Here is a 111322-nt window from a genome sequence, read left to right on the forward strand (position 1 = left end):
TGGACCCTAGACAAGTCACATCGTTGCAGGTCAGGAGCACTCTCCGCGTTTCTGATCACCTACCGGACGCCCTGCCACGTGAAAGCGCGAGGCTAGATCACTTCTTTTCAGATGTCAGGCCGTCCACAGGGTCCCGGTTGAGAGCTGGTTGCCGCTGGGTGCAAGCACGCTGGTGACCTCGGCGATGCGGCCGTGCCGGGCTTGAAGTACCTCTGCGCGGCGTTGACGGACTTGTGGCGGCGTTTCGACGCACCGGACCCGTCGAGCTCAGGTGCTAGGCGTCCGCCGGGATGGCAGGGGCAGCACTCGTGCTGATTCCGCGTTCTGCTCGGTCAGCGCCTCGTACTCCAGCGCCATCAGGTTGATCACGGCGGCGTACGTCTGGACTCGCTCCTCAAGCTCCGAGCAGTAGCGCTGCAGTTCCGTATGCCGTCGACGCAGGTCGTCCCGTTCCTCGACCGTCTTCTGGTGTGAGCCGCGGGCGTCCTCCGCCTGGCGGACGCGGGCCTGGAAGAGGTCGCGCAGGTCGGTGTGCCGGTGGGTCAACTGCCATCGCCTGACGTCGGCTTCGACGGCGAGTTGGGAGACGCTGAGGCGGCCGGTGGAGCGTTTGGGGGAGCCGGAGAGCATACGGTCCATGGCGGCCAGGATGGCCTTGCGGACCGGGTCGGTCTCGGGCGCGGTGGTGGGGGAGTCGTTCATCGGGTCGGTTTCCTGCCCTCGTGGTGAGCGTCGAGGATGGCTTGCAGGCGGGCCAGTTCGTGCTGGTCGCGTGCGTGACGGATGGGCGGGGCGAGGGGGTCGCAGACAGTCTCTTCGAGTTCGGCGACCTGCTGTTCGATGTGGGCGATGTCGCGGTCGGTGCGGGCGAGGCAGCGGCAGTTGGGCCGGCAGTCGTCGATGTCGGGGGTGACCAGGGGATCCTCGGCGGTGCCGCGCAACTGGCAGGCGGCGGTCGCTGGGTTGAGGACGCATGTCATGCCGCGGCCGTGGTGGATCTGAAGCAGTGGGTTGCCGAGCAGGTCGCGGGACTGGCCAGCGCTGGTGAGGACGCGTCCGGCGAATGTCCGGTGGGCGGCGGTCACGCGGTGGCGGTAGGCGTCGGCGGCGGGTCCGCTGACATGCTCGCCGGCGGCCAGGGCGCGTTGGTCCTCGGCCGTGGTCTCCATCCGGTACAGCCAGTCCTCGAAGGCGTATTCGTCGGGGAACCCGGACGCGTAGGAGCCCGCGTAGCCCTGCATCAGCTGGACGTGGACGTGGCCGTACTGGATGGCTGCGGCGACCAGGCCGCGCGGGCGGCGGCGGATGAACCAGGCCAAGGTGCGGCGGAAGCGGGACGGGGCGAGGGTGCCGTGCCGGTCTTTGGGGATGGCGTCGGCGCGGCCGCCATGGGCGCAGTACGCGTTGACCCACCGAGTGAAGTCGGTGATGTCCTCGGCCGAGGTCTGGACGTCACGTGCCGTGCCCAGACGGGTGGTAGAACGGCGGTAGTTCTCGATGTACGTGGGGAAGAGCAGCTCACTGGCGTGCAGCCGCTGAAGGACCTTGATGGCCGTGGCCACCGGGGCCACCACCACCCAGGGGTCGGTCCGCTCCTCGCCCTGGGGGAGCTTGTTGCCGTCGGCGTCCACGGCGCCTTTGTAGTAGCGCCCGCCCATCAGCCACAGCCCGGTATCGGGGTCCTTGCGCAGGCAGTCGCGGCGCAGGGAGAGCACTTCCCCGGGGCGGGCGCCGGAGAGGTAGGCGATGACGATGAAGCAGGCCGTGCTCAACAGCCGGGCCAGCTGGGCTGCTTCGTGATAGTCGACGGGGGCCGTGCGCCACGGGATTCCGTCGAGGAGCCCGGTGATGGGGGTGTCCAGGGGAATGCCAGGGCTGATCGGCAGGCCTGATTCGGCGATCAGGTGTCCGGTGCCGGTGTACCTGGTTCCGCTGGAACTGGCGAAGAGCCGCTCGATGTGCCGCCAGTCGATCTGCACCCGTCCGTCCTCGGCGGTGTGCCCGGGCAGACAACCTCCTTGGGAGCGCAGCTTGTCGAGGTACGTGCTCACCTCCCGGCGCAGCTGGCCGGGGCGCCGGTCCCGCTGGTGGCGTGGGCGGTTGAGGAGTTCCGGGCTCCGTCCGTGCAATCGGGTGTGCTCGGCGTGCGCGGACAGGATGTCCGCTGCGAAGTCCTCGACGAACCGCAGTGCCCACAGCAGCAGCGTCTGCATCGTCCGTTCAGAGATGCGCGGGGTGCGGTTCTCCAGGTCCTGGCGGACCTGCTGGAACAAGTCGCGGGGGTCCTCGCCGTTCCACGGCGGGGCCGCAGGCAAGCGCAGGCAGGTCGGGAACACCTCGCGGTGGGCCCACAGGCGCCGTACCTCGCCCACGCGTCGGTACTTGCGGTCCAGCCCGATGTGCGCGTCCTGGAGATCGGCGAGGTAGCGGTCCAGATGGGCCGTGGTGACCTGCGCGAAGGACGTCAGCTGGTGGTGGCTGAGCCACCGTACGAAGGCCTTGAGGTTGGGAAACAGATGGGCAATGGAGAGCGGGGCCAGCCGTTCCCCGCGAGCGTGGCGCATGCTGCGGGTTTCGGGAAGATTCAGCAGCTGCCACACGTAGTGCTTCACCTCCAGCCGCCAAGAGGCCGGGACAGGGGCGAAGTTCAGACTGACGGTCTTGGTGTGGTCCTCGAAGATGGCCGGCGTCAGATGCCACCGGTCATCGGCGAACTTTGAGAGCGCCGCAGGGTCCGTGCCCGGCCGCACCTCTCGGCGCAGCAGCACGAGCGTGTTCGGTGCGGGCCACTCCGTGCCTTCAGGAAGACCGTCCGGCACACCGTCCCGGACCAGCGCGATGGCGGACCGGCTCATCATCGAAGATCGAGCTCCCTGTCGAGGAATCGGGTCACCAGGGTCCGGTCGGCCTCGGTGGCGGCGGTCCGTGCGTCGTCAAGGGCCGTCTTGGAGTGCCGGGAAAGCAGATCGGCGAGCTGGGCGTGCGGGGCGGCGAACCGCTGGGCCCACTGCAGCGCGGGCAACCGTGCGCGCCGCTCGGCGATCCGGTCGTGCACCAGGACCTGGATGGGCAGATGACGGGGGAGTGCCCGAGCACACGGGCAGTCCAGGCACTGCATGAACGACGCCCGGCACGGCTGCCCTACCGGCGCATGCTGCCCTCCGGTGTTGTCCGCGCAGGCGTTCATCACGGTGTCGAGTTCACCGTCGATCATCCGCTTCAGCGTGGCCACGTCCACGCCATACGTCGCGGCGACCTCCTCCGGCTCCTCCTGCGCCTGCCGCAGGTCGTCCTCGGTGAAGGTGGCCATCACACCGCGTGTCTTCGCCTTGGCCACCTCCGTCGCGAGGGCGTCGGCCACCACCTTCTGGTACTCGGCGAGGTTGCCTCGGTTGCGGGCCAGATACGTGGTCGCCAGTGTCCGCTCCGAGTGCGCCACCGGTCGTTGATGCAGCTCCACGTGGGTCAGCCGGATGATGCCCAGCGTGACCCGTAGCGGCACCGCCCGTCCCTCCGCGTCCTTCTTGTCCGCCACCAGCCCGTGAGCGTGGGCCCAGGGCCGGACCATGTCGGCCGAGAACCTTTCCGACAGCTGCGGACGGCCGGGACTGCCCTGCGCCTGTCGCACCAACAGGCGCTGCGAGGCGCTCAACTCCCGTGACCTGGCTGTCAGTTCATGCAGGAGGATGTAAAGGCCGAACGCGGTGTGCAGTGCGTCGCGTGACGACACGCTCTGCGGATCGTCCGGGATGCTGATCCAGTCGGGCACCTGGGAGAGGACCAGGCTCATGTGCTGATGACGGTCCCGACGCGGTTTGCGCCCCGCCACGATCGCCGTACCGACGTCTCCGACGTAACCGTCTGCACGATGATGGGCCGCTGGCATCGACAGGATCACGCTCGGGTTCTCACCCGTGAGCACCCCCATCAGCACCGCGCCCGCCAGAGCCTCACGCTGCGACAGGTGCAGCCATGACACGACATCCGCCACCTCGCCGTACCGCTGCACCCACGGCAGCGGCGCCTCCCGCCCGTGGCACTCGGCCCACGCACGTGGCACATCCCCCGCCCGGTCCACGCTCTCCAGCAGTTCCATGCGCCGCTGTACGACGAGATCGCCGTCGGGAAGTTCCCCGGCCCGCCAGGCCCGCAGGCTCTCCCGGTTACCGCGAATCCGGGTGGCCGCAGCGCGCAGATCAGCCCGGGCCGCCTCCGCGACCCGCTTCCACTCCGCCCGGCTCAGGCTCTCCTTGCGCTGCCCCTCGGCCCGGCGCGGCCCTTGCTCGCCCAGCTTTCCGCGCATCGCCTCGCTGAGGCCCTCCGCGTGGGCCAGCAGCAGCTTGACGTGCTCCAGATCGCGCGCCGCCGAGGCGAAGCCGCTCCGGCTCTCCAAGACCCCGTCCAGGTGCTCGGGGAGCAGGTGCTCCGGCAGGACCGGACGCCACACCAAGGTGGCCACGTGCTCGGCCAACTGGACCACCGCCCGATACGCCAAATTCATGGCGTCGAGCGAGGTCAGCCCACCGCCCGGCGCCGTCCGTGAGGCGAACGCCCTGGCCAGCATCTCCTTGAGCTCTCGCGACACTCCAAGTCGCGAGAAGTCGTAGTCCTTGGACGTACCGGTCGCCTCGTCGAAACAGCGGACCGTCAACGAGTCACCGGACTGGCACAGCCCCCAGGCCCGCTCCACCCCAGCCTGAGGCAGCGTGGCCTGACGCCCCCGGCGGCTCACCGCACCGCCAGCGGATCCGTACGCACCCGAGGATGACCGGCGAAGACATCCGCCATGAACCGCTCCACTGGGAATCCGTCGGCGTGCCGCAGCAGCAGCTCCACCTCAAGATTGCGAAACGGCTCCAGATAGACGTTCTTGGTCGTCTCCACCCGCCGGTGCCCCAGCATTGTCTGCACCAGATGCCAGTGGTCACCGAACTGCTCGCGGAAATCCCGGGTCTCCTCCTGGGACAGGTGCCCCAGCTGCCGAGCCTGCACCAGCTTGGCGACCGCGTACCACTTCAGCGCCAGCGAGTGCCGCAGCATGTGCGGCGTACACCTGAAGTCCTCAAGGCCCAGCGCGGCGATCCGCTGGTTCGCGGTCTCGAACGTGTGATGCCACCCGTGCCCGTCCCTGGGCAGCCCGTCCTCGTTCAGCCACAGAGCCAGCGGCTCAAGCCCCTGCCGCGTACGCCGGAACAGCAGCTTGCGGGCTGTGGGATCCAGATCGTTCCACGCCGTCGTCTTCCGCTCACCGTCCTCGGTCTCCAGCGTCACCGTGCGACGCCCCTCCAGACCGACCACGACCTGGCGCTCAGCCACCCGCTCGTAGCGGCCCGCCACCTGCGCGCGCCGCACCGCCCGCGCCCGGGATCCCTCCACGTACGACAGCACGTCCGAGAGCACCGCACGCGGCATCCAGTACGCGTGCCCATAGCCGCCCTTCGCGCAGGCATCCGCCAGGGCACACGTGTAGTAGCCCCGGCCTCGCGTCTCCTCCGGGAGCTCCGGCAGCACCACGCTCGCCCACTCCGACAACCGCAGCCCGGTGCCGTACAGGCCGTCGGCGAACACACCGTCCCGCTGCTCGTTACGGCCGCCCCACGCGGCGTCCTCGCGACCGTCCAGATCCAGCCCGCGCAGACCCAGATCCCGCCACCGCGCATAGCCGTCCGGGTCCAGCCACTTCACGTCCTCCTGCTTGCGGCCCCGGCAGGTCTCCAACTCCTCGAAGGGGTTGACCACGTGGAATCGGCCGCCCACCCACCGGTAGAACGTCTTCAGCCCCGCGGCATCCCGGTAGAACGAGCTGCGCTGCACCCGCTGCGGGTTCCGCGGATCTGTCACCCGCCAGAACTGAAACTCCCGTGCGTCATCCTCGGTCGCTTCCCACCAGCCGCGATCCAGCGGCAACAGGAAGTTCAACCACAGACACACCGAGTACGCGTAGTCCCGGTTCGTCCGCACCGCGCGGCCCCGCATCTTCGCTGAGGAGAAGAACGCGTTCACCCGAAGATCAGGGCGGCCATCAGGACCGATCAGAAACCACTGCCCATGCGCGCCGCCCGAGTCCACGACCCAGGCGACGAGATCGGCCGCGTACTGGGTGCACGCCTCCGGGAGCGGAACCCGCGTCCCCTTCTTCAGGTCGTACCGGTACGCATGCCAGCGCCCACTGTTCATTCCCACCGTGCTCACGCACGGCATAACGTCAAACCGAGCAACAGGTCACTGGCTACAGAACGATCGGGAAGACGTAGGAGAAGTTCCCGAAGCCCTTCTTCAGGGCCAACTCGCGCACCGCCGCGTACGAACCGGCGAAGCCGATGCCGGCGATGATCACGGCACCGGCCACGACCACGCCGATGAGAACGCGGTGCGTCCGAGTCAGTTGCAGTGGCGCGGCCACCCGTACTCCCCTCCCCTTGCGTGCTGTTGCGCGCAACAGGGTGGCACACATGTGCGGAGGACGGGTGGCCGGTTCCCGTCGTAACGGTTCAGCTCTTCGACGCGGGCTTCTTGGACGGGGAGGACGAGGCGCCCTTCGAGGGCTTGTCCGACGTGTCCTTGGAAGGCGACTTCGACGCCGACTTGGAGGGCGACTTCGACGGGTCGCCACCCGCCTTGCCGCCGCCCTCGCCGTTCGCCTCGGACACCGCGCCGACGGCCTCCTTGGCGGCCTTCTTCGCGTCCTTCAGCATGTCCGCGCCGCTCGGCGTCTTGTCGCCGGCCAGACCCGCTCCGTAGTAGTCCAGCGTGACCACGACGTTCTCGACGCGCGCCACGACCGTCTGCTGCTTGAAGGTGCCTTCCTTCTTCTTCAGGTCGTAGCGCACGGCCGTCGCCTGGTCGCCCGTGCCGGCCACCGGCTCCGTCTTGACGCTCTTGGCGCCCTCGACGGCCTGGGCCTCCTGGACCTGCTTCTCGAAGTGCTCCTGGGCCAGCTTGTCAGCCGGACCACGGGTGACGTCCGACTCGAAGCGCAGCATCGAAACGTTCAGCCAGCGGAACTGCGAACCCTTCACGCCGTTGTTGTCGAGGCTGTTCCAGGAGCAGCTGCCCCGGGTCGAGATGTCGTCCGACTTGCCCTCCTTGCCGGACTTGCCCTTCGGAACGAGGTCCTCCAGCGTCTTCTTCGAGAGCACCTTGCACGGCTCCGGAAGCTTGCCGTACGCCGCCGCCTGCACCGTCGGTGACGGACTCGCCGACGCCGACGCCGCGGCCTTCGCGGCCTTGTCCGTGCTGTCGCCGGAGCCGGAGTCCGAGGAGCAGCCGGCGGCGACCAGCATCACGGGGACGGCGGCCGCGCAGACAAGGACACGGCCCCGGCGCTTGGCTCGCTGGTCACGCTCTACTCGCTGTGCTCGTCGCTGCATGGTTCCTTCACTCATGACGCTCGTGGTTCCCTGCGGTCGGAACGGGTCCGAGTGGTCACCGTACGCGGTGAGGCAACCGTGTGTTCTTCCTTCGGGTGCTTTGCGGGCAGGGGTGAAGGGGCCGTGAAGGGGCCTCAGCCGCCCAGCGAATCCGCCAGCTGCGCGGCCAGATTCTGCGCCCTGTCCTGCATTGTCTTGCTGTCCGGCACGACGCCGACGGTCGTCGGCTGCTCCGCGTACTCGATGGTCACGATGACGTTGGACGTGCGGAACGCCACAGTCACCGTGCGCTGCTTGGCCGTCGAACCGGAACTGCTCAGCCCGTCGTCGAGGAACGCCTCGTCGCCGAGATCCTCCAGCACCCGGGGCTGCAAGTCGGTCGGCGTCACCGAGGGCGCCGCCGACGGCGACGAGGAACCGGACGGGGACGGCGAGCCGGACGGGGACGCGGACGAACCGCCCGCCGGGGTGCTGCCGGCCGCCGTCTCGGTGGCCGTCGGCTCGGGCAGGTGGGCCGACGCCTCCTGCTCCGCGAAGAGCTGCTCGGCCTGACTGTCGTCGCTGACGGCGTTGTCGTAGGAGACGACCCGCTCGAAGTCGATCAGCAGATGGTCGGTGGCGGCGGCGGAGTCCACCTTCCAGCGGCAGCCGACCTTGCGGTCGGTGTCGAAGGTGGTCGTCGGCACGCCCTCGTAGGCCGTCTCGCGCTGCTTCTCGTCACTGATCTGCCGGATGCCGGGGAGGAGTTCGTCGAGCGTGCTCTCGCTGACCTCGGCGCAGGGCTCGGGCAGGGTGCGGTAGCGGCCGGGCTCGGCGGCGGGCGATGCCGTGCCCGTGTCGCCGGGGTTGGAGTCGTCCGTCGGGCCGCCGTCGGTCGAGCCGCCGGTGCAGCCGACCAGTACCGCCGCGAGGAGCACGGCGATACCGGGTGCGCACGCCTTTCGTTGCACGTGGTGGCTCCTCTCGAGACGGATATTGGCTTGCCGCCGTACGGGCGGCGATGGACACAATGTGTATCGCACGCACTGCCGTGGACGCCGGTCCGATTTCCTTTTCGTCGACCTTGGCGCCGGTATTTGCTGTTGAGGACTTTTGTTCATTTACGGGGGATTGAGGGCGTTATGTCGTACGTAGAGATACCGGGTGCGAAGGTACCGATCCGGATGTGGACCGACCCGGCCTCGGTCGAGGAGGGCGCGCTCCAGCAGTTGAGGAACGTGGCGACCCTGCCCTGGATCAAGGGCCTCGCGGTCATGCCCGACGTGCACTACGGCAAGGGTGCGACGGTCGGCTCGGTCATCGCGATGCGGGGTGCGGTGTGCCCGGCGGCGGTGGGCGTCGACATCGGCTGCGGAATGTCGGCGGTGAAGACGTCCCTGACGGCCAACGACCTGCCCGGCGACCTGTCCCGGCTGCGGTCGAGGATCGAGCAGGTGATTCCGGTGGGGCGCGGGATGCATGACGAACCGGTCGACCCGGGGCGGTTCCATGGGCTGGCCACGGCTGGCTGGGACGGGTTCTGGGGGCGGTTCGACGGGGTGGCGGAGGCGGTCAAATTCCGTCAGGAACGTGCCACCAAGCAGATGGGAACGCTCGGCGGAGGAAACCACTTTGTCGAAGTTTGCACGGATACGACCGGTTCCATCTGGCTCATGCTGCACTCCGGAAGCCGGAACATCGGCAAGGAACTGGCCGAGCACCACATCGGCGTGGCCCAGAAGCTCCCGCACAACCAGGGTCTGGTCGACCGCGACCTCGCCGTCTTCGTCGCGGACACCCCGCAGATGGCGGCGTACCGCAACGACCTGTTCTGGGCCCAGGAGTACGCCAAGCGCAACCGTTCGCTCATGATGGCGCTCCTGAAGGACGTGGTCCGCAAGGAGTTCAAGAAGGCCAAGCCCACCTTCGAACCGGAGATCAGCGCGCACCACAACTACGTGGCCGAGGAGCGCTACGACGGGATGGACCTGCTCGTGACCCGCAAGGGCGCGATCCGGGCCGGCTCCGGCGAGTACGGGATCATCCCCGGCTCCATGGGCACGGGTTCGTACATCGTGAAGGGCCTCGGCAACGCCAAGTCCTTCAACTCGGCCTCGCACGGCGCGGGCCGGCGCATGAGCCGCAACGCGGCCAAGCGTCGGTTCTCGACGAAGGACCTGGAGGAGCAGACGCGGGGCGTGGAGTGCCGCAAGGACTCCGGTGTCGTCGACGAGATCCCCGGCGCGTACAAGCCGATCGAGCAGGTCATCGACCAGCAGCGGGACCTCGTCGAGGTCGTGGCGAAGATCAAGCAGGTCGTCTGCGTGAAGGGCTGACCGGCCGGCTCTACACCTCCCGGTGCACCTTCGTGTTCGACGCCTGGGCGCGGGGGCGCAGGACCAGGAGGTCGACGTTGACGTGGGCGGGGCGGGTGACCGCCCACGTGATCGTCTCGGCGACGTCGTCGGCCGTGAGGGGCTCGGCGACGCCCTCGTAGACCTTCTCCGCCTTCTCCTTGTCGCCGGAGAAGCGGGTCAGGGCGAACTCGTCGGTCTTGACCATGCCGGGGGCGATCTCGATGACGCGCACCGGCTGGCCGACGATCTCCAGGCGGAGGGTCTCGGCGAGGACGTGCGCGCCGTGCTTGGCGGCGACGTAGCCCCCGCCGCCCTCGTAGGTGCCGTGGCCGGCGGTGGAGGAGACGACCACGACCGTGCCGTCGCCGCTCGCGATCAGCTTGGGCAGCAGGACCTGGGTGAGGTTGAGGGTGCCGATGACGTTCGTCTCGTACATCTGGCGCCAGTCGGCCGGGTCGCTGCTCGCGACCGGGTCGGCGCCGAGCGCGCCGCCCGCGTTGTTGACCAGCACGCCGATCGTCTTGAACGCCGTGGCGAACTCGTCGACCGCGGCGCGGTCGGTGACGTCGAGGGTGTACGCCGTTGCATGGTGGCCGGCGCCGGTGATCTCCTCGGCCAGGGCCTCGATGCGGTCCTTGCGGCGCGCGGTGAGGACGACGCGGTAACCCGCCGCGGCGAGCTGCCGGGCCGTGGCTGCGCCGATTCCGCTGCTCGCACCCGTGACGACGGCGATGCGGGAGGCTGCGGGCGGGGCTGCGGTGGCCATGGGTGCTCCTCGGGTCCTCGGGCGTGCGGCGGCCCGGCGTACGCGTCGGGCTCGCGGCCAGGATAGGCGGACTCCGCGGTGGGAGAATGGGGCTGGGTGGTCCTCTGTTCTCCCGGAGGCGATCATGGGCGAGGCACGCGAGGTCATGGACCGGCTCACGGACGCGGTCACCACACACAGGGATCTGAAGGTCGTCGGCGAGCTCTACGCCGAGGACGCGGTCGCCTTCACGTCCGACGAGGGCGAGCTGCGCGGGCGCGACACCATCGTCGAGTACTGGCGGACGATGACGGAGGCGGTTCCCGGCGCGACGTTCGAGGTGCTGCACTCCTACGAGGCCGGTGACACGGCCATCGACGAGGGGATCTACCGCGGCCGCAACACCGGGCCGCTCGAGCTGCCCAACGGTGAGACGCTGCCGCCGACGCAGAAGGAGGTCCGGATCCGCGGGGTGGACATCGCCACCGTGAGGGACGGGCGGATCGTCGACTACCGGCTGTACTTCGACGAGATGGACTTCCTCGGGCAGTTGGGGCTGCTGCCCGACGAGCCGTTCTGAGGCTTCCGGGGGGCCGGTCGGTTTCCCCGCGGGGGCGTGTACATGACGACCGCCCCGGTCGGTTTCCCCGCGCGGCGTACGTGATGACCGCCGTGCCCGCGAGGCAGACCAGGGTGCCCGTGATGTCCCAGCGGCCCGGGCGGTAGCCGTCCGCGACGACGCCCCACAGGGTCGAGCCGGCGACGAGGATCCGGCCGTACGCGGCGAGGACGCGGCCGAAGCGGGCGTCGGGCTGGAACGTCGCGACGAAGCCGTAGGCGCCGAGCGCGAGGACGCCGCCGGCCGCCCAGAGCCAGCCCTTGTGTTCGCGCACGCCCCGCCGGACGAGCCAGGCGCCACCGATTTCGAGGAGGGCGGCGAGGGCGAGGAGGGCGGCGGAGCGGAGCACGGACATGGCGGTCGGCTTCGCATGTGCTTGCCCCCGGGGGCGGCGAGGCGGTCGAGGTGGAGCCGGCCGGAGCCCGGCTCGGGGAATAGGCCCGGGTGGGCTGCCGTTCCTCGATATGGTTGAACCGTAAACATCACGGAGGGTGAGCGACCATGCAGTTCGGGATCTTCAGCGTCGGCGACGTCACGCCCGACCCCACCACGGGCCGGACGCCCACGGAGCGCGAGCGGATCAAGGCCATGGTCGCCATCGCGCAGAAGGCCGAGGAGGTGGGGCTCGACGTCTTCGCGACCGGCGAGCACCACAACCCGCCGTTCGTGCCCTCGTCCCCGACCACGATGCTCGGCTACGTCGCGGCCCGCACCGAGCGGCTGATCCTCTCCACGGCCACGACCCTGATCACCACCAACGACCCCGTGAAGATCGCCGAGGACTTCGCGATGCTCCAGCACCTGGCCGACGGCCGGGTGGACCTGATGCTGGGACGCGGGAACACCGGCCCGGTCTACCCCTGGTTCGGGCAGGACATCCGGCAGGGCATCAACCTCGCCGTCGAGAACTACGCCCTGCTGCACCGGCTGTGGCGCGAGGACGTCGTCGACTGGGAGGGCACGTTCCGCACGCCCCTGCAGGGCTTCACCGCCACGCCCCGCCCGCTGGACGGCGTACCGCCGTTCGTCTGGCACGGCTCGATCCGCTCCCCGGAGATCGCCGAGCAGGCCGCGTTCTACGGCGACGGCTTCTTCCACAACAACATCTTCTGGCCGGCCGACCACACCCGGCGCATGGTCGAGCTGTACCGGACGCGGTACGCCCACCACGGGCACGGCACGCCCGAGCAGGCGATCGTCGGGCTCGGCGGACACGTCTTCATGCGGAGGAACGCGCAGGACGCGGTGCGCGAGTTCCGGCCCTACTTCGACGTCGCGCCGGTGTACGGGCACGGGCCGTCGCTGGAGGACTTCATGGACCAGACGCCACTGACCGTCGGCTCTCCCCAGCAGGTCATCGAGAAGACGCTGGCCTTCCGCGGTTACGCCGGCGACTACCAGCGCCAGCTGTTCCTGGTCGACCACGCCGGGCTGCCGCTGAAGACCGTCCTGGAGCAGATCGACCTGCTGGGCGAGGAGGTCGTGCCGGTGCTGCGCAAGGAGTTCGCCGTGGACCGCCCGGCGGACGTGCCCGACGCCCCCACGCACGCGGACCGGCTCGCCCGGGCCCGAGGGTGAGGGGACGGTAGGGCCCGGCTCCACGGTCGCCCGGCCCCTGGTGAGAGGGCAGTAAGAAGGGCGCTCCGGCGCAGCGCATACGGTTCCGGGAACCCACGGACTTGGCACACTGGACGCGTGCCCCCAACAGTGCTGCTCGCCGAAGACGACCGCGCCATCCGCAATGCCCTGGAGCGGGCCCTGACCCTGGAGGGCTACCAGGTCATGGCGGTCGCCGACGGGATCGAGGCGCTGGCGCAGGCCCACCGCAACCGACCCGACGTGCTCGTCCTGGACGTGATGATGCCCGGCATCGACGGGCTCCAGGTGTGCCGGGTGCTGCGCGCGGAGGGCGACCGGACGCCCGTGCTGATGCTGACGGCCCTCGTGGAGACCGCCGACCGGATCGCCGGCCTGGACGCGGGCGCCGACGACTACGTGGTGAAGCCCTTCGACGTGGAGGAGGTCTTCGCCCGGCTGCGCGCCCTGCTGCGCCGCACCAGCCCGGTGGGCGCCGGGAGCGCACCGGCGGCCGAGGCGCCCAGGCCGCTCCCGGAGCGGTTCATCGACGCCGCCGGCGTCCGCATGGACCCGCAGGCGCGCCGGGCCTGGCGGGGCGCGCGCGAGCTGGAGCTGACCCGCACCGAGTTCGAACTGCTGGAACTGCTGGTGCGCAACGCGGGCATCGTCCTCGACCACTCGACGATCTACGACCGCATCTGGGGCTACGACTTCGGGCCCGGCTCGAAGAACCTCGCCGTCTACGTCGGCTACCTGCGCCGCAAGCTCGACGAGCCGGACGCGCCGCAGCTGATCCACACGGTCCGGGGCGTGGGTTACGTGCTGCGGGAGGACTGAGTGGGCCGCCTGCGCCGGCTGCCGGTCGGGCGCCGGCCGAAGCTCGTCTCGCTGCGCACCACCTTCGCGGTGTCCTTCGCGGCGGTGACGGCGGCCGTGACGATCCTGGTCGGCATCCTGTCGTACAGCGCCGCCGCCCGGCTGGTGCGGGTGGACCAGCAGACGGTGTTCGACGAGGTCGTACAGGATCTGCGCGACGAGGTACGGCAGAACCACATGACGCCCGGCGACTTCTCGTCCGCCGCGCCGGGCCACGACCTGGTGCGGCCGGCCCGCACGGACGTGCAGGTCCTCGGCCCGGACGGGCACGTCGTCGACCGGGGCAGCCCGGGGCTGCCGGTCACCGGCACCGACGCGCGGATCGCCGCCGCGGTGCTGTCCGGGGAGGTGGCCGAGCACAAGGACGTCGACGTGGGCGACGACGTCTACCGCGTCGCCACCGTCTCCCTCGGCGGCGGCCGGGGCGCGGTGCAGGTCGCGCAGGAGTTCAGCGACGTCGAGGATCTGCTGCGGGTGCTCCAGCAGCGGACGCTGCTGCTGGTGGCGGCCGTGGTCGTCGGCGCCGGGCTGTTCGGCTGGTGGCTGGCCCGGCGGATCACGCGCCGCCTGGTCGTGCTGACCGACGCCGCCGAGGACGTCGCCCGCACCCGCCGGCTGGGCATCCAGGTGCCCGTGGCCGGCCACGACGAGGTGGGCCGCCTCGGCCGGGCCTTCGACCGCATGCTGGGCCGGCTCGCCCAGTCCGAGGAGGACCAGCGCCGCCTCGTCCAGGACGCGGGCCACGAGCTGCGCACACCGCTGACCTCCCTGCGTACGAACATCTCCCTGCTGCACCGGATCGGCGAACTCCCGCCGAAGGCCCGCGAGGAACTGGTCGCCGACCTGGGCCAGGAGGCCCGGGAGCTGACCGACCTGGTCAACGAACTGGTGGATCTCGCGGCCGGGCAGTCCGACACCGAGCCGCCCCGGCGGGTGGACGTCGCGGACCTCGCGGAGGAGGTGGCGGGAGTGGCCCGGCGCCGCAGCGGCCGGGAGATCCTGCTGCGCGCGAGCGGCGACACCACGACCGACGGGCGGCCCGGGATGCTGACCCGGGCGCTGTCCAACCTCGTCGAGAACGCGGTGAAGTTCGACCGGGGCGGCCGGGACCCCATCGAGATCGTCGTCTCGGGGCCCGCCCGCCCCGGCACGATCCGGGTCGAGGTCCTCGACCGCGGATCGGGCATCGCCGACAGCGACCTCACCCGCGTCTTCGACCGCTTCTACCGGGCCGCCGACGCCCGCTCCCTGCCGGGTTCCGGCCTGGGCCTGTCCATCGTCCGCGAGGTGGCCCTCGCCCACGGGGGAGCGCCGTTCGCCTTCCGGCGGGACGGGGGCGGGACGGTCACCGGGTTCACGGTGGGCGGGGAGCCGGCGGGAAGCGGTCACGAGGAGGGCTGAGCAGCCGGTGTGGAGGCCTGCGGGAAGCGGTCGGGAGGAGGGCTGAGCAGCCGGTGCGAGGGGTCGGGCCCGCCACCACCGCCGCGAGTCGGTCGGTCAGGCCTTGAGGGAGTAGAACCCGATCGTCGAGTTCGGCCGGAACCCGATCCGCGGGTACACGGGCGCTCCGGCGGTGGTCGCGTGCAGCGTCGCCCGGGTCAGCCCGGTCGCCCGGCCCCCCTCGTACAGGGCCTTGCGGGTCACGGCCTCCCCGTACCCTCGCCGTTCCCACGCCGGATCGGTGGCGACGAGCACGACGAAGAGCCGCCCGTCCGCCTCGACCGTGGCGGCGCAGGTCACCGGGACCCCGTCCCGCAGCCCCAGGTAGGCGAACACCCGGCTCTTCCAGAGCGAGGACCCGGCGAGTCCGTCCCGTCCGTCGTCCAGGGGGAATCCGTAGGCGCGCGAGTTGATGTCCGCGTAGGAGCGCAGGAGTTCGTCGTCCCGCACACGTGCGAAGGTCAGCTCGGGGTGGACGGGCTCGGGGATCGGCAGCAGGTCTCCCGCCATGCCGGTGCCGGGAAAGGCGTGGGCGAGCCCTGCCTCCTCGGCGGCTTTCCCGAGGAGGGCACGGGCCTCGTCCTCGAGCAGGTCCTCGAACACCCACAGAAACCCGGGGCGGGACTTCGACCGCATGATCCCGGCGGCCTCGCCGAGCCGCCGCTTCAGCGATCCGGCGTCCGCGCCGACGTCGGTCAGGGTCAGGCAGTTCCAGAAGGCGAACCGGCAGTCGGCCCACCGCACGGCGATGCCCGGCAGGTCGCGCACGTCGGCGCGGGGATCCCGGTCGAGCACCATGGCCCGCCAGACCGTGGCGAGCTGCTCCACCGATTCGATCGACTCCGCTGGATCACGCACCAGGGCCCCCTCCGGTCACCGACTTCCGCCGCACTCGTACTGCCCGTCATGCGCCCGGCTCATCCACCCGCCCGGCGTCCTCCGGCAGGGGCACCACCGTCGACACCGGCCTCGCGGGCGGTGGACGAGCAGCGGGGCGTGGGCCGGACCGGCCCCTTTTTCGCCACCGCCTGAGGCGCCCGGGCGGGCCGGTGCATAAAATCCGGTCTCATGGCGAAGCCTGACGAGCTGATCGTTGACATCGCTGCCCGTGTGGAGTCCGGGCAGAGCAACCAGATGTCCCTGACCGTGGTCGCCGGTGGTGCTGTCATCACCGGCCGGCTGGCTCCAGAATCCGTGTGGAGGGCGAGGGTCTCGGAGGTGCTGACGAACTCCGCCCGGCTGGGCGAGTTCTCCGCGGTCTTCGAAACCCCGGTGGAGAAGGAGGGGCCACCCACACATCTGCACTTCCACGTCGCTCGCATCCTCCAGGGCACGGTGGGCATCCCGGAGACGGGAGGGATGTACCGGGTCGCGATCGAGGACGTGAGCGCCTGGACCGTGGGGGACTTCAGCTACTCCGATCACTGACCTGCCGCCGTTACCGACAGCGGACATCCATGCGTGAGCGGTCGGTTCCCGCATGGATGTCCGGTGGAACACCGACGCGCTACAGCCGCCCGGCTGTGAAGTCCCGCCGGCGGCGTCGGGCAGGGCTTGCGAGCAGAAGTCACGATCTACGGCTGGAGTACCGAGAGGCGGAGAACTTCCCGGCATCGACGGCGGAGTCCGAGGTCTCGCCGCCGGCGTGCTCCTCGCCCCACTGCTGGGCGCCGGCCCTGGGCCGGGGGATGAGGAGGGTCGCCAGCATGCCGAGCGCCAGCAGCGCGGCGCAGGTGTATCCGTTGACCTGAATGGCGTGGGACATGGCATCACGGGCGGCGCCGGCGGCCGATGCCGTCTGCGGGTTCTCACCGAGCCCGGAGATCATCGCTCCGGCGCTGTCGGCAACCGCCGACGACAGCTCGTCCGCCTCGGGCGCGGGCGTTCCCCGCTGGACGAGTCGATCCGACAGGTCGGAGTCCAGCGCCGTGAAGAAGCTCGACGTCAGAATCGCGATGCCGAGCGCGGAACCGAGCTGACGTGCGGCGCTCTGGATTCCGGAGCCTTGGCCGGCGTGCTGTGGCGGCACGTCCGCCAGTACGACGTTGGTGACCTGCGCGGTGGCGAAGCCGACCCCCATGCCGTACAGGAACAGGGCGATTCCGATGATCCACCACTGCGAATCGCTGCCGGCCAGCAGGCCGAACATCAGCAGACCGATGGCCTCCAGTACCAGGCCGATGCGCACCAGGCCGATGGGGCCAATCTTCTCGGCCATGCCGAAGCTCGCTCCGCTCGCGAAGAAGCTGCCCACCGCGACGATGAAGACGATCAGCCCGGTCTGGAGCACCGAGTACCCCAGGGTGTACTGGAGCCACAGGGGCAGAACAGCGAGCATGCCGAACTCCGCCAAGGCGATGATCAGCGTCGCGATGTTGCCCGTGCTGAAGGACTTGATGCCGAACAGCGAGGTGTCCATCAGCGGTGCCGTGCCGTTCACCCGGGTCAATCGGAGCTGGAGCGCCAGGAACAGTGCCAGGCACGCCACGGAGACGACCAGCGCGGCCGGGATGACGGACAGATCCAGCGCGTCCCCGAAGGGGCCGAAGTCCTTCCGCGGTTCCCACCACCCGCAGTTACGCCCCTCGATCAGTGCGAAGGCGAGGAGCCCGAGGCCCAGGACCGACAGCACTCCGCCGACTGCGTCGATCTTGCCGGGCTGCCGGGGGGACTTCTCCAGGTACTTCATGACCCCCAGGACGATCAGCACCACGACGAAGATGTTGATGCCGAAGGCCCACCGCCAGGAGTACTCGGCGAGCCAGCCACCCAGCAGCGGTCCGACCGCGGCTGCCGCACCGATCGTGGATCCCCAGATGGCGAAGGCTTTGCCCCGGTCAGGCCCCCGGAAGGTCATGTTGAGCAGGGCGAGCGAGGTCGGCATGACGATCGCGCCGCCGATGCCCTGGGCGAACCGGCCGGCGATGAGGAGATCTCCGGAGGGCGCCAGGGCGGCGGCGATGCTCGCCAGTCCGAAGACCGCGGTTCCGATCAGGAACAGCCGACGTGCTCCCACCACGTCCGAAAGACGCCCCATCACCAACAGCAGAGCGGCCAGAATGATCGCGTAGGACTCTTGGATCCACTGGGCGTCGTAAGCCGAGATCTCCAGGTCGTCGATGATCGGCGGCATCACCACGTTGACGATGGTGAAGTCCACGACCACCAGCGACACACCGAGAGACACAGCCAGCAAGCCCAGCCAAGGGGCTCGGTTGGCTAAGGAAGACCGAGTTGGATTGTCAGACAAGGTGTTGATCCATCCTGTGTGATGCAAGCGCCCGGTTCGGCTGCCGAAGGGTGGGATGCCCGGGCCGGCCGGGGGATCCTTTCGACCCCGGCGCGTTGGCACTATGGCAGGAGTAGAGGACGAATTCTGACCTCTACTCAGACTGATCGGGAGGGCAGTCTTTGATCGCCAACCGAACGCTGGAGCTCCTCAGCCTGCTTCAGGCCAAGAAGGAGTGGACCGGTGAAGGGCTGGCCCAGCGGCTGGGCGTCTCGCCCCGGACCGTACGGCGTGACATCAACCGCCTCCGCGAGCTGGGCTATCCCGTCACGGCGACGAAAGGCCCGTCCGGCTGCTACCGCTTGTCCCGCGGAGCGCGTCTTCCTCCGCTGATAGTCGACGACGAGCAGGCCCTCGCCATCGCGCTGTCCCTCCAGACCGCACCGGCCTCGGTGACCGGCATGGGGGATGCCACCAAGCGCGCGCTGAACTCCATCAAGGAGCTGCTGCCGCCTCATGTGGCCCATCGTCTTGCGACCTTCTCCATCGAACAGATCGAGAACGCATGGGAGCTCGCTCCGCCCCAGATCGATCCCGCGCTCCTCGCGCAGCTGAGCACCGCGGCACAGCAACGCGACCTCGTGAGGTTCTCCTACCGCTCCATCAACCACGGCTCGACGGAGGAAAGCGAGGTTCTGGCCGAACCCCACCGGCTCGTCGTCTGGTCGGGTCGCTGGTACATGGTGGCCTACGACCAGCAGCGATGCTCCTGGCATGCCTACCGGCTCGACCGCATCCGGCTGCCGGCCCCCACCGCGTGGCGCTTCGGCGAGCGTGAGGTTCCCGACGAGGACATCACCCGCTTCGTCCAGAGCCAGCCCGATCGCGGTGACACCCCGGAGGCCTGGCCCTGCTGGGGCACCGTCCTGATGGAGTGCCCCGCGGCACTGGTGGCGAAATGGGCTCCGGGGGCCGCCAGCTTCGAAGCGATCGATGACCGGATCACCCGGATCCAGATGGGGGCCTGGTCGTGGTCGGCGCTCATCGGCTTTCTGATCACCTTCGATTGCCGGTTCACCGTGGAAGGACCGCCCGAACTCGCCGAAGCGGCCCGGAAGGTGATGGGCCGCATCGACGTCGACATCACCGGCCCGACGGACGCCCGGCGCCGTCAGCGGCAACGCCCGCTCGAACGCGGTCGGGTGAAGTCCGGCGAGCGATCGGACAACTGACCGCGCCTCCGACTCGGTGGACGGGCCTGTCGAAGATCCCCGTCCGCCCCGGGGTCAGAGGCGGGTCGTGCCGGCTCGGCCCGCCGAAGCAGCGGCTTGATGGAGCTGACCAGCCTCTTCGGCCGGGGCGCAGCAGGCGCAGCCCGGAGCGCAGCCGCAGCCGTCCTGGCCGGCTGCCTTGTCCGTCATCGTTCCGACAGGCATGGCGCAGCAGTTGTCGCCGCGCCATGCCGCACGCCCCTCCTTGATCGCGACGGCGGCGATCACCAGGGCGGCGATCGGGTCGGCCCAGCCCCAGCCGAACAGGGAGTTGGCGAGCAGGCCCAGCAGAAGGACGCCCGAGAGGTAGGTGCACAGCAGGGTTTGCTTGGAGTCGGCGACCGCGGAGGCGGAGCCGAGTTCGCGGCCCGCGCGGCGCTGGGCGGCGGACAGGAAGGGCATGACGGCCAGGGAGAGGGCGGCCAGCACGATGCCCGCAGTGGAGTGCTCGGCTTCGCCCGAGCCGGTCAGCGCTCGGACGGAGTCGACGGTGACATAGGTGGCGAGGGCGAAGAAGGAGAGCGCGATGACGCGCAGGGCGGTCTTCTCGCGGGCCTCGCGGACAGCGTGATCACGGGCCGAGAACTGCCACGCCACTGCGGCCGCGGAGGACACCTCGACGACCGAGTCCAGGCCGAAGCCGACCAGGGCGGTGGAGGAGGCCATGGTGCCCGCGGTGATGGCGACGATCGCCTCGACGACGTTGTAGGTGATGGTGGCGGCGACCAGCAGACGTATGCGACGGGCCAGTTGGGCGTGTCGGGCCGGCGGCGGGCCGAGGGATATCGGGGTCGCCATCAGCAGCAGCCCTTCTCGTCGGCCTCCACGCAGGTGCGGTCGGCCTCGACGGCGAGGACGGCATCGCGCAGGTCGTCCAGGGCATGGCCGAGTCGGGCATCGGACAGTTCGTAGCGCATGCGCCGGCCTTCGGGGACGGCGACGACGATGCCGCAGTCGCGCAGGCAGGCGAGGTGGTTCGACAGCCGGGTGCGGGAGATCTCCAGCTTGTCCGCCAGGTCGGCCGGGTGAGCGGGGGCCTCGCGCAGGGCGAGCAGGATGCGGCAGCGGATCGGGTCGGCGAGCGCACGGCCGAAACGGGCCAGGGCGTCGATGTCGGAGGCGATGCTCAGCATGCTCAAACAGTACATGGATTGATGAATTCAGAGAATCCTGAACCGATGTGCTCGGTGTGCTCCGGAACGCTGCTGCAGCGGAACGGGTAGCGGCGCTTGGCCTGTGGGAGAGTGCCCGGCCGGCGAGGCCGACCGTCCCGGCCGCCTGGCGGCCCCGCCCCGCACAGGACGAAGGCGGGACCCGAAGACCCCGCCCGAACCCCCTGAAACCCGAACTCAGGGCCACACCAGGCAATAAGGCTGATGCCCCGCCTCATGCAACCGATGGCTGAAGTCCTGCCACTCGTGCAGCGGTTGAGAGAGGCGGGATGTGTCCCGGCGATTTGTGCGCTGACCAGCGAGAACTGCTCTCGGTAGTTCTCGCTGGTCGGCGTCATTTCCCGGCCGTTCTCGCAGACATGCCAACGTTGTAGGCCGACTTTGTCCTTCCTGCGCGGACGCATGGCGTCGCTTGCAGGAGGTTCGCCCTGCGGCGGTTCACTCGGCCTGAGAGCCATGCTCCCGGAGGAGGCGCAGGCTCAGCCGGCGGCGGACATCATCGCACCCAGCAATGCGGGGACGATGACCAGGCCCGATGCGCGTGCCATCGTCTTGTTTCCAAGCTTCTCGGGCATCCGGCGCACAACAAAGGCCGCGACCAGGGCGAGCGGAAAGACCACCAGGGCGGCCTCGTCGAGGCCGACACCGTGACCGGACAGGCGTCCGACGCCGGTCATCGCCACCACTCCGACGAGCAGCGCGAGCAGCACCGACCCCGCTCCGAACCACCGGCCCTCGATGTTCTCGATGACCTTGCCGAAGCCGGCTCCGGAGAGCTTCATCCGCACGGAACTCGTCAGGGCCGCTCCCAGGACGCCGAACCCGGCGACGAGGAAGGTCCACTGGAGGGTCGTCGCAACGGTCTGCATGGCGCGTCTCCTTTCCTCAGAGCTGGCTTACCAGCAGTTCTTGACGACCTGGTCTACGCCCAGGATCTCCATCGCGATCGCGCCCATGCCGGTTCCGGACTCCTCGAAGACCTCCATGATGGCCTTCTTGAAGCTCTTCTTGCCGCGCTTCTTCTTGTCCTGGATCTTCTTGACGACCTTCTTGATGCCGCCGAGCTTGTCGATGGCCTTCTTGACCTTGTAGATCTTCCCGACGGCCAGGAGGTTCGATCCCACGGCCAGCAGGATTCCCCGGGCGCAGCCGCCGGCGTTGAACTTCATCGGCTGGACGCGTCCCTCGCCCGCCGTCTCCCCGAGGCGCGCCTGAAGCCACTGCTCGGTGGCTTCCTGCCCCTGCTCAAGGATCTCTTCCGGGATCTCGCTGACGATCTGGAGTGCCTCCTCCAGACCGTTGAAGGCGGCCTCTTCCTCCAGGCTCTCCAGCGCGTCGAGACCGGTTTCCACCTCGGCAGCCGCGCTCGCCTTCGGCATCGCCGAGGCATCGCGCTCGGCTGCTGTGGCACTCGCAAGCGGGGCCGCCACCCCCAGCGCCACAGCCGCCACGGTGAGTGCGGCGATCTCGCGGAGCCGCTTGTTCCACTGGCTGTTCCGTCTGGTCGAACGGGTTCCAGCTATGGATGACGTAGTCACGTCGTAGTTCCCCTGTTTCTGCTTCTTTTGTTGATCAGCAGTTGTCGGATGCGTGTCGCGGACCGTGGGTCAGACGGTCGCAGCGATCAGCGCGACATGCAGATCTTGTGATGAACACGCCTCTTGGGCAAGGATTTTGAGGAAGAGCTGAGCAAGGGGAGTCAGGAGGCGGGTGAGCCCGTTCGGCCCCCTGGGGAGGCCTGGCTGTGGTTGGAGTCGTGCGGGTTCCGGCAGGATCTAGGAGCCGTCGATGAGCCGTTCCGCCAGGAACGGCGAGAACGTCCCCGCCGGGATCCCTTGTCCCATCCCGCATGAACCGTCCGAGTCGCCTGGGACCTTGATCCACAGCAGGTAGTCGGCGCCGCCGACACCGATCGAGCTGGGGACGATATGAGAGCGACCCAGCCCAAGCGTATGGTCGGGGCTTCGATCAGAAACTGGACAACGCCAAGGAGGCCATGCGGTGAGCGGCCCCGCCCACCGAACGACACCTCAGGCAGTCACAGGCCGGGGCCCGGGCGCCCGCATGGGTTCCGCTGTCTGTGGGCTCGTCCTCGTTCTGCCGCAGCTGGTGGCGGTCTACTTCGGGTTTCTCGCTCACATGGCCCACCCCGCCGGCCCTTGGGACAGCGAGACCGTCGCCCACTCCGACTTCGCTTCCGGTCTCGTCCTGGTCGTCTCGGCCGTCACGGCCCTGTTGACGTGGCTGTTCGTCAAGGCGACGTGGCTACGCAAGTGGTGGTACGCCATCCCCACGGCCCTGGCCATCGCCGCGCTGCTGCGGCTGACGGTGTTCGCGCCGGAGATCTGAGTTTCGTACCTGGGGCGGCTGACGCGCTCGACCGCGCCTCAATCCGGAGGAGAGAGCGGGGAGCACAGGATCGGCGCCGGCCGTCGAGGAGGGGGCGGGCTGCCCGCTACTTGCGACGGCTCTCACGTCTGGGGCGTTGCAGCAACAGCAGGATGTGATCCCTCCCCGCGAGCGCGGGGCGAGGTACCTCCAGGCGGCCCCGGAGGACGGCATGTCGCCCTCCGGCACGCCTACGCCTCCGTGCTCCTGGACGCGGGGGAGAGCAGTAAGGCGCTCTCCGAGTACCTCGGCCACTCGGACCCCGGCTTCACGCTGCGGACGTACACGCATCTACTGCCGTCCAGCGAGAGCCGGACCCGCAAGGCGCGACGATGCCTTCATCCGAAGTCCCGCCGAAGCAGGGGAGGTCGAGGCGGAAGGCAGCGGCGACCCGCCCGCCACGGAGGGCACATCAGCACCCCCAGCGAAAACCAATGTGCCCTGGCCGCCTGACGGCCCCTCCCGGCACATGACAAAGGCGGGACCCGAAAGCCCCGCCCGCACCAAACGAAACCCCAGCTCAGGGCCAAACCAAGCAGTAAGGCTGATGCCCCGCCTCATGCAACCGATGGCTGAAGTCCTGCCACTCGTGCAGCGATTGGAAGAGGTGGCGTGCTGACCTGGGGTTTTTGGCGGGATGTGCGTTGACCTGCGGGAACACCTCCCCGCAGTTCTCATCGGTCTACGCCGTTTCCCATGCTCATGTGCCCTGGATGTGCCCTGGACGTGCCTTCGGCCGGTCGGGACGCAGCCCCCCCGCCCACGCTGATCTGGAGGCTGGCCACGACGCCTTGTGCGGGATTTACCGCCTCGCCATACTCGGTGGATGATCACGCCCCGTGCCTCGCATCAACGCGTGAGGAACTCCACGGAACGGCAGCGAGCTGACTTGGACGCCTACGAGGACAGGGCGCGTCGTGGGCCGTGCTTCGTGTGTGCCTTTGTCTCGGGGCACCCCGACTACGGGCATCACACGGTCTTCGAGGACGAGGACCACGTCGCCTTCCTCGACCGGTGGCCCACCCTGGCCGGCAAGGTCCTGGTCGCGCCGAAGAGGCATGTCGAGCATGTCGTTCGTGATCTCGACCAAGAGGCGTACGTCCGGCTCATGCTCGTCGTTCGGGAGGTCGCCCTCGCGGTGGAGGACTGCGTGGGAGCCGAGCGGACGTACCTGTACTCGCTGGGGAGCCAGCAGGGCAACGCGCATCTGCACTGGCACATCGCCGGCCTGCCGCCGGACGTGCCCTATGAGCAGCAGCAGTTCCACGCCCTGGTGGCCGAAGGCGGTGTGCTGGCCATGAGCCCCGAGGAGTCCGTCGACATGGCCGCGCGTATCCGTGAACGCATCGCGGCCCGCGGCGGACTCCGGGTGCTGTGACCGGATCTCAAGTCCCGGGAGCCCGGATAGTCGACTGGGCGAAGAAGCAGCCGACTCGACGATCAGCACGGGCACCGATCGCCCCGGCCGTGATGAAGGCTGCTGCCTGACCGACATCCATCTCATCGCCGGCCCATCGTCCTCACGTCGATGACCGAAGCGAACTGTCCGCCAGGATGCGCTCCAAGGATCGGTGACCCATCCGACTCATGGCCGGGTTGCTTTCGACGTAGTACCAGACCAACCCCATCGCTTGAACGAAAGCCCACGCCTTGCCTCGCTCCCATTCAAGGTCGTCGCTGCCCAGGTGATCACGGAGCACCTGCCGCGGTCCGGCCTCGAGCAGATGCCATGCGCTCACGAGATCCAGAGAAGGGTCAGCCGGTCCGAAGCCGCCAACGTCGAGAATCCCCGCCAGACGGTCGGCGGACACGAGCACGTTGCCAGGAATCAGATCGCCATGGGCCATGACGTCCGCAGCCGCACTTCGCGGCAGATCGCGCAAAGTCGCCCACATGCGGCGAAGCCGAGGAACGTCCAGGAGTTGCTCACTGTGCCTGAAACAGGTCTCCATCCAGGCGTCATGGGTTTGCAGGTCGCCTCCTCGGCCTGTACCGGCAAACGTGCGGCCACGCGTGTCGATAGCACGCAGGTCGCCGATGAGATCGGCCAAGTCGTCGGCAAACGCCACCGATTCGCCGGGGTCCTCATCGGCGGCCACGATCCCGGGCAGCCACGTCTGCACAGACCACGGAAGCGGGTAGCCTGCGCCGGGTTCACCGAGCGCGACCGGCTCGGGCGTGGGGAAACGCGTGCGACCTGCCAGCATTTGAGCTGCTTCCGCCTCGGACTCCAGCCAGCGCCGGGTCGGCTCGACTTCTGCGGACTCCAGAGGGAATCGAGCTGCGAACCGGTCACCGATACGGAAGAGGGCGTTGACCGTACCCTGCGCAGCGATGCTCCTGACCGGCAGGCTCCGCCACTCAGGAAACTGCTGATCGACCAACGTGCGCACCGTCTCAGGCGACACCGTCAGCTGGTTGGCGTGCATCTTCATGGCGGAAGCATCCGCGTCACGATCTCCAACTGCAACCAGTTTCTTGTCGCGTGACCTTGCCCGTCGGCAGCCCGGCACCAGCCAGACCCCGGTCGTCGCGTTCACCACTCACGAGGGCGCGTCCGCTTGGAGCCGTAACCCGAAAAAGCAGTGGCCGCGCGGGCTCGGGGCCACATAGGTTCGCCTCCATGGTTGACGCAACTTTCGGGCATCCGCGCCTCGCAGCCATCTACGACCCACTCGATCCGGACCGCAGCGATCTCGACGCGTATCTCGCGATGGCGGAGGAGTTCGGGGCGCGGTCCGTGCTGGACATCGGGTGCGGTACGGGCGTGTTCGCGCTGCTGCTCGCCGGGCGCGGGATTACGGTCACCGGGATCGATCCCGCGCGGGCGTCTGTCGACGTCGCGCGTGGCAAGCCGGGCGCGGAGCGGGTGCGCTGGCTCGACGGCGACGCGGGGGACCTGCCGCCCATGCAGATCGACCTGGTGACGATGACCGGGAACGTCGCCCAGTCGATCGCCGATCCGCAGGCGTGGCGTACGACGCTGCGCGGCGCGTACGAGGCGCTGCGGCCCGGCGGGCGGCTTGTCTTCGAGACGCGCGATCCGGCGCAGCGCGTGTGGGAGGAGTGGGCGGAGTGGACGCGCGAGACCACGTACCGCATGACGGACCTCCCGGGCGTCGGTCACGTCGAGACCTGGGCCGAGCTGACGGACGTGAGCCTGCCGCTGGTGAGCTTCCGGGGTACGCACGTGTTCGCTGCAGACGGGGACGTACTGACCTCGGAATCGACACTTCGCTTCCGCGCACGTACGGAGATCGAGCGGGACTTGCACGAGCACGGCTTCGTCATCGAGGACGTACGCGACGCACCCGACAGGCCGGGCAGGGAGTTCGTGTTCGTGGCGCGGCGCGGTACCGCGGAGCCCGTCCCTCCCGGAATGCCCTAGGGAACGTGCGCACCACACAGCGCCGGGCAGACGGGACCTTGAAGACACTCCCCAGCGCGTTGATGAAACCACCGGCAAGCGCAAGCGGTTCTCTTCGGCGATCTTCCGGCCCTGGTGCCGCACGTCCCCGAAGATCGCTGAGTTGCTGCCTCTGCTCTACCTGCATGGCCTGTCCTCCGGGGACTTCGTGCCCGCGATGGAGCAGTTCCTCGGCTCCTCGGCCGGGTGTCGCCGGCCACCGTGACCCGGTTGACAGCGCAGTGGCAGGCCGACCACGCCGTGTTCCAGGAACGCGACCTGTCCGGCACCGACTACCCCGATTCAGGCTTGCTGCGCGACGTCCTCGGCCAGCTCGGCGAGGGTTCGCTCCGCCAGCGACCGCGCCTCCGGCGTGCTGTCGGCCCCGGCAAGGGTGATCGCCGCCTTCCAGGCCGCCCAACCCTGGGCGCGGTGCCAGGTGTCCTGGTCCAGACCGGCCGCGCGGACGAACAGCGGACGCGTCTCGCGGTCGAACATCGTCCACGCGGCCACCAGGTCGCAGGCAGGGTCCCCGACGGCGGAGCAGCCGAAGTCGATGACCGCCGAGAGCCGTCCCTCGCTCAGCAGCAGGTTTCCGGGTGCGATGTCGCCGTGCAGCCACACCGGTGCCTCGATCCACGAAGACTCCGTGGCGCGGCGGACGCACCGCTCGCCCACCTCCCGCACTTCGGGCACGAGCCCGGCGAGAGCCAGGATGGCTTCGTCGGCGTAGACCGTGAATTCGGCGCCACGCGAGGAGTTGTGCGTCCCCGGCGGCGGGGCGTCCTGCGTCGGCGTGGCGCGCAGGGCCGTCAGGAACTCGCCCAGGCCCACCGCGACAGCGGCCAGATCGGCTTCCCCGGCACCGGCGCGGTTCAGCGTCTGCCCGGGGTACCAGGCGTACACCGACCACGGACCGTCGAACAGCGGGCCTGGCGCACCCTTGGCGACCGGCTTCGGGATCGGCAGTGGCAGCACTTCGGCGAGCACCGGCAGCCAGCGGTGCTCTTTCTCGACCTGGGCGTCGTAACCCCGCGCGCTGGGTATCCGGACCGCGAGGTCGGAGCCAAGGCGGAAGGTGCGGTTGTCCCAGCCCTGCGGCTCGACCGGGCAAAGCGGCAGCTCGGCCCACTGGGGGAACTGCTCGCGCACGAGCCGGCGCGCGAGGTCCAGGTCGGGCACCGGCCGCTCGGCGGTGGGCACGGAACTGTCCTGGCTGGGGCTCATGGCGGGATCTCCTGCGGAGGTATCGGTCACGTCGATCACTGGTCACGGGTCGAGTACCGGTCACGGTCGGTCAGCGGCCCCGGGACCGCTCCGGCCGGCCGGGCGAAGCGGGTGCCTTCGGCGGACGGGTCCCGCCGCACCGTAGCGGCTGAAGCGGGGGACGAGCCGCGTAAGGGATCCGGCGAGCATGATCACCCCAGCGCCCAGCCCGGCCACGGCGCCCACCCCGACCAGCGCCGCAGCGGGCACAGCCCCAGCCATCCCGACGGGCTCCACAATCCGGGGACGGCGGCGTCGTGCAGCCTGCCCCGCGCGTCCGGCGGGCACGCGTGGTTGAGTGCGGTGTACCACCACACGCCGTGCAGGGTGATGCCCACGCCCCCGACCACGGCCGCCGCGATGTCGGCGTCGACCAGCCGGACCGCGCCGAGGCCGTCCCACAGACGCAGCGCCGGCATCTGCTCCTCCGTATGCCGGTCGGGCCAGGTCAGCTTCAGCGCCGGCGGCTCGCCGTCTCGGCCGACCGGCACCACGAGGCTGTGGTAACCGTGCATGGGCTGCCCGTCGACCTCCAGGTTCCACCGGTCGCACCACTCGGCGCCGGTGTCCGGCAGGGCCGCCGGCCACCGGCGCCCCGCCTCGCCCTGGTGCTGCCGGCGGTCGAAGCCCCGAAGGGCCTCGGGCACCTCTACCGGCTTGCGTTGCTGTGGACCTCAGCAGTCACCGCATCTCCCTCACGATCACAACTGTGCGCGGCGAGAGGTTGCCGCGCTTTGGAAGGGCGGAAGAGCCAGGGCCCGTCCGGTGGGCGGGGAGGGCACCGGACAGGCCCTGGCTGTCTCAGGGGGTGGATCGGGGCGGGCAGTTGTCCGACGTTCTTTCCTGTGGTGGCTATGCCGAGAGCCAGGCTGCCTGGTCAGGTGCCAGCAGGTCGTCTTCTACGGGGCCGCTGGAGAGCAGGATCGAGGCGTGTTCGGGGAGTGGGTACGGCTCGGCGGAGAGGTTGACCACGCAGGTGAAGCCTTGGCCGCGACTGAAGGCGAGGACTCCCTCGGGGCTGTCCAGCCAGGTGAGGGTGCCGTCGCCGAGGGCGGGGTGTTCGCGGCGCAGGTGCAGGGCCGTGCGGTAGAGCTCCAGCATCGACGTCTTGTCGCCGGTCTGTGCCTGCACGGTGCGCTCGCCCCAGTTGGCGGGTTGGGGGAGCCAGGGGGCGGCGGAGGCGCCGTCGGGGCTGAAGCCGAAGGGGGTGGTCCGGCCGGACCAGGGGATCGGAACCCGGCAGCCGTCCCGGCCGCGGTCGGTGTGGGCGGAGCGTTCCCAGATGGGGTCCTGGAGGACGGATTCCGGGAGGTCCTCGACCTCGGGCAGGCCGAGTTCCTCACCCTGGTAGACGTAGGCGCCGCCGGGGAGGCCGAGCATCAGCAGGGCCGCCGCGCGGGCGCGGCGGGTGCCGAGGGCCGGGTCGGGGGGTCCGTCGGGTCGGTAGGGCTCGGTGGGTGACCAGCGTCTGACCGTCTTGCGGGCGTAGCGGCTGGCGTGGCGCATGACATCGTGGTTGGAGAGCACCCAGGTGGCCGGCGCGTCGACCGCGCTGAGGAGAGTGAGCGAGTCGTCGATGACCGTACGTAGGTCCTTCGGATCCCAACTGGCCATCAGAAAATCGAAGTTGAAGGCGGTGTGCAGGCCGTCCCCGCGGACGTAGGCGGCGAGGCGCTCCGGGGTGTCCGTCCAGGCTTCCGCCACGAACGCCCGGTCGCCCCCGTACTCGTCGGCCAGCCGGCGCCAGGTCCGGAAGATGTCGTGGACCCCGTCGCGGTCCCAGTGCGGGTGTCCCGTGTCCTGGCGGGGTGGCAGGTCGGGCAGTTCGGGGTCCTTGATCAGGCCGTGCGCCACATCGATACGGAAGCCGTCCACGCCCCGGCTGAACCAGAACCGCAGGATCGACTCGAACTCCTCCCGCACTTCCGGGTGTTGCCAGTTGAGGTCGGGCTGTTCCGGAGCGAACAGGTGCAGGTACCACTCGCCGTCGGGCAGCCGGGTCCAGGCGGGGCCGCCGAAGACCGACACCCAGTTGTTGGGCGGCTGAGTGCCGTCGGGACCGCGGCCGGGGCGGAAGATGTAGCGCTCCCGCTCCGGAGTGCCGGGGCCGGCGGCCAGTGCCGCCTGGAACCAGGCGTGTTGGTCCGAGGTGTGGTTCGGGACGATGTCCGGGATGACGCGGATCCCGTACCCGTGTGCCTCCTCGATGAGCTGCTCGGCCTCGGCGACGGTGCCGAACAGCGGGTCGATCTCGCGGAAGTCGGCCACGTCGTAACCGTGGTCCGCCATCGGGGACTTGTACCAGGGGTTGATCCAGAGGGCGTCCACACCGAGCGACTTGAGGTACGGCAGACGGGAGCGGAGGCCGACGATGTCGCCGACGCCGTCACCGTTGCCGTCGGCGAAGCTGCGGATATAGACCTGGTAGATGACGGCGCTGCGCCACCACGGTGCGGTGTTACCGGTTGTCGGCATGCGGTTGTGCACTCCTTCGGTGGGGGCGCGGTGCGGGTCGCTACGGGTTCGCCCGCCGCTACTCCTTGACGGCTCCGGCGTTGGCGCCCCGGACGAAGTAGCGCTGGAAGCAGAAGAACAGCACCGCCACCGGCAGCGTCGACAGCAGGGCCGCCGCCAGTTTCAGCGGGTACTGGGTGCCGCTGCCCAGGCCACCGGAGACGAACCGGGCCAGTCCGGTCGTCAGCGTCTCGTACTGGGCGGACTGGGTGGCGACCAGGAAGTGGGTGAACTCGTTCCAGGAGCCCTGGAACGACAGGATGGTCAGAGTGATCAGGGCGGGCCGGGCCATCGGCAGGACCACCGACCAGAAGGTGCGGAACACCCCGGCGCCGTCCACCCGCGCGGCTTCCTCCACTTCCCGCGGGATGGACTCGAAGAACTGCTTCATCATGAAGATGCCGCCCGCGCCCACCAGCATCGGCAGGATCATGCCGGTGTAGGTGTCGAAGAGCCCGAGGGTGTTGAGCACCAGGAACCGCGGGATCAGCAGGGCGATGCCGGGCACCGCCATCACGGCGATGACGAAGCCGAACAGCAGCGTGCGTCCCCGGAAGCGCAGCCGGGCCAGCGCGTACCCGGCCATGGAGTCGAACAGCACATGCCCGGCCGTGGCCACGACGGCGATGAACGTCGAGTTGCCCAGCCAGCGCAGGAAGGGGACGCCGTCCCCGTTCTGGCTCAGCCCGAACAGTCGCTGGTAGGAGGCGGTCGTCGGCGGGGACGGGATCAGTCCGAGGGGGTGGGCCGCCGCGTCCGGGTCCGTCTTGAACCCGGTAACGAGCTGGATGACGAACGGCATCAGATACAGCAGCCCGAGCCCCAGCACGAGCGTGTATCCAAGTATCCGCAGGTGCGTCGGGTGCCGTCCGAGCACGGGGCGTTCCTGGGCCCGGACGGCCGTGGCCTTGGCCTTCATCGGTTCCTCCCGAGACGGAGACGGATACGGGAGCTGGGCCGGGGGGCGCGCTCGCGCAGCGCCCAGCGCTGCAGCACGGTCATGGCCAGGATCAGGGCGAGCAGGATGAAGGCGATGGCCGCGCCCTGGCCGAAGTCGCCGTCACCGAAAGCCGCCGTGTAGGACAGGAAGGCGGGCGTCAGTGTCGTGTTGGCCGGGCCGCCCTGACTCACGACGTACACCTGGTCGAAGACCTGCCACGAGCCGATCATGCCGAGTGTGAGGACGAAGAAGAGTACGGGTCGCAGGGCGGGCAGCGTCACATGGCGCAGCAGCTGCAGACGGTTGACGCCTTCGATGGCGGCCGATTCCTCCAGTTCCCGGGGGACGTCCTGGAGGGCGGCCAGGAAGATCAGCATCAGGGTGCCGGACGTCGTCCACACGGCGAGCACGATGAGCGTGCACATCGCGACGGACGGCCCGGACAGCCACTCGAACCACGAAAGGCCCATGAAGGAGTGGTCGGCCAGGAATCCCGAGGGCCTGTCGGGGTCGACGATGCCGAGGGCGCCGAGCAGGAGTGAGAGCACGCCGCGCGAGTCGGCGAACCAGTTGGGTCCCTTGATCCCGGCCCAGGACAGCAGCGTGTTGACGGCGCCGCTGCCCTGGAACAGGAAGAGGAAGATGGTGGAGACGGCGATGGAGCTGGTGACCGACGGGAAGTAGAACGTGGTGCGCAGGGCGCCCCGGGCGCGCAGCAGCCGCTGGTTGACGATCATGGCCAGGCCCAGCGCGAGGCAGGTCTGGAGCGGCACGGTGAGCAGCACGTAGTAGGCGGTGTTGCGCAGCGAGGTCGTGAACAGCGTGCGGTCCAGGCCGTCCTCGGTGAGGAGTGCGCGGTAGTTGCCGAGGCCCACGAACGTCGCCTGGCCGCTGAACGGGTTGGACTGGCCGTCCCAGTTCAGCAGGCTCACCCAAGCCGCCATCAGGATCGGCAGCACCAGGAACAGGCCGAGGATGATCACCATGGGGCTGACGAACAGCCAGCCCCAGAGTCCTTCCCGGCGGCGCCCCGCGCGCGGGGCGAGGTGTGCGCGGGGCGCCGCGTGCGGACCGGTCCCACCGGGCGTGTCAGGTGTGCCCGGTGAGCCGGCCGTTCGGGGGTCCGCAGCTGCGGACGCCGGGGTGGCGGTGGGGGTGGCGCCGCCGGGCGCCCGGCTCGAGCGGCGCGTCGGACGGGAAACCATGGCGGCTCATTCGCCCTTCGCCAGGGCTTGTTCGCCGTTGCGCTGCAGGTCGGCGAGGATCTTCGCCGGATCGCCGGTGCGCAGCGACTGAAGGCCGGTGTTGAACTGGCCGAGGACCTTCTCGAAGCCGGGTATGGTCACCGGGCCCTGGGCGTAGGCGTTCGCGTCGACCCATGCCTTTGCGGCGGGCACCTTGTCGGCGTAGGTGGCCTGGGCGCTGGTGCGCGAGGGCATCACGCCGAAGGCGTCGGCGAACTTCAGCTGCTGGGTGGCGGAGGTCAGATACTTCACCAGGTCCACGGACGCGGCCCGGTGCGTGCTGTCCTGGGCGACACCCCAGCAGGTGCTGAAGGCGAGCGAGCCCTTCCCTGCTGGTCCTTCGGGCAGGGGCACGGCCTTGTACTTGATGTTCGGGAAGTCGAGCTTCATGGCGCCGGTGAGCCAGTTGCCCTCGATGGTCATGGCGGCCTTGCCCTTGCCGAACGCCTCACCGCCCCATGCGGTGTCGACCTGCTTGGCGTACTTCAGGGAGCCATCTTTCAGCAGCGACTGCACATAGGTGAGCGCTTCGATGTTCTGGCTGCTGTCGGCGGTCATCTTCGTCTGGTCGGCGTTGGTGATCGCACCGCCGGCCTCCTTCATGAAGGCGCCGAGCCGCACGTACTCGTCGTTGGTCACCAGGCCCGTGACATCACCGCTGGTGAGCTTGGCCGCGACGGTCTTCAGCTCGGCCCAGGTGGTCGGGTAGTCCTTGTCCGTCAGCCCGGCCTTCTTCCACAGGTCGGTGTTGATCGCCAGCGCGAGCGTGGAGGTGTCCTTGGGCAGACACATCAGCTTCCCGTCGTAGGTGAAGGACGACCGCAGCGGCGCGGCGAAGTCGTCGACGTCCTTCACCTGGTCGCCGTAGGCGTAGAGGGAGCCGCCCTTGGCGTAGTTGGCGAACAGGTCGGACGGAACGTAGAAGACGTCCGGCGGATTGCCCCCGGCGAATGACTGCGTGAGCTGCTGGTTGAGATCCTTGGCGAGCTCCACGGTCACCGTGTTGCCGGACTGCTTCGCGTACGCGGCCACGGCCTCCCTGACGGCCTTGGTCTCGGCGTCGCCCGAGGTGCCGATGAGGACCGTCAGTTTCTGGCCGGAGCCGGTGTCCTGCTGTGCTTCCTTGCCGCCGCCGAAACTCGACGAGCAGCCCGTGGCGGCCAGCAGCGCCGCGCAGGTGACGATGGCCGCGGTGGCCTTTCGGTTGACCATGGAAATCCTCCGTGGGATGCGGGTGTGACGTGCGGCTCCACCCGGTCCGCGCGGGATGCGGGTCCGGGGTGGGGGGGAGGAGAGGGAGAGGTCTCGAAGATGAAGGGGTGCCGGGCAGACTGGTCACCCGGCCTGGCGGCTGCTGTCCGGGGCAAGGGAGGGGGCGCCGGAGCGGCTGCCTGGTCAGGGCGGCTGCACTCGGCTCCGGGCGCCCAGCGGCTGCTACTCGGCTAACTCGGTCGTGTCCGCGGTGCCGTCGCACGGTGCGCCGCTGCTGTCGCGCACGACCAGGGACGGCTCCAGCAGAAGGCGCTCCGGCGGTGCGTCTGGCGCGGCGATCCGCGCCAGCAGCAGCCGTACGCACTCCCGGCCGACATCCTCCAGCGGCTGGGCGACGGAGGTCAGTGCGGGGAAGAGGTTCTCGGCGGTCGGCGAGTCGTCGAAGCCGACCACGGCGACATCGCGGCCGGGGGCGGCGCCGCGCTCGCGCAGCGTCTGGTAGCAGCCGAGGGCCAGCATGTCGCTGGCCGCGATCACGGCGGTCGCGCCCGCGTCCAGGAGCGGTTTCACGGCGGTGCGGGCCGCGTCGATGTCACCCACCGTCTGCGCGCGCCGCCCGCGGGTCGGCAGTCCGTGCCGGCGCATGGCCCGCTGCCAGCCCTCGGCACGGTCGTCACCGGAGCCGGAGCCGCGTTCCCAGCCCAGGAAGGCGATCTTGCGATGCCCGAGGGCGACCAGGTGCTCGACCGCGGCGTCCGTGCCCGAGGCGCCGTCGACGTCGACCCAGTCGCCGATCTGCCGCCCCGACCAGATTCGGCCGAAGGCGACGAACGGTACACCCCGCTTGGCGAGCCACGCCTGGCGCGGGTCGTTGCGGGCGGTGCCGCTGAGCACGAAGCCGTCGACCTCGTGCTGGTCCAGCAGTTCCTCGTACCCCTGAAGGGTCGGGCCGCCGGGCGGGCAGGCGAACAGCAGGATCCGGTATCCGGCCTCATCGGCGGCCTGCGACAAGGCGTGCAGGAACCGGTCCAGGACCGGGTTGCTGCTCAGTGTGGGCAGGATGCCGTAGCCGATCAGCTTGCTGGAGCGGGTGCGGAGCGTCTGCGCGGCGCGGCTGGGGCGGTAGCCCATCTCCTCGATCACGCGGCTCACCCGCTCCAGGGTCTCGGGACGCAGCATGCCGGGCGAGTTGATCGCGTTCGACACGGTCTGCGGGGAGACCCCGGCCCGGGCGGCGACCATCGCGAGGGTCGCCGGGCCGTTCTTGGCCGAGGCAGTGTTCTTGGCGCGGGGCATGCGGCTCTCCGGCTTGCTGAGGAGATGTGGGTCGGTTTTAGCGTTCCAAAAGCGTTGTCATCGCTCTGACGTTTGACTTAGTGTCCTTTGAACGATCTAACGCTGAGAGGTTCTACTTCCTTGGACACCACTGTCAAGACCCAGGACACCAACGGCTCGGTCACGGCGCCCTCCTCCGCGACCGGCGGCCTGCAGCCGTTCCTGCATGACGCGGTCGTCACACTGCACGCGCCGAGCCTCGTGATCTCGAGAGAAGACGGGCAGCTCAGCGGGGGTGCGGACGGCTTCTACCACGGCGACCGACGGGCGCTTTCCCGGCTGACCGTCACCGCCGAGGGCATCGCTCTGGCGCCCGTTCAGGGCGGGCTGCGGGGCGCGGACCGCGCCGGCTTCCGGGCGGTCCTGCGCGGGCTCGGCGAGGTGACACCGGACCCGGCCGTCGCCCTGCACCGCCGCCGCAGCACCTCCGACGGCCGCTTCGAGGAGGTCTTCGAGGTCACCAACGCGGGCGGCGAGCACGTCCGCCTCCGGCTGACGGTGAGCGCGGGCACGGACCTCGCCACCATGGAGCAGGTCAAGTCGGGACACGTCATCGCGGAGGCGTCGCCGCAGGTCGCGGACGGCGACACCGTCGGCCTCGCCTGGTCCACGGACGACTTCACCGTACGACTGGCCGCCGAGCCCGCACCGGACGCGCTTCAGGTGCCGACGGGCGAACTGTCCTACGACATCGACCTCAAGCCCGGCACATCGTGGACGGCGACACTGACCTGCACCGCCACCTACGCGGACGGCGACCAGTTCCCGGCGCCGCCCGCGGGCCGACTGCCCTGGCGCATCCCCGTGCTGCGCAGCGCGGACCGTCGCTTCGACCGGTGGCTGGAGCAGTCCCTCGCCGACCTGGACCGGCTGCGCCTGACGGACCCGCGGTCGCCCGACCCGGACCGCCCGGACCAGTTCCTGGCCGCCGGCGCCCCCTGGTTCCTGACCCTCTTCGGCCGCGACTCGCTCTGGGCCGCCCGCATGCTCCTCCCGCTCGGCACCGAGCTCGCCGCCGGAACCCTGCGGACACTCGCCCGGCGCCAGGGCCTGGTCACCGACTCGGCCACGGAGGAGCAGCCGGGCAAGATCCTTCACGAAGTGCGCCGCGACACCCTCCAGATCGCGGACCGCCTCTCCCTCCCGCCGGTGTACTACGGCACGGTGGACGCCACACCGCTGTGGATCACCCTGCTCCACGACGCCTGGCGCTGGGGTCTGGCCCCGGAGGAAGTCGAACTACTGCTGCCCCACGCCGAGTTGGCGCTCGCGTGGATGCGTGACCAGGCAGACGCCAGTGGTGACGGGTTCCTCAAGTACGTCGACCAGACCGGCCACGGCCTGTCCAACCAGGGCTGGAAGGACTCCGACGACTCCATCCGCTACCGCGACGGCCGCCGCGCCCACGCTCCGATCGCGCTGTGCGAGGTCCAGGCGTACGCCTACGAGGCCGCACGCGCCGGAGCTGCGCTGCTGCGCGCGTTCGGCCGCCCGGGCGCGGACGCCTGGGAGGACTGGGCGGACCAGCTGGCCGCCCGCTTCCGGGCGTGTTTCTGGGTGGAGGACGAGAAGGGTCCGTACCCGGCGGTCGCGCTCGACGGCGACGGCAGGCCGGTCGACTCGGTCACCTCTGGCTTCGGCCACCTCCTGGGCACGGGCCTGCTCAACGCGGAGGAGAGTGCGCTGCTGGCCGCCCGGATCGCCGGGCCCGACCTCGACGCGGGGCACGGTCTGCGCACTTACAGCAGCGACGCGGTGGGCTACAACCCGTACGGCTATCACGTCGGTTCGATCTGGCCGCACGACACCGCGATCGCCGTACACGGCCTGATCAGGGCCGGCTTCCCGGACGCCGCGGCATCCCTGGCCGACGGCCTGTTGACGGCGTCGGCAGCATTCGACGCCCGCCTGCCCGAACTCTTCGCAGGCCACGGCACCGAGGCGGGCCCCGGCCCGGCCCCCTATCCAGCGTCCTGCCGTCCCCAGGCGTGGGCGGCCGCGTCCTCGGTCCTCGTGCTTCAAGCGGCCTTGGGCCTGAACGCGGACGTCCCGGGCGGCACGGTCACCGTGGCCTCCACGTTCGCCCGGAACTACGGACCGCTGTCCCTGAACGGGTTCCAGGTCGATGGGAACCGACTGGACGTCACGGTGACAGCGGACGGAGCAGCGCAGGTGACGCCACCGGGGGAGTTGGTCGTGACCATGGCCTGATGTGACTGAGCGCGCTACGTGGTGCTGGCCGCCCATCCGGACACGCGGTCAGAACCCGCTACATGGCCATCACATGACGAGGGCGGGGTCGGAAACCCCGCCCGCTACTCATGAAATCCCAGGTCAGAGCCACACCAGGCAATAAGGCTGATGCCCCGCCTCATGCAGCCGATGCGAGAAGTCCTGCCACTCATGAAGCCGATTGAGGGCGGGAGGGTGCTGGCCTGGGGTTTCTTGGCGATGTGTGCGCTGACCAGGGGAAACGTCTCTCCGTAGTTCTCACTGGTCTACGCCGTTTCCCGGGCTCATGTGCCCTGGATGTGCCCTCGGGCTCGATACGAGCGACTTGTGCGTGCCGGCTCGACAGCCGACTCGCCGTTCTCTGAGTGTGGTTCAGTCCCGGAGGTCTTGGACCATCACCGCGTACACGGGTGAGTCGGCGAATGGTTGTTGCTCGCCGACTTTGGAGTACCCCCACGACTCATAGAGTTCCTGCACCTTGGGGTGGGTGACGTCGACCAGGAGCACGGCGAGGTCTTCCGTACGTTCCTTGAGCAGCGCCTCGTGCAATCGCTCGGAGATGCCCTGCTTGCGCCAGCCGGGGCGGACCATCACCTCGGACACGGCATAGGTAGAGGTGTAGCCGTTGTTCGGCTCGTAACCCGTAGAGCGCCACCACTCCCGGCCAGGGGCGAGCTGGGCGCCGTAGGCGAAGCCGACGGGTTCCTCTCCGTCGTAGGCCACGACACAGGAGAAGCCCTCCATGCCGCTCCAGTGGTCGACGAACCAGGCGAAGCGCTGGTGGAAGGGGTCGTCCATCTGGTCGGCGTAGGCGTCGGCGTGTACGTCGATGAGCATCTGCCGGAAACCTTCGGGGAGGTTTCCGTGCTGGAAGTGACGTAGGTCGGTCACGCTCGACTCCATTCGGTTCGCATTCGGTCTGCCCAGTCTCGTGCGCAGGAGGTGGAAGGGGACAGGGCGAACAGGCCCCGGTGGAAGTCGCCGATGAGCGTGCGCATACGGCCGGGCAGGGGATCGCCATCCATGATGGTGAAGACGTCGGCGGCTGTCACTGTGGCTTGTTCGGCGTCGCCCTGGTGCAGTTGCGCGAGAGCAAGTTGGGCCGTTGCGAGCGCCCTGTTGCGCCGGAAGGTTGTCGGGATCTTGGCCAGGGCGCGGTGAGCCATGGCTTCGGCGTGGGCGTGGTGTCCGCTGTTGTAGTGGACGATGGCGGCGAGGTGATCGAGTTCGGCCTGGCCGTAGAAAGCTGTCCAGCGCGGGCGCTCGCGTTCCGGAGTCTTGGTGAAGGCGTCCTGGGCCGATCCGAGGGATCGCCCAGCGATGCGGCCATCGCCGAGTGCCGCGTAGGCGAGGGCGGCGCGGATACGACCCAGGGAGTCGAAGAACGGGTCACGTCGAGCGGCCGGGGAGGCTTGTGCGGCCTGAGCTGCCGCGAGAGCTTCCGGCCAGTTCTGGCGCTGGTAGGCGAGCATGGACAGGTTGACCCACACCCGCATTTCGGTGGGGCCGTCCTGGGATAGGCCGGCGTACGTCGCGGATTCGTTCAGGTGCCGTTGCGCCTGGTCGAGGTTGCGGGCGTCGATGCAGGACCAGGCCGCGATGGTGGAGTATTCAGCGGCCAGCGCGTACAGAGCTCGGCGGACGCGTTCGCCGGCGTTGCGCTGCTGCAACTCCAGTACGCCGTCGCGGCCTTTCATTGCCGCCTTCTCCAACTCCGCGTGACCACCCTGGCGGTCGTCGGCTGCGACGAGGGCGTTCATCCCGGTGGCGGCTCGAGCCACATCTGACATGCCGACCGCGCGGCGCTGGGCGATCTGGGGAACCGCGGCGGCTGCGGTCCCGGTGGCCGAAGCGATGAAGGTGCGACGCCGCACAGGGTCCTCCTGCGGGTGGTGCATGGTGCGTGGTGCGCTGAACCCTAAGACCGTGTCCTATGTGGTGAGGCGGAGGAGTCGTTTGTAGCAGCAGAGGGCGGCGGCGAGGCCGAGAAAGGCCAGGTAGTTGCGGGGATCGCGCTCGTAGCGAGGGCTGAGGCGGCGGTAGCCGGACAGCCAGGACATCGTTCGCTCGACGACCCATCGACGGCGCCCCAATCGTTCGCTGGACTCGATGCCTTTGCGGGCGATGCGCACGCCGATGCGCTTGCCGCGGAGCCATTTCCGCAGGTGGGGAATGTCGTACGCCTTGTCCGCGTGCAGGCGCTGGGGTTTGAAGTGGCGGCCGCGGTGGGGGTCGTGTCTCGTTTGGTGACCGGCCACCATGGCCTTCAGGCCCTCGCTGTCGTGGACGTTCGCGGCGGAGAGGCCGACGACCAGGGGCAGTCCGTTCGCGTCCGACAGGACGTGCATCTTGGAACCCGGCTTGCCCCGGTCCACGGGGCTCGGACCTGTGTGTTCGCCCCCTTTTTAGCGCGAACGTGGGCGGTGTCGAGGACGACGCGGGTGACGTCGATGAGGCTGGCGTCGTCGAGCCGGTGCACCACCGCCTCGTGCAGTCGGCCCCAGACGCCGGCTCTGGACCAGATCAGAAACCTGCGGTGGGCGGTCGACTTCGATATCCCGAAGCAGGGAGGTAGTTGGCGCCAGGCGCAGCCGGACATCAGCACGTAGATGATGGCCGCGAACAGCGTCTCATCAGGAGTGTCCGGCGTTCCGCCGCCCTGCGGCCGCACCTTCGACGGTGGGATCAGCGGCTTGGCGATCTCCCACAGCCCGTCCGGAACAATCCAACTCCACGTACCCCGCCCCATGACCAGACCAACGACACCTCACCACATAGGACACGGTCTAACCTCATCCAGGAGGCCCTTCTTGGCTGATGTACGACCGCTGGCACAAGTCCCACCCCAAGCCCACCGAGGCCGAGTGCGGCGAACACAAGAGCCGTACGAAGCGGATAGTCCCTACCGCCGATCACGGCATCGGCAAGCGCTGGCAGGTCCGTTACCGCGACCTGGACGGCCGCCAGCGCAAGGAGAACTTCCACACGAAGGCCGAAGCGGACAACCGTGCCGCCGAGGTCGACGTCGAGATCCGGCGCGGCTCCTACGTCGTCCCGGCCGAGACGAAGCAGACACTCGGCGCCTACGCGCAGAAGTGGCTCGACGCGAACTCCGTCGGCCCCACGACCGCGCTCCGCTACGAGGCGACCGTCCGCAACCACATCGTGGAGCACCTCGGTCGGCGCGAGCTGCGGTCCCTCAACCAGCCCTCGATCATTCAGGGTTGGATCCGCACGCTCCAGGACGCGGAACTGGAAGTGTCGACGATCGAGGGCATCTTCGACATCCTCTCCAGCATCCTCGGCATGGCCGTGGAGGACGGGCTGCTGCCGAAGAACCCCTGCAAGTCGAAGTCGGTCAAGCTGCCGACGGCGACCAAGAAGAAGATCATCCCCTGGTCGTTGGAACGCGTACGTGCGGTCGTCGCCGGACTCCCGAAACGCTTCCAGGCAGGCGGCAAGCTCGCCTTCGGCTGCGGCCTGCGGCAGGGCGAGGTGTTCGGCTTCGCAGTCGACGACATCGACTTCAAGGGCCGCTGGATCCACGTCAACCGCCAGGTGCGGCTGGTCGGTACGAAGCCTGTCTTCGCCCTGCCCAAGGGCAACAAGATCCGGTCAGTGCCCCTGCCGGCCCAACTCGCCGCCACCGTCAGGGCCCACATGAAGGAGTTCCCGCCCGTCGCCGTCACGCTGCCCTGGGCCAAGCCGGACGGCGAACCGAAGACCTTCCGTCTCCTCTTCGTGGACGAGAAGAGCCGGGCCTACAACCGCAGCGTCTTCAACATGGGTGCCTGGAAACTCGCCCTGGCCGCCGCCGGCGTGATCCCTCCGCGCGAGCGCGGAGCGCGCTACCTCCAGGCGGCCCCGGAAGACGGTATGCACGCCCTCCGGCACGCCTACGCCTCCGTACTCCTGGACGCGGGGGAGAGCATCAAGGCGCTCTCCGAATACCTCGGTCACTCGGACCCGGGCTTCACGCTGCGGACGTACACGCACCTACTGCCATCCAGCGAGACCCGCACCCGCAAGGCGATCGACGACGCCTTCACGGAAATGGAAACGGAAGCGGGGACGGGAGCCGAGGCGGAAGACAACGGCGACCCACCCGTCGCCCAGGGCGCATCAGTGCCCCCAGTAAAACCAATGTGCCCTCAATGTGCCCTGGCCGCCTGACGGCCCCTCCCCGGCACCAAGGAGGGCGAGGCCCGAAGACCCCGCCCGATCCGCAAGAAACCCCAGCTCAGGGCCACACAAGGCAATACGGCTGATGCCCCGCCTCATGCAGCCGATGGCTGAAGTCCTGCCACTCGTGCAGCAGCTGGTAGACGTTGAACGCGTCCCGGGGGCCGCCGCGGTCCGGGACCGTCGACCAGATGAACGCCGCCGCGCCCACGGCCTCCTCGCCGATGCCGCGCAGGGGGTCGACGACCGTCATGGGGAGTTTGACCACCGCGTAGTCGGGGTGCAGGACGATCAGTTCCAGGGGCGGGACCTTGTGCAGGGGGACGCCCTCGATGCCCGTGAGGACCATGGCCGCCATGGTCTCGGGTTTGATCTTCGTGAACATGCCGTTCATGCCGAGCTCGTCGCCGCCGAGCTCCTCGGGGCGCATGGAGATCGGGACGCGGGCAGCGGTCGCGCCGTCGGGCGCACCGAAGTACTTGTACGTCACCCCCACCCGACCACCATTCCCGCTGCTCCCGGCCCGAAGATCGTCGACCTGACGTTCAGTACGTCCGGCGGACCGCTCCGGTTCACTCGGTACACCCTGTGTCTGACGCGGTTCCTGAGCGTCCTCCGCCTCGCGCCGGTGCCTTCCCCGCCGGGCACGTCGAGGACCCAGGTCATCAGTCCCCTCGCCCAGTCCGCCACCGCGATGCATATCTCCACCCGACTGCTTTTCTAGGACGCGTCGCCCCCGCCGCGCAACCCGATCATCGTGTCAGTGACCTCCCCCACGGCCGCCCGCCGAAACGTGCGCTTGAAACATCTGGCCGCAGGATCTCCGCAGCCTCCGACCACCCCGGGCGGTTTGAGCTGTGGGTATCAGGGTCCAGTCTCGCAGACGACGGGGACCGGAAGGCCGGTTGTCCCGTGCCCCGCCCGCCCACGCCCCTGGCCTACCCTGAACAGGTCACTGGCACCCGGAGCCCGACAGCGTCGGAGAAGGTCGGAGAGTCGCAGGTCATGAGTGAACTGGCATATCCGTATGAAGCCCCGGCCTCGCAGGCTCTTTTCGACCGTGCGGCGGCCGTCACGCCCGGTGGCGTGAACTCACCGGTGCGGGCCTTCCGGGCCGTCGGCGGCACGCCGCGGTTCATGGTGTCCGGCACCGGCCCCTATCTGACCGACGCCGACGGCAGGGAGTACGTCGACCTCGTGTGCTCCTGGGGGCCCATGATCCTCGGGCACTCCCGCCCCGAGGTCATCGCCGCCGTGCAGGACGCCGTCTCCCGCGGTACGTCCTTCGGTACGCCCGGTGAGGGCGAGGTCGCGCTCGCCGAGGAGATGACCGCCCGGGTCGCGCCGCTGGAGCAGGTGCGGCTGGTGTCCAGCGGGACCGAGGCGACCATGTCCGCGATCCGGCTCGCGCGCGGCTTCACCCAGCGCACCAAGGTGATCAAGTTCGCCGGGTGCTACCACGGGCACGTCGACTCGCTGCTCGCCGCGGCCGGCAGCGGCGTCGCCACCTTCGCGCTGCCCGACACGCCGGGCGTCACCGGCGCCCAGGCCGGCGACACCATCGTCCTGCCGTACAACGACCTCGACGCCGTACGCGAGGCCTTCCGGGCCCACCCGGGCGAGGTCGCCTGCGTGATCACCGAGGCCTCCCCGGGCAACATGGGCGTCGTACCGCCCGCCGAGGGCTTCAACCAGGGCCTGAAGGACCTCTGCGCCGAGAACGGTGCCCTCTACGTCTCCGACGAGGTCATGACCGGCTTCCGGACCAGCCGCGCCGGGTGGTTCGGGGTCGACGGCGTCGTCCCGGACCTGATGACCTTCGGCAAGGTCATGGGCGGCGGCTTCCCCGCGGCGGCCTTCGGCGGACGCGCGGATGTCATGGCCCACCTCGCCCCGGCCGGGCCCGTCTACCAGGCCGGCACCCTCTCCGGTAACCCCGTCGCCACCGCCGCCGGGCTCGCCCAGCTGCGGCTTCTCGACGACGCCGCGTACGCCAAGGTCGACGCCGTGTCGAAGGAGATCCAGGGGCTCGTCACCGAGGCCCTGACCAAGGAGGGCGTCGCGCACCGGCTGCAGACCGCCTCCAACATGTTCTCCGTGTTCTTCACCGACCGGCCCGTGCGGAACTACGAGGACGCCAAGGCGCAGGAGTCCTTCCGCTTCACCGCGTTCTTCCACTCGCTGCTCGCGGACGGCGTCTACCTGCCGCCGTCCTCCTTCGAGTCCTGGTTCGTGTCCACCGCGCACGACGAGCGGGCCGTGCAGCGGATCGCCGACGCTCTTCCGGCGGCGGCCCGGGCGGCTGCGGAGGCGACGGCGTGAGCGACGTGACGGACAAGGACATCACCGTCGTCCACCTCATGCGGCACGGCGAGGTCGCCAACCCGGACGGCATCCTCTACGGCCGTCTCCCCGGCTACCACCTGTCCGACCTGGGCCGCCGGATGGCCGACCGGGTCGCGGAGCATCTGTCCGGCCGCGACGTGACGCATGTGGTCGCCTCGCCGCTGGAGCGGGCGCAGGAGACGGCCGAGCCGATCGCGAAGGCGCACGGGCTCGGCCTCGTCACGGACGAGCGGCTGATCGAGGCCGACAACATCTTCCAGGGCAAGACGTTCGGCGTCGGTGACGGGGCGCTGCGCAAGCCCGGCAACTGGAAGCATCTGGTGAACCCGTTCCGGCCGTCCTGGGGCGAGCCGTACGTCGACCAGGTGGTCCGCATGATGAGCGCGCTGAGCGCGGCGAAGGACAAGGCCCGCGGGCACGAGGCGGTCGTCGTCAGTCACCAGCTGCCCATCTGGATCGTCCGGTCCTACGTCGAACGCCGCCGCCTCTGGCACGACCCGCGCAGGCGGCAGTGCACGCTCGCCTCGTTGACGACCTTCACGTACCAGGGCGACCGGATCGTCTCCGTCGGCTACTCGGAGCCGGCCCGCGACCTGGTCCCGGCTCATCTCCTTGCCGGTGCGAAGCCGGTGAAGGGCCAGGGCAAGGCGTTCGGAGCGTAGGTCCGCGGACCTGCGTGCGGGGGCGCTCGGAAGGCGCGTGAGTGCCGTTCTTTCGCCCCCTTCTGATCGTTTACGACTGCTTCCCGATCGTTTAGGGCTGCTTCGTTACTGAATCTGCGCATATCGGCGGAACCTCCGCGTTCGCCACGTCCTCTCACTGGGTGACCAGCACGACGTGAACGAATCGGGGATGCCATGCGCGCTCTCTCCCGCAGGGGAATGCTCGGACTCGGCGCGGGAGCCGCCGCCGCTGTCTCGCTCGCCGGATGCGGCGGTCTCACGGGCTCGGACGACTCCGGCCACGCCGACGGTTCCGGCGGCGACTCCGCCCAGGGCGGATCGAAGCCGAAGCCCGAGCCCACCGCCCGGCCCATCGGCGACGGCTCCACCGCCCACACCGGCAAGCAGCCCCGCCAGCCCGGCAGGCCCGAGCCGCTGGAGCCCGGGCAGACCCCGCCGCAGTTCGTCGTGTTCTCCTGGGACGGCGCCGGCGAGGTCGGCAACGGCCTCTTCCCGCGCTTCCTTGACCTCGCCGAGGAGCACGGCGCGAGCATGACCTTCTTCCTGTCCGGGCTCTACCTGCTGCCCGAGTCGAAGAAGCGCCTGTACGACCCGCCCAACAACCCGCGCGGCGCCTCCGACATCGGCTACCTCACCGACGAGCACGTCAAGGACACGCTGAAGAACGTCCGCCGGGCGTGGCTGGAAGGCCACGAGATCGGCACCCACTTCAACGGGCACTTCTGCGGCGAGTCCCACGGCTCGGTCAAGAACTGGACGCCCCGGCAGTGGCGCAGCGAGATCGACCAGGCGAAGTCCTTCGTCAAGGAGTGGCGCACCAACACCGGCTGGACCGACCTGCCGTCGCTGCCGTTCGACTACGACAAGGAACTCGTCGGCGGCCGTACGCCCTGCCTGCTCGGCCAGGACAACCTGCTGCCCGCCGCCCGCGAGCTCGGCTGGCGCTACGACGCCTCCTCGCCCGGCGGCCTCCAGGTCTGGCCGCGCAAGCGCCAGGGCATCTGGGACCTGCCCCTCCAGCAGATACCTTTCCCCGGCCGCGGTTTCGAGGTCCTGTCGATGGACTACAACATGCTCGCCAACCAGTCCCTCAACTCCACGAAGGCCCCGGCCCACAACTACCCGGGCTGGCGGAAGCAGTCGGCGCAGGCGTACATCCAGGGATTCAAGCGGGCATACGAGACAAATCGGGCACCCTTCTTCATCGGCAACCACTTCGAGCAGTGGAACGGCGGCATCTACATGGACGCCGTCGAGGAGGCCTTCCAGCACATCGCGCGCGAGAAGGAGAAGGGCGCGGATGTGCGTCTCGTCTCCTTCCGGCAGTTCACCGACTGGCTGGACGTGCAGAAGCCCGAGGTGCTCGACAAGCTCCGCACGCTCGGGGTCGGGCAGCAGCCGGCCGGTGGCTGGCGGGAGTTCACCGGCCGGACCTCCACCCCCAGCGAAAACGCCTCGCGGAACGCCGCCTGAAATGCGGTTTTCCGCCCGCAAGGGGGGTGGGCGAGACCCCCAGAACGGGCATGCGAAACTTTTCACATGAGTGCTGCCAGCGCCCCCCAGCGTTCGAACCGCACGACCCGTGCCACCGAGCGCGCCCGCCGTGTCCGCCGTAGCGCCGCCCTGACCGCCGGTCTCGCCGCGACCGCGCTGCTCGTCTCCGCGTGCGGCTCCGGCGGCACCTCCGGCGGGGGCGGTAACACCAACTTCGTCACCGGCACCGACGGCATCGCCACGGCCGCCGAGGGCGAGCGCACCCCGGCGCCCGAGCTGTCCGGCAAGACCATCGCCGGCAAGACCCTCGACGTCGCCGACTACAAGGGCAAGGTCGTCGTCCTCAACGTCTGGGGTTCCTGGTGCAACCCCTGCCGCGCCGAGGCCAAGTACTTCGCGAAGGTCTCCAAGGCGTACGCCGGCAAGGGCGTGCAGTTCGTCGGCATCAACACCCGCGACACCTCCACCGGCGCCGCCCTCGCCTTCGAGAAGGACTGGGGCATCACCTACCCCAGCCTCTACGACCCGACCGGCAAGCTGCTGCTGCGCTTCAAGAAGGGCACGCTCAACCCGCAGGCGATCCCCTCCACGCTCATCCTCGACCGCGACGGCAGGATCGCGGCCCGCTCGCTGTCCGCGCTCAGCGAGGAACGGCTGCTGAAGATGCTCAAGCCGGTCGTCGCGGAGAAGTGACGTGAGCGCGCTCACCCTCGCCGCGGTCACGGACCCCAACGGCACCGTGCTCAACGGCGCGCTGCTGGTGGCCCTGCCGATCGCGCTGCTCGGCGGACTCGTCTCGTTCTTCTCGCCGTGCGTGCTGCCACTCGTACCCGGCTATCTGTCCTACGTCACCGGGGTCGCCGGCACCGATCTCGCCGAGGCGCGGCGCGGCCGGATGGTCGCGGGCGCCTCCCTGTTCGTGCTCGGCTTCACCGCCGTGTTCGTCTCCTCCGGCGCGCTGTTCGGTTACTTCGGCGACACGCTCCAGGAGCACAAGGACGTCCTGTCCAAGGTGCTCGGCGTGCTCATGATCCTCATGGGCGTCTTCTTCATGGGCCTGATGCCCTGGTTCACCCAGCGCGAGTTCCGGCTCCACCGCAAGCCGGTGGCCGGGCTGGTCGGCGCGCCCCTGCTCGGAGCGCTGTTCGGGATCGGCTGGACGCCCTGCATCGGCCCCACCCTCGCCTCCGTGCTGGCCCTCTCCTCCGACCAGGGAAGCGCCGGACGCGGTGCCGCCCTCACCTTCGCGTACTGTCTTGGCCTGGGCGTGCCCTTCGTGCTCGCCGCGGTCGCCTTCCGCAAGGCCCTCGGAGCCTTCGGCTGGATTAAGCGCCACTACGTCTGGGTGATGCGGGTCGGCGGCACCATGATGATCGTGACCGGTCTGCTCCTGCTGACCGGCGCGTGGGACCGCATCGTGCAGGAGATGCAGGTCTGGTCCGACGGCTTCACTGTGGGGATCTGATCGATGAGCAAGACCACCGCCTCCGACCCGGCCCCCTCCGCCGCCGAGGCCCGCGAGCTGGGTGACGCCGGCTCCCTGCTGTCCACCGCCCCCAAGGAGGACGCGCCCAACCTGCCCGCCCTGGGCGTCGTCGGCTGGGCCCGCTGGTTCTGGCGGCAGCTGACCTCCATGCGGGTCGCCCTGCTGCTGCTCCTGCTGCTGTCCCTCGGCGCGATCCCCGGCTCGCTCATCCCGCAGTCCGGCCAGGACGAGACGAAGGTCGCCGACTTCCGCAAGGCCAACCCCACCCTTGGGGACGTCTACGACAAGCTCGGCCTGTTCCACGTCTACAGCTCGGTGTGGTTCTCCGCGATCTACATCCTGCTGTTCGTCTCCCTCATCGGCTGCATCGTGCCCCGCACCTGGCAGTTCGTCGGCCAGCTGCGCGGCCTGCCGCCCGGCGCGCCCCGGCGGCTGAACCGGCTGCCCGCGCACACCACCTGGCGCACCACGGCCGAACCCGAGCAGGTCCACCAGGCCGCCCTGGCCCTGCTGAAGAAGCGACGCTTCCGCACCCACCTCACCGGGAACGCCGTCGCCGCCGAGAAGGGCTACCTGCGCGAGCTGGGCAACCTCGCCTTCCACATCGCCCTCATCGTGATGCTGACCGCCTTCGCCTGGGGCCAGCTCTTCAAGTCCGAGGGCAACAAGCTCGTCGTCGAGGGTGACGGCTTCTCCAACACCCTCACCCAGTACGACGACTTCAAGTCCGGCAACCTCTTCACGTCCGACGACCTGGTGCCGTTCAGCTTCAACCTGAAGAAGTTCACCGGAACCTACGAGCGCACCGGCCCCAACAAGGGCACTCCGCGGATCTACCAGGCCGACATCACCTACAGCGCGGGCGCCTACGGCAAGGACGAGAACGACACCGTCAGGGTCAACCACCCCCTGGAGATCGGCGACTCCAAGGTCTACCTCGTCAGCCACGGCTACGCCCCCGTGATCACCGTCCGGGACGCCAAGGGCAAGGTCGTCTTCGACGACGCCGTACCGCTGCTGCCGCTGGACGCGAACGTCACCTCCTCCGGCGTCGTCAAGGTCCTCGACGGCTACCGCAACGCCCAGGGCAAGAAGGAACAGCTCGGCTTCAACGCGTTCTTCGTGCCGACGTTCGGCGGCTCCGCCAGCGGCACGATGCTCTCGCAGTTCCCCGCGCTGGACTCACCGCTGCTCGCGCTGTCCGCCTACCACGGCGACCTGGGGGCCGACTCGGGCATCCCGCAGAGCGTGTACCAGATGGACCGCACCAACATGAAGGAGTACAAGGACTCCCAGGGCAAGCTGTTCAAGAAGCTGCTGAAGCCCGGCGGGACCATGAAGCTCCCGAACGGCGCCGGTTCGGTCACCTTCGGCAAGGACATCAAGGAGTGGGCCGGCTTCCAGGTCGTCCAGCAGCCCGGCAGCGGCTGGGCCCTCGCCGGTGCCCTCGCCGCGATCGGCGGCCTCGCCGCCTCCCTGTTCATCCAGCGCCGCCGCGTCTGGGTGCGCGCGGTCAGGGGCGCCGACGGCGTCACCGTCGTCGAGATGGCCGGCCTCGGCCGCAGCGAGTCCGCCAAGGTCCCCGAGGAACTGGGCGACCTCGCCGGAGTCCTGTACGAGCAGGCACCGGGCGCGCCCGACCCGGACGACCCCACAGATTCCCCCGACACCGACCTGGAGCCGGGTACCGCAACCCCCGTACCTGCCGAAGGGGCTGAGAAGCAGTGACTCTCGCCGCCGCCACCAACGAAAACCTCGCGAGCATCAGCAATGTGCTGATCTACTCCGCGATGGCCGTCTACACCCTGGCCTTCTTCGCGTACATCGCCGAATGGCTCTTCGGCAGCCGCAGCAAGGTCGCCCGGACCGCCGCCGCGCTCACCACCCGACCGGACGCCCAGAAGGCCCCGGCCGTCACCGTGAACAAGGCCGGCGGCACCGCCGTGCTGGAGCGGCCGAAGGTCACCGTGCGGGCCGCGGCCGGTCAGCGCGACGTGCCGGACGGCCCCGGGGCACATGGCGGGGACGAACAGGGCGACCTGTACGGCCGGATCGCCATCTCCCTCACGGTGCTCGCCTTCCTGGTCGAGCTGGGCGGGGTCGTCACCCGCGCCCTGTCGGTGGAGCGCGCCCCCTGGGGCAACATGTACGAGTTCAACATCACGTTCTCCACGGTCGCCGTCGGCGTGTACCTCGGGCTGCTGGCACTGAAGAAGAACGTGCGCTGGCTCGGCCTGTTCCTGATCACCTCGGTCCTGCTCGACCTGGGCCTGGCGGTCACGGTCCTCTACACCGCCAGCGACCAGCTGGTCCCGGCCCTGCACTCGTACTGGCTGTACATCCACGTCTCGACGGCGATCTTCTGCGGCGCGGTCTTCTACGTGGGCGCGGTCGGCACGATCCTGTACCTGTTCAAGGACTCGTACGAGAGCAAGCTCGCGAGCGGCGGCACCCCCGGCACGTTCGCGACGTCCGTCCTGGAGCGGCTGCCCTCCTCCGCCTCCCTCGACAAGTTCTCCTACCGCGTCAACGCGGCCGTCTTCCCGCTGTGGACGTTCACGATCATCGCGGGCGCCATCTGGGCCGGCGACGCCTGGGGCCGCTACTGGGGCTGGGACCCGAAGGAGACCTGGTCCTTCATCACCTGGGTCGCCTACGCCTGCTACCTGCACGCCCGCGCAACCGCCGGCTGGAAGGGCCGCAAGGCCGCCTACCTGGCCCTCATCGCCTTCGGCTGCTGGCTGTTCAACTACTACGGCGTGAACATCTTCGTCTCCGGCAAGCACTCCTACGCGGGCGTGTAGGACCCGCCGGGGCACCTCACCGCCGTGGGGCGGGAGCGTGGTCCGCGACCGACACGACGATGTCGCGCAGCCGGTCGGCGTACAGCCGCAGGTTCTTGTGCGCGACATCGGTGTCCGGGTAGCGGGCCGCGAACCACAGGCCCTCGTGGATCCGGGTGACCCAGACGCAGACCTGGTCGCCGTACGACACCCGGATCAGGCCGTAGGCGCTGCGCTCGGTCCAGGTCTCGGACTCGGGGATGCCACGCGCGTCGGCGAACGACACGATCGAGTACAGGTCGGGGGACGTCGGCCGGAAGTCCCCGCCGAGCAGCCGCAGCACCCGGGCCAGCGGCATCCGGGCCAGCGGCCGGGTGGCGTGCAGCGCGGCGCGTACGGTCCTCAGCGCGGCGGGGAAGTCGGGCGCCTGCGCGACGGGCACCTCGATCGGGGCGCCGCCGACGTACCAGCCCACCGAGTCCGAGTACTTCGACTTCGCCCGGGTGTGGAACGGCACCACCGTCCGGTAGACCGGCTCACCGCCGATCTCGTGGACGATCAGGGCGGTCGCCGCCAGCAGCCCGACCAGGGAACCCCCGAAGGGCCGGCAGTACGCCTCGAACGCGGCGGCGGCGTCCGCGTCCACGAGCATCTCGCGCATGAGCTTCTGCGTCGGCAGACCAGCCCCGGGGTCCAGTCCGAGGTCGACGGGGAAGCTCGGCAGCCGCCCGTCGCAGCGCCGGATGAACTCCCGCCAGCGGCTGACGATCTCGTGGTCGGCGTCGAGCCGGTCCGCGTCCGCCCGCTCGGCTTCGCAGAAGTCGACGTAGCTGGAGACCGGGGGCTGCTCCGGGGCGCGGCCGGTGAGATGACCGGCGTACAGCTCCTGGATCTCCGCCGGGATGCGGTAGAGGGAGAACGCGTCGACGTTGCTGTGGTCGAAGGCCATGTACACGCTGGTGGAGTCGTCCCGGACGACGGCCGTGTAGATGAGGTTCGGCCAGCGCAGCGCGTCGGCGGTGGTGTCGAAGCGGTCCTGGAGGTGCTGGGCCAGGGCGACCGGGTCGGTGAACTCCCCGGCGTCCTCGCGGTGCAGGGAGACCGAGGCCGGGTCGAGGGTGAAGCGGCGGATGGAGTCGCCCGGGCCGCCCGCCCAGCGGAAGCCGCTGCGCAGCGTCTCGTGCCGCAGCGTCCAGCCGCGCAGCGCCGCACCGAGGGCGTCCAGGTCGGCCCGGCCCGGGAGGTCGAAGGCCGCGCCGATCCAGGTCGGGACGAACAGTCCGTCCTCGCGCACCGACCGCGCCGTCCGCAGGTGCGACTCCTGGATGTAGGCGGGCGGCCTGGAGTCCTCCGGCAGGGCCTTCGCCGTCGCGACGGTCGCCGGACTGAGCGTCCATTCGACGAGTCGTCCAGGCCGGACCTCGCAGCGCTGGATGTCGGTCATTCGCACGGGGCGTCTCCGTTCGCAGTTGGGACAGACCCGATCAAGGGAATGCCGAGCCCGCCACCGGCCACACCGCGTGTCGTCACATTTCAGGAGAACGGATGGCATCTCGAACGGCGATACGGGGCTTGCCCCGTGTGCTCAGTTGACGCCGATGTCCTCGTTCCAGAGCGCGGGTTGTGCGGCGATGAAGTCACGCATCAACCCGGCACACTCGGCGTCGTCCAACAGCACGATCTCCACACCGTGTTCGGCCAGCCAGTCGTGGCCGCCGTGGAAGGTGACCGCCTCGCCGATCACCACCCGGGAGATGCCGAACTGCCGCACCAGGCCGGAGCAGTACCAGCACGGCGACAGCGTCGTCACCATCGTCGTGCCCCGGTAGGAGCGCTGCCGCCCGGCCGCGCGGAAGGCCGCCGTCTCCGCGTGCAGGGACGGATCGCCGTCCTGGACGCGGCGGTTGCGGCCGCGGCCCAGCAGGGCGCCGTCGGCGCCGTACAGCGCGGCCCCGATCGGGATCCCGCCCTCGGCGAGCCCGGTCCGGGCCTCCTCGACGGCGGTCGTGAGCCATGTGCGTGCCTGTGCCGGGTCCATGCCCTCATCCTTGCCCGTCTGCCGTCGGCCCCGTCGTCGCCGCGGCCGGGCTGAACTGTTCGAGGTACGTGTGCAGGGCGCCCGCGCCCTCGATCATCACCCTGCTGCGGGCCGCCAGCGCTTCCCCGCGAGCCGCGACGGCCGCCCGCAGCGCCGCGCTGCTGCCCTCGCGCCGCAGCCCCTCCAGCACCGGCCTGATCTGGTCGAACAGATAGTGGCTGCGACGCAGGGTGTGCACGAGCCGGGCGTCGCGCACATCGGCCGGCTCGTAGACCCGGTAGCCCGTCCCGCGCTCGCGCCCCGGCGTGAGCAGCCCGGCCCCCTCCCACACCCGCAGCGCGGAGGTCCGTACGCCCAGCAGCGCCGCCACCTCACCGATGCGCAGCCCGCCCGAACTCGGCAGCGGGGCGGGCGGTTCGGCCGCGAGAAGTTCCAGGGCCTCGCTCGCCGCCCGCAGGGACACCCGCTCCTCGTGCAGGGCGGCATGCGCGGCGTCGACCAGTGCGAGCGCGCCCGGGACGTCCCCCGTGTGCAGGGTCCGCATGATCCCCGCCGACGTCACCGGACCGTACCCCCGCATCAGCGTCCGGTACGCCAGCAGAGCGCCGCGGTGCACCTCCCCGAAGACGCGGTAGCCGGACGGGGTCCGCGCGGCCTGCGGGAGCACACCGGCGCCCTCGTAGTTACGGATCTGCTGCGTCGAGACACCGGCCAGCCGGGCCAGGTCGACGGGACGGAGGCGGCGGTCGTTCGTCATCGATTTGAAGGTTACGGCAGCCGACCGGACGCAAGGTGCTCTCAAGTCTCAACGCTGAACTTCCATGGAAGACTTGAAGGGCAGCACGGCCTGGAGGCGATCCGCGAGGCCTTCACGACGGCCGGACGTCTGATCGCGGGCCGCTTCTCCTCGGGGACGGCTGGTCTCCCAGGGAGAGCCCGGGAACCGAACCGAACCGAACCGAACCGATCCGCACTCGCCCACGTCTTCGTAGCGCATGCACCGAGCCGGAGCGCACGCTCCCCAAGGAGGCCACCCATGAAGGCGTCACCGACGCGCGTCGACCACGGCCCCGCACGGGCGCTGCTCGCGGTGACTCTGCTCTCGCTGTCCGTGGGCTGCACGGCGGCGTCCCCGGACGACGAAGCGCAGCCCCAGGCATCGTGCGCGTACGTCATCGAGTACGACAGCCGCAGGTACCTGGGCCGCGAGGTGACCGACGTCCCCGTGGGGGAGTCGCTCGGCAGCGCCACCCGCCCGGCGTGCGACGACACCCCGGGTGACGGCGACGACGGCGAGGGCCCGGTCCTGATGACGGCGTTCGCCCTGCGGGGCGTGGACCCGGCCGTCGCCATCGCGGTGGCCGAGGACCCCGGCGCGTACCGTCTCGCCGTCGCCGACTCGGTCAAGGAACTCCCGCCGGCGCTGCGGAAGATGACCGACGGCTCCTGACGGACACCGGCCGGGCTTCACCCTTGCCGCTGCAGGACCGCGTAGTCGGCGAAGCTGCGGCGGTAGCGCAGGTGCCTCGTCTCCTGGGTGTGCCTGCGCTGCCACTCCTCCACCTCGCCGGGCGCCCGGCACGGCCCCGAACCCGCCCCGCAGTCCGCCTCCTCGCCCGAGACGCAGCGCGCCTCGTACTCGGGCAGGGCGGACGGGTCCTGGACGATCGTGTACGGCACGTACCGGAAGATCCTGCGGCCGGTCGACTCCCCACCGTGCTCGTCGCGTTGGTGCTGGCGCAGCAGCACGTTCGCATCGGTCACGGCGCTGCCGTCGAACGCCGCGCGTGCGCGGTCCCGTTGGAGCGCCAGTTCCTCACAGCCCGCGCACCCGGGCACCGGGGAAGGCGGCCGGGTCGGATCGGCCGACAGTCCCTCCCTGGAACGGTTGTTGAGCGCACGCACGCCCGCGCTGAGCCGCTCGTCCAGGGTCGCCTCACGGATCCTCGCCGGGTCCGCCTGCCATTCCCGGCCGCCGCCGACCGGGCGCAGTATCACGTACGGGCCGGTCCTGTCCTGGTATTCACCGACCTTGCGCGTCTGAGGGTCGTAGACGAGCGTTCCCGGTTCCATTCCGTGCACCTCCGTCACTCTGGGTGTATCGAGCGTTGCGCACGGGAACAGTCCGGTTCAATGCTTGAGGTGTGACACCGGTGCACTGTCACGGAGGGGGGAGCCGTGAGCCGACGGAACGGCGGAGCGGAGTCGGGGGCGAGTACGGCCGCCGTGTTCGGGGAGGTGCTCCGGCATTTCCGCGAGGCCGCGCTGCTCACGCAGGAGGCGCTGGCGAGGCAGATCCCCTGCGACCGCTCTCATGTGGCGCGGGTGGAGGCCGGTACGAGGGTTCCGCAAGACACGTTCGCCAAGACCTGTGACGAACTTCTGAGTACGGGTGGGGTGTTGGCGCGGCTGTGGGGCCGCATCGACTGGTATCCGCAGGTGGAGCATCCGGACTGGTTCCGGCGGCGGGCGGAGATGGACGAGGTGGCCACCTCCCTCCGGGAGTACCAGGAGCGGGTGATCCCGGGCTTGTTGCAGACGGCGGACTATGCACGGTCGCTGTTTTCCCGTGCCGTCAGCGGAGAAGAGCTGGAAGAACGGGTCAGGGCCCGACTGAGCAGGCAGCAACGCTTTCTGGCGGAGGGCGGCCCGCTGTACATCGTCGTTCTCGATGAGAGCTGCCTGCGCAACATCCTCGGAAGCCCCGCGCTGATGCGGGACCAGTGCGCCCACCTGCTGAGCGTGGGGCGACGGCCCAATATCCGTATCCAGGTCGCCCCTGCGGATCGACTCGGTCTGCTTCGCCCGAGCGGCTCCATGTCACTGATCAAGCTGCCCGACGGGCGCGAGTGGGTCTACTCGGAGTCGCTGGATCGCGGCCATTTCAACGACGATCCAGCTCTCTTCGCGAGCCACAGCCACTCATATGATGTGCTCAGGGCGGACGCTCTGTCAGCCCCCGAGTCCGCCGCTCTGATCAGCGACGCGATGGAGAGGTACGAGCATCATGACCGAGCCCGAACTCAGCGCGGCCACGTGGATCAAGAGCACCTACAGCGACGCCAACGGCGGCAACTGCATAGAAATAGCCCCCGGTTTCCCCGAAACCGTCCCCGTCCGCGACAGCAAGAACCCTGACGGACCGGTCCTGGTCGTGGGCCGGTCCGCCTGGGCGGCGTTCACCGCCGCCCTCTGAGTGACGGTCTCAGACGCCGGTCCGCCCGTCGACGAGTTCACGCACGACGTCGAGGTGGCCGTTGTGGCGGGACGTCTCCTCGATCAGGTGGAGGATCACCCAGCGGAGGTCGACATGGCGGCCATCGCTGATGGGACGCTTGGCCGTTGAGCTCAGGTCGTGCTCGGCCACCAGGCGGCGGTAACGGGCGCTCTGCTCCCGGTACTCGGCGAGAAGCCGGGGCAGCGGGATGTCGACCGCGGTCCGCATCTCGGGGTCGGGATCGTCGTCGGTCGCCTCCGTGAGCGGCCCGGCAGGCTCCTCGCCCAGGAACATCACCTGGAACCAGTGGTGCTCGACCCAGCGCAGATGGCTGATCAGCCCGCACAACGTCATCAGCGGTGAATTCGGGAGCGGCGCCTTGCGGGCGTCTTCGGCTGACACGCCCTCGCACTTGGCCAGCGCGGTGTCACGGGCGTAGTCCAGGAAGGTGACCAGCTGCGTACGCTCGTCCCACGCGGAGGGTGTATCGGTTCGTTGAGTCATCGCGAGGAGCTTCGCGCAGCTCTGAGCGGATGTCGACTCAATAGATCGGCAGCCGCGCAAGCACTATTCCTCGCGCCTGCGCTCGTCGGGATCCGGATCCGGGTCCGCGTCCTTGTCCTTGTCCAGGGACTTCAGGAAGTCGGGATTGTCGTCGGGCGCCACCCACTGCCGGGAGCGGCCGCCGCGGGCCCCGGACCAGCCGTCGGCGGCGGGGCTGCGCTTCTTGCCGGCGATGAGCCAGGAGATCGACCCGACCAGCGGAAACAGCAGTACGAGGATCGCCCACAGCGGCTTGGGCATGTGGCGGATCTCGTCGTCCTTCGTGCTGATGCAGTCGATGAACGCGTAGACGCTGAGTGCCAGCGGCACGAGGAACATCAGTACCCGGAGCATGCGGCCTCTCAGCGAAAGTGGTGGGTGGTTCCAGGCCAGGGTAGCGGCTCGGGGATACTGGACCCCATGGCTTACGACGATCTTCGCTCCCTGCTCAGGGCGCTGGAGCGCGAGGGCGACCTCAAGCGCATCAAGGCCGAGGTGGACCCGTACCTGGAGGTCGGGGAGATCGTCGACCGGGTGCAGAAGTCCGGCGGCCCCGCCCTGCTCTTCGAGAACGTGCGCGGGTCGCGCATGCCGCTCGCGATGAACGTGTTCGGCACGGACCGGCGGCTGTTGAAGGCGCTGGGCCTCAAGTCGTACGCCGAGATCTCCGAGCGGATCGGCGGGCTGCTGAAGCCCGAGCTGCCGCACGGCTTCGTCGGCGTCCGGGAGGCCTTCGGCAAGCTCGGTGCGATGACCCACGTGCCGCCGAAGAAGGTGAAGGACGGCCCCGTGCAGGAGGTCGTGCTCACCGGGGACGACGTCGACCTCGACCAGCTGCCCGCCCTCTTCACCTGGCCGAAGGACGGCGGGTCGTTCTTCAATCTGGGGCTGACCCACACCAAGGACCCGGAGAGCGGCGTACGCAACCTCGGGCTGTACCGGCTCCAGCGGCACGACAAACGCACCATCGGCATGCACTGGCAGATCCACAAGGACAGCCGGAACCACTACCAGGTGGCCGCGCGCAGGGGCGAGCGGCTGCCCGTCGCGATCGCCTTCGGGTGCCCGCCCGCCGTGACGTACGCCTCCACCGCGCCGCTGCCCGGGGACATCGACGAGTACCTGTTCGCCGGGTTCCTCGCGGGCAAGAGGATCGAGATGGTCGACTGCAAGACCGTGCCGCTCCAGGTGCCCGCGCAGGCCGAGGTCGTGATCGAGGGCTGGCTGGAGCCGGGCGAGATGCTGCCCGAGGGTCCGTTCGGCGACCACACCGGCTTCTACACGCCGCAGGAGCCCTTCCCGGCACTGAAGATCGACTGCGTGACGATGCGGAAGCGGCCGCTGCTCCAGTCGATCGTCGTGGGCCGCCCGCCGACGGAGGACGGGCCGCTCGGTAGGGCGACGGAACGCTTCTTCCTGCCGCTGCTGAAGATCATCGTGCCGGACATCGTGGACTACCACCTGCCGGAGGCGGGCGGCTTCCACAACTGCGCGATCGTCTCGATCGACAAGAAGTACCCGAAGCACGCGCAGAAGGTGATGCACGCCGTCTGGGGCGCCCACATGATGTCCCTGACCAAGCTGATCGTCGTCGTCGACTCCGACTGCGACGTGCACGATCTGCACGAAGTCGCCTGGCGGGCGCTGGGCAACACGGACTACGCCCGCGACCTGTCGGTCGTCGAGGGCCCCGTCGACCACCTCGACCACGCCTCGTACCAGCAGTTCTGGGGCGGCAAGGCCGGTATCGACGCGACGAGGAAGTGGCCCGAGGAGGGCTACACCCGCGACGGCGGCTGGCCGGACATGGTGGAGTCGGACCCGGAGACGGCGGCGAAGGTGGACCGCCGCTGGAAGGAGTACGGGCTGTGAGTTCCGCTTCCGCCGCGATCCCGCAGCCGGGACGCACCAAGGCCTTCCTGCGGCTGGTGATGATCGAGCACTCGGTCTTCGCGCTGCCCTTCGCCTACATCGCCGCGCTCACGGCGATGTTCCAGTGGGACGAGAACATCCACTGGGGCAAGCTGCTGCTGGTCACCGTCTGCATGGTGGGCCTGCGTACGTTCGCCATGGCCGTCAACCGGATCATCGACCGGGAGATCGACGCCCGTAACCCGCGCACGGCGCAGCGCGAGCTGGTGACGGGTGCGATGTCGGTGAAGCACGCCTGGACGGGGGCGCTCATCGCCCTCGTCGTCTTCCTCGGCGCGGCGGCCCTGCTCAACCCGCTGTGCCTGGCCCTGGCCCCCATCGCGGTGATCCCGATGGTGGTCTATCCGTACGGCAAGCGGTTCACGAACTTCCCGCAGGCCATCCTCGGCCTCGCCCAGGCCATGGGCCCGGTCGGCGGCTGGCTGGCGATCTCGGGGGAGTGGTCCTGGGACGCGGTGATCCTCGGTCTCGCCGTCGGGATCTGGATCGGCGGCTTCGACCTGATCTACGCCTGCCAGGACGTGGAGACCGACCGTGAGATCGGCGTCATGTCCGTCCCGGCGCGCTTCGGCATCCCGGCGGCCGTGTGGGGCGCCCGGGTCTGCCACGCCCTCACGACGGCCCTCTTCGTCTGGTACGCCCTCGCCACCGGCGCGGGCGCCTTCTTCTGGCTGGGCCTGCTGATCGTCGCCGGCGCGTTCCTCTACGAGCACTCGATCGTCCGCCCGCACGACCTCTCCCGGGTGAACCGCGCGTTCTTCAGCGTCAACGGCTTCATCGGGATCGCCCTGTTCGTGTGCGCGTTGCTGGATCTGCTGGTGCGCGGCCTCACCGTGTGAGCGCGGGTGGCGCTGCCGGGTCGCGACGGAACACGAACGCCGCCGCGACACCCGCCAGCAGGCCCAGCAGATGGCCCTGCCAGCTGACGCCCGTCTGGGTCGGGGCCAGGCCCGCCAGGATCGAGCCGCCCCAGATCGCGGCGACCAGAACGCCCACCAGGACGCCCAGCGCGCGGCGCTCGACGAAGCCGCTGACCAGGAGGAAGCCGAACAGGCCGAAGATCACACCGGAGGCGCCCGCGGTGTTGGTGCCGTCCGGGGCTATGAGCCAGACGCCCAGGCCGTCGACGAGGATGATCAGCGCGCAGACGAGCAGGAACCGGCGCAGGCCCGCGAGCGCCGCGAGGAAACCGAGGACCAGCAGCGGCACGGTGTTCGCCGCCAGATGGGCGAAGCCGAAGTGGATGAAGGACGAGGGGACGACATCGACCAGCTCGGAAGGGTCGCGCGGGGTGAGGCCGAAGCCGTCCAGCGCGTGGCCCGTGGCCACGTCGGCCACTTCCAGCAGCCACAGCAGCGCGACCCAGGCGAGCATCAGCTTGCCCGCGGCCAGCGCACGATCGCTCGTCGACCACCCGGTTCCGGAACCTGACATGGCGACCCCCAGTGCTCGCTCGTCCCCTCCGTGCAACGGCCCGCACCCCTTGGCCGGTTCCCACCCTGCGGCGCCGGATAGGCTCGGTGTTGTGAACCCAGTCAAGCCAGGCGAGATGCCGCGTACGCCTTGGATCGTAGGGGTGTCCGGGGCCTCCGGCACCCCGTATGCCGCTGCCGTGCTGCGGGCCCTCCTCGCCGCCGGCGAAAGCGTCGATCTTGTGGTGTCCCGGGCCTCCCGGCTGACCCTGCTGGACGAGACCGGGATCTCCTTCCGGGACGCCCACTGGCAGGCCGACCTGCGGGAATGGCTGTCCCGGGGCGCGGACGGCAAGCCGGACACCTTCTCCGTCGACATCGGCGCCGTACGGCACTGGAGCGCCGGCGACCTGGCCGCCGGGCCCTCCTCGGGGTCGTACCCCACCAGGGGCATGCTCATCGTGCCCGCCTCGACGGCGAGCGTGGCCGGGGTCGCGCTCGGCCTGTCGAAGGACCTGCTCCAGCGGGCGGCGAGCGTGACCCTCAAGGAGGGACGCAAGCTGATCGTGGCCGTGCGCGAGACCCCGCTGAACGGCCAGACCCTGCGGCACCTGGTCACCCTCGACGACGCGGGCGCCACCGTCGTGCCCGCCTCACCCGCCTTCTACGCGGGCGCGACGCACATCCAGGACCTGGTGGACTTCGTCGCCGGACGCGTACTCGACGCGGCGGGCGTGCCGCACCGGCTCTACCGCCGTTGGCAGGGTGAACTCGGCGGCGGTGCGCACCGCGACGGCTGAGCAGCACACCCGAACCTCATCGGACACAACGACAACTTCAGCGGAAGGCTTCGATCGCAATGGACGCGGTGGACAGGCAGCTCATCCAGGCCCTGAGGGAGAACGGCCGGGCCTCCTACGCGGAGCTGGGACGCCTCGTCGGACTGTCGGGACCCAGTGTCACCGACCGCATCAACCGGCTGGAGGCCGCCGGAGTCATCACCGGCTACCGGGCCACCGTCGACGCCGCCTCGCTCGGCCTCGGCGTCACCGCCCTGATCGGCATCTCACTCTCCGACGCAACCGACCACGAGGACGTGGCGCAGCGCCTCAAGGACCTCTCGGAGATCGAGGACTGCTGGTTCATCGCCGGCGAGGACTCGTACATGCTCAAGGTGCGGGCGGCGGACGTGGACGGCCTGGAGAAGATGATCCGGCGGCTCAGCGGTATCGAGGGCGTGTCCCGCACGCGTACGACGATCGTGCTCTCCACGAAGTGGGAGAACCGGGTCGGGGAGCTGCCCGAGGAGGAGTAGCGGCGTGGTCGTACGGTGGGGACGTCTTCGGAGAAAGGTGTGGGCATGGATCTCGGGCTCAAGCGCGAGCTGGAGGAGAAGGTCAGGGCGGGTGTCCGTCTGAGCCGTGAGGACGGCATCGCGCTGTACGAGTCGGACGACCTGGCCTGGCTCGGCGGCCTGGCGCACGAGGTGCGCACCCGCAAGAACGGCGATGTCGTGCACTTCAACGTCAACCGCCACCTCAACATGACGAACGTGTGCACCGCCTCGTGCGCGTACTGCTCCTTCCAGCGCAAGCCGGGGGAGAAGGACGCGTACACGATGCGCATCGAGGAGGCGGTCAAGCTCGCCAAGGCGATGGAGGGTGAGAACCTCACCGAGCTGCACATCGTCAACGGGCTGCACCCGAACCTGCCCTGGCGGTACTACCCGCGGTCGCTGCGCGAGCTGAAGGCGGCGCTGCCGGACGTCTCCCTGAAGGCGTTCACGGCGACGGAGATCCACCACTTCGAGACCATCTCGGGGATGAGCGCGTCGGAGATCCTCGACGAGCTCATCGACGCCGGCCTCGAGTCCCTCACCGGTGGTGGCGCCGAGATCTTCGACTGGGAGGTCCGGCAGCACATCGTGGACCACCGCACCCACTGGGAGGACTGGTCCCGGATCCACCGGCTCGCGCACGAGAAGGGTCTGAAGACCCCGAGCACGATGCTGTACGGGCACATCGAGGAGCCCCGTCACCGGGTGGACCACGTGCTGCGGCTGCGTGAGCTGCAGGACGAGACCGGCGGCTTCCAGGTCTTCATTCCGCTGCGGTACCAGCACGACTTCGTCGACATGCAGGACGGCAAGGTGCGCAATCGCCTCCAGGCGCGGACGCAGATGGCGACGGGGGCGGAGGCGTTGAAGACCTTCGCGGTGTCGCGGCTGCTGTTCGACAACGTGCCGCACGTGAAGGTCTTCTGGGTGATGCACGGGGTGCAGACGGCGCAGCTCGCGCTTCAGCACGGGGCGGACGACATGGACGGGTCTGTCGTCGAGTACAAGATCACGCATGACGCGGACAACTACGGGACGCCGAACAAGCTGACGCGTGAGGATCTGCTGGATCTGATCCGTGATGCCGGGTTCCGGCCGGTGGAGCGGAACACGCGGTACGAGATCATCCGGGAGTACGAGGGGCCTGACCCGGAGCGTCGCGAGTCGCCGCAGCCGATGCGGGTTTGATCGCGTCCTCCCGCCTGCGGGGGGTTGCTCGCGCAGTTCCCCGCGCCCCTGGGTTGGGTACCCGGGGGGGCATGGTCAGGACCAAGGCACCTGAGGATGCCTATACCGCTGAACCCTTTGTTCCTGGTCGCGGCGGGCTTGCCGCTCTGCGGCGGGCCGCTGCCGAGTGCCAGGGGTGCCCGTTGCACCGGGACGCCACCCGGACCGTGTTCGGGGCCGGGAGCCAGGACGCCCGGGTCATGCTCGTCGGGGAGCAGCCCGGGGACCAGGAGGACCGGCAGGGCAAGCCCTTCGTCGGGCCCGCCGGGAAGCTGCTGGACCGGGCCTTGGAGGAGGCCGGCATCGATCCCTCCGAGGCCTACGTCACCAATGCCGTGAAGCACTTCAAGTTCACGCGGGCCGAGCCCCGCAAGCGGCGGATCCACAAGGCTCCGAACCTGCGGGAGATGACCGCGTGCGGGCCCTGGCTGGCCGCGGAGCTCTCGGTCGTGGAGCCGGAGCTGATCGTCGTGCTGGGGGCCACCGCCGGGAAGGCGCTGCTCGGGTCCTCGTTCCGGGTCACGCAGGTGCGCGGGACGGTGCTGGAGGAGGATGTCCACGGGCGGCCGGAGCGGCTGGTGCCGACCGTGCATCCGTCCTCGGTGCTGCGGTCGGACGACCGGGAGGCGGCGTACCGGGGGCTGGTGTCGGACCTGCACGTGGCGGCCGACGCACTGTCGTAATAGCTACAATCCACCCATGCCCCTTACCTACACGCTCGGTCCCGCCGTCACCCCCGAGCTGCGGGACGGCCTGCTCGACCTGTGGACCGACGTCTCCAACGCCGGAGGAGCGGTCGGGTTCGTGCCGCCCGTGACGCGCGAGGAGATCCGCCCCGCGCTGGTGCAGCACTTCGCGTCGATGGCGGACGGCCGGGCCAAGCTCCTCGTCGGACACGACGAGGCGGGGCAGGTCGCGGCGACCGCGTTCCTGACCTTCAACACCCACCACCTGATGACGCACTGGCTGTGGCTGTACACGGTGATGGTGCACCCGCGGCACCAGGGCAAGGGGTACGGCCGCGGGCTGCTCGCCGCCGCCGCGGACGCGGCCCGGGCGATGGACGGGATCGAGGCGATCCGGTTGACCTGCCGGGGCGGACTCGGTCTCGAGCGGTTCTACGAGTCCTGCGGCTACAAGGAGGTCGGGCGCATCCCCGGCGCGATCCGGGTGGCGCCGGGGGACGACCGCGAGGACGTCATCATGCTGCTGCCCCTGGCCTGACCCCCGTGCAAGATCGGCCGCCCGGCGTGCTTCACTGGACGGTGCCCCTTTGGGTGCGTTCCGACCGTTCGAACCGGAAGAGTGGATTGAGATGCTCCGCTACACGCTGATGCGCCTCGGAATCTTCGTGGGCTGCCTCGTGGTCGTCTGGGGCGCCGTCTACTCAGGTATCGCCCCGCGCGGGCTCGGCAACAGCAACGGGCTGTGGGTCGTGCTGCTCGCCCTGCTCATCTCCGCGCCGATCAGCTTCGTGGTGCTGCGCAAGGAGCGGGACCGGGCGTCCGTGCAGGTCGCGCAGCGGGTGGACCGGATGAAGGCCAATCTGGACGCGAACCGCAGCCAGGAGGACGGGGCCGACGACACCGCCCGCGCCCAGGGACAGGCCTCGTAAGGCCCCTCACGCGCCTACCAGCGCCCCGTTTCCGTACATGCTCGGAAACGGGGCGCTTTGCGTTGTATGGGTGTGTGTGGGTCGTCACCTATCAAAGCCAGGCTTTGAGGTCCCCAAAGTTCAGGTGTTAAGGTCGCTGTATGAAGTCAGCAGTCGCGCCCCCCTCGCCTCCGAGCGTTGTGCTCGTGGCGCGGCTGCACGTGGATCTCTGTCGGTGCGCGTCCGCTTTCTGTCGTCCCTGACGTAGCGCAACCCCCTCCGCCGTCTCCCACGTCAGTTCCCCCTACGCGTCCCCCCAACGGAGTCAGTCCGTGTCCTCATACACGAAGTCCTTCAAGGTGCCCTTCTGGGCCCAGATACTCGCCGGTCTCGTCCTGGGTGTGCTGCTCGGCTGGCTCGCCCGCAACCAGGACCTGTCCTGGCTGGTCACCACCCTGGAGAAGGTCGGCGACACCTTCATCGGGCTGTTGAAGCTCGCGGTCGCCCCGCTCGTCTTCTTCGCGATCCTGGTCTCGATCACCAACCTGCGGAAGGTCAACAACGCGGCCCGCCTGGCCTCGCGCACCCTCCTCTGGTTCATGATCACCTCGCTGATCGCGGTGAGCATCGGCCTGATCATCGGCCTGGTCACCAACCCGGGCGCCGGTACCGGCCTCACGCCGAAGGACGGCGGGAAGCCCGAGAGCACCGGTTCCTGGATCGACTTCCTGACCGGAATCGTCCCGACCGACGTCATCACGCCGTTCACCGAGCTGAACGTGCTGCAGATCGTCTTCATGGCAGCCGTCGCCGGTATCGCCGCGCTCCAGCTCGGCGAGAAGGCCCAGCCGATCCTCACCCTGAGCGAGTCCGTGCTCAGCCTGCTCCAGAAGGCGCTGTGGTGGGTCATCCGGCTCGCCCCGATCGGCACGATCGGCCTCATCGGCCACGCCATCGCCACCTACGGCTGGGACCTGATCGGCAAGTACGCGACCTTCACCGCCGACATCTACGTCGGCTGCCTCATCGTGATGTTCGGCGTCTACCCGACGCTGCTCGCGACCGTCGCCAAGGTCAACCCGGTCCAGTTCTTCAAGGGCGCCTGGCCCGCGATCCAGCTGGCCTTCGTCTCCCGCTCCTCCGTCGGCACCATGCCGCTGACGCAGAAGGTCACCGAGCGGCTCGGCGTGCCGAAGGAGTACGCGTCCTTCGCGGTGCCGTTCGGCGCGACGACCAAGATGGACGGCTGCGCCGCGATCTACCCGGCGATCGCCGCGATCTTCGTCGCCCAGATCTTCGACATCCAGCTGGGCGTCGGCGACTACCTGCTGATCGCGTTCGTCTCCGTGGTCGGCTCCGCCGCCACGGCCGGCCTCACCGGCGCGACGGTCATGCTGACCCTCACCCTGTCCACCCTCGGCCTGCCGATGGAGGGCGTGGGCCTGCTCCTCGCGATCGACCCGATCCTGGACATGATCCGCACCGCGACCAACGTCGCCGGGCAGGCGCTGATCCCGGTGCTGGTCTCCGCCCGCGAGAACCTGCTCGACCGCGACGCGTACGCCACTGCCGACGGCTCCTCCCTGGACGAGCCGCTCGACGAGGAGCCGCGCGACAGGGCCGAGCCGGTCCCCGCGACCGCCTGACCGGCCGACCGGCCGCACGAGTCGACGGGCCCCCTGGGCGGTCCTTCCCCGGCTTCCGGGGCGAGGGCCCTCCAGGGGGCCCGTACGCTAAGCGGTATGGGTGCCGTGAAGACCAAGCGGATGCCGCGCGCGGTCCGTGAACAGCAGATGCTGGACGCCGCCGTGCAGATTTTCGGCCAACGGGGCTACATGGCCGCGTCGATGGACGAGATCGCCGAACTGGCCGGTGTGTCCAAGCCGTTGGTGTACCTGTACCTCAACTCCAAGGAAGACCTCTTCACCGCCTGCATCCGCCGGGAGGCGGGGGCCCTCGTCGAGGCGGTACGGGCCGGGGTCCGCCGCGACCTGCCGGCCGACCGGCAACTCTGGGAAGGCCTCGGCGCCTTCTTCACACACACCGGCGAGAACCCGGACGCGTGGTCGGTCCTGCACCTCCAGGCGCGTACCCACGGCGAGCCGTTCGCCGCCGAGGTCACCGCCATGCGCGAGGAGATCGTCGCGTTCGTGACCCAGCTGATCCTCGCCGGGGCCCGCGAGGCCCACCGCGATCCCGACCTGCCCGAGCGCGAGGTGGCCGGGCTCGCCGAGGCCCTGGTCGGCGCCGCCGAGTCGCTCGCCGCCTGGGCCAACGCCACCCCGGGCGTCACCGCCCGCCAGGCCGCGGCCACTCTGATGAACTTCGCCTGGGCGGGGCTCGGCGACCTCATGGCCGGGCGGCCCTGGGCGCCCCCCGAGGAGCCGCCGGGCCCTCACGCCGGGTAGACGTCCCCCGTCACATGGATCCGGTCCTCGCGGCCACGCAGTTCGAACCGGCCGTCCCGCGCCGCGTACGTCACCGTCCCCGGCAGCAGGACCGGTGCCCTGAACTCCGCCCGGAGATGGCAGCACTCCGTGACGCCGTGCGCGGCGAGGCAGCGGGCCACGGTCCACATGCCGTGGGCGATGGCCCGGGGGAAGCCGAACAGCCGGGCCGTGAGCGGATGCAGGTGGATCGGGTTGCGGTCCCCGGACGCGGCCCCGTAGCGCCGGCCGACGTCCCCGGCGAGCCGCCACTCGGCGACGGAGGGCAGCGGCTCGCGTCCTCCGGCCTCCCGGGGAGCGGCGGTCAGCCGGTGCGTGCGGTGCCGGGCCAGGTACGTGCTCCTCGACTCCCACACGAGGTCCCCGTCGCCGCGCACCTCGGTGACGACCGTCGCCTCCGTGCCGCGCCGGTGCGGGACCAGCCCCTCGACGTGGACGGAGAGTTCGTACGCGCCGCTCGCCGGCATCCGGGCGTGCCGCGTGACGGTGATCGACGTGTGGACGAGGCCGAGCAGCGGCAGCGGGAAGTCCCGGCCGCTCATCAGCCGCATGGCCAGGGGAAACCCGAGCACGTGCGGATACGTCACCGGCAGCGCGTCCTCCCCGGTCGGGAACCCGCAGACCCGCTCGTACGCCGCGAGCCGCGCGAGGTCGACGCGCAGGCCGGGCAGGACGAGCCGGGTGCGGGGGAACTCCACGTCGGAACGGGGGCGTTTGAAGGGGGAGAGCAGGGCGCCGCGGGCCAGGAGCGGGGCGAGGGCGGGAGGCCCGGTGAGCACGAGGGCGGTGGAGTCGGCCATCACGCCCCCAGCAGGCTCTGGCCGCAGACGCGGACGACCTGGCCGTTGACCGCGCCCGAGTTCGGGTGGGCCAGCCAGGCGGTGGTCTCGGCGACATCGACCGGGAGGCCGCCCTGGGCGAGGGAGTTCATACGGCGGCCGGCCTCGCGGATGAACAGCGGGACGGCGGCCGTCATCTTCGTCTCGATGAAGCCGGGCGCGACCGCGTTGACCGTCACACCGTGCTCTTCGAGCGCGCGCGGCGCGAGGGAGCGGACCAGGCCGACGACGCCCGCCTTGCTCGCGGCGTAGTTGGTCTGGCCGGCGTTGCCGGCGAACCCCGCGATGGAGGCGGTTGCGACGATCCGGCCGCCGCGCTTCAGCGTCCCGTCCTTCAGCAGGGCGTCCGTGGTGCGCAGCACGCTCGCCAGGTTCACCTCGAGGACGGAGATCCAGCGTTCGGCCGGCATGTTCACCAGACGCCGGTCGCGGGTGATGCCCGCGTTGTGGATCAGCAGGTCCAGGCCGCCGGGCAGGGCCTCGGCGATCCGCGCGCCCGCGTCGGCGGCCGTCATGTCGAGCAGCAGCGCGGTGCCGCCGAGCCGGTCGGCGACGCGCCGGGCGTCCTGCCCGGCCTGCGGCACATCGAGCACCACGACCCGGGCGCCGTCCCGGGCGAGGGTCTCGGCGACCGCCTCACCGATGCCGCGGGCGGCGCCGGTGACCAGGGCGGTGCGGCCTGCCAGGGGGCGGTCCCCGTCGTGAGGAGTGGTCTCCTGCGGGGCTCCCACCTCGATCACCTGCCCACTGACGTATGCCGATCTGGGCGACAGCAGGAAACGGAGCGTGGACTCCGCGGCGGCGGCGTCCGTGAGCCGGAGCAGGTTCACCGTCCTGCCCCGGCCGATCTCCTTGCCGAGGGAGCGCGTGAAGCCCTCCAGGGCCTGCTGCGCCGCGGCCTGGTGGTGGTCGGCCGGGTCGAGGGGCGCGCCGAGCACCACCACGCGCCCGCTCGCCGCCACCGACCGTACGACCGGGTGCAGGGCGGCGTGCACCTCCGCCAGGGCCTCGACGTTCCGTACTCCGGTCGCGTCCAGGACGACGGCGGCCGCGCGGTCGGAGCCGGCCGGGCCGAGGCCCGTGCGGGCCAGGACAGGCGCCAGGCCGAGGGCGGAGCGGCCGGCGGTGAGGTGCAGCAGGCCGCCGTCCAGGGTGGGCCGCTCGGGGGACCAGCGGGCCAGCGCCGCGGGCTGCGGCAGCCCCAGCCGGCGGGTGAGGAAGCGGCCGGGCGCGGTACCCGTGAAGCGCAGATAACGGTCGGCCATGACGACTCCCAGTTCCCGACGACGGCTCGCTGAAAAAGGCTCGCTGGAGCCCCACTCGTGCTCGGAGCCCCACTCCCGCGTGAGGCCCCACTCCTGCGTGGCCGGCCCCACCCCTGCTTACTCTGGAGTAAGGTTACCGGAGGTAAGGCTACGTCACGGACGAGGAGCAGGTCGAGATGAGCCCCCAGCAACTGTCACAGTCGGTGCGGCGCGTGGCGATCGTCGGCGGAGCGCGCATCCCCTTCGCCCGCTCCGACGGCCCCTACGCCACCGCCTCCAACCAGCAGATGCTCACCGCCGCCCTCGACGGCCTCGTCGAGCGGTACGGGCTCCGGGGGCCGGGCGCGGTCGGCGAGTTCGTCGCCGGTGCCGTGCTCAAGCACGCCCGCGACTTCAACCTCGCCCGCGAGACCGTCCTCGGCTCGGAACTCCACCCGAGCACCCCCGCCTACGACATCCAGCAGGCCTGCGGCACCGGCCTCCAGGCCGTCATCGCCGCCGCCAACAAGATCGCCCTCGGCCAGACGGACTCGGCCGTCGCGGGCGGCGCCGACACCGCCAGCGACGCACCCCTCGGCGTCAACGACACCCTGCGCCGCATCCTCCTGGAGGTCCGCCGGGCGAAGTCGCCGGGCGCCCGCCTGAAGACCCTGGCGAAGGTGCGCCCGGGCCACCTCGTCCCCGACATCCCGCGCAACGCCGAGCCGCGCACCGGCCTGTCCATGGGCGAACACGCCGCCGTCACCGCCCGCGCCTGGGGCATCGCCCGCGCGGCGCAGGACGAACTCGCGGCCACCAGTCACCAGCGGCTGGCGGCGGCGTACGAACGCGGCTTCTTCCAGGACCTGGTCGTCCCCTTCCGCGGCCTGGCCCGCGACCAAAACCTGCGCCCCGGCTCGACGGTGGAGAAACTGGCATCCCTGAAGCCGGTGTTCGGGCTCGGCCACCCCGATCCGACGATGACGGCCGGGAACTCCACCCCGCTGACGGACGGCGCCGCCACCGTCCTGCTGGCGAGCGAGGAGTGGGCCCGGGAGCGCGGCCTGGAGCCGCTGGCGTACCTCACGGCGTACGAGACGGCGGCCGTCGACTTCGTGGCCGGCGACGTGGCCGGCGGCGAGGACGGACTGCTCATGGCACCCGCCCACGCCGTCCCGCACATGCTGGAGCGGGCCGGCCTCGGCCTGGACGACTTCGACCTCGTCGAGATCCACGAGGCGTTCGCCTCCCAGGTGCTGGCGACGCTCGCCGCCTGGGAGAAGCGGGGCCTGGGCACGGTGGACCGCGCACGGCTGAACGTCGCCGGCTCCTCCCTCGCGACCGGCCACCCCTTCGCCGCCACCGGAGCCCGCATCGTCGCCACCCTGGCCCGCCTCCTCGCCGAACGGGACGCCCCCGCCCGCGGCCTGATCTCCGTCTGCGCGGCGGGCGGGCAGGGGGTGACGGCGATCCTGGAGCGGACCTGAGCGCGGCGGGCCTACGGAACCTGAGGAACACTCACGTAACCCCCGAGATTGCACAGGCCCGGCTCCGGACCCTCCCCGAATTCGCACAAACCCGCCATGTGAGCGCCGTACGATCCCGTTCCTACCGTCAGTAACCCCTTTCAGAGGGTTCAGCCGGTTGAGCGCCTCGGCGTGCGAGGCACGTACGTCATGCAGCAAGCAGTTCTTCGCTGCACGCCCCAGGAGCCGCCCGTGTCCACTGCCTACCCCTCCTCCGCCTACGGCGACGCGTACGGAGGGCCGGTCCTGGTCGAGCCAGAGGTGCGACGCATGGACGGGGCGGTACGGGAGGCCTCCGTACCGCCGCTGGCCCCGCCGTGGACGCACGGGTCGCTCGCCGACCTGCCCTTCGACAACGCGAACACGCACCCGGACGCCGTGGTGCTCAGCCGCAAGGACGCCGACGGGCACTGGCGCGACGTCACGGCGACGCGGTTCGCCGACCAGGTGAGAGCCGTGGCGAAGGGCCTGATCGCCGAGGGCCTGATGCCGGGCGACCGGGTCGCCGTGATGGCCCGCACCATCTACGCGTGGACGGTCCTGGACTTCGCCGCCTGGGCGGCCGGACTGGTCACCGTCCCCGTCTACCCCACCTCCTCCGTCTTCCAGGCCCGCTGGATCCTCCAGGACTCCGGAGCGGTCGCCCTGGTCACCGAGACCGCCGCGCAGGCCGCCGCCCTCGGCCCCGAGCGCGAACGCCTGCCCGACCTCAAGCACCTGTGGGTCGTCGAGAAGGGCCACGTGGACCGGCTCACCGAAACCGGTGCGCACCTGCCCGACCAGGAGGTCGAGGTGCGGCGCGGCATGCTCGCCCCCGACACCATCGCCACCCTCGTCTACACCTCGGGCACCACCGGCCGCCCCAAGGGCTGCGCGCTCACCCACGGCAACTTCTTCGCCGAGGTCGACAACGCCATCGAGCTGCTCTACCCCGTCTTCCGGGCGAAGACCAGCGAAGAGGCCTCGGTCCTGCTGTTCCTGCCGATGTCCCACGTCTTCGGCCGCATGGTGGCGGTCGCCTGCATCCGCGCCCGCGTCCGGCTCGGCCACGCCCCCAGCATCAAGGCCGATCGACTGCTCCCCGACCTGGCCGGCTTCCGGCCGACCTGCCTGATCGCCATCCCGTACATGCTGGAGAAGGTCTTCAACTCGGCCCGTGCCAAGGCCGAGGCGGGCGGCCGGGCCTCCTCGTTCGACCGCGCGGCCGGGGTGGCGCAGCGCTACGGAGAGGCCTTGGCGGCCCAGCAGACGGGCACCGGCCCCGGCCCCTCCCGCGCCCTCAAGACCGCCCGGGCCTTCTACGACCCCCTGGTCTACCGCCGCATCCGCAACGCCATGGGCGGCAGGGTCCGCTACGCCATCTGCGGCGGCTCCCCGCTCGGCAGCCGCCTGGCCGCGTTCTACGCCGGTGCCGGCATCGAGATCTTCGAGGGCTACGGCCTGACCGAGACCACCGGCGCGAGCACCGTCACCCCGCCGCTGAAACCCCGGCTGGGCACCGTCGGCTGGCCGCTGCCCGGCACCCGCGTCCGTATCGCCGCGGACGGGGAGATCCTCGTCGGCGGTGACCACGTGCTGCGCGGCTACTGGGACCCGCAGGCCGGCGGCGTCGTCCCCGCCGCCCCCGACGGCTGGCTCGCCACCGGCGACCTCGGCGAACTGGACGACGAGGGGTACCTGACGATCACCGGCCGCAAGAAGGAGATGCTCATCACCGCGGGCGGCAAGTCCGTCGCCCCGGCACCGCTGGAGAACTGGCTGCGCTCACACCCGCTGATCTCCCAGTGCCTCGTCCTGGGCGACGGCCGCCCCTTCGTCTCGGCGCTGATCACCCTCGACCCGGACGGCATCACGCACTGGCGCCAGATGAACGGCAAACACCCCGTCCCCGCCACGCTCCTCGTCGACGACGAGGAACTGCGCGCCGTCCTCCAGCGCGCCGTCGACGAGGCCAACAAGATGGTCTCCCGCCCGGAGTCCATCCGCCGCTTCGTCATCCTCCCCGAGGACTTCACCGAGGAGGCGGGTCATCTGACCCCGTCGATGAAGCTCCGCCGCGAGGCCGTGCTGCGCGCGTTCGCCACCGAAGTGGAGGGTCTGTACACGCAGTGAGGCACCTTTGCGATCTCTTCACACGTGGTTCTTGACGACGCACGGCGTCTGCCCGTTGGCTTTCGACCACCTCGTCACGATGCTCCCCCCATCGGAAGGCACCACCAGTGATAGCGCGCAACCCCCGTCAGGCCGCCGTGCGGCACGTCTCCATGGCCCTGGCGGTCTCCGTATCGGCCCTGGCCCTCACCGCCTGCGGCGACGGCGGGAGTGACGACACCGCCGTGAAGAAGGGCAACGACATCACGGTGGGTCTGCTGCTGCCCGACCGGGACACGGCACGCTTCGAGAAGTTCGACTACCCGCTGATCCGGGAGGAGGTCGCGTCCCTCACGGAGAACAAGGGCAAGGTCCGCTACGCCAACGCCGAGGCCAGCGTCACCAGACAGAGCGAGCAGTTCCAGAAGATGATCGCCGACAAGGTGGACGTCATCCTCGTCGACGCGCTGAACTCCAAGACCATCGCCACGGACGTGCAGAAGGCCAAGGACGCCGGCATCCCGGTCATCGCCTACGACCGGCTCGCCGAGGGCCCGATCGACGCCTACGTCTCCCACGACAACGAACTCGTCGGCCAGGTGCAGGGCCGCGCCATCGTCGGGGAACTCGGCGACAAGGCCGAGAAGAGCAAGGTCGTCATGATGAACGGCGACCCCGGCGACCCGAACACGGCACGGTTCAAGGACGGCGCGCTGAGCGAGCTCCAGGGCCAGGTGAACATCGTCAAGGAGTACGACACCAAGGAGTGGAAGCCCGCGATCGCCAAGGCCAACATGAAGAAGGCGATCCAGTCCGTCGGACTGAACGACATCGCCGCCGTCTACTCGGCCAACGACGGCATGGCGGGCGCCGTCATCGAGGCGATGCGGGAGGCCGGAGCCACCAAGATGCCGCCGGTGACCGGGCAGGACGCCAACCTCGACGCGGTGCAGCGGATCGTGTCCGGCGAGCAGTACATGACCGTCTACAAGTCGTTCCTGCTGGAGGCGACGAACGCCGCGAAGATCGCGGTGGCCAAGGTGCAGGGCCGTTCCATCGAGTTCGCCGCGCTGACCCGGGAGACGGTCGACAGCCCGACGGCGAAGAACATCCCGGCGATGCTGGTGCCGGTGGTGGCCCTCACCAAGGACAACATCAAGGACACGGTGATCACCGACGGTGTGTACACCGTCAAGGACATCTGCACGTCCGAGTACAAGGCGGACTGCGCGGCCATCGGCCTCGACTAGGGGACGCGCTCGGTGCCGGCAGCGTGGGCCCTGGGGCTCCGGCCGGCGGAGTGGGTGTCCGCACGGGTCTTGACTTCGCAAGGCCCCCGCGCGACATTCCCCACTCCTTTCGCGTTCTCGTCGGGCTGGAGCGGCCATGACCACTCGTACGGACACCGCAGGAACCGCCGAAGGCCCGTCCCGAAGACGACTGCTGGCCGGGGCCGCCGGCGCCGGCCTCGCGGTCGCCGCGGGCGTCCAACAGGGCGCCCGGGCGGCCGACTTACCCCCGCTCGGCACCTACGACGTCGTCGTCATCGGCTCCGGCGCCGCGGGCATGACCGCCGCGCTGACCGCGGCACGCCAGGGCCTGAGCTGCGTCGTCGTGGAGAAGGCGCCGACCTTCGGCGGTTCGGCCGCCCGCTCCGGCGCCGGGATCTGGGTCCCCAACAACTCCGTGATCCTCGCGGCCGGGGTCCCGGACACGCCCGCGAAGGCCGCCGCCTACCTCGCCGCGGTCGTCGGCCCGGAGGTCCCCGCCGACCGGCAGCGGGCCTTCCTCACCCACGGCCCGGCGGCCATCTCCTTCGTCATGGCCAACAGCCCGCTCCGGTTCCGCTGGATGGAGGGCTACAGCGACTACTACCCCGAGCTGCCCGGAGGCCTGCCGAACGGCCGCTCCATCGAGCCGGACCAGTTCGACGGCAACCTCCTGGGCGCCGAGTTGGCGCATCTGAACCCGCCGTACATGGACGTCCCCGCCGGCATGGTCGTCTTCAGCGCCGACTACAAGTGGGTCGCCCTGGCCGCCGTGAACGCCCGGGGCGCGGCCGTCGCGGCCCAGTGCCTCGCCCGCGGAGTGAAGGCGGCGACACTCGGCCAGAAACCCCTGACGATGGGCCAGGCGCTGGCGGCGGGCCTGCGGGCGGGTCTGCGATCGGCGGGGGTCCCGGTCTGGCTGAACACGCCCCTGACGGACCTGCACGTCGAGAACGGCACGGTCACGGGAGCCGTCGTCACCCGCGACGGCGCCCCCGGCCTGGTCCGCGCCCGCCGGGGCGTGATCGTCGGCTCGGGCGGCTTCGAGCACAACGCGGCGATGCGGAAACGCTTTCAGCGCCAGCCCATCGGAACGGAGTGGACCGTCGGGGCGAAGGAGAACACCGGCGACGGCATCCGGGCGGGGGAGCGGCTGGGCGCGGCGCTCGACCTGATGGAGGACGCGTGGTGGGGGCCGGCGATCCCGATCCCCGGCCGGCCGTACTTCTGCCTCGCCGAACGCACCCTGCCCGGCGGGCTGCTGGTGAACGGCTCGGGCCGGCGCTTCGTCAACGAGGCCGCGCCCTACAGCGACGTCGTGCACACCATGTACGACGTCCACGACACCGACCCGGCCATCCCGTGCTGGCTGATCACCGACCAGAATTACCGCAACCGGTACCTCTTCAAGGACGTCCTGCCGACGCTGCCCTTCCCCGACTCCTGGTACGACTCCGGGGCGGCGCACAAGGAGTGGACCCTGGACGCGCTGGCCGCCTCCATCGGCGTCCCCGCAGCGGCCCTGCGCACCAGCGTGAACCGCTTCAACGCCCAGGCACGACAGGGCGAGGACCCCGACTTCCACCGGGGCGACAGCGCCTACGACCACTACTACACCGACCCGTCGGTCCACCCCAACCCCTGCCTGGCGCCCCTCTGGCTCCCCCCGTACCACGCCTTCCGCATCGTTCCCGGCGACCTCGGCACGAAGGGCGGCCTCCGCACGGACGCCCGGGCCCGGGTCCTGCGCGGGGACGGCTCGGTCATCCCCGGCCTGTACGCGGCGGGAAACGCCAGCGCGGCCGTCATGGGCCACAGCTACGCGGGCGCGGGCTCGACGATCGGCCCGGCGATGACCTTCGGGTACATCGCGGGGAGGGATGCGGCGGGGGTGTCGTAGGGCGGCGTTCCGGTTGGTGCCGGTTGGCGCCGGGGGCCTCCGGCCCGGGTGCGAGGTCCGGTGACGCGTCCTCGCGGAAGCCCTCAGGCAGCCGCCTCAGGCGGCTTGCGGGCCACGAGGGACGCCTGGGCGACCGGTTCGCCGCCTGCCGCGTCCGGTTCGCGCACCGTCCGGGCGCGGAGGGTGAAACCGGCCGCTTGCAGCAGGGCGGCGACGGGCTCCGGCCGGCGCCGCAGGAAGGTCAGGGACACGTCGTGGCCGAACGCTCCCTCGTAGCGCCGGTGTTCGTCACCGAACTGGAAGCCGAGGAGCAGATGCCCGCCGGGGCGCAGCACGCGGTGGAAACCGGCGAAGAGCGCGGGCAGGTGCTCCTCGGGTGTGTGGATGATCGAGTACCAGGAGACGACACCGTCGAGCGAGGAGTCCGGCAGGTCGAGCTCCAGCATCGAGCCCCGCACGAACCTCAGGTCCGGGTTCTCGCGGCGGGCGATCGCGAGCATCGACTCCGACAGGTCCAGCCCGAACACCGACAGCCCCTGCGACGCCAGGTACGCCGTCACCCGCCCGGGCCCGCATCCCAGGTCGGCGACCTCGCCCCCCTCACCCACCAGCCCCGCGAAACCGTGGAGCACGCCCCGGTCCAAGGGCGTCCCCGGGCGCAGATCCTGGAAGTGGGCGGCGTAGTCCTCGGCGAGGGCGTCGTAGAACACGCGGGTCTCGGTCACGAAGTCAGGGGCGTCGGTCATGGCCGGAGACCCTAGCGCGGTGCTCGTACCGGCCGGGCGCCCGTCGGCCACCTTCGAACCTCGGCAGTCCGACCGGCCCTCGGGCCCGTGTCCGCCCGCCTACTCCTCGCTCTGCTTCCCGCCCCCCTGGTCCCCCCGTGTCCGGGCCGCGCCGATGCCCGCGCCCGCTCCGATCGCCGTGCCGAAACCGAGGCCCAGGGCCAGGCCCAGGGCGAGGTTGTCGAAGACGGTCATGCCGAGCACGAGCCCTATGGCCGCGCCGAGGGACAGGCCGGACGACAGGCCTGTGGCCAGGGCCTTGTCGGCGGGTATGCCGCCGACCTCCCCGCTGTTCTCCGGTTCTTTCCGCATCCGCCCATCGTCCCACGGCCGGAATACGCCGGGAATTCACCGGCCGGCCGGGCCGGGAAAGGGCAGGAGCCCCGTCGCCTTACGGCGCGGGGCTCCTTGGGTACTACAAATCAGACCGGCGTGACGTTCTCAGCCTGCGGGCCCTTCGGACCCTGCGTGACGTCGAAAGACACCTGCTGGTTCTCCTCGAGGGACCGGAATCCGGTCGCGTTGATCGCGGAGTAGTGGACGAAGACGTCGGGGCCGCCGCCCTCTTGGGCGATGAAACCAAAGCCCTTTTCGGCGTTGAACCACTTAACGGTTCCGGTAGCCATAAGCCCTCCTTGGGCCCAAAAGGGTTGCCCTGCTCCAGAACCAGCAAGTGTGAAGATGAATTCCGCACAAGTGCATATGTCTGTGAATGACGAGAGCCCGCGGTCACATGCTCCGCAGGCTCTGTACTGCAAGGGAAACCAAACTGCAACTTGCGATGAGCCTAGCACGCAGGCACCGGAATGCAATAGGGGTCAAGATCACGTCACCCGAATGTTTGAACAAGCCACGGCCGACTGGCGGTAGGGGGCGCCCCCGGCAGGTCACGCCCCGGTGGCGGGGTCGCGCGCCGGTCCGTACGCCGTGAGGGCTAGCCTCACGATGTGGACAATCCTCGCACCCGGCCGCGCGTCGGCCACATCCAGTTCCTGAACTGCCTGCCCCTGTACTGGGGGCTCGCGAGAACAGGCACGCTCCTCGACTTCGAGCTCTCCAAGGACACCCCGGAGAAGCTCAGCGAGAAGCTGGTGCAGGGCGAACTCGACATCGGTCCGATCACCCTCGTCGAGTTCCTCCGGCACGCGGACGACCTGGTCGCCTTCCCCGACATCGCCGTCGGCTGCGACGGGCCGGTGATGTCCTGCGTGATCGTCTCGCAGGTCCCCCTGGACCGGCTGGACGGCGCCCGCGTCGCCCTCGGGTCGACCTCCCGCACCTCCGTCCGCCTCGCCCAGCTGCTCCTCGCCGAGCGCTACGGCGTCCAGCCGGACTACTACACCTGCCCGCCCGACCTCAGCCTGATGATGCAGGAGGCCGACGCCGCCGTCCTCATCGGTGACGCGGCGCTGCGCGCGAACATGCTCGACGGGCCGCGCTTCGGCCTGACCGTGCACGACCTGGGCGCGCTGTGGAAGGAGTGGACGGGCCTGCCGTTCGTCTTCGCGGTCTGGGCGGCCCGCCGCGACTACCTGGAGCGTGAGCCCGTCATCACCCGCCGGGTGCACCAGGCCTTCCTCGACTCCCGCAACCTCTCCCTGGAGGAGGTCGGCAAGGTCGCCGAGCAGGCCGCCCGCTGGGAGGCCTTCGACGAGGAGACCCTCGCCCGCTACTTCACGACCCTCGACTTCCGCTTCGGCGACCCGCAGCTGGCGGCGGTCGCCGAGTTCGCCCGGCGGGTCGGCCCGACGACCGGCTTCCCGGCGGACGTGAAGGTGGACCTGCTCCAGCCGTGAGCCGGGCGGTGCTCCCGCACTACTCTGCTGGGGAGTGCAGGCGTACCGGGACCGGAGTCGTCCCCGCCTGCCCACGGGGGAGGGGTGACGCCCATGCGGCCGCTCGACGTCGACGAACCCACCGTCGTGGGGCCCTACCGGCTGCTCGGCCGGCTGGGCTCCGGCGGCATGGGCCGGGTCTACCTGGGCCGCAGCGCCGGTGGCCGTACGGTCGCCGTGAAGATCGTGCATCCGCACTTCGCCCTGGACGAGGAGTTCCGGGCGCGTTTCCGGCGCGAGGTCGACGCCGCGCGCCGGGTGGGCGGTGCCTGGACGGCGTCCGTCCTGGACGCGGACCCGGGCGCGCGGGTGCCGTGGGTGGCCACGGCGTACGCCGCCGGTCCGTCGCTGTCGGCCGCTGTCGCCGACGGCGGGCCCCTGCCGGTCCCCACCGTACGAGCGCTGGGCGCGGGGCTCGCGGAGGCGCTGGCGGCGGTGCACGAGCTGGGGCTGGTGCACCGGGACGTGAAGCCGTCGAACGTCCTGCTGACCCTGGACGGCCCGCTGCTGATCGACTTCGGGATCGCCCGGGCCACGGACGGCACGGCGTCCCTCACGTCCACCGGTGTGTCCATCGGCTCGCCCGGCTACATGTCGCCCGAGCAGATCCTGGGCCAGGGCGTCACGGGCGCCGCCGACGTCTTCTCGCTGGGCGCGGTCCTCGCGTTCGCGGCGACCGGCCTGCCGCCCTTCCCCGGGGACTCCTCCGCCGCCCTGCTCTACAAGGTCGTCCACGAGGAGCCGGAACTCGGCCTGCTGGACGGGGAGTTGCGGGGCCTGGCAGCGGAGTGCCTCGCCAAGGACCCGGGCACGCGACCCGCCCCCGCGGAACTGGCCCGCCGGCTGGCCCCCGAGGGCGCGGCCCGGCTGGTGGCGGGCGGGTGGCTGCCGGGGGCGCTGGTGGAGCAGGTGAGCCGCAGTGCCGTGCGGCTGCTGAACCTGGAGGTGACGGGAGCGGGGGCCGGGGCGGGGACGGGGGCCGGGGGGCCTTCGGGTCCGGTCGGTTTCAGCAGCCCTTCGGTGGGCGCGTCGGAAACGGCCGGGAGCGAGGGGGTGGGGGGCGAGGGGAGGGGGGTGTTCGGCCCGCCCCCGGTGATGCCGTCGGGGGCGGCTCCTGCTGGGGTGACGCCGCCCGGGGTGATGTCGTCGGGGGCGGCTCCTGCTGGGGTGACGCCGCCTGGGGTGATGTCGTCGGGGGCGGCTCCTGCTGGGGTGACGCCGCCCGGGGTGACGCCGCCCGGGTCGGCCCCGCCCCCGGTGATGCCCCCCGCTCCCCACTTCGCCGCCGTACCCGAGCCCCGGGACGGTGACCATCCGCAGGACACCGTCCCCGCCTCCGGACGGCGGCCCGGGAGGGTCTCCGTATCCGTCGCGGCGACGTCCACGCCCGAGGGCGAGGGCGGCGGGCGAGTGCGGAGGCTGAGCTGCTCCGTGGCGCTGGCGGTCGCGGGGGCGATGGCGGCCGTGACGATCGGGTCGGTGTTCGTGTTCGACCTGCTGCCGGGGCGAGGCGGCGGCCAGGACGACTCGGACGCGGGCAGCGGGTCCGACTCGCCGCCGGCGGCGACCGCGAGCTCCGCCCCTTCCGGTACGGTGCCCGCCGCCTACCTCGGCACCTGGGAGGGCCAGGGCGTCGCCCTCGACGGCAGACTGCCCCTCGGCACGTTCCGCATCACCGTCGGACCGGCCGCTGTCGGCGAGGAGTTGGGCAAGCTCCGCCAGACCGACCAGATCGGCGGCGTCTGCGTCGACGTACTCACCCTGAAGCAGGTGACGAAGACGGAGCTCGTCGCTACGTCGGTCGGCGCGAAGACCAATCACAGCGGCTGCAACCCGGCGAAGACGACCGTCCACCTCAAGCCGGTGGGCGACGACCTCCAGTACCGCTCGGAGAGCGCGGAGTCGGGCCGCCCTCAGGCCCGGATGTCGAAGGTGCGGTAGGGACCGCCCCGCGGCTGAGCCCGACCAGCAGGCTGATCAGCAGCCCGGCCGCGGGGGTGGAGACGAGGCCGGCCGGTGCTCCTACCGCAGGGCCGCCCCCGCCGCCTTCCTCCGCTTCGGCCTCGTCGAAGCCCCGCTCATCGCCTCACCCGGGAATGACCACCGTACGCAGCTCCCCGTCGCCGAGGTGGAGCATGCCCTTGCCGGGGGCGACCTGGCCGCCGACCATGCCGCGATTGAGGCGGACACCGACGAGGTCGCCGCTGGAGGACTCCTGGGGCGAGAGCAGGATGCCGCGCCGGGCCTTCTTCGCGTCCACCTGCCAGCCCGAGAAGCCGCTGCACACGTCCTCCTCGTCACCGGCGATGACGAGCGCGAGGCCCCGCTCGGCGCCGCGCGAGACCAGCTTCTTCATCTGGCTCTCGGCGTCGCAGTCCTCCAGGATCTCGCCGTCGTCGATCAGGACCGCGATCGGCTCCTCCAGGGACGCCTGGTCGATGAGCTCCTCGAACTCGTCCTCGTCGATGTCGTCACCGGTGAAGACCTTCAGCACGCCGTCCGTGCCGTCGAGCCGGCGCAGCGGGGACTGGCGCGGGGCCGCGATGACCAGCCGGGTTCCCTGGGAGAGGAACGAGTGGGCGAAGTTCAGCAGGACCGTCGAGCGGCCCGACTTGGCCGGGCCCGCGATGACGAACGCCGGCACGCCCTCCGCCAGATCGGGGCCGAAGCCGACGATCTCGTCGCCGCCGATGCCGACCAGACCGAACAGCCGTGAACGGGACGCCTCCGGATCGCGCATCTCCCACGCCTCCGGGAAGGAGATGCGGCTGGGCAGGCTGTCGACCCGGAAAGGGCGACGCGAGCGCGGGACGGAGGCGTCGCGGGCCGCGGCCGCCTCGCCGATGGCCGCCAGCGCCGCCGCCTGACCCTGACCGGTCGTGTCCTGCGCGAGCAGCGCGAACTGCGTCTCCGTACCGAACTCGTTGCGGAACGCACGCCCCGGCGGAATCTCCTCCGGCACCTTCCGCGCCGGGATCCCCAGCGCCGAGAAGTCGCTGCGGTCGGCGAGCCGCAGACCGTACTTGTCCTCGGTGAGCGTCGCGATCCGGCCCACGAGCAGCGTCCGATCACCCGTCAGGACCAGGTGGATACCGACACTCGCACCCTCGCGCATCATCGTCTGCAACTCGTCGGTCAGCGACCCGTGGTCGACCTCGCCGAGGGTGGGCACCCAGCCCTCCCACCGGTCCAGCAGCACCACGATGTGCGGCAGCCGCTCGTCCTCGGGGACCGACGCCCGCTGCTCGCCGATGTCCGCGAAGCCCTTGTCCGCCAGCACGTCCTGGCGGCGGCTCATCTCGCCCTTGAGCCGGTTGACCAGCCGGACCACCCGCTCCGTCTGGTTACGGCTCACGACCGCACCGCAGTGCGGCAGCCGGGTCAGCGCGTTGAGCGCGCCGTTGCCGCAGTCGATGCCGTAGAGGTGCACGTCGGCGATGGAATGCGTACGGGCGATGGAACCGGCGAGGGTGCGCAGCACCTGGGAGCGGCCGCTGCGCGGGGCGCCGCCGATCATCAGATGCCCGAAGGAGGAGAAGTCCACGGCGACCGGGCGGCGCGACTGGCTCGCGGGCAGGTCCTCGATGCCGTACGGCGCCGGCGGCAGCTTGCCGGGGCCGCCGGCGAACGCGGGCAGCTCCACGTCGTCCAGCAGCAGCGTCTCGTCCAGGGCGGGCAGCCACGGGCTGTGCTGCGGCGGGATACCGAGGGAGCTGTTGGCGTCGCGGATGGTGTCGACGAGCACCTTCAGGTCGGTGATCTCCTCGTCCTCACGGGACTCGGCCTTCGGCTTGACCAGCGCCGCCCGGCCCAGGTCCTCCCAGGTCAGAGGGCCCACCCAGGGCATCAGCACGGCAGGGTCGGCCGCCCCGGGCCGGCGGCCACCGACCCGGCCGGACTGGAAGGGCACCAGGGAGGCGTGCCCGAGCCGGGCGTACGCGCGACCCGGGGTGTTCTTGGAGATGTGCCCGGCCTCGGGCGAGTCGATGACGTCCGACGACTCGCCGCCGTCCGTCACCCGCAGCGCGATACGGAGGTTGGTGTTGGCGCGGATCTCGGGAGACACGACACCGGACGGCCGCTGCGTCGCCAGCAGCAGGTGGATACCGAGGGAACGGCCACGCTGGGCGATGTTCACGAGTCCCGTGACGAAGTCCGGCAGGTCACGCACCATCGACGCGAACTCGTCGATGACGATGAGCAGCCGGGGCACCGGCTGGTGCGAAGGGTCCCGGCGCACCAGGTCCTGGTAGTCCTCGATGTCCTTGGCGTCGGCGGCGGCCAGGATGTGCTCGCGCCGGTGCAGCTCCGCGCCCAGCGACTCCAGGGCGCGCTCCACCAGGTGGGCGTCGAGGTCGGTCACCATGCCGACGGTGTGCGGCAGATGCACACAGTCCTTGAACGCCGCGCCACCCTTGTAGTCGACCAGCACGAACGTCATGTTCTCGGGCGTGTTCGCCACCGCCAGCGCCGCCACGATGGTCTGCAGCAGCTCCGACTTACCCGAGCCGGTCGTACCGGCGATCAGACCGTGCGGCCCGTCCTTGCGGATGTCGAGGCCGAACGGCCCGTCGTACGACTCACCGATGACGGCCAGCGTCGACTGCCCGCCCATCCGCCAGCGGGCCACGATCGCCTCACTGGTCGGCGGCTCCAGCTGCAGCACGTCCAGCAGCCGGCTCGAACCCGGCAGCGCCGAGTCCTCGGTCTCACCGCTGATGTCCCGCAGCGGCGACAGCGACCTGGCCAGCCGCAGACACCAGGCGGCGGAGACGAAGTCGGGCCGTACGTCCTTCAGGCGCTCCGCCCCGGCCTCCTCGACACGCAGCCTCAACCGCTCGGTGCGCTCTGCCTGTTCGGGCTGCTGCGCGGTGGTGTGCCAGGCCTGGAAGGAGGGGAAACCGCCGGCGGACTGCTGCACCTGCTGGGCGGCCGGCTGGTACTCCTCGGCCTTCGGCTCGGCCACGACGTACGCCTGGCACTCGCCGGGCAGGAACCGCTCCTCGGCGTCCAGGCAGATGGCGAACATGGACACCGAAGGCCCCTCGCGCAGCAGCCGCACCACACCCGGCAGCGAGCGCAGCCGCCGCGACCCGTCCCACACGACGACGATGTCGGGGTCGCTGAAGCTCGAACCGCCCTGCGACTTGTTCTCCTCGGCGGCCTTCTTGCGCGCGTCGAGGATCTGCGTCAGCTCGCCGATGCGGGCGCCGACGGTCTCGGCGTCCGTCCCGACGAGCGCGTTGACGTCCTGTCCGCCGGACGGCCGCGCGTGCGGCAGCCAGCGCACCCAGTCCCAGGACTCCTGCGCGGCATTGTCGCTCAGCACGTAGAACTGCACGTCCATCGGGCTGTGCAGCGCCGCGGTCTGCGCGACGGCCCAGCGCCCGAGGGCACGGACGGAGTCCCCGGGCCCGGCCATGCCGACGACACCGAGGGTGCGCAGGTGCAGCGCGACCGGCGCGTCCTCGATCTTCCAGGTCACCTGGCGGCGGTGGTCGTCCTGCTCGGGGTCGTCGAGCACCACCTCGGAGGGCAACTGCCCGGTCCCGAAACGGATCAGGAGGTGGTCGCGGTCGGTGCGCCGCCGCTCCCACAGGCGGGTGCGGGGCCCGGTCCCGAGGGCGAGCACGGTCGCCGGGTCGGGGATGGCCTGCCGCCGGTCGTTCCGCTCGGCGACGAGCGCGTCCTGGGCGTCCTTCTCGATCCGCTCCTTCTGCTCCTCGTACTCCTTGACCTGCTTGGCGTGCGACTTACGCCCGTGCTTCTTGTCGTTGTAGTAGTTGGCGAAGAGCAGGACCGGGCTGAGGGCCGCCATGATCAGGTAGTACCAGCGCTGGAAGATCATCACTGCCACGAGGGCGCCGACGAGCGGCGTCAGTGCCATCAGCCAGGGCAGTGGTCTGGCCTCGTACTCACGCGGCGACGACGGCAGCCGGAAGGTCGTCTGCCGCTCGGGCGGACGCAGCCGCGGGGGCCGGTTGTAGTCGAGGCCCACGCCGTCGTCGGACCACTTGAGGGCGGCGTTCGGGGGTGTGTAGCGGGTGAGTTCGAGAAGGGTGTTGCCGACGCCGACCTGAGCGCCGAGGGGCCACTCGGTGGGGCCGTCCTTCTTCCCTCCCTTCTCCTTCTCCTTTTCCTGGTCCTTCTTCTTGCCGCGCTTCTTGCCGCTGGGCTCGTCCTTGTCCTCGTCCCCCGCGAGGGAGATGCCGTCGAGGGTGACGTGTTCCTTGTCCATGTGCACGGCGACCTGGCAGGTGCCGTCGGTGGCGACGGAGAGGGTGAGGGCCCGGGCATCGACCTCGGGATCGTCGATACGGACGTACGACGCCGCCCCGCTGCCGATGTCGTACCGCCCGACGCCGAGCCGGTGCACGAACCCGGCGGCGGGCCCGCCGACCACGCGCAGCTCGACCAGCCCGGTGGGCTCACCCGGCAGACACCCGGACGGATCCTGAAGACTGACGACGGCACCCTCGCGCAGGGGCGACCCCACGACGGTGGCGCCGGGATCGACGGCATATCCGTCCACGTACACGAGGGGTGCGTTGTTGGCCGGCGCGTGCCGGTGCTGCCCGAGCGGGATGACCTGCGCCCCGCTGTGCCCCACCTGCTTGGCCAGCTCCTGCGCGATGTCCCCCACGGTGGACTCAGGATCGGCATCGAGCACGACGTCGGCGGTGCCACCGCCGTACGGGTCGACGACGGTCAGAGTCAGGCGCACGACTTGTCCTCCCCGTGCCACTGGGCCGGTATGGCCGCTGTGGTGTCTGTCGCTGGTTGCCGCTGTGCTGACCGCTTGCTGATCGATCGCTTCAGTCACGCCAGGCGGGTCACAGCGGTACAGGGACGATATCCGCTCGGTACGACGGCGGGGCAATGGGGAGCGGCCGTGATGTTCCCGATGGCAACGTCGTACACGCTTTCATGACGGCTCGTTCACAAGCCGGGTATGGGGCACCACAGGCCACACCCGTAAGCTGCTGGCGCAAGAGCGGACGATCACACCGGTTGCCGGCTGTGACCGGCAACTCGGCTTCCGAGTCGGTGAGTCCGCAAACAGGGAAGCCACGGGGGTTGGCCCTGCGGCGTTGCGAGAGGGAGCGGCTTCATGGCCAAGGACCTTGATGTCACATATCAGGACATGCGGGATGCAGCCAAGCATGTCGTGAAGGAGAAGGAAAAGCTCCAGGAGAAGCTCGAAGGTCTGAAGAAGTACATCAACAACCTCGTCCAGGGCGGCTACGTCACGAAGAGCTCCTCGAAGGCGTTCGACGAGAACTTCGACGAGTTCGTGCGCGGCATGAAGGACACGCTGGACGGTCTGGACGGCATGGGTGACTACCTGACCATGGCTGCGGACAAGTTCGAGCAGATCGACGAGGAGCTGGCTAAGCAGGCTCGTAGCAAGTAGGCGTGAGACGCCTGCCCGGTGCGGCAGGCATGCCGAACGCACCGGGCAGGCGTCCGGCCGACGCCCGTTAGCTGTCGGGCAGGGGCTGCCGGAGCACGTACATGTGAAGATCGCTGCGGACTTCTTCCGTGTCGACGCGCAGCCAGGATCCGTCGCGGAAACGTATGAGCAGGATGCTCGTCTCGAACTCGCCGGAGAAGGGGTCGACGAGGGTCGCCTCGGAGGCGGGAAGCCGGGCGACGATCTGCATGTGCTTCTCCCGCCCCACGCTGACGCGCTTCGGCGGAGCCGCCAGGACGATCCCCTCCTGGGTCGCGAGCAGCATGCGCTCGTGGTGGGTGGAGTGGCTGTACCAACGCAGCAGGAACTGCCCGGCGTTGCCGTGCCAGTTTCCGTCGAAGACGTTGTCGAGGTCTTGTTGGGCGATGGCGGCGTCCCGGCGCTTGTCCTCTTCCTCCTTGGCGCGCCGCTGCTCCTTCTCTTCCTTCCTGTCGAGGGATCGCTTGACGGCTTCTTCCGCATCGGACAGAAGGCGCAACAGCATGAGGAGAGGTATGAACGGTGCACCGAGCACCGCGCCGATCATGCCCAGTGGAGGCAGTCTCGCCGGGCGGAGACGGGGGTTGCCTGCGGCCTGGAGTACGTCGGCGGGGGGCTGCGGGATCTTGCCGATCCAGCACCAGTCGCCGGCTTCGGCGTCGACGCCCAGGCGGTCCATTGCCACGCGCTGCGTGTCCGTAGATGTCACGTCAAGACTCTCCTCGCCAACGCGGAACGGGATTGGTGTATCGAGAGCGTATCCCGTACGGGGTGGCAGGAGGAGTGAGGGAGTCCGCATCGTGCCCCCGCTCGTCGGATTCGCACCGAGAAAAGTTGTAGAGCCATAGAGAGGCATCGCTGATGGGGGATCACATAAAGGCGGATCTCGCCGCCATCAAACAGTGCTCACGAGACCTGACAAAGATTCATGGCGAGTTCGAGCGGAACGGCAATCCTGCGGACGAGTACGGTCAGGCGGTAGGCCACGGTGGACTAAAGGATGCCTTCGGGGAATTCGGGGACACCTGGAAGAAAACGCGCAAGCAACTGATGAAGGAACTTGAGCAGCTGGCCGAATTCACGCGTACCGCCGCCAAGGCGTACGACGAGATCGACCAGGAACTGGCCAAGGCCATACGTGATGCCAAGGCGCAGAGCAAGGGGAAGAAGTGAGCAGGACCGACGCCGACTGGCCGCCTCTGTGGCACGACGACCCGACACCGGGTGACCCGGAGGAGGTCGCCGAACTGGGACGCAAGTTGCGCAAGATGGCCGACATGATCGAGGAACAGTCCCGGGTCATCAAGGCCCTCGCCTCGGTGGAGGGTTGGGACAGTGAGGCCGGAAAGGGCTTCCACGAACTGGCTGGCGGCACGGCGGACAAGCTGAAGAAGTCTTTCGAACGCTATGACGAGGCGGCCAAGGCCGTCGGGGAGGACGTGCGCGAGGGCAGCTCGGATCAGTTCGCCAGTGAAATGCGCCGCGCGCAGCGGAAGGCGGACAAGGCGCTTGCCGATTACCGTGAGGCCAAAGCCGACCATGACCTCGCGGACGACGAGGTGAAGAAGTTCACCGAAAAGCATCCCGCGCAGAACGTTCCCGCCGCGGACAAGGAAGAGTACGAGCGCTGGGTCAAGAAGCGCGACGAGGCCCTGCATGACATCGGTGCTGCTCGCAAGGCGGTGAAGGACGCCCGGGACATCTATGACGACGCCGGGGACAAGGCGGCCCGTCACATCAGGAACGTCGTGCACCATGATGCGGTCCGGGATCCGGGTGGTTTCATGAACCTGCTGGCGGACTGGGCGGATATGTTGTCGAACATCTCGGCCGTCCTGTCCGTGCTTGCGGTGATCTGCGCATTCGTCCCGCCCCTTCAGTTCCTGGCTCCCGTATTCGCGGCCCTTGCCGTGGTGACCAGCGCGGCTGCGCTCGCCGGCCATGCATACGACATGACGGTGCGTGGCGGGAAGGTCGATTGGATGAAGCTGGGAGCCGATGCGCTGGGAGTGTTCCCCGGACTTGGCGCCCTGAAGGGGATCAAGGCTCTCAAGGGCGTCAAGGGACTGGCGAAGCTGAAGGTGGGAGGCTCCGCCGCACTCCGCGGTGTGGGAGACAACTTCATGAACGGGATCGCCGTCAAGGGCGTCAACTGGGTTCTGGGCAAGGCAGGCCGCGGCGCGATAGAGGGCCGGAAGATCACGGGAGTGATCAAGGGGGCCGGTCTGGGCAGCGCCCTGCACAGGATGCTCAGCGGCGAGAACGGCGAGAGGACCGGTTACCAGGAGCCTGCCGCCAGTACACCTACACCTACGCCCACACCTGCGCCGTCGCCTTCGCCCGGTCCCGCTCCGAACGTTACGCCGAAGCCGTTCAATGCGGCCCTGGCGGCCTAAGGCTTGGCAATCCGTTCAAGGAGGACAGAAGCTATGAACGAGGACAAGCGGAACCTCGGGCCGCGGGAGTTCATCGGCCGGCGGGGCGGTGACGTGGCTACGCTGGTCGAGAGCTCAGTGATCGTTGCCGTGCCCGAGGCGAAGCGGGCCGCGGAGGAAGCTCGGCGAGAGCTTCGGTTCGACTTCCTGGACGACCGAGCGGTGCTCGAACTGCTGCGCCGGCGTCATGTCGACGAAGAGGACATGTTCAACGCAGGGTTCAAGCACGGAGTGCCGCTGGCGCTCGTCGGCTTCGGGGCCGTGACCTATTGGGCCGGCGTGGCTCAGTACTGGGAGACCGCAGCAGCCCGCAACGCCTATTTGGCGGTCGCCGGAGCCGTCCTGGCGCTTGAGATCTTCTTCTTCGTGCGAAGCGCGATTTCACAATGGGGCGATCCGGTCCAGCAGAACCTGCGGGCCCGGGCGGCGAAGTACCGGCAGATCGCCCACGTCGCTCGTCGGGGAGGAGCTGACATCCCCGCTCACTACCCGCACTACGGGCCCTACCCCTTCGCCGCGAGATTCCGTCCCGAAGTGGCTGATCGCGAACAGTCCGAGAGCAAAGGCGCAGATGACCACGGACACCGTTGACGAAGCCCGGCTCAACCTCGCAGAAAGCGGAGGCATAGAGGTTCGCTGGATCATGCCGGAGGGCTTCCTCGAGCTGCCTTTCGAGGCTGATGACTTGGAAGAGCTGGGTGAGCAACTGCTCGACTTGGCCAAACAGGCGCTGCCCGGCGCCGACGAGGAAGTGCAGGTGCAGTACGCCGCGATGTGTGTGGCGCACTACGACGAGTTCATCGAGGCGGGCGTGCAGTACGCGGGCTTCGTCACCACGGAGGTCGACGGTGTCCGCTGCACAGCGACGGTGAACGTCAGCCTGCTGGACCTCGATGAGCGAGCCGGCAGCAATCCGGTGGGCTTCATCGCCACCACGATGCGGCACCTGGAGCTCGGACAGATCGGTGAAGTGCAGTTGCCCTGCGGCCCGGCCGTGACATGCGTCGGCAGTCGGTCTTCCAGCATCGACGGCAGTCTGACGCCGTCGGGCGGGGACGAGCCGATCTGGACGTCCTTCATACAGGTACAGATACCGCTGAACAACGGGACCGTACTCCTGCTGGAGATGGGCACGCCGACGGTCGAAGGGTGGGACGTCTTCTCCGCCATGTTCGCCGGGGTGGTGAAGAGCGTTCGCTTCTTCGATGCCGAGGGAGCTCCGCTGGTGATGCCGGGGTGAACTCACCACCTGCGGGTGCGCCCAGGGACTACAAACTGCTGGTTCCTCGCGAGTGGTTCCGTGTCGACCTCATGCGAGACCGCTGGCGCGCTCAGCTCAAGACGTTCGTCGACGCCCAGTCGGAGGGTCGGCACGTCTCCGCTGAACTCAAGCGACACGTCTGGACCACATTGCGCAACACCGCTGAGGCCGGCCGGACTCGCGGGGCCATGGAGTTCTTCCTCCTGACGACCTCACGGGACGGCGGCCTCCCGGCCTCGCTCCTAGTGTCCTTGATTCCGCTGGGCGATACCCCAGCTGACCCGGAGAAGTACGCGGCGTGGCTCGAGCTGCGAGAGCCGGAGGGCCCGGGAAGGCGGCAGGTGTCGGTGGTGGAGCTCGCGGCGGGGTCGGCCGTCCGCGTTCTTGATGCCACGACGCTGAGCGTTCATGTCCTCATGCCTGGCGGGGCAGGCTACTTGACGCTCTCCTTCTCGGCTCCGCTCACCGGGATGTCGGGGCCGATGGAGCGCCTGTGCGATGCCATTTCGGGGTCCCTGCGGTGGGTGCAGTGAGACGCGCAGGTAGCTTGCGAGGTGGCCTGGGGATTGTCGGAGTGATCCTCGGGCTGGTCGTCGGTATGGGCGTGATCCTGCTGGTCATGGGCCTTGGGAAACGGTTCGCGCGTGAGGTCGTACCGGCGTTGGTGGACTTGCCCGGGGGCGCCTGGGCAGTCGGAGGCGGCCTTGGGGTGGTCACCGCGCTCGGGGTGACCGGCTGGCTTCGGTGCGCGTCCGGGGTCTCTGGCGGGAGCCGCCTGGCGCGGGGGCTGAACGCCGCGGGTACGACGATCTGTTGCGTGGCGGCATTCGGGCCGTTCTTCCTTCTGCTCAGCGGGCTTCCCGGCAGGAACTGCCGCGCGGAGAGCTGTGCCTACATCCCCGGGACCGGCAGCGCGTTGTTGGCCTACGTCCTCAGTGCCGGTCTGGTGGGCTGGATCGTCCACCGCAGGACCAGGGCGCGGGCCGCGGAGCGGGCGGCGCTGAATCGGGAGCGGGTGCGGAGGCTTCGGAAGAAGGGGCAAGGGAAGAGTCAAACGGCAGGTCGGCGGTGACACTGCCTTGACGCAGAGACGGACGGGAAGCCCCAAGCCCTGCCGTCTGCCGCCGCTGTCGCGGAACGGCAACCATGCGTGATGGTCGAGACATCGTCGACGCGCTGAAGTGCACGGCAGCTGGCGCCCTCTGCTGCACCGAAGGACAGCAGCCTGACCACCTCGGTCCCTGTGTCCTGTACGAAGACCACCACTCAAGGACCGAAGGCCTGGACCGAGATCGAATCGGGAGGCAGGTATGAGCGCCGATAGGAATGGTGAGGTCCGGGGGATCCGTGAGCAGTATCGCATCCCCCTGGCGGTCGGCATCGGCTGTTACGTGCTCACTGTCATCGTGGGGATGTTCCTGCTCGCGGATCACTTCGGGCCTGTTGTCCAGGTCCCTTTGTGGATCTTGCACGGAGTGCTTCTGGCTATTCTCATCGAGAAGCTGGGGACAGCGAGTTCCAGCCTCTACGCCTCGCTGTTCATCGTGTTCACGTCCGTAATGTCCGCCTACGTGATCGGTGTGGCGCGCGATGATCTCACGCTTCAACATCGAGGGGAGAAGGTCACGGCCACAGTTGTCAAGGAACGGCTGGACCCGCCGCAGGGACGCAAGGCCCGTCTCCCCTACTACACGTTGGAGCGGCAGGACGGTACTCGCGTTCCGGGACCGGAGATGGAAGCGACGTCGGACCTCTACGACATCGGCCAGGTGCTCACCGTGATTGCGGATCCCAAGGGGGAGCTCCGCCCCCAGACTCCGGGGCAGGCGGACGCGACGGGTGACGTAGTCAGTGCGGGCGCTTTCGCTCTTGCCGCAATCGGTTCCGTCGGCTGGATGACATGGCGAGGATCGGACGCCGCTAGACGCCGGGACGAACAGAAGGGGCCCGGCCGATTCCGGAAGGCGTACAAGTCCGTGACGCGCGACAACTCCACGCAGGCGGAGCAGGAGCGGAAGCTGCGCGAGGCTCTGCGGACGTACCCCGCCGACCGGCGTGGCTACATCAAGGTGGCGCCTGAGGAGTATCCCGACCTGACGCACGGGCGGGCGGCACGGATCGCCTGGGAGACGGGCCTGCGTGCGGAGGCGGTGGGCAATCGAGGGTCGTGGCGCTTCAAGGAGACCGTTGTCGACGAAGTGCCGCTCGACTGAGTAGGCATGGTGGGGCTGGACGAAGTGGACATGGGTCACACGGCGGACGTGTCGGAGACCAAGTTGACGTGGGGCCGGGCTGGAGAGACAGTCAGCCCGAGCTGACGGTCAATGTGATCTGCTCGACGAACGCATCGATGTCGTCCATGGCGCCAAGTATTCGGCGCGGATCCGGGGCTGCGGCGATGACCACCACGTCGCAGCCGGCCTCCTGGCTGCGCCAGGCGTATCGCACTCCCGCGACGATCGTGCGGTCCTCCTCCGTCTGCGTGTAGCGCAGGGACCGCAGACCGGTGCCGAGAGCCTCGGTGGTGAAGTTCTCCACAATCGGCTTCTCCGCAAGGTCCGGGTCATCCGTGGTGACCAGTTCCCGCAAGGTCTCGTCGCGATCGCCCTCCGCCTCGACGGAGGCGACGTAGACAGGGAGCGACCTCATTCCTTGGGTCCCATCCAGGGGGTGCCCTCCCAGGAATCCGGGATTTTCATCCACAGGTCGGTGTCGAAGTCCACATATGGCCAGCTCATGAATGGCTCCAACGAAAGGTACTCATCATCGCGTCGAACAGTTCCACAAAGAGGTCGGCTATCTCGTCCTCGGGGTCACCTGCCCCGAGAGCGGAGAAGACGACGCCGACCCAGCGGCCCTGATCGCCAGGTACGGGGACGACGTACTCGACACGACGCGATCCCAGCTCTCCGCCGCCGGGGGCATCGGCGGCCACCGTCCGCTCGGTCCGGACTCCAGACATCATGCGACATAGATGAGACTCGTCTCGGCCGACCCAACCGCAAGACCACAGCGACACGTTGATAATCTACAAGCTCTGAGCCCGATGTGTCGGAGTAAAGGTGTTGAGGGAGGGGGCCATGAGCGATCAGCAAGCGGACATTGATCGGATCAAGGAATGTTCCAGGGCATTGAAGCGCATTCGCGACACTTTCGCTGATCGGGGCAACCCGGCCGAGAGCTTCAGTGTCGATGAGATCGGCTCCCAGAAGATCCTGGACGCCTTTGACGAGTTCGGCAGCAACTGGAAGATCCACCGCAAGCGGCTCACCGAGGAACTGGAGAAGCTGCACGGTATCACCAAGGCGGCTGCAGATTCGTACGAGCAGATTGACCATGATCTTGCGGAGGTATTGCGGGCGGAGGACAGGAGCGCGGCGGAGAGGGTGAAGAAATGACGAGTCGTCCTGCTGCCCACCGCTGGGCGGTACTCGATGAGATGAGCGATCCGGTACCCGGCGACCCGCACGAGGTCGCGAGGCTCGGTCGGCAACTCCGTAAGACCGCCGAGGCCATCGAGAAGGAAGCCCGTGAGATCAAGGCGCTGGCTTCGGTCGAGAACTGGAAGAGCAAGGCAGCCACCGAGTTCCGGGCCACGGCCGAAGGAGCAGGCGACAAACTGCGCAGGGCGTTCAAGCGCTACGACGAGGCTGCGACGGCCCTCGGGACGCAGGTGCGGGAAGGCGTTTGCAGCAATGAGTACGCTTCGGAGTTGCATCGAGCTCAACAGATGGCCGACAAGGCCCTTCGTGACGCCGAAGCGGCCAACGACGATCTGACGTCTGCTCAGCGATCACTTGACGGCCAGCCTGACGAAACACCGAAAGACGATCCGAACACCAAGAAGTACAACCGGCAGAGGGAGCAGGCGTCCTCGTCCCTGTCGGCTGCGAAGAACGCGCTCGAAGCCGCCAAGGGAATCCGCGACCGTGCCGCGAAACTGGCGGCTGACGCCATTTACGACGTCATCGAGGGCGATGGGCTGAAAGATGGCTGGAAGGACAAGTTCAAGAACTGGGTTCACGAGAACTCGAGTTGGCTTGGCGAAATATCCAAGTGGGCCGGGCGCATCGCACTGTGGGCGGGGGTGGCGGCTCTGGCGTTGGGATGGATACCCGTCATCGGACAGGCCCTCGCCGCCATCGCCACGACGATAGCCCTCGCGGCCAGCGTGGTCGCGCTCGCCACGGACCTGGTGCTCGCCCTGGGGGGCGAGGGGAGTTGGAAGTCGGTGTTTCTGGACGCTGTGGGCCTTGCGACCTTCGGCCTCGGGCGTGCGGCCATGGCGGGAGCCAAGGGTGTAGCAGCCGGGAGTAAAGCGCTGGCGCGCAGCAACCTGTTCAAACAGGCAGTCGCCGCCGGCGCAAAAACGAACAAGGCATGGGCGATCGCCAACAGAGGTGCTCAGGGAGCGATCCGAGGGAAGGAATCGGCCCGGGCGCTGGCCGCCATGCCGAAAGGGAGGCTCCCCTCCTGGAACAATATCAAGGAGGGATTCAACCCTGTTTCCATGTACCGGGATACTGTTGATGGTGTGAAGACGATCAGCCAGGCATTCTCCAAGCAGGGCTTGCGGGACGGGATCAAGGGGATGGCTGTTCCTCGTTCGGCGGGAACCCTCGATCCTGAATTGGCCAGGGTGGCCAAAGACCTTGGAGGAATTGCGCCGGATGCGCTGAAGATGCCGGCTGTCAGTAGTGCCCTGGGCAACTTCGGAGGGCAGACGAACGTCTGGGCGGGAGCCACTGCTGCAGGAGTGGCCGCTGGTGCTGAGGGCGCTTATGGCGCGGTCACGTCTCTGTACGGCAGGGTTGCCGGATGATCCCCGAGCCCGTCCTCAGACCGGCGGCTTCGCGTGGCCCCGGCCTGGAACTTTGCTACCGATCCCGACTCTTTTTGGACGACGGTGACCTCGTACTGCAGACGCGTCGGCGCAGGTTCCACTTCCGGGTCGGCGACAGTGGGATCGCTCGTGCCGTCTTCATCGACGTGGCCGGTGCCGACAAGGAACGCATGGGGCCGGCGATACCTGGCTCGTGGGGCGAGCTCCAGCTACAGGACCGCGTGGGCGCACTGGTCGGCTGGTTGGACTTGGAGGACTGGCTGCCGGAGTCCCCTGCACTACCGAAGCGGTCCGTACAGGGCGAGCAGTTGCTCAGTCGCACGGGCGTGGCGGCATTGCTGAAGGCCGCGGGCATCCCACTCCATGTGGTACGAGACCGGAACGATCCCCTGGTGTCCAAGAAGGCGTGGCGAGGAGGGGGCAGGTCTCTCAGCCCGGGAAGTGCCTTCCCCATGTGGTACTGGGGGACGCGTGCGGCTGCGGGACTCGTCTGGTTCGCCCTGTTCAGCGTGATCGTTTTCTCCGATGCGGCGGCTCCCTGGGCCGTCCTCCCACTGTCGGCGGCTGCCTTTGTCTCTCCGGTGACGCGCCTGGCACTCCGTGGGTGGACTCGGCTGCGTATGAGGAGATACAGCCCTTCTGTGCGGGAGCGCATCGGACCTGCGCCCGTCAGTGGGCTGGGGACAACGGTCAGGTTCTGCAGGGACACCGAGCTGCGGGTGCAGGATCATGACCTCGTTCTGCGAGACATCAGTGGGCAGGAGTTCTGGTTGCCCTTGACGGGCCCGCACGCCGTGGCGTCCCTGGTCCTTGTGCGCGACAGGGAGGGCACGGCGCTGGGAGCCGAACTCCGAGGCGCTGACGAGCAGCTGCGTGCCGTGCTTCCGTGGCGCCTGTGGTTCGGGGGCAAGAACGGTGAGGACGGCTGGTCCAGGCTGCGTTCAGCTGTCGGACTGCGGTACACCGAACGCCGCCTGAGCGGAAGAGTTGGCTGGCCCAAGGGGCCGGCGCTCGGCGCGCAACTGCTGCCCGAGTCCCGCCGTGATGCCTGCAGCCTGTCACGCTTTCCCAGCACCATTGCCGGCGTTTCCTCAACCGTCGTCATGGCCTTCGGTTCCTTCTTCTCGGTTACCCAGGGCGTGCGGATCGAGGACACGTATCCAACTGCGGCGATGGCTGCAATTCTCATGGGGGCACTCGGAGGCCTTCTGCAAGCGGCTCCGTATCTCATTCACCAACTGCGCAGTCGGCTCAGGCTCGACCGACCGGTCACGGATCAGACATCTGCGGGGAGCGCCGTATGACAAGCCCTCGGGGGACCACACCTCCAGGCGACTACCGCCTTCTGCTCCCTGAGGGCTGGTTCCAGATACCTCTGGACCCCGAACAGCGCGACAGGTCGATCGACGCTCTCGTGGAGCGCCAGTTTCACGGGATCGACAATGCGCCGCACCTCAAGGACGGGCTCCGGAAGGACCTGCGGCGCCGTGCCACCAAGGCATTTCGCAGCGGCGGCATTGAGCTGTACCTCAGCCTCCAGGAAGTCGGCCCCTTCACCATCCCCGCTTCGTTGCTGGTCACCTTGGCACCACTTCGCCACCGGGAGGCGTTGCCACTCGAAGCCCTGGCACAGGCGCTGGCCAGGGACAGCGAGGGATCCGTGAGTATCGAGGAACTGCACTCGGGCACTGCCGTTCGCGTCCGTAAGCTGACGCCGCAGGGTGATGACGAAACCTCGGAGAGCTCGCACAACTCGCTCTCCGTGGAGTATCACATCCCTGTCCCCGGCGCGATGGCGTTCCTGCTGCTCAGCTTCTCCACCCCATTGGAGCCCATCGCCGACGCGATGGCCGAACTTTTCGACGCGATTGCCGGATCGCTGACCTGGACGGAGTGACCAAGCCCGTGACCGACGACCTCTCGAACCTTGGACTGGAGTGTTCTGAGGACTGGGTGCCTTTTCCCTTGGCGGGCTCCGTGGATCTGGACTACTGGGCGAAGCACCAGGCGAACGAACTCGTCGATCGATTCGCGCGCGACGGACAGGCGGGCGATGCCCGCCTTCTGGCGCGGGATCTGAAGCGCGCTGCTGCCGACAGTCATACGCGCGAACCTCTCGGGGCGTTCGGCTGGTACCTGAGCGGTCACAACTCGGTGGCGGCCATCCTCGAACTCGACGCCATCCACCCGGATGCCACGTACCCCGAGGTCACTCTCCCCCTGCTGACCGACCATATGAAGTCCACGGACTTCGGCGAACCGGATGTCCGCGACGTACGCCTGCCGCTGGGCGATGCCGTCCGTATTCGCCAGAACTTTATCGGTGAGAAGAAACGACTCCTCGGCGGCCGCCCTGTGATCCACAGCCTCTTCTACGGGGTTCGACCAGAGCACATGGCGGCAGCAATCACCCTGTTGGTCTCCTGGACGGAGCCTGTCCTGGACGAGCCTCTACAGCAGATCGTCGACAATATCGCGCAGACGCTGTCTGCGTGACGGACCCACCCTTGTCGATCCACCACGCAGCGGACGTGTGCGGCTCGCGGAGATAGCGCATGCGAAGGTGACCAACTCACCGACGCTTACGTGCGCGGCCGTCTTACCGGCCCGGTCACCGGTTGACGGACTGGATCTCCTGGACGGTGACCGCCTGTTCGTTGCCGAAGGTTCCGTTCGGGAGGTCGCCGCCGGCGCCGCCTGTACCGGTCCAGTCGATGTCCCACGTGATGGTGGCCTGGAGCTTGTACGTGCCGTCGCCGGAGGAGCGGAGGTACCTGATTCCGCACGGCGGGGTCTTGTCGGCCTTGCCCTTGGCGTAGGGCTCGCCGATGGACTTGTCGGCGTTGATGACGCACTCGCCGGAGGCCGGGTAGGTCTCGGCGTCCTTGGTGCCCGGCTCCAGCTTGAGAGACACCGGCCTGGGCAACGGCACCTATCCCTTCAAGGTGTCCATCACTTGGAAGGTCACCTGGACCGATTCGGTCGACCCGGATGGTCCGCCGCAGCAGCCGGGGCTGCCCAACGGGCTGTCCACCTTCGAGCAGGACGTGACGGTCAAGGAAGCCCAGGCCGTGAACCGGGCCGGCGGGGATCACGTCTGAGACGGCCGTGCGGGGCGGACAGGGGCAGTCACGATGCTGGTGACGTCCCGAACGGGCGCGGTGGTCGGGGCTCAGCGTCGCATGGTCGACACTTCCTCAGCCGACCACCGACGAGGAGACCGGCTCGAAGGCCGGTCTCCATGCGATCTTCTTAGACGTCGTTTCAGTTGGTGAGTCGGCGGTAGCTGATGAGTGCTGCGGCGATACCGACGAAGGCCAGGAAGTGTTCGGCCTTGCGCTCGTAGCGGCGGTGCAGGCGTCGGCAGCCGGCGAGCCAGGACACTGTACTCTCGACAACCCAGCGGTGGCGGCCCAGCCGCTGCGAGGACTCGATGCCTTTCCGGGCGATGCGATGGCGGATGCCCCGCTTTCGGAGCCATCGGCGCAGGTGGTCGTAGTCGTAGCCCTTGTCGGCGTGGAGCTTGGCCGGTCGCCGGCGGCGCGGGCCGCGCCGTGAGCGGATCGGTGGGATCCCGCGTACCAGCGGCTTCAGGCCGAGGCTGTCGTGCATGTTGGCGCCGGAGATGCCCAGCGACAGAGGTAGACCGTTCCGGTCCGTAATCAGGTGGATCTTCGATCCGTTCTTGCCGCGGCCGGTCGGATTCGGTCCGGTCAGTGGCCCCCTTCTGCAGCCCTGAGGCTGACGGAGTCGATGGCGCACCGCGACCAGTCCAGCTCACCTCGGCTGCCGAGTTCGTCCAGGATCACGCGGTGTAGCCGGGCCCAGACCCGGTCCTGGCTCCACCGGGCGAAACGTCGGTAGACCGTCGGCCAGGCCGGGCCGAATACCGGGGGCAACTGCCGCCAGGTACAACCCGAGGTGGCTACGAAGATGATCGCCGCCAGGCATTCGCGGTCACCCGCGCGCCGTCGGCCGCCGCCCTGCGGACGTATGACCTCCGTCGGCGGAACCACGCGCCGGAACAACATCCATAACTCATCCGGCACCAACCGTTCCATCAGATCCGTCATGCACGGTTCAACGAACGATCACGCCAAAGGAAACGACGTCTTATGCCCCGGGCCTCAACCCGACCGAGGGCGTCTGGTCGCTGGTCAAGCGTGACATCGGCAACCTCGCTGCGGCCGACCTCGGCCAGATCACCCGCGCGGTGAAGCGCAAACTGAAGATGCTGCAGTACCGACCGGAGGCCATCGACGGCTGCCTCGCCGGAACCGACCTGGCCCTGGACCTGTGAGCGTCGGGTCGACGGACCCGAAATTGGGCGAAGCCCAAAGCTGCTGGTCAGCTACGGTGGCGGCATGACTGACAGCCTGCCCGAGGACGTAGCCGACGTGCTTGACCTCGTCCTGAACCCGGACGAGCCTATTCACGTCGTCCTCCGACGGCAGGTGCCCCGACTCAGGGTGCAATCCCGCTGTGAGTGCGGTTGCGGCACTGCCTACTTCGACCTTGACGCCGACGCGGTGGAGCCCGCGCCAACGGGCCCCGGCACCGTCGTGGCTGCCGACGTGCAGCTGTTCACCGAAACCGGCGAGTGCCCTGGCGAGGTCCTGGTCTTCGCGCAAGCCGGCTACCTCTCATGGCTGGAGGTCTGCTCTTGGAGCGATGACGTCGAGGTGAGTCTCGCCGCGGCGCGGCGCTGGCTACAGCCATCGTCCTGAACCCGAGCCGGTAACAGCCGGCGTCTCGGACCCTGACGCCGTCACCACGAGCCGACCGACATCACGAGTTCAAGTTCAGTTGCCATAGGCCTTTACCGGTGGGGAGCTTGACCATGATGATCCTGAAGTAGTCGAAGTCGGCGACACTGGGCTTGCTCTTCAGGATTTTTGCGGTCTCGACCTCTTTGCCGTAGAACTTGCTGGAATCGACACAGAAAGCGACCTCCACCGAGTTGCCGTTCGGCGCGGACCGGGTGGTGTCCTGGTAGTGGCGCCAGGTGCCTGTTGCCGTCCAGTCGCCTGCGAGCCGGACGCCGATCTGCGCCTGCGCGTACTTAAGCCCATCGCCTGTGGCGTAGGCGGCCAAGGCCGCGTCCTTGCTCGTGCGCCTGGCGACGCCCCGGTAGATGGCGCGGATGTAGTTCGCGGCGTCCTCCATCGCAGCCGCCTCGTTCTCGTCCGCGGCTTGTCCCAGTCGAAGACCAGGTCCATGTCACTGGGCAACGACACGTCCACGCCGCCCGGCTTGTCCTTCGCCGGTATCGCCGGGGAATCCGCAGACTACTTCAGGGACTCCGCTGCCTGGCCGGCGCTGGCGATCTTGTCGTTGTCGCTACCGCAGGCCGTCAACAGCAGTGCTGCCGTCACCGCCAGTACGGCTGCGACGGGCAATGGGCGTTGCTGCAAAGTGACTCCCCTCATGAGAGACGGAAGTTCATTCTGAAGCTGAGAAGTTGTCGATAAAACCTGGTTTTTGTCAGAGAGAAACGTCAGTGGGGTGTGGCTCAGGGGTTGTAGACAGCCAGCTCGTGCGCCAGCTGGTCCAAATCCTGTGCGGCGTGCATGATGCGGGCGATGTCCTCGGTAGCGGTCCACATCACGACATCCGCCCCATGCTTTTCGACCCGCCACGCATAGCGTGCACACGCGAGCAGATGCGGAGCGACGTCCTGGTTCACGTAACGGAAGGAGGTCAGGCCCTCGCCCAGCCTTTTGGCCTTGAAGCGTTTGGCGACTGGTGGCTCGACCGCTTGAGGATCGTCCGCCATGGCCAAGGTCCGCAGTGTCTCCTCGCGGGGGCCTGAAGACGGTCCGATCGCCGCGAACACGGGAAGCGGCAGGTCCGTGGGGTGATCGCGATGGAGGAACAGCCAGTGGTCCGTGCCAGGCGGGGAGAAGGCTTCTGCGCACTGCGCCAGTGTGTCGGCGACGAAGTCAATGCCGTTAGGGCCCGGATCGAGCTCGCGGTCGAGCCACAGGTCCGCGGCCTCTTCGCGGCACCATGCCTGTATGTCGTCCCACTCCTCGAAAGGGCCGACGGCGCCATCACGGGGCGGGATCACTGTCCAGGGGTACGGGTCGATGTACTCGATGTCAATGACAGGGAAGAAGTGCTCGCTCACCCACGCCTCCAGCGGAGAGTCGCCATGACGGCGTCGAACCATTCGACGAGGGCGTCGGCCAACTCGTCCCGCGGGTCACCGCCGCCGACTGTCGAGAAGGCAGCTGTGAACCAGCGATCGGGGTCGTCCGGCACAGACACGATGTACTCCACGCGACGTGATCCAAGATCTGCCCCCCGATCGAGGTCGGCGTCCGCGACATGCTCTCGGCGAACAGCGAGAGCTCCGTCGAGCTCCCCTGAACTCAGGTCGATGTTGTCAGCTCCGTCGTTCACCAGCAGTTGCACTGCTACGTCGGTGGGCTCAACGTGAGCGGTCTGCTCGTGACGGCGCGGGAGTAGAGTTTCTGACACGACGATGGAAGCGCCCAGGTTCACGTTGTCCGCCGACTTCACAGGCAAGTACAGGTCGAGAGCATTTCCTTCCTGTACCCGACGGACAGCGGCACGGAACCGGCGTTCCAACTCCCTTTTGTAGGGTCCGACCTTGTCCTCCGGCGATCCGGGCGGGATGCGCCTGAAAGCCTCGTCGAGAATGCTGCGGACGGCTTCCTCTGTTCCGTGCCTCAAAGGGATTTGAGCCCAGTCATCGGGGAGGATGAGTCGGTAGCCAGTAACGAGGGCGCCGGCTGTCGTTGCCGGCTCGGTCTGTTCAGTGGGCACTCAAACGCTCCTTGCGATTCAGCCACCAGATACCGGCAAAGGTTCCCAGCGACGCCGCGACAGCGAACCAGAGGACCCAACCACCTTGGAACACAACGAAAGCGGCGGCGTAGAAGAGATAGAGGCCGGCCGCCGACTTCAGGTAGATGGCGTCATATGACAGCAGTTTCCAGTTTTCCGGACTACGATAGATGAGGAGCATGGCAAGTGGACTGAGGGCACACAACGACCACTCCCAGGTAGGCAGATCTACCACCGAGTCTCCCAAGAAGTCCTTGGTCGCCGGCCCAACCAGCAGGCGCACGATCGTGATCACAAGGATGATTTTCAAGGTCGTAAGTGATCTGTCGATACGCTTCTGTTTTTGCCCCGAATCGCTCTGTGAATCCGTCTTCTTCGTCATTGTGCTTCTTCTCTCACCACTGTCCAATCGGAGCTTCCATGCGACCCTTCATCCTGTCGTACTCACCATCCGAGACATCATTTCCGAACTTGTCGCCCAGATCGAGACCGGTGCCGACCGCCCATGATCCCTGAAGCGTGTTCTGATGGCGTTGGGCTTGGGCGGCGTTGTCCGCGAGGGTTGGGTTGTCCGGGTACTCGTCCCGCCACTTCTTGATGTCCTTCATCTGCTGGCTGAGCTTCGCGTCGCCGATGACGCCAGCCTTGTCCCGCAGCGTGGCCTCGGGGAGGTCGGCGTCCTTCACCTCGTCCGCCGCCCGTTTGCCCGCCGCACGGTTCTCGGCCTCCATGCGTAGTTTTCTGGCACGCGCTGCGTTCCGGTTGCTGCTCGATGTGCCTCCGCGCCTGCGAGCAGCCCTTGCCGCAGTCTTGCGCGCACCGGCATTACCAGCAGCTGCCCCGGCCTTCGCACCGTCGTTAGCCATGCCGGCTGCCGTCTTGCGGGAACTTTGCTGAAGGGCTTTGATGGCTTTGGCTGCTTTGAGCCCGTTGCGTGCCATCTTGAGTGCACCGATATCCATCACGACGTCGAACCATGAGCCGTTTCCGGTAGCCGCCAGGGTGACGTGGGACAGCGTCACCGCGATCGTCAGCCCCAGTGCGATCCATCCCACGACAGGGATGAACATGGCGATGACTCCCGCGGCCGTGGCCAACCAGCTGAGGCGTTCGGTCCAGTCCTTGAGCCACTCAGCGTCAGCCACCCAAGCCTTGACGTCGGTCCACCAACTGTCCTTCATGTCATCGTCGATGGAGGACCGGATCTTGCCCGCAAAATGGTTCGACCGCTCGGTGTAGTCGCCTTCTGCGGTGTTCAGTCGCTTTCTTGCGTCTTCGAGGTCGTCCTTGGCCCGCTTGAGCGCCGGATCCTCGTCCGAAGAGTCGCCGGGCTCCCGCTTCTTATCCTCCTCTTTGTTGGGTGCCGATTTGTCATCAGCCTTTGCGGCGTGACTGTCGATCACGCGCTGGGCTTCCTTGGCGTCACCGAGGGCCTTGTCGGCCTTCTGCTGGAAACCCTCCAGCTCGTCAGCCCAGTTGGACAGGTGACCCTTGACTTCGCGGTACCGGTCTTCGGCCTCATCGAGCTTGCGACCCAGCCCGCGGGACTCCTCGCCCAGCTTTTCCGCGTATTTACCCTTTAGGTTGTCGGTGTCAGCCATCGCGGAGAGTGCCGCGGCTTGTGTGCGCAAATACTCCGCGATCTTCTTCATATGCTTTACCTGGCCGCGGATTCCCTCGGGGTCTCCGGGTACGGGGTCGCTCTCACGCAGCGGATGCCAGTCCCTGGGCCGTGCCATACATATCCCCCAGTATGAACTGGTTGTAAGTGGAACAGCAATTCCTACTTACTCTTCTTCTTGCCTGTCTTGGCCAATTCGTCATCCAATTTCGTGAAGGCGTCTCTCGTGCCTTCCACCATCTTGCCAACAGTTTCTAGAGATTCGAGTAGGCGCTTGCGATTGTCGTCCCAGTTGTCGATGAAGTCGGTCATGGCATCCTTGAGTTCGGCTGCTCCGACTACCGACTTGATGTCGTCTTTCCACTCGCCCAGATTCCGGAACTCATTCTGAATCGCCTTGAGTTGCTTTGCCGACGTGCTGAGCAGGTCGAAGTCAACGGCCAAATCCGACATGTGCTACCCCGTGTTCTTATAATCCTTGACGTGAGTCAAGATCACATGTTTCGGCATGCCGTCTCGGCGTTCGCTGTAGCGGGCCACAGTTACCTGTTGACGGACTGGATCTCCTGGACGGTGACGTCCTGGGTGTTGCCGAAGGTGCCGTTCGGGAGGTCTCCGCCCGCGCCGCCGGTGCCGGTCCAGTCGATCTCCCACGTGATGGTGGCCTGGAGTTTGTACGTGCCGTCGCCTGACGAGCGGAGGTACTTGAGGCCACAGGGCGGGGTCTTGTCGGCCTTGCCCTTGGCGTACGGCTCGCCGATGGACTTGTCGGCGTTGATGAGGCACTCGCCGGACGCTGGGTAGGTCTCGGCGTCCTTGGTGCCTGGCTCCAGTTTGAGGGAGACCGGCCTGGCGGTGGTGGTGGCCTGGATGTTGAAGCCGGGGACGTTGAGGGCCGCCGTGGCCTGGACTTCGTCGAAGACGGCCTTGTCGAGCCATGCCCAGGTGGGCAGGTTCACCTTGGTGTTGGCCTCGGGGGCGAGGGTGACCTTGGTGTCGGGCAGCTGCATGTGCTGGTAGGCGAGAGCGGCGAGTATCTCCGGGGTGATGGCCTCTCCGTATTGGGGCGGCGGGGCGTCGCCGTTTTCGACCCAGAAGGGGAGGTCCGTGCACGAGGACCGCTTGAGGGGGTCCGGTTCGTTGGGGTTCTCGACTCCGGCCCAGAACATTCCCTTGCCGTCGTTCTCGACGTTGTAGTCCTTGTAGCCGGGAGTGTCGCCCCAGCCGTACCCGTCCTCGTAGTGGCGCTTCGTCTCGCCGAGTGCTGAACCTGCGGTCCCACCCATTCCGGGTGTGTTCAGTTGGCTCTCGATGTGCTTGGACATCTCCTTCTTGAAGTCCTTGGCACCGAGGTAGGGCGCGTACCAGCAGGGAGGCGGTGTCCAGTTGACGTCCGAGGACGTCACGTTTCCGGTGCCGCCGTTCTTGGCGACGGATCCGGAGTACTGGATGCGGGCGGCGGCGTAGATGCCTGTCTTGTCGCCGCCGCCTCGTTGCTCGGTTCCGGCGCCCTGGCCGTTGCTCATCGGCTCCTCAGCGTGGGCCGGTTCCGCGAAGATGAAAGCACCGAAGGCCAGCGTCAGAGCAACAGTGCTCGTACGGCGCGCCCTGTTCACTGGCACTTCTCCGCCTTGGTCTCAACGAACACTTTGGACGCTTGCCATAGGCCCTGACCCGTGGGGAACTTGACCATCACGATCTTGAAGTAGTCGAAGTCAGCGATGCTCGGTTTGCTCTTCAGGATCTTATCGGTCTTGACCTCTTTGCCGTAGAACTTGCTTGAGTCCACGCAGAACGCGACTTCCACTGATTTGCCGTTCGGGGCAGACCGTGTGGTGGCCTCGTAGTGGCGCCGGGTGCCGGTGGCCGTCCAGCCGCCGTCGACCCTGCCATCGATCTGAGTCTTCGCGTAATGCAGCCCGTCGCCCGTGGAATAAGTGGTCACGGCCGCGTCATTGGACGTGCGCTTGTAGACGCCCCGGTAGATGGCGCGAACGAAATTGGCGGCATCATCCATCGCGGCTGCTTCGTTCTTGTCCTTCGGCTTGTCCCAGTCGAAGACCAAGTTCATGTCTTTCGGCAGGGACACGTCCACGCCGTCCGGCTTGTCCTCCGCCGGGGCCGCCGGCGGTTCCGTGGACTCCTTCGGCGTCTCCGCGTCCTGGCCCGCGCCGGCGATCTTGTCGTTGTCGCTGGACTTGTCATCCCCGCTACCGCAGGCCGTCAACAGCAGTGCTGCCGTCGCCACCAGTGCGGCAGCAACGGGCAATGGGCGGCGCTTCACAGTGACTCCCCGTGAGACAGAAGTTCAGTCAAGAGCACCGACGGTATCGGTGAGGTTCCCGGTTTCACCAGAGTGAACTTCCGTGAAAACGGGGGCAATCCGGGGTGTATGGGGATCACGGGGCGCTGGTTGTGTCCTGATCGTGCCGCAACAGGCGATGACCCCGGAGGGCGCTTGTGCGACGTCCGGGGTCATGGTGCTCAGGTGTCTCGATTCGCTAGTGCGGTGTCTTGCACCTCAAGCAAGCGCACGGCGGAAACGCCGACATGACGGGGACCGGGTCGGTGTGTTCGGCGGCCAGAATCTCGACCTCGCCCCGGTCGTCGGTCACGGTGCCCGTTGCGTCGATCTTGTAGACGCGGAGGGTGAGGCGGGAGCGGTGATGGGTCGGGGGCGGGATTTCGAGGGGGTCTGTTGGGGGCGGGTAGTGGGTGGCGCAGTCCGGGCAGGCGTACACGTTGAAGCCGGGACCTGTGGGGGCGTGAACCTGGTGGACCAGGACGGGTTCGTCCGTGTTGCGCTCGCAGCGGGTGCACATGCGCACCGCCGGGCGCGTCATCGGGTGGCCGCCGGGACTCGTACGCCGTGGATGTGTTTCGGGCCCACGTCGATGCCGTAGGTGGCCAGGCGGGCGGCTCGGCGACGGTCGCGTTGGTGGCGGTGTTCGGTGGGGTCCAGGACGTAGGGGCGTACGACGCGGCATGCGTTGCCGTCGAGCCGTTCGGTGAAGCGGGGCGGTGGGGGTGAGACGGGGGTGATGCGCAGGGGCGGCACCGCGCCGAGGCGATGGCGACCTCGGGGGCGTGGAGTGCACAGGCTCAGCATCCACGCCAGGGTGTGGACGATAAGGTCCAGCATTGTCAGCGCTCCTTTTCAGCGTTGGCCAAGCCCCGGGACGGCTCGCATCCGTCGCCGGGGTCTGTCGTGAGAACGGTAGAGCTGCATGTATATGCCTGTCTACCCATATGGGCTGAGAGGGGCTTCTATGAATCTATGGAGGGTCGTACGTACAGTTCGGCTGTGTTCGAATTTGATCCCACCAGGCCGAAGTGGCAGCAGATCGCCGAGGTGGTTCGGCAGCGCATCGCCAGTGGTGAGTACCCGGTGCGCGGCTTGATCTCCGAGGTGAAGTTGGAGCAGGAGTTCGGAGTTGCCCGTGAGACTGTTCGTAAGGCCACCGCAGCCTTGCGGGAAGAAGGGCTGATCGTCACGACCCGGGGCATGGGGTCGTTTGTCGCGGAGCGCTGAGCGACTCCCGGGCGGCCCCGGTGGGGAGCCGACGGGCAGTCAGGGTTGCCGCGTCCTGTGGAGTTCGCTGTTACGGCCATGCAATCGGCAGCCCGTAACTACACTCCCGGCCCATGCGCACCCCCCACCACGTCAAGTGCCCGAAGCCGAGAAGAGGCAGCGTCTCTCGAGGCGGCCGTGAAGAAGTGCCCGGGGGCGGTGACGCCCCCTGACCCCCGCCGCGTCCAAAGCCAAGGGCAAAGCCAAAGCCCGCGCCCGCGCCCGCCACAAACAATCCCGCGACCCCCGAGCCCACTGGCTCCTGCTCGCCCTCACCCTCCCCCTCGTCTTCGCCCTCCTGCTCTTCGAAGGCTGGACCCAGCACGAGGTCGACGCCGCCAAAGCGCGGTCGCCCTGTACGGCTCCCGTGCCCGACGCCGTCGCCCGGGGCGGGCCCGTGATCGGGATCGACCGGGACGGGATCCGGACCGGGGCGATGCCCGCCCGGACCGTCGCGCTCACCTTCGACGGAGGCCCCGACCCCGTCTGGACACCCCGGCTCCTCGGCCTGCTGCGGCAGTACGACGCGCGGGCGACGTTCTTCGTGCACGGTGCCCAGGCCGCGCGGCATCCGGAGTTGATCCGGCGGATCCGGGCCGAGGGACACGAGATCGGGTCCAACACGTACACCGGGGCCGTCCTGGGGGAGTCCTCCGCACCTCGTTTCCGGGCCGAACTGGAGCTGACCCAGAGCGCCCTCGCCGGGGCCACCGGACGGCGGACGAACCTGCTGCGGATGCCCCGCACCACCAGCCCGGACACCCTGTGCGGACGCGAGTGGCAGGCCGCGCGGCGGGCCGCCGGGGACGGGTACGTACTCGTCGCGGCCGACAAGGGGTCGCGCAGGCCCGCTCAGGGGCTCGTCCGGCAGCTCAGTCAGACGGAGAGCGCCTTTCAGGAGGCGCGCAGGCTGTTGAAGAACCGGGCCGTCGACCGGTTCACCACCGTGTCCGACGGGCTCGGGCTCGTGCCGTACGCCTCCCCGTCCCTCGTCGAACGGTGGCTGGGGTGGGGGCTGATCCGGGTCACCGGTCTCGGGCAGGTCTTCTCCACCGCCATGATCTGGATCCTCGGCGTCGCCGGCGGTCTCGGCGTGCTGCGGCTGTTGCTGCTCGCGCTCTTCGCCCGGGCCCATGTGCGGCGGCTGGAGCGGTTCCGGACCGGAGCGCCCTGGATGCGGGAGACATCGGGGCCGGTGACCGTGCTGGTCCCGGCGTACAACGAGGAGGCCGGGATCGGGCCGACCCTGCGGTCGCTGCTCGCCTCCACCCATCGGCAGCTCCAGGTCGTCGTGATCGACGACGGGTCCACCGACCGGACCGCCGACATCGCCGAGAACACGGGGGACGCGCGGGTGGAGGTCGTACGGCAGGCGAACGCCGGCAAGGCCGCCGCACTGAACGCCGGGCTGGCGCAGGCCCGTTACGACATCGTCGTGATGGTCGACGCCGACACCGTCTTCGAGCCCGACGCCGTCGAGCGGATCGTGCAGCCGCTCGCGCACCCGGCCGTCGGGGCCGTCAGCGGCAACACCAAGGTCGGCAACCGGCGCAGTATGCTCGCCCGTTGGCAGCACCTGGAGTACGTCTTCGGCTTCAACCTCGACCGGCGCATGTTCGAGGTGCTGGAGTGCATGCCGACCGTGCCGGGTGCCATCGGGGCGTTCCGGCGGGACGCCGTGATCGGTGTCGGCGGGGTCAGCGAGGACACCCTCGCCGAGGACACCGACCTGACGATGGCCCTGTGGCGGTCCGGCTGGCGCGTGCTGTACGAGGAGTCCGCCGTCGCCTGGACCGAAGTGCCCACCAGCCTGCGGCAGTTGTGGCGGCAGCGGTACCGGTGGTGCTACGGCACGCTGCAGGCCATGTGGAAGCATCGCGGGGCCGTGTTCGGCACCGGGCCGGCCGGGCGGTTCGGACGGCGCGGACTGACGTATCTCGCGCTGTTCCAGGTCGCGTTGCCGCTGCTCGCGCCCGTCATCGACGTGTACGCCCTCTACGGCGTGCTGTTCCGGGACCCGTGGGAGTCCGCCGCGGTCTGGTTCGCGTTCCTCGGCGTGCAGATCGTCTGCTCCGGCTACGCGCTCAGACTCGACGGCGAGCCGGTGCGGGCCCTGTGGTCGATGCCGTTCCAGATCGTCGTCTACCGGCAGTTGATGTATCTCGTCGTCATCCAGTCGCTGGTGGCGCTGCTGCTCGGCAGCCGGCTGCGGTGGCAGCGGATGAAGCGGTCCGGGACGGCCGCTGAACAGATCGGCGGGCCCGTCCCGTATAGGGGTGTGCCGATGCGCTGACCCGAGAGCCCCCCACAGCACCTTCGAGGCGTCGATGAGCGACTGGACCGACCGTCCGGGAGAACCCCCGCCCGAGTGGACCCCACACCGGGGGCCCCTCGCCCCGCCCCCTTCGACCCGTACCGCGCCGCTGCCCGGCATGCCCTCGCCCGCCGCCCCCGGACGCTACGACAGCGGACCGCACCCACGCGGCGGCCGCGGCAGCAGGAACCCGCGGCGGCGGGCGGGCAGGGGCCGCCGGTATCTGCGGACGGCTGCCGTCCTGGCGTCCGTGCTGGTGCTCGGCGGCGCCGGTACGTACGTCTGGGCCGACTCCCGCCTCGATCAGGAGGTCGACCTCGGCGCGCTCGGAGCGCGGGTGCCCGCCGGTGAGGGCACCACCTACCTGGTCGTCGGCTCCGACAGTCGCGAGGGGCTGTCGGAGCAGGACCGCAAGGACCTCAACACCGGCTCGGCCGACGGCCGCCGCACCGACTCGGTGATCCTGCTGCACACCGGCGCGAACGGCACGACCATGGTGAGCCTGCCGCGCGACTCCTGGGTGACCCTCCCGCCCTACGTCGACCCCGGCACCGGCCGCAGCTACCGGGCCACGCCGGACAAGCTGAACGCCGCGTTCTCGCTGGGCGGCCCCGACCTGCTGGTGCGGACCGTGGAACGCAACACCGGCGTGCGTGTCGACCACTACGCGGAGATCGGCTTCGCCGGGTTCGTGGGTGTGGTGGACGCCCTCGGCGGTGTCGACCTGTGCCTGGGCCGGCCCGTGCGGGACAAGGACTCCGGAGCGAACCTGCCCGCCGGCTGCCAGACCCTCGACGGCGCCGAGGCGCTGGCCTTCGTGCGGCAGCGCAAGCAGGAGGCCCGGGGTGATCTGGGCCGTACCCGCAACCAGCAGAGATTCCTCGCCGCCCTCGCCCGCAAGGCGGCCACGCCCGCCACCCTCGCCGACCCCTCCACGTCCGTTCCGACCCTGCGGGCCGGACTCGACACGCTCATCGTCGACGACGGCACGGAACTGCCCGACCTCATGGCGTTGTTCGAGGCCATGCGCAAGGCGACGGGCGGCGGCGGCCGGCAGCTCAACGTGCCCGTGGCCGACCCGGATCTGCGCACCTCCAAGGGCAGCGCGGTGAAGTGGGACGAGCGGCGGGCCCGCGCCCTGTTCAGCGCCCTGCGCGAGGACCGGCCGCCCGGCTGATCAGCGGGGCGGCACCGGGCCGCGTGCGACCGCGGGTTTACCGCTCCGGTGATCCGGACTCACGTCGCGAGCTCGGAGTTCTGCGCCTTCACCACGTTCGCGGACATCTTGGCGTCGCTGGGCCGCCTGCTGTCGGCGATGGCGAAGCCGTTCACGGAGAAGTAGACGGCGAGCACGTCGCCGTGGCGGACGGCTTCGGTGTGCAGCGTGTGGGTGACACCCCGGAACGTCGACCGGAAGGCGACGGCACCGGTCGCCGTGCCCTTCTCGGCGGTGACCGAGTCGTAGGCGCTGGTGTTCTCGCCCGCCTTCGCAGTGAACCCGTCCGCGCACTCCGGCACGGCCTTCGCCAGCCCGGCCAGCACCGACTCGGCCTCGGCCGCCGGCTCGTACACGGCGAGAGTGATGTACGTGCTCTCCTTGCCGTAGCCAGCCCCGGCACTGCGTGTGAGGTCGGCCTGGGGCTCACCGAGAGGGAGTTGATTCATCGCGAGGGCCAGCGGGGCGCAGCCGGGCTTGTCGACCGTGACCTCGTCCGGGGACTTGGCGAAGGCGTACTCGGCTTCCGGTTCGGACACGTTGTAGCCGGGCAGGTCGTCCTTCGTCACGATGACCTTCGCCAGCCGCTGTGCCGGAGTGATCTGCTTGGCCTTCGGAGCCGACGGGGCATCAGTGGGCGTGTCCTCGCCGCCCGAGCATGCGGTCAGTGCGGAGGTCAGGGCCAGGGCTGAGACGACGGCCAGGGCGGCGCGCTTCAATGGGGGGCTCCTCGGTCGCTGATTCGGACGAAGATCATGGCACGGCGGCTCGGGAGGCCCATGGGCGCGCTGTGCGGGAGCGATGACACATGTGTGACGACACGAGGACCGGCCGCCCCGCCGATCAACGGGCCCCGCCCAGACCGGCCGACGGTGGCATCAGCGAGCCGTACCCGCTCGCCGCCCACGCGCTGCGCCTCGCCGGGACCTCGAAGTAGGGCACCGTACGGCCGTCCTCGTCCGTGTCGGTGAGCACCTCCGGGGCGCGGCGGTCCCGCAGCGCGTCCGCGCACTCCTGGCACACCGCCACGTCGAGCCGGTCCCGGCGGCCGAGCGGACGCCAGCCGGTGCGCAGGGCCGCGCGGCCGTGCAGGGGGTTGAAGAAGCAGAGGGGAAGGCCGGGAGAGCCGGCCAGGGCGTCGCGGCCCTCCTGCGCCAGGGCCAGGGCGCCCGCCAGGTCGGGCAGGCCCCGGGCCTCGTCGAGGACCGTGCCGGCCGCCGCGTACGCGTCGAGGGCCTGCTGGAGACCGGGGGTCGCGGCCACGTCGGCGGCCCGGGTCGCCTCGCCCAGCGCCAGTACCTCCGCCTCCGCACGGCGCCGCACCTGCGCCTCGTCGGCCGCGCGGGCCGTGGTGAACACCAGTTGGGGGACGGCCGGGGCCGTACGGGAACGGAGCAGGGCCGCGCGGGTCGCGAGCACGGTCAGGGCCAGGGCCGGTACGGCGATGAGCAGCCACCAGCCGGTCATGCCGGAGCCGGAGCCGGAGTCGGAGCTGGACTGCGTGGGGCGGGCCGTTCCGCCGAGGTCGCTCATCGCCTCCTCGTAGCGCTGCTCGCCCTTGCCCTCCGCCACCAGGTCCACGGCCTTCGCCGTCAGGTCCGCCAGTCCCGCGTCCCGCATCTCGTCCAGGAACCCGGCGGCCGCCACGGCACTGCGCGCCTGGTGGGTGTCGCCGGGCCACTCGTAGCCCTGGAGGGAATCGGGGAAGTCGCCGTCCGACGTGATGAGGACGAGGTCGCGCCGTTCCGGGAGCCGGTCGCGGACCGTCCCGGCCAGGAGGTCGGACTCGCCGTCGAAGGCGTCGCCCTTGGCGAGGGGGATGAGCACGACCTTGATGGGCAGGCCCGTGCGGCGGATCCGGTCCGACAGTTGCCGTTGCCGGGACGGCGGTACGGCTTCGGCGTAGGCCGCGTCGACGTAGACGGGGGAGGTGCGCAGGGCGTTCGCGATGCGCTGCCCGGCGCTGGGGCCGTCGCCGTCCGCCGCGATGGCGGTGCCCGTCGTGGTGAGCACCGCCAGTAGCAGTGCCGCCAGGGCGGTGATCACGCGCTTCGCTTCAGTGGACACCTGCGGTCTCCCTCACCTTGTCGATGAGCCGGGCGATTCCGTTCGGTACGGCGGTCAGGGGGCCGTCGGTCATGTCGTAGTAGGGGACGCGGGTGTTGCCGAGGGAGGGGTCGGGCAGTTTCAGCAACCGGGCCGGGATGCCGCCCGGTTCGGCGACGGCGGTGTCGCCGCAGAGCCGGCAGACGGGGAGCAGGCGGCGGTGGTTGCGCTCGGCCGAGACCCGGACGTGGTGCCGGCGGGTGGCGGGGCCGTGCAGCGGGTTGACGCCGCAGCACAGGTCGGCCGGGTCGCCGGCGAGTGCGGCACGGCCGGCTCGCGCGAGCACGATGACGGCCACAAGGGTCGCG

110 protein-coding genes and 6 pseudogenes (1 of these 116 cut by a window edge) are annotated in these 111322 nt (G+C 69.2%); 58 read left to right on the forward strand and 58 right to left on the reverse strand.

The genetic code is table 11. The features are described from left to right. Nucleotides 1-267: 267 nt before the first annotated feature. From ACFY9S_RS08060 to ACFY9S_RS08090, 7 genes and pseudogenes are all read right to left on the reverse strand, one after another. Entirely contained in the window at nt 268-702 is a 435-nt protein-coding gene (locus ACFY9S_RS08060; RefSeq protein ID WP_391124296.1) for a hypothetical protein, read from the reverse strand. Further along, the gene (locus ACFY9S_RS08065; protein ID WP_391124299.1) at nt 699-2858 is read right to left on the reverse strand and encodes an ABC transporter C-terminal domain-containing protein; all 2160 of its coding nucleotides are present in this window, start codon (nt 2856-2858) and stop codon (nt 699-701) included. Before ACFY9S_RS08065 ends, ACFY9S_RS08060 begins: the two co-directional genes overlap by 4 nt. Then, on the reverse strand, nt 2855-4651 hold the full coding sequence (locus ACFY9S_RS08070; protein ID WP_391124301.1) for a hypothetical protein: 1797 nt from the start codon (nt 4649-4651) through the stop codon (nt 2855-2857). Before ACFY9S_RS08070 ends, ACFY9S_RS08065 begins: the two co-directional genes overlap by 4 nt. Before the next feature lie 77 nt (nt 4652-4728). Beyond that, nucleotides 4729-6177: an integrase gene (locus ACFY9S_RS08075; RefSeq protein ID WP_391124304.1), complete on the reverse strand. Its 1449-nt coding sequence runs from the start codon at nt 6175-6177 to the stop codon at nt 4729-4731. A 61-nt stretch (nt 6178-6238) separates the two neighbouring features. Next, nucleotides 6239-6403, reverse strand: a pseudogene (locus ACFY9S_RS08080) (DUF2637 domain-containing protein); the annotation flags it as partial. 88 nt (nt 6404-6491) lie between these two features. Next, the gene (locus ACFY9S_RS08085; protein ID WP_391124306.1) at nt 6492-7385 is read right to left on the reverse strand and encodes a DUF3558 family protein; all 894 of its coding nucleotides are present in this window, start codon (nt 7383-7385) and stop codon (nt 6492-6494) included. 119 nt (nt 7386-7504) lie between these two features. Beyond that, nucleotides 7505-8320, reverse strand: a complete 816-nt coding sequence (locus ACFY9S_RS08090; RefSeq protein WP_391124309.1) for a DUF3558 domain-containing protein — start codon at nt 8318-8320, stop codon at nt 7505-7507. Between the two features lie 171 nt (nt 8321-8491). Between ACFY9S_RS08090 and ACFY9S_RS08095 the strand changes: the two genes are divergently transcribed. Then, a complete protein-coding gene (locus ACFY9S_RS08095; RefSeq protein ID WP_391124312.1) occupies nt 8492-9685 on the forward strand; it encodes an RtcB family protein in 1194 nt (397 codons plus the stop codon). A 10-nt stretch (nt 9686-9695) separates the two neighbouring features. On the opposite strand, the gene ACFY9S_RS08100 is transcribed toward ACFY9S_RS08095, so the two are convergent. After that, nucleotides 9696-10472 carry an SDR family NAD(P)-dependent oxidoreductase gene (locus tag ACFY9S_RS08100; protein ID WP_391124315.1) on the reverse strand — a complete coding sequence of 259 codons (777 nt, stop codon included), beginning with the start codon at nt 10470-10472 and terminating at the stop codon, nt 9696-9698. A gap of 124 nt (nt 10473-10596) precedes the next feature. Between ACFY9S_RS08100 and ACFY9S_RS08105 the strand changes: the two genes are divergently transcribed. Further along, nucleotides 10597-11031 (forward strand): ester cyclase, encoded by a 435-nt coding sequence (locus ACFY9S_RS08105; protein ID WP_102912228.1) that lies wholly within the window; start codon nt 10597-10599, stop codon nt 11029-11031. 67 nt (nt 11032-11098) lie between these two features. Here ACFY9S_RS08105 and ACFY9S_RS08110 read toward each other — a convergent pair. Further along, nucleotides 11099-11425: pseudogene (locus tag ACFY9S_RS08110) on the reverse strand (YnfA family protein); the annotation flags it as partial. 146 nt (nt 11426-11571) lie between these two features. Here ACFY9S_RS08110 and ACFY9S_RS08115 point away from each other — a divergent pair. The 3 genes from ACFY9S_RS08115 (at nt 11572) to ACFY9S_RS08125 (ending at nt 14925) form a co-directional block, all read left to right on the forward strand. Then, nucleotides 11572-12648, forward strand: a complete 1077-nt coding sequence (locus ACFY9S_RS08115) for a CE1758 family FMN-dependent luciferase-like monooxygenase (RefSeq protein ID WP_391124318.1) — start codon at nt 11572-11574, stop codon at nt 12646-12648. A 117-nt stretch (nt 12649-12765) separates the two neighbouring features. Then, nucleotides 12766-13485: a response regulator gene (locus tag ACFY9S_RS08120; protein WP_391124321.1), complete on the forward strand. Its 720-nt coding sequence runs from the start codon at nt 12766-12768 to the stop codon at nt 13483-13485. After that, entirely contained in the window at nt 13486-14925 is a 1440-nt protein-coding gene (locus tag ACFY9S_RS08125; RefSeq protein ID WP_391124324.1) for an ATP-binding protein, read from the forward strand. Between the two features lie 96 nt (nt 14926-15021). On the opposite strand, the gene ACFY9S_RS08130 is transcribed toward ACFY9S_RS08125, so the two are convergent. After that, complete coding sequence (locus tag ACFY9S_RS08130) at nt 15022-15822, reverse strand: GNAT family N-acetyltransferase (protein WP_391124327.1); 801 nt, start codon at nt 15820-15822, stop codon at nt 15022-15024. Between the two features lie 210 nt (nt 15823-16032). On the opposite strand from ACFY9S_RS08130, the gene ACFY9S_RS08135 reads away from it, so the two are divergent. After that, nucleotides 16033-16392, forward strand: a complete 360-nt coding sequence (locus ACFY9S_RS08135) for a hypothetical protein (RefSeq protein ID WP_102912757.1) — start codon at nt 16033-16035, stop codon at nt 16390-16392. A 139-nt stretch (nt 16393-16531) separates the two neighbouring features. Here the strand turns inward: ACFY9S_RS08135 and ACFY9S_RS08140 are convergent, their stop codons facing one another. After that, nucleotides 16532-18151, reverse strand: a complete 1620-nt coding sequence (locus tag ACFY9S_RS08140) for a DHA2 family efflux MFS transporter permease subunit (RefSeq protein WP_391125482.1) — start codon at nt 18149-18151, stop codon at nt 16532-16534. Between the two features lie 224 nt (nt 18152-18375). Here ACFY9S_RS08140 and ACFY9S_RS08145 point away from each other — a divergent pair, with 224 nt between their 5' ends. After that, nucleotides 18376-19425, forward strand: coding sequence for a WYL domain-containing protein (locus ACFY9S_RS08145; RefSeq protein ID WP_391124330.1), 1050 nt, complete (start codon nt 18376-18378; stop codon nt 19423-19425). 54 nt (nt 19426-19479) lie between these two features. Here the strand turns inward: ACFY9S_RS08145 and ACFY9S_RS08150 are convergent, their stop codons facing one another. The 4 genes from ACFY9S_RS08150 to ACFY9S_RS08165 all read right to left on the reverse strand — a co-directional run bounded on the left by ACFY9S_RS08150 (nt 19480) and on the right by ACFY9S_RS08165 (nt 22174). Next, entirely contained in the window at nt 19480-20262 is a 783-nt protein-coding gene (locus ACFY9S_RS08150) for a cation transporter (protein ID WP_391124333.1), read from the reverse strand. Then, nucleotides 20262-20597, reverse strand: a complete 336-nt coding sequence (locus ACFY9S_RS08155) for a metalloregulator ArsR/SmtB family transcription factor (protein WP_391124336.1) — start codon at nt 20595-20597, stop codon at nt 20262-20264. The genes ACFY9S_RS08150 and ACFY9S_RS08155 overlap by 1 nt, the downstream gene beginning before the upstream one ends. A 518-nt stretch (nt 20598-21115) precedes the next feature. Further along, nucleotides 21116-21505 (reverse strand): hypothetical protein, encoded by a 390-nt coding sequence (locus tag ACFY9S_RS08160; RefSeq protein ID WP_391124339.1) that lies wholly within the window; start codon nt 21503-21505, stop codon nt 21116-21118. 27 nt (nt 21506-21532) lie between these two features. Next, on the reverse strand, nt 21533-22174 hold the full coding sequence (locus ACFY9S_RS08165) for a hypothetical protein (RefSeq protein ID WP_391124342.1): 642 nt from the start codon (nt 22172-22174) through the stop codon (nt 21533-21535). Nucleotides 22175-22700: 526 nt separating this feature from the next. Between ACFY9S_RS08165 and ACFY9S_RS08170 the strand changes: the two genes are divergently transcribed. The 3 genes and pseudogenes from ACFY9S_RS08170 (at nt 22701) to ACFY9S_RS08180 (ending at nt 24402) form a co-directional block, all read left to right on the forward strand. Further along, on the forward strand, nt 22701-22985 hold the full coding sequence (locus tag ACFY9S_RS08170; protein WP_391124345.1) for a hypothetical protein: 285 nt from the start codon (nt 22701-22703) through the stop codon (nt 22983-22985). A 154-nt stretch (nt 22986-23139) separates the two neighbouring features. Then, a pseudogene (locus ACFY9S_RS08175) lies at nt 23140-23497 on the forward strand (site-specific integrase); the annotation flags it as partial. Nucleotides 23498-23880: 383 nt separating this feature from the next. Next, nucleotides 23881-24402 (forward strand): HIT domain-containing protein, encoded by a 522-nt coding sequence (locus ACFY9S_RS08180; protein WP_391124347.1) that lies wholly within the window; start codon nt 23881-23883, stop codon nt 24400-24402. 142 nt (nt 24403-24544) lie between these two features. Here the strand turns inward: ACFY9S_RS08180 and ACFY9S_RS08185 are convergent, their stop codons facing one another. Next, the gene (locus tag ACFY9S_RS08185) at nt 24545-25459 is read right to left on the reverse strand and encodes a phosphotransferase (RefSeq protein WP_391124350.1); all 915 of its coding nucleotides are present in this window, start codon (nt 25457-25459) and stop codon (nt 24545-24547) included. Nucleotides 25460-25647: 188 nt separating this feature from the next. On the opposite strand from ACFY9S_RS08185, the gene ACFY9S_RS08190 reads away from it, so the two are divergent. Together ACFY9S_RS08190 and ACFY9S_RS08195 are read left to right on the forward strand one after the other, a co-directional pair. Next, entirely contained in the window at nt 25648-26412 is a 765-nt protein-coding gene (locus ACFY9S_RS08190; RefSeq protein ID WP_149830129.1) for a bifunctional 2-polyprenyl-6-hydroxyphenol methylase/3-demethylubiquinol 3-O-methyltransferase UbiG, read from the forward strand. A gap of 52 nt (nt 26413-26464) precedes the next feature. Continuing rightward, a pseudogene (locus tag ACFY9S_RS08195) lies at nt 26465-26727 on the forward strand (transposase); the annotation flags it as partial. A 6-nt stretch (nt 26728-26733) separates the two neighbouring features. On the opposite strand, the gene ACFY9S_RS08200 reads toward ACFY9S_RS08195, so the two are convergent. The 7 genes from ACFY9S_RS08200 to ACFY9S_RS08230 all read right to left on the reverse strand — a co-directional run bounded on the left by ACFY9S_RS08200 (nt 26734) and on the right by ACFY9S_RS08230 (nt 34902). Beyond that, nucleotides 26734-27657, reverse strand: coding sequence for an aminoglycoside phosphotransferase family protein (locus ACFY9S_RS08200; protein WP_356925324.1), 924 nt, complete (start codon nt 27655-27657; stop codon nt 26734-26736). 191 nt (nt 27658-27848) lie between these two features. Beyond that, nucleotides 27849-28343 carry an aminoglycoside phosphotransferase family protein gene (locus ACFY9S_RS08205; RefSeq protein ID WP_356925323.1) on the reverse strand — a complete coding sequence of 165 codons (495 nt, stop codon included), beginning with the start codon at nt 28341-28343 and terminating at the stop codon, nt 27849-27851. 205 nt (nt 28344-28548) lie between these two features. Beyond that, a complete protein-coding gene (locus ACFY9S_RS08210; protein WP_391124356.1) occupies nt 28549-30171 on the reverse strand; it encodes an alpha-amylase family glycosyl hydrolase in 1623 nt (540 codons plus the stop codon). Between the two features lie 58 nt (nt 30172-30229). Beyond that, a complete protein-coding gene (locus ACFY9S_RS08215) occupies nt 30230-31129 on the reverse strand; it encodes a carbohydrate ABC transporter permease (protein WP_149830125.1) in 900 nt (299 codons plus the stop codon). After that, a complete protein-coding gene (locus ACFY9S_RS08220) occupies nt 31126-32136 on the reverse strand; it encodes a carbohydrate ABC transporter permease (RefSeq protein ID WP_149830145.1) in 1011 nt (336 codons plus the stop codon). The genes ACFY9S_RS08215 and ACFY9S_RS08220 overlap by 4 nt, the downstream gene beginning before the upstream one ends. 225 nt (nt 32137-32361) lie before the next feature. Next, the gene (locus ACFY9S_RS08225) at nt 32362-33606 is read right to left on the reverse strand and encodes an extracellular solute-binding protein (protein ID WP_149830124.1); all 1245 of its coding nucleotides are present in this window, start codon (nt 33604-33606) and stop codon (nt 32362-32364) included. 222 nt (nt 33607-33828) lie between these two features. Then, a complete protein-coding gene (locus ACFY9S_RS08230; protein WP_391124361.1) occupies nt 33829-34902 on the reverse strand; it encodes a substrate-binding domain-containing protein in 1074 nt (357 codons plus the stop codon). 120 nt (nt 34903-35022) lie between these two features. Here ACFY9S_RS08230 and ACFY9S_RS08235 point away from each other — a divergent pair, with 120 nt between their 5' ends. After that, nucleotides 35023-37152, forward strand: a complete 2130-nt coding sequence (locus tag ACFY9S_RS08235) for a glycogen debranching N-terminal domain-containing protein (RefSeq protein WP_391124364.1) — start codon at nt 35023-35025, stop codon at nt 37150-37152. A gap of 393 nt (nt 37153-37545) precedes the next feature. Here the strand turns inward: ACFY9S_RS08235 and ACFY9S_RS08240 are convergent, their stop codons facing one another. The 3 genes from ACFY9S_RS08240 to ACFY9S_RS08250 all read right to left on the reverse strand — a co-directional run bounded on the left by ACFY9S_RS08240 (nt 37546) and on the right by ACFY9S_RS08250 (nt 39922). Then, nucleotides 37546-38076, reverse strand: a complete 531-nt coding sequence (locus ACFY9S_RS08240; RefSeq protein WP_149830121.1) for a GNAT family N-acetyltransferase — start codon at nt 38074-38076, stop codon at nt 37546-37548. Then, nucleotides 38061-39047, reverse strand: coding sequence for an XRE family transcriptional regulator (locus tag ACFY9S_RS08245; protein ID WP_391124368.1), 987 nt, complete (start codon nt 39045-39047; stop codon nt 38061-38063). Before ACFY9S_RS08245 ends, ACFY9S_RS08240 begins: the two co-directional genes overlap by 16 nt. Before the next feature lie 57 nt (nt 39048-39104). Beyond that, nucleotides 39105-39922 (reverse strand): IS5 family transposase gene (locus tag ACFY9S_RS08250; RefSeq protein ID WP_391124370.1). Its coding sequence is split into 2 segments (ribosomal slippage): nt 39105-39580 and nt 39580-39922, totalling 819 coding nucleotides; the frame shifts between segments, so codons are not numbered across the junction. Nucleotides 39923-39990: 68 nt separating this feature from the next. On the opposite strand from ACFY9S_RS08250, the gene ACFY9S_RS08255 reads away from it, so the two are divergent. Then, nucleotides 39991-41346, forward strand: coding sequence for a tyrosine-type recombinase/integrase (locus ACFY9S_RS08255; protein ID WP_391124373.1), 1356 nt, complete (start codon nt 39991-39993; stop codon nt 41344-41346). A gap of 67 nt (nt 41347-41413) precedes the next feature. Here ACFY9S_RS08255 and ACFY9S_RS08260 read toward each other — a convergent pair whose 3' ends face one another. Then, on the reverse strand, nt 41414-41851 hold the full coding sequence (locus tag ACFY9S_RS08260) for a hypothetical protein (protein ID WP_102914261.1): 438 nt from the start codon (nt 41849-41851) through the stop codon (nt 41414-41416). 509 nt (nt 41852-42360) lie between these two features. On the opposite strand from ACFY9S_RS08260, the gene hemL reads away from it, so the two are divergent. From hemL to ccsB, 7 genes are all read left to right on the forward strand, one after another. Then, the gene (hemL, locus tag ACFY9S_RS08265; RefSeq protein WP_391124377.1) at nt 42361-43677 is read left to right on the forward strand and encodes a glutamate-1-semialdehyde 2,1-aminomutase; all 1317 of its coding nucleotides are present in this window, start codon (nt 42361-42363) and stop codon (nt 43675-43677) included. 38 nt (nt 43678-43715) lie between these two features. Further along, entirely contained in the window at nt 43716-44363 is a 648-nt protein-coding gene (locus tag ACFY9S_RS08270) for a histidine phosphatase family protein (protein ID WP_391125484.1), read from the forward strand. A gap of 195 nt (nt 44364-44558) precedes the next feature. Continuing rightward, nucleotides 44559-45857 (forward strand): hypothetical protein, encoded by a 1299-nt coding sequence (locus ACFY9S_RS08275; RefSeq protein ID WP_391124380.1) that lies wholly within the window; start codon nt 44559-44561, stop codon nt 45855-45857. 66 nt (nt 45858-45923) lie between these two features. Beyond that, nucleotides 45924-46571: a redoxin family protein gene (locus tag ACFY9S_RS08280; protein WP_391124383.1), complete on the forward strand. Its 648-nt coding sequence runs from the start codon at nt 45924-45926 to the stop codon at nt 46569-46571. Nucleotide 46572: 1 nt separating this feature from the next. After that, nucleotides 46573-47343: a cytochrome c biogenesis protein CcdA gene (locus ACFY9S_RS08285; protein ID WP_391124386.1), complete on the forward strand. Its 771-nt coding sequence runs from the start codon at nt 46573-46575 to the stop codon at nt 47341-47343. 3 nt (nt 47344-47346) lie between these two features. Then, nucleotides 47347-49092 (forward strand): cytochrome c biogenesis protein ResB, encoded by a 1746-nt coding sequence (locus tag ACFY9S_RS08290; protein ID WP_391124389.1) that lies wholly within the window; start codon nt 47347-47349, stop codon nt 49090-49092. Then, nucleotides 49089-50168, forward strand: a complete 1080-nt coding sequence (gene ccsB / locus ACFY9S_RS08295) for a c-type cytochrome biogenesis protein CcsB (RefSeq protein ID WP_391124392.1) — start codon at nt 49089-49091, stop codon at nt 50166-50168. Before ACFY9S_RS08290 ends, ccsB begins: the two co-directional genes overlap by 4 nt. Nucleotides 50169-50184: 16 nt before the next feature. On the opposite strand, the gene ACFY9S_RS08300 is transcribed toward ccsB, so the two are convergent. From ACFY9S_RS08300 to ACFY9S_RS08310, 3 genes are all read right to left on the reverse strand, one after another. Continuing rightward, the gene (locus ACFY9S_RS08300; protein ID WP_391124395.1) at nt 50185-51597 is read right to left on the reverse strand and encodes a condensation domain-containing protein; all 1413 of its coding nucleotides are present in this window, start codon (nt 51595-51597) and stop codon (nt 50185-50187) included. Nucleotides 51598-51732: 135 nt separating this feature from the next. Next, a complete protein-coding gene (locus ACFY9S_RS08305; RefSeq protein ID WP_391124398.1) occupies nt 51733-52185 on the reverse strand; it encodes a deaminase in 453 nt (150 codons plus the stop codon). Between the two features lie 4 nt (nt 52186-52189). Beyond that, on the reverse strand, nt 52190-52942 hold the full coding sequence (locus tag ACFY9S_RS08310) for a MerR family transcriptional regulator (RefSeq protein WP_391124401.1): 753 nt from the start codon (nt 52940-52942) through the stop codon (nt 52190-52192). A 279-nt stretch (nt 52943-53221) separates the two neighbouring features. Here ACFY9S_RS08310 and ACFY9S_RS08315 point away from each other — a divergent pair, with 279 nt between their 5' ends. After that, the gene (locus tag ACFY9S_RS08315) at nt 53222-53635 is read left to right on the forward strand and encodes a DUF6281 family protein (protein ID WP_391124403.1); all 414 of its coding nucleotides are present in this window, start codon (nt 53222-53224) and stop codon (nt 53633-53635) included. A gap of 17 nt (nt 53636-53652) precedes the next feature. Here the strand turns inward: ACFY9S_RS08315 and ACFY9S_RS08320 are convergent, their stop codons facing one another. Next, nucleotides 53653-54258, reverse strand: coding sequence for a hypothetical protein (locus ACFY9S_RS08320; protein WP_391124406.1), 606 nt, complete (start codon nt 54256-54258; stop codon nt 53653-53655). Nucleotides 54259-54363: 105 nt separating this feature from the next. On the opposite strand from ACFY9S_RS08320, the gene ACFY9S_RS08325 reads away from it, so the two are divergent. Together ACFY9S_RS08325 and ACFY9S_RS08330 are read left to right on the forward strand one after the other, a co-directional pair. After that, a complete protein-coding gene (locus ACFY9S_RS08325; RefSeq protein ID WP_391124409.1) occupies nt 54364-55323 on the forward strand; it encodes a Scr1 family TA system antitoxin-like transcriptional regulator in 960 nt (319 codons plus the stop codon). Beyond that, complete coding sequence (locus tag ACFY9S_RS08330; RefSeq protein ID WP_237305141.1) at nt 55271-55381, forward strand: DUF397 domain-containing protein; 111 nt, start codon at nt 55271-55273, stop codon at nt 55379-55381. The genes ACFY9S_RS08325 and ACFY9S_RS08330 overlap by 53 nt, the downstream gene beginning before the upstream one ends. Before the next feature lie 9 nt (nt 55382-55390). Here the strand turns inward: ACFY9S_RS08330 and ACFY9S_RS08335 are convergent, their stop codons facing one another. Together ACFY9S_RS08335 and ACFY9S_RS08340 are read right to left on the reverse strand one after the other, a co-directional pair. Further along, nucleotides 55391-55906: a DUF664 domain-containing protein gene (locus ACFY9S_RS08335; RefSeq protein ID WP_391124412.1), complete on the reverse strand. Its 516-nt coding sequence runs from the start codon at nt 55904-55906 to the stop codon at nt 55391-55393. 63 nt (nt 55907-55969) lie between these two features. After that, nucleotides 55970-56299, reverse strand: coding sequence for a PLD nuclease N-terminal domain-containing protein (locus ACFY9S_RS08340; RefSeq protein WP_102907880.1), 330 nt, complete (start codon nt 56297-56299; stop codon nt 55970-55972). A 66-nt stretch (nt 56300-56365) separates the two neighbouring features. Here ACFY9S_RS08340 and ACFY9S_RS08345 point away from each other — a divergent pair, with 66 nt between their 5' ends. Together ACFY9S_RS08345 and mqnP are read left to right on the forward strand one after the other, a co-directional pair. Then, entirely contained in the window at nt 56366-57817 is a 1452-nt protein-coding gene (locus ACFY9S_RS08345; protein WP_391124415.1) for a menaquinone biosynthesis decarboxylase, read from the forward strand. Beyond that, on the forward strand, nt 57814-58716 hold the full coding sequence (mqnP, locus tag ACFY9S_RS08350; RefSeq protein ID WP_391124418.1) for a menaquinone biosynthesis prenyltransferase MqnP: 903 nt from the start codon (nt 57814-57816) through the stop codon (nt 58714-58716). The genes ACFY9S_RS08345 and mqnP overlap by 4 nt, the downstream gene beginning before the upstream one ends. On the opposite strand, the gene ACFY9S_RS08355 is transcribed toward mqnP, so the two are convergent. Then, nucleotides 58706-59311 carry a rhomboid family intramembrane serine protease gene (locus ACFY9S_RS08355; protein WP_391124420.1) on the reverse strand — a complete coding sequence of 202 codons (606 nt, stop codon included), beginning with the start codon at nt 59309-59311 and terminating at the stop codon, nt 58706-58708. The two genes, mqnP and ACFY9S_RS08355, sit on opposite strands and share 11 nt — an antisense overlap. Before the next feature lie 115 nt (nt 59312-59426). On the opposite strand from ACFY9S_RS08355, the gene ACFY9S_RS08360 reads away from it, so the two are divergent. The 9 genes from ACFY9S_RS08360 (at nt 59427) to ACFY9S_RS08400 (ending at nt 65854) form a co-directional block, all read left to right on the forward strand. Further along, nucleotides 59427-60089 (forward strand): UbiX family flavin prenyltransferase, encoded by a 663-nt coding sequence (locus ACFY9S_RS08360; protein WP_391124423.1) that lies wholly within the window; start codon nt 59427-59429, stop codon nt 60087-60089. Between the two features lie 59 nt (nt 60090-60148). Continuing rightward, nucleotides 60149-60604 (forward strand): Lrp/AsnC family transcriptional regulator, encoded by a 456-nt coding sequence (locus ACFY9S_RS08365; RefSeq protein WP_031141000.1) that lies wholly within the window; start codon nt 60149-60151, stop codon nt 60602-60604. A 45-nt stretch (nt 60605-60649) separates the two neighbouring features. Then, nucleotides 60650-61813: an aminofutalosine synthase MqnE gene (gene mqnE, locus ACFY9S_RS08370; protein WP_391124426.1), complete on the forward strand. Its 1164-nt coding sequence runs from the start codon at nt 60650-60652 to the stop codon at nt 61811-61813. A 71-nt stretch (nt 61814-61884) separates the two neighbouring features. Next, a complete protein-coding gene (locus tag ACFY9S_RS08375) occupies nt 61885-62535 on the forward strand; it encodes a UdgX family uracil-DNA binding protein (RefSeq protein WP_391124429.1) in 651 nt (216 codons plus the stop codon). Nucleotides 62536-62551: 16 nt separating this feature from the next. Next, nucleotides 62552-63076, forward strand: coding sequence for a GNAT family N-acetyltransferase (locus ACFY9S_RS08380; RefSeq protein WP_391124431.1), 525 nt, complete (start codon nt 62552-62554; stop codon nt 63074-63076). Nucleotides 63077-63167: 91 nt separating this feature from the next. Then, complete coding sequence (locus tag ACFY9S_RS08385; RefSeq protein WP_391124434.1) at nt 63168-63467, forward strand: DUF4229 domain-containing protein; 300 nt, start codon at nt 63168-63170, stop codon at nt 63465-63467. Between the two features lie 140 nt (nt 63468-63607). Then, on the forward strand, nt 63608-63709 hold the full coding sequence (locus ACFY9S_RS08390; RefSeq protein WP_391124436.1) for a putative leader peptide: 102 nt from the start codon (nt 63608-63610) through the stop codon (nt 63707-63709). Nucleotides 63710-63778: 69 nt separating this feature from the next. Further along, entirely contained in the window at nt 63779-65092 is a 1314-nt protein-coding gene (locus ACFY9S_RS08395) for a cation:dicarboxylate symporter family transporter (RefSeq protein ID WP_391124439.1), read from the forward strand. Nucleotides 65093-65188: 96 nt separating this feature from the next. Then, the gene (locus tag ACFY9S_RS08400) at nt 65189-65854 is read left to right on the forward strand and encodes a TetR family transcriptional regulator (RefSeq protein ID WP_391124442.1); all 666 of its coding nucleotides are present in this window, start codon (nt 65189-65191) and stop codon (nt 65852-65854) included. On the opposite strand, the gene ACFY9S_RS08405 is transcribed toward ACFY9S_RS08400, so the two are convergent. Beyond that, a complete protein-coding gene (locus ACFY9S_RS08405) occupies nt 65842-66693 on the reverse strand; it encodes a MaoC/PaaZ C-terminal domain-containing protein (protein WP_391124443.1) in 852 nt (283 codons plus the stop codon). The two genes, ACFY9S_RS08400 and ACFY9S_RS08405, sit on opposite strands and share 13 nt — an antisense overlap. Continuing rightward, on the reverse strand, nt 66693-67997 hold the full coding sequence (locus tag ACFY9S_RS08410) for a 3-oxoacyl-ACP reductase (protein ID WP_391124446.1): 1305 nt from the start codon (nt 67995-67997) through the stop codon (nt 66693-66695). The genes ACFY9S_RS08405 and ACFY9S_RS08410 overlap by 1 nt, the downstream gene beginning before the upstream one ends. A gap of 176 nt (nt 67998-68173) precedes the next feature. Here ACFY9S_RS08410 and ACFY9S_RS08415 point away from each other — a divergent pair, with 176 nt between their 5' ends. The 4 genes from ACFY9S_RS08415 (at nt 68174) to kstD (ending at nt 74761) form a co-directional block, all read left to right on the forward strand. Beyond that, complete coding sequence (locus tag ACFY9S_RS08415; protein ID WP_391124449.1) at nt 68174-69463, forward strand: acetyl-CoA C-acetyltransferase; 1290 nt, start codon at nt 68174-68176, stop codon at nt 69461-69463. A 231-nt stretch (nt 69464-69694) separates the two neighbouring features. After that, on the forward strand, nt 69695-71614 hold the full coding sequence (locus tag ACFY9S_RS08420; protein ID WP_391124451.1) for an AMP-binding protein: 1920 nt from the start codon (nt 69695-69697) through the stop codon (nt 71612-71614). A gap of 152 nt (nt 71615-71766) precedes the next feature. Beyond that, nucleotides 71767-72843, forward strand: coding sequence for a substrate-binding domain-containing protein (locus tag ACFY9S_RS08425; protein WP_180989423.1), 1077 nt, complete (start codon nt 71767-71769; stop codon nt 72841-72843). Nucleotides 72844-72979: 136 nt separating this feature from the next. Then, nucleotides 72980-74761, forward strand: coding sequence for a 3-oxosteroid 1-dehydrogenase (gene kstD / locus ACFY9S_RS08430; protein WP_391124454.1), 1782 nt, complete (start codon nt 72980-72982; stop codon nt 74759-74761). Between the two features lie 83 nt (nt 74762-74844). On the opposite strand, the gene ACFY9S_RS08435 is transcribed toward kstD, so the two are convergent. The 3 genes from ACFY9S_RS08435 to ACFY9S_RS08445 all read right to left on the reverse strand — a co-directional run bounded on the left by ACFY9S_RS08435 (nt 74845) and on the right by ACFY9S_RS08445 (nt 76172). After that, nucleotides 74845-75507 (reverse strand): methyltransferase domain-containing protein, encoded by a 663-nt coding sequence (locus ACFY9S_RS08435; RefSeq protein WP_391124457.1) that lies wholly within the window; start codon nt 75505-75507, stop codon nt 74845-74847. Between the two features lie 99 nt (nt 75508-75606). After that, entirely contained in the window at nt 75607-75858 is a 252-nt protein-coding gene (locus ACFY9S_RS08440; protein WP_391124459.1) for a hypothetical protein, read from the reverse strand. Nucleotides 75859-75968: 110 nt separating this feature from the next. Further along, nucleotides 75969-76172: a cold-shock protein gene (locus tag ACFY9S_RS08445; protein WP_004984723.1), complete on the reverse strand. Its 204-nt coding sequence runs from the start codon at nt 76170-76172 to the stop codon at nt 75969-75971. 321 nt (nt 76173-76493) lie between these two features. Here ACFY9S_RS08445 and ACFY9S_RS08450 point away from each other — a divergent pair, with 321 nt between their 5' ends. Both ACFY9S_RS08450 and ACFY9S_RS08455 read left to right on the forward strand, forming a co-directional pair. Then, nucleotides 76494-77342: a menaquinone biosynthetic enzyme MqnA/MqnD family protein gene (locus tag ACFY9S_RS08450; RefSeq protein ID WP_102913745.1), complete on the forward strand. Its 849-nt coding sequence runs from the start codon at nt 76494-76496 to the stop codon at nt 77340-77342. 93 nt (nt 77343-77435) lie between these two features. Next, entirely contained in the window at nt 77436-79322 is a 1887-nt protein-coding gene (locus ACFY9S_RS08455) for a protein kinase (protein WP_391124462.1), read from the forward strand. A gap of 145 nt (nt 79323-79467) precedes the next feature. On the opposite strand, the gene ACFY9S_RS08460 is transcribed toward ACFY9S_RS08455, so the two are convergent. Continuing rightward, nucleotides 79468-84105 (reverse strand): FtsK/SpoIIIE domain-containing protein, encoded by a 4638-nt coding sequence (locus tag ACFY9S_RS08460; protein ID WP_391124464.1) that lies wholly within the window; start codon nt 84103-84105, stop codon nt 79468-79470. Nucleotides 84106-84492: 387 nt separating this feature from the next. Between ACFY9S_RS08460 and ACFY9S_RS08465 the strand changes: the two genes are divergently transcribed. Further along, nucleotides 84493-84795, forward strand: coding sequence for a WXG100 family type VII secretion target (locus ACFY9S_RS08465; RefSeq protein ID WP_033309092.1), 303 nt, complete (start codon nt 84493-84495; stop codon nt 84793-84795). 67 nt (nt 84796-84862) lie between these two features. Here the strand turns inward: ACFY9S_RS08465 and ACFY9S_RS08470 are convergent, their stop codons facing one another. Then, nucleotides 84863-85543, reverse strand: coding sequence for a hypothetical protein (locus tag ACFY9S_RS08470; protein WP_391124467.1), 681 nt, complete (start codon nt 85541-85543; stop codon nt 84863-84865). Nucleotides 85544-85695: 152 nt separating this feature from the next. Here ACFY9S_RS08470 and ACFY9S_RS08475 point away from each other — a divergent pair, with 152 nt between their 5' ends. The 6 genes from ACFY9S_RS08475 (at nt 85696) to ACFY9S_RS08500 (ending at nt 90743) form a co-directional block, all read left to right on the forward strand. Further along, the gene (locus ACFY9S_RS08475) at nt 85696-86007 is read left to right on the forward strand and encodes a type VII secretion target (protein ID WP_391124470.1); all 312 of its coding nucleotides are present in this window, start codon (nt 85696-85698) and stop codon (nt 86005-86007) included. Beyond that, on the forward strand, nt 86004-87230 hold the full coding sequence (locus ACFY9S_RS08480; RefSeq protein ID WP_391124473.1) for a putative T7SS-secreted protein: 1227 nt from the start codon (nt 86004-86006) through the stop codon (nt 87228-87230). Before ACFY9S_RS08475 ends, ACFY9S_RS08480 begins: the two co-directional genes overlap by 4 nt. A 33-nt stretch (nt 87231-87263) precedes the next feature. After that, complete coding sequence (locus ACFY9S_RS08485) at nt 87264-87860, forward strand: hypothetical protein (protein WP_391124476.1); 597 nt, start codon at nt 87264-87266, stop codon at nt 87858-87860. Beyond that, the gene (locus ACFY9S_RS08490; RefSeq protein WP_391124479.1) at nt 87841-88509 is read left to right on the forward strand and encodes a hypothetical protein; all 669 of its coding nucleotides are present in this window, start codon (nt 87841-87843) and stop codon (nt 88507-88509) included. Before ACFY9S_RS08485 ends, ACFY9S_RS08490 begins: the two co-directional genes overlap by 20 nt. Further along, entirely contained in the window at nt 88506-89063 is a 558-nt protein-coding gene (locus ACFY9S_RS08495) for a hypothetical protein (RefSeq protein WP_391124482.1), read from the forward strand. Before ACFY9S_RS08490 ends, ACFY9S_RS08495 begins: the two co-directional genes overlap by 4 nt. Before the next feature lie 777 nt (nt 89064-89840). Continuing rightward, entirely contained in the window at nt 89841-90743 is a 903-nt protein-coding gene (locus ACFY9S_RS08500; RefSeq protein WP_391124484.1) for a hypothetical protein, read from the forward strand. Between the two features lie 91 nt (nt 90744-90834). On the opposite strand, the gene ACFY9S_RS08505 is transcribed toward ACFY9S_RS08500, so the two are convergent. Both ACFY9S_RS08505 and ACFY9S_RS08510 read right to left on the reverse strand, forming a co-directional pair. Beyond that, a complete protein-coding gene (locus ACFY9S_RS08505) occupies nt 90835-91179 on the reverse strand; it encodes a hypothetical protein (RefSeq protein ID WP_391124487.1) in 345 nt (114 codons plus the stop codon). A gap of 85 nt (nt 91180-91264) precedes the next feature. Then, on the reverse strand, nt 91265-91495 hold the full coding sequence (locus ACFY9S_RS08510) for a hypothetical protein (protein WP_391124490.1): 231 nt from the start codon (nt 91493-91495) through the stop codon (nt 91265-91267). A gap of 115 nt (nt 91496-91610) precedes the next feature. Here ACFY9S_RS08510 and ACFY9S_RS08515 point away from each other — a divergent pair, with 115 nt between their 5' ends. The 5 genes from ACFY9S_RS08515 to ACFY9S_RS08535 all read left to right on the forward strand — a co-directional run bounded on the left by ACFY9S_RS08515 (nt 91611) and on the right by ACFY9S_RS08535 (nt 95869). After that, entirely contained in the window at nt 91611-91928 is a 318-nt protein-coding gene (locus ACFY9S_RS08515) for a hypothetical protein (protein ID WP_391124491.1), read from the forward strand. Beyond that, complete coding sequence (locus tag ACFY9S_RS08520; protein WP_391124494.1) at nt 91925-93352, forward strand: hypothetical protein; 1428 nt, start codon at nt 91925-91927, stop codon at nt 93350-93352. Before ACFY9S_RS08515 ends, ACFY9S_RS08520 begins: the two co-directional genes overlap by 4 nt. Nucleotides 93353-93426: 74 nt before the next feature. Beyond that, on the forward strand, nt 93427-94677 hold the full coding sequence (locus ACFY9S_RS08525) for a hypothetical protein (protein WP_391124497.1): 1251 nt from the start codon (nt 93427-93429) through the stop codon (nt 94675-94677). A 110-nt stretch (nt 94678-94787) separates the two neighbouring features. After that, complete coding sequence (locus ACFY9S_RS08530) at nt 94788-95270, forward strand: hypothetical protein (RefSeq protein WP_391124500.1); 483 nt, start codon at nt 94788-94790, stop codon at nt 95268-95270. Between the two features lie 8 nt (nt 95271-95278). After that, the gene (locus tag ACFY9S_RS08535; protein ID WP_391124503.1) at nt 95279-95869 is read left to right on the forward strand and encodes a hypothetical protein; all 591 of its coding nucleotides are present in this window, start codon (nt 95279-95281) and stop codon (nt 95867-95869) included. 115 nt (nt 95870-95984) lie between these two features. On the opposite strand, the pseudogene ACFY9S_RS08540 reads toward ACFY9S_RS08535, so the two are convergent. Beyond that, a pseudogene (locus ACFY9S_RS08540) lies at nt 95985-96293 on the reverse strand (hypothetical protein); the annotation flags it as partial. Between ACFY9S_RS08540 and ACFY9S_RS08545 the strand changes: the two are divergent. Further along, nucleotides 96277-96474: a hypothetical protein gene (locus ACFY9S_RS08545; protein ID WP_391125539.1), complete on the forward strand. Its 198-nt coding sequence runs from the start codon at nt 96277-96279 to the stop codon at nt 96472-96474. The pseudogene ACFY9S_RS08540 and the gene ACFY9S_RS08545 overlap by 17 nt on opposite strands. A 163-nt stretch (nt 96475-96637) precedes the next feature. Here the strand turns inward: ACFY9S_RS08545 and ACFY9S_RS08550 are convergent. After that, nucleotides 96638-97434 (reverse strand): IS5 family transposase gene (locus tag ACFY9S_RS08550; RefSeq protein WP_391125489.1). Its coding sequence is split into 2 segments (ribosomal slippage): nt 96638-97099 and nt 97102-97434, totalling 795 coding nucleotides; the frame shifts between segments, so codons are not numbered across the junction. A 303-nt stretch (nt 97435-97737) separates the two neighbouring features. Between ACFY9S_RS08550 and ACFY9S_RS08555 the strand changes: the two genes are divergently transcribed. Next, on the forward strand, nt 97738-98100 hold the full coding sequence (locus ACFY9S_RS08555) for a hypothetical protein (protein ID WP_391124506.1): 363 nt from the start codon (nt 97738-97740) through the stop codon (nt 98098-98100). Nucleotides 98101-98161: 61 nt separating this feature from the next. Here ACFY9S_RS08555 and ACFY9S_RS08560 read toward each other — a convergent pair. The 10 genes and pseudogenes from ACFY9S_RS08560 to ACFY9S_RS08605 form a co-directional block, all read right to left on the reverse strand. Beyond that, nucleotides 98162-98787: pseudogene (locus ACFY9S_RS08560) on the reverse strand (hypothetical protein). A 98-nt stretch (nt 98788-98885) separates the two neighbouring features. Then, the gene (locus tag ACFY9S_RS08565; RefSeq protein ID WP_391124509.1) at nt 98886-99503 is read right to left on the reverse strand and encodes a hypothetical protein; all 618 of its coding nucleotides are present in this window, start codon (nt 99501-99503) and stop codon (nt 98886-98888) included. After that, nucleotides 99500-100165: a hypothetical protein gene (locus ACFY9S_RS08570; RefSeq protein ID WP_391124512.1), complete on the reverse strand. Its 666-nt coding sequence runs from the start codon at nt 100163-100165 to the stop codon at nt 99500-99502. The genes ACFY9S_RS08565 and ACFY9S_RS08570 overlap by 4 nt, the downstream gene beginning before the upstream one ends. Next, on the reverse strand, nt 100155-100568 hold the full coding sequence (locus ACFY9S_RS08575) for a hypothetical protein (protein WP_391124515.1): 414 nt from the start codon (nt 100566-100568) through the stop codon (nt 100155-100157). The genes ACFY9S_RS08570 and ACFY9S_RS08575 overlap by 11 nt, the downstream gene beginning before the upstream one ends. A 13-nt stretch (nt 100569-100581) precedes the next feature. After that, nucleotides 100582-101838: a hypothetical protein gene (locus ACFY9S_RS08580; RefSeq protein ID WP_391124518.1), complete on the reverse strand. Its 1257-nt coding sequence runs from the start codon at nt 101836-101838 to the stop codon at nt 100582-100584. A 131-nt stretch (nt 101839-101969) separates the two neighbouring features. Beyond that, nucleotides 101970-102260 carry a hypothetical protein gene (locus ACFY9S_RS08585; protein WP_391124521.1) on the reverse strand — a complete coding sequence of 97 codons (291 nt, stop codon included), beginning with the start codon at nt 102258-102260 and terminating at the stop codon, nt 101970-101972. Nucleotides 102261-102349: 89 nt separating this feature from the next. Next, nucleotides 102350-103333, reverse strand: coding sequence for a hypothetical protein (locus tag ACFY9S_RS08590; RefSeq protein ID WP_391124523.1), 984 nt, complete (start codon nt 103331-103333; stop codon nt 102350-102352). Between the two features lie 86 nt (nt 103334-103419). After that, on the reverse strand, nt 103420-104091 hold the full coding sequence (locus tag ACFY9S_RS08595; RefSeq protein WP_391124526.1) for a hypothetical protein: 672 nt from the start codon (nt 104089-104091) through the stop codon (nt 103420-103422). Nucleotides 104092-104308: 217 nt separating this feature from the next. Then, nucleotides 104309-104650, reverse strand: a complete 342-nt coding sequence (locus ACFY9S_RS08600; RefSeq protein ID WP_391124529.1) for a hypothetical protein — start codon at nt 104648-104650, stop codon at nt 104309-104311. Continuing rightward, nucleotides 104647-104949 carry a hypothetical protein gene (locus ACFY9S_RS08605; RefSeq protein ID WP_391124532.1) on the reverse strand — a complete coding sequence of 101 codons (303 nt, stop codon included), beginning with the start codon at nt 104947-104949 and terminating at the stop codon, nt 104647-104649. The genes ACFY9S_RS08600 and ACFY9S_RS08605 overlap by 4 nt, the downstream gene beginning before the upstream one ends. Before the next feature lie 162 nt (nt 104950-105111). Between ACFY9S_RS08605 and ACFY9S_RS08610 the strand changes: the two genes are divergently transcribed. The 3 genes from ACFY9S_RS08610 (at nt 105112) to ACFY9S_RS08620 (ending at nt 108869) form a co-directional block, all read left to right on the forward strand. Further along, a complete protein-coding gene (locus tag ACFY9S_RS08610; RefSeq protein ID WP_033309133.1) occupies nt 105112-105339 on the forward strand; it encodes a GntR family transcriptional regulator in 228 nt (75 codons plus the stop codon). Nucleotides 105340-105745: 406 nt separating this feature from the next. Continuing rightward, nucleotides 105746-107671 (forward strand): glycosyltransferase, encoded by a 1926-nt coding sequence (locus tag ACFY9S_RS08615; protein WP_391124535.1) that lies wholly within the window; start codon nt 105746-105748, stop codon nt 107669-107671. 34 nt (nt 107672-107705) lie between these two features. Then, complete coding sequence (locus ACFY9S_RS08620) at nt 107706-108869, forward strand: LCP family protein (protein WP_391124538.1); 1164 nt, start codon at nt 107706-107708, stop codon at nt 108867-108869. 59 nt (nt 108870-108928) lie between these two features. Here ACFY9S_RS08620 and ACFY9S_RS08625 read toward each other — a convergent pair whose 3' ends face one another. The 3 genes from ACFY9S_RS08625 to ACFY9S_RS08635 form a co-directional block, all read right to left on the reverse strand. Continuing rightward, entirely contained in the window at nt 108929-109627 is a 699-nt protein-coding gene (locus ACFY9S_RS08625; RefSeq protein ID WP_391124541.1) for a hypothetical protein, read from the reverse strand. Between the two features lie 124 nt (nt 109628-109751). Continuing rightward, nucleotides 109752-110975: a hypothetical protein gene (locus tag ACFY9S_RS08630; protein WP_391124543.1), complete on the reverse strand. Its 1224-nt coding sequence runs from the start codon at nt 110973-110975 to the stop codon at nt 109752-109754. Continuing rightward, on the reverse strand, nt 110965-111322 hold the final stretch of the coding sequence (locus tag ACFY9S_RS08635) for a hypothetical protein (protein ID WP_391124546.1). It continues 1688 nt past the right edge of the window; only the last 358 of its 2046 coding nucleotides appear in the window; the start codon falls outside the window, past its right edge — the gene reads right to left on this strand; it ends in the stop codon at nt 110965-110967. Before ACFY9S_RS08635 ends, ACFY9S_RS08630 begins: the two co-directional genes overlap by 11 nt.

Origin of the sequence: Streptomyces sp. NPDC012474 (genome assembly GCF_042955185.1) — a bacterium.
Lineage (GTDB): Bacteria > Actinomycetota > Actinomycetes > Streptomycetales > Streptomycetaceae > Streptomyces > Streptomyces cahuitamycinicus.

Excerpts from the sequence above, each read along its gene's own strand:
- ACFY9S_RS08060 (WP_391124296.1), bottom strand. The coding sequence starts at position 702 with ATGAACGACTCCCCCACCACCGCGCCCGAGACCGACCCGGTCCGCAAG.
- ACFY9S_RS08065 (WP_391124299.1), bottom strand. The coding sequence starts at position 2,858 with ATGATGAGCCGGTCCGCCATCGCGCTGGTCCGGGACGGTGTGCCGGAC.
- ACFY9S_RS08075 (WP_391124304.1), bottom strand. The coding sequence starts at position 6,177 with ATGAACAGTGGGCGCTGGCATGCGTACCGGTACGACCTGAAGAAGGGG.
- ACFY9S_RS08085 (WP_391124306.1), bottom strand. The coding sequence starts at position 7,385 with ATGAGTGAAGGAACCATGCAGCGACGAGCACAGCGAGTAGAGCGTGAC.
- ACFY9S_RS08095 (WP_391124312.1), top strand. The coding sequence starts at position 8,492 with ATGTCGTACGTAGAGATACCGGGTGCGAAGGTACCGATCCGGATGTGG.
- ACFY9S_RS08100 (WP_391124315.1), bottom strand. The coding sequence starts at position 10,472 with ATGGCCACCGCAGCCCCGCCCGCAGCCTCCCGCATCGCCGTCGTCACG.
- ACFY9S_RS08105 (WP_102912228.1), top strand. The coding sequence starts at position 10,597 with ATGGGCGAGGCACGCGAGGTCATGGACCGGCTCACGGACGCGGTCACC.
- ACFY9S_RS08115 (WP_391124318.1), top strand. The coding sequence starts at position 11,572 with ATGCAGTTCGGGATCTTCAGCGTCGGCGACGTCACGCCCGACCCCACC.
- ACFY9S_RS08135 (WP_102912757.1), top strand. The coding sequence starts at position 16,033 with ATGGCGAAGCCTGACGAGCTGATCGTTGACATCGCTGCCCGTGTGGAG.
- ACFY9S_RS08150 (WP_391124333.1), bottom strand. The coding sequence starts at position 20,262 with ATGGCGACCCCGATATCCCTCGGCCCGCCGCCGGCCCGACACGCCCAA.
- ACFY9S_RS08155 (WP_391124336.1), bottom strand. The coding sequence starts at position 20,597 with ATGCTGAGCATCGCCTCCGACATCGACGCCCTGGCCCGTTTCGGCCGT.
- ACFY9S_RS08160 (WP_391124339.1), bottom strand. The coding sequence starts at position 21,505 with ATGCAGACCGTTGCGACGACCCTCCAGTGGACCTTCCTCGTCGCCGGG.
- ACFY9S_RS08170 (WP_391124345.1), top strand. The coding sequence starts at position 22,701 with ATGGGTTCCGCTGTCTGTGGGCTCGTCCTCGTTCTGCCGCAGCTGGTG.
- ACFY9S_RS08185 (WP_391124350.1), bottom strand. The coding sequence starts at position 25,459 with ATGAAGATGCACGCCAACCAGCTGACGGTGTCGCCTGAGACGGTGCGC.
- ACFY9S_RS08190 (WP_149830129.1), top strand. The coding sequence starts at position 25,648 with ATGGTTGACGCAACTTTCGGGCATCCGCGCCTCGCAGCCATCTACGAC.
- ACFY9S_RS08200 (WP_356925324.1), bottom strand. The coding sequence starts at position 27,657 with ATGAGCCCCAGCCAGGACAGTTCCGTGCCCACCGCCGAGCGGCCGGTG.
- ACFY9S_RS08210 (WP_391124356.1), bottom strand. The coding sequence starts at position 30,171 with ATGCCGACAACCGGTAACACCGCACCGTGGTGGCGCAGCGCCGTCATC.
- ACFY9S_RS08215 (WP_149830125.1), bottom strand. The coding sequence starts at position 31,129 with ATGAAGGCCAAGGCCACGGCCGTCCGGGCCCAGGAACGCCCCGTGCTC.
- ACFY9S_RS08220 (WP_149830145.1), bottom strand. The coding sequence starts at position 32,136 with ATGGTGATCATCCTCGGCCTGTTCCTGGTGCTGCCGATCCTGATGGCG.
- ACFY9S_RS08225 (WP_149830124.1), bottom strand. The coding sequence starts at position 33,606 with ATGGTCAACCGAAAGGCCACCGCGGCCATCGTCACCTGCGCGGCGCTG.
- ACFY9S_RS08230 (WP_391124361.1), bottom strand. The coding sequence starts at position 34,902 with ATGCCCCGCGCCAAGAACACTGCCTCGGCCAAGAACGGCCCGGCGACC.
- ACFY9S_RS08240 (WP_149830121.1), bottom strand. The coding sequence starts at position 38,076 with ATGGAGTCGAGCGTGACCGACCTACGTCACTTCCAGCACGGAAACCTC.
- ACFY9S_RS08255 (WP_391124373.1), top strand. The coding sequence starts at position 39,991 with ATGTACGACCGCTGGCACAAGTCCCACCCCAAGCCCACCGAGGCCGAG.
- hemL (WP_391124377.1), top strand. The coding sequence starts at position 42,361 with ATGAGTGAACTGGCATATCCGTATGAAGCCCCGGCCTCGCAGGCTCTT.
- ACFY9S_RS08270 (WP_391125484.1), top strand. The coding sequence starts at position 43,716 with ATGCGGCACGGCGAGGTCGCCAACCCGGACGGCATCCTCTACGGCCGT.
- ACFY9S_RS08275 (WP_391124380.1), top strand. The coding sequence starts at position 44,559 with ATGCGCGCTCTCTCCCGCAGGGGAATGCTCGGACTCGGCGCGGGAGCC.
- ACFY9S_RS08280 (WP_391124383.1), top strand. The coding sequence starts at position 45,924 with ATGAGTGCTGCCAGCGCCCCCCAGCGTTCGAACCGCACGACCCGTGCC.
- ACFY9S_RS08290 (WP_391124389.1), top strand. The coding sequence starts at position 47,347 with ATGAGCAAGACCACCGCCTCCGACCCGGCCCCCTCCGCCGCCGAGGCC.
- ACFY9S_RS08305 (WP_391124398.1), bottom strand. The coding sequence starts at position 52,185 with ATGGACCCGGCACAGGCACGCACATGGCTCACGACCGCCGTCGAGGAG.
- ACFY9S_RS08310 (WP_391124401.1), bottom strand. The coding sequence starts at position 52,942 with ATGACGAACGACCGCCGCCTCCGTCCCGTCGACCTGGCCCGGCTGGCC.
- ACFY9S_RS08315 (WP_391124403.1), top strand. The coding sequence starts at position 53,222 with ATGAAGGCGTCACCGACGCGCGTCGACCACGGCCCCGCACGGGCGCTG.
- ACFY9S_RS08320 (WP_391124406.1), bottom strand. The coding sequence starts at position 54,258 with ATGGAACCGGGAACGCTCGTCTACGACCCTCAGACGCGCAAGGTCGGT.
- ACFY9S_RS08335 (WP_391124412.1), bottom strand. The coding sequence starts at position 55,906 with ATGACTCAACGAACCGATACACCCTCCGCGTGGGACGAGCGTACGCAG.
- ACFY9S_RS08340 (WP_102907880.1), bottom strand. The coding sequence starts at position 56,299 with ATGCTCCGGGTACTGATGTTCCTCGTGCCGCTGGCACTCAGCGTCTAC.
- ACFY9S_RS08345 (WP_391124415.1), top strand. The coding sequence starts at position 56,366 with ATGGCTTACGACGATCTTCGCTCCCTGCTCAGGGCGCTGGAGCGCGAG.
- ACFY9S_RS08355 (WP_391124420.1), bottom strand. The coding sequence starts at position 59,311 with ATGTCAGGTTCCGGAACCGGGTGGTCGACGAGCGATCGTGCGCTGGCC.
- ACFY9S_RS08360 (WP_391124423.1), top strand. The coding sequence starts at position 59,427 with ATGCCGCGTACGCCTTGGATCGTAGGGGTGTCCGGGGCCTCCGGCACC.
- ACFY9S_RS08365 (WP_031141000.1), top strand. The coding sequence starts at position 60,149 with ATGGACGCGGTGGACAGGCAGCTCATCCAGGCCCTGAGGGAGAACGGC.
- mqnE (WP_391124426.1), top strand. The coding sequence starts at position 60,650 with ATGGATCTCGGGCTCAAGCGCGAGCTGGAGGAGAAGGTCAGGGCGGGT.
- ACFY9S_RS08375 (WP_391124429.1), top strand. The coding sequence starts at position 61,885 with ATGGTCAGGACCAAGGCACCTGAGGATGCCTATACCGCTGAACCCTTT.
- ACFY9S_RS08380 (WP_391124431.1), top strand. The coding sequence starts at position 62,552 with ATGCCCCTTACCTACACGCTCGGTCCCGCCGTCACCCCCGAGCTGCGG.
- ACFY9S_RS08385 (WP_391124434.1), top strand. The coding sequence starts at position 63,168 with ATGCTCCGCTACACGCTGATGCGCCTCGGAATCTTCGTGGGCTGCCTC.
- ACFY9S_RS08390 (WP_391124436.1), top strand. The coding sequence starts at position 63,608 with ATGAAGTCAGCAGTCGCGCCCCCCTCGCCTCCGAGCGTTGTGCTCGTG.
- ACFY9S_RS08400 (WP_391124442.1), top strand. The coding sequence starts at position 65,189 with ATGGGTGCCGTGAAGACCAAGCGGATGCCGCGCGCGGTCCGTGAACAG.
- ACFY9S_RS08405 (WP_391124443.1), bottom strand. The coding sequence starts at position 66,693 with ATGGCCGACTCCACCGCCCTCGTGCTCACCGGGCCTCCCGCCCTCGCC.
- ACFY9S_RS08410 (WP_391124446.1), bottom strand. The coding sequence starts at position 67,997 with ATGGCCGACCGTTATCTGCGCTTCACGGGTACCGCGCCCGGCCGCTTC.
- ACFY9S_RS08415 (WP_391124449.1), top strand. The coding sequence starts at position 68,174 with ATGAGCCCCCAGCAACTGTCACAGTCGGTGCGGCGCGTGGCGATCGTC.
- ACFY9S_RS08425 (WP_180989423.1), top strand. The coding sequence starts at position 71,767 with ATGGCCCTGGCGGTCTCCGTATCGGCCCTGGCCCTCACCGCCTGCGGC.
- kstD (WP_391124454.1), top strand. The coding sequence starts at position 72,980 with ATGACCACTCGTACGGACACCGCAGGAACCGCCGAAGGCCCGTCCCGA.
- ACFY9S_RS08435 (WP_391124457.1), bottom strand. The coding sequence starts at position 75,507 with ATGACCGACGCCCCTGACTTCGTGACCGAGACCCGCGTGTTCTACGAC.
- ACFY9S_RS08440 (WP_391124459.1), bottom strand. The coding sequence starts at position 75,858 with ATGCGGAAAGAACCGGAGAACAGCGGGGAGGTCGGCGGCATACCCGCC.
- ACFY9S_RS08445 (WP_004984723.1), bottom strand. The coding sequence starts at position 76,172 with ATGGCTACCGGAACCGTTAAGTGGTTCAACGCCGAAAAGGGCTTTGGT.
- ACFY9S_RS08455 (WP_391124462.1), top strand. The coding sequence starts at position 77,436 with ATGCGGCCGCTCGACGTCGACGAACCCACCGTCGTGGGGCCCTACCGG.
- ACFY9S_RS08465 (WP_033309092.1), top strand. The coding sequence starts at position 84,493 with ATGGCCAAGGACCTTGATGTCACATATCAGGACATGCGGGATGCAGCC.
- ACFY9S_RS08475 (WP_391124470.1), top strand. The coding sequence starts at position 85,696 with ATGGGGGATCACATAAAGGCGGATCTCGCCGCCATCAAACAGTGCTCA.
- ACFY9S_RS08485 (WP_391124476.1), top strand. The coding sequence starts at position 87,264 with ATGAACGAGGACAAGCGGAACCTCGGGCCGCGGGAGTTCATCGGCCGG.
- ACFY9S_RS08490 (WP_391124479.1), top strand. The coding sequence starts at position 87,841 with ATGACCACGGACACCGTTGACGAAGCCCGGCTCAACCTCGCAGAAAGC.
- ACFY9S_RS08500 (WP_391124484.1), top strand. The coding sequence starts at position 89,841 with ATGAGCGCCGATAGGAATGGTGAGGTCCGGGGGATCCGTGAGCAGTAT.
- ACFY9S_RS08505 (WP_391124487.1), bottom strand. The coding sequence starts at position 91,179 with ATGAGGTCGCTCCCTGTCTACGTCGCCTCCGTCGAGGCGGAGGGCGAT.
- ACFY9S_RS08510 (WP_391124490.1), bottom strand. The coding sequence starts at position 91,495 with ATGATGTCTGGAGTCCGGACCGAGCGGACGGTGGCCGCCGATGCCCCC.
- ACFY9S_RS08515 (WP_391124491.1), top strand. The coding sequence starts at position 91,611 with ATGAGCGATCAGCAAGCGGACATTGATCGGATCAAGGAATGTTCCAGG.
- ACFY9S_RS08520 (WP_391124494.1), top strand. The coding sequence starts at position 91,925 with ATGACGAGTCGTCCTGCTGCCCACCGCTGGGCGGTACTCGATGAGATG.
- ACFY9S_RS08555 (WP_391124506.1), top strand. The coding sequence starts at position 97,738 with ATGACTGACAGCCTGCCCGAGGACGTAGCCGACGTGCTTGACCTCGTC.
- ACFY9S_RS08575 (WP_391124515.1), bottom strand. The coding sequence starts at position 100,568 with ATGACGAAGAAGACGGATTCACAGAGCGATTCGGGGCAAAAACAGAAG.
- ACFY9S_RS08580 (WP_391124518.1), bottom strand. The coding sequence starts at position 101,838 with ATGAAGAAGATCGCGGAGTATTTGCGCACACAAGCCGCGGCACTCTCC.
- ACFY9S_RS08585 (WP_391124521.1), bottom strand. The coding sequence starts at position 102,260 with ATGTCGGATTTGGCCGTTGACTTCGACCTGCTCAGCACGTCGGCAAAG.
- ACFY9S_RS08590 (WP_391124523.1), bottom strand. The coding sequence starts at position 103,333 with ATGAGCAACGGCCAGGGCGCCGGAACCGAGCAACGAGGCGGCGGCGAC.
- ACFY9S_RS08600 (WP_391124529.1), bottom strand. The coding sequence starts at position 104,650 with ATGACGCGCCCGGCGGTGCGCATGTGCACCCGCTGCGAGCGCAACACG.
- ACFY9S_RS08605 (WP_391124532.1), bottom strand. The coding sequence starts at position 104,949 with ATGCTGGACCTTATCGTCCACACCCTGGCGTGGATGCTGAGCCTGTGC.
- ACFY9S_RS08620 (WP_391124538.1), top strand. The coding sequence starts at position 107,706 with ATGAGCGACTGGACCGACCGTCCGGGAGAACCCCCGCCCGAGTGGACC.